This is a genomic window from Janthinobacterium sp. GW822-FHT07A03, assembly GCF_058798815.1.
The window spans coordinates 1-99971 of the sequence record NZ_JBXAKW010000014.1; the positions used below are offsets into that span (position 1 = coordinate 1).

A 99971-nucleotide genomic window follows, 5' to 3' on the forward strand; every position below is an offset into this window, starting at 1 on the left:
CGCAGCGGCTTAAGCATGGTCGAGCTAGCTGGAGCTATGTTCGACACATACGGCGTTGTTTATCACGACGCTTAATCGGCTGCGGTGGCATATGTCGAATGCGTCAGATCTATGTCTGCTTCGGGGCGAATGCAGACGCGCTGAAGGTGTCCGGCAAGGCGTTATCGCTCGCCTCACCCCACCGGCTTCCTCTTCCCCTTCAACAAACTCCCCGCCGCATTTTCCTCGAAACGCCCCGCCTCTTCTATATAGCCATGCACGGTGCCGTCGTGGCGCCAGCCGCCCTGGCGCTTGATGGCCTGGAAATCGGCGCCGGCGCGGTGCGCGCTGGTGGCCATGCCGCGGCGCAGGCTGTGGCTCGATAGTTCCGGCACGTAATCGAGCCCGGCCAGCCGGGCGCAGCTTTCCAATATCGTATTGATGCTGCTCGCGTGCAATCCCTTTCCTCCCACATGGCCCCACTGGTTGACCGTGCGCAAGAGCGGGCCGCTGGCGATGCCCGCCACGCCCAGCCAGGCGCGCAGGGCCGTGGCCGGGCAGCAGACGCCGTCGCCGAACGGGATCGCCTTGACGATGCCCTCCCCCAGTTGATCCGTTTTCGAACGGGGCAAGGTGATCACCAGGCCTTGCGGCTCCCAGCGGATGTCTTCCAGCATCAAACTTACCAGTTCGCTGCGGCGGAAAGCGCCAAAAAAGCCCAGTTGCAGCAAGGCGCTGTCGCGCAAGGCCTTGTTGGTGCCCAGGGCGGCCAGCCTGGCGACGATCAGCTCCAGGTCTTCCAGCGGCAGCGCCCTCGCCTTCTTTTTCGGCTTGCCGTGCAGGCGGGCGATGCCGGCCAGGGTCTTGCGCACGGTGGGCGTGGACGCGGGGTCGGCAAAGCCCTGGTACACATGCCATTGCGACAGGGCCGTCAGGCGCAGGGCCAGGGTGCGCGCGTTCAGGCTGTCCGCATACGCCATCAGGTAGCGGATGACGGTGGACTCCTCGGCGGGCAGCGCCCCGCCCCAGGCCTGGAAGTGGCGGATGGCGGAACGGTAGGTGCGGCGCGTGTTGTCGGACGTGGCGGCGGCAAGAAACGCCTGGTGGCGCGCGGCCAGCTCGGCATCGACGAGGGCGCCGTGTAACGGCGCATCAGCGATCGCGGTGTTCTTTGACACGCCAACACGGCGTTTCGGAAGGGGAAAATCGGGCATGGCGGCGGCGAAATCGGGGTTTTGTACTGGGAGGGTCACAGAATAGCATGCAAACCATCCCTATAACACGCGATAAGCAATCTTATCGTGAGTTATATTTTTCAAGAATCATCAAAATTTATATCGTAATATTATGCGATATTACGTATCATGTAATACGTTACTAAATTTCGCTCATAGGTGATTTCATGGCCCGCACCGGCATTCTGTACTCTGATGTTATGAAAGCAGCCCAAATCGTCGCTGCCGATGGGCGCAATCCCACGGTCGACAATGTGCGCGAAGCGCTGGGCAGCACGGGCAGCAAGAGCACCATCGCGCCCCTGCTCAAACGGTGGAAGGAAGAGTTCCAGGGTGCGGGCGCCGTGAAAACGGAGGCTGGATTGCCGGCCGAATTGATGGAAGCGATGCGCGGCGTCTATGAAAAGCAGCAGCGCGACGTGGCGCAGCAGCTGGAAACGGGCATGCAGCAACACCGCGCGGAACGCGATGCGGCCCTGGAAACACTGAAGAAGACGGAAAATGAACGCTTGAAATTGACGGAGGCGCGCGCCGCCCTCACCCAGGAATTGCGCGCCACCCAGCATGCGCTGGCGCAATTGAAGGAAGAACACCATTTCCGCGCCGTCACCCTGGCCACTCTGCATAGCGACAACGCGGGCCTGACGCAGCGCCTGGCCGACCGGGGCGAAGAAGTCGCCGCCCTGAACCGCCAGCTGGCGCAGGTGCGCTCGCAGTTCGACCATTACCAGGAAGCGGCCGCGACCCAGCGCAGCGAGGAACGGGCGCAGGCGCAGCAACGGATCAGCAGGCTCGAGCAAGACAATGCGCAGCTGCAGCAACGGCTGCAAGGCCAGCAAGCGACCCTGGTGCAGCAAGACATGCGCCTGGCGCAGCTGCAGGCGGAACACGCGCGCCTGGCTGATGAAGCGGCCGCCGACCGCGAGGCGCTGGCCACCGTGCGGCCCGAGCGCGACCAGTTCGAGTTTCAATATCTGCAAGCGGCCGCGTCAGCCGACGCCCTGCTGGCCAAGCTGGACACGGCCTTGCAGGCGCTGAATGACGCCAGGGTGGCGCTGGCCGCGCAAGACCGCCAGCTCGACATGCTGGCAGAAAACGCGCAAGTGTCGCAACAGAAGGCGGAAAGCCTGGCGCTGGAACGCGACGGCTTGCTGCGCGACAATGCCGGCATGGCGGCCAGGCTGGCCCTGCTGCTTGATAACAAGGAAAAACGTAATATTTGAACCCGTCCACATGGTCTGGGATATCCAGGACGGCCCCAGGACGGGCCTCGCCGGTTTTCAAGGCTTGCCCGTTATTTTTCCTGCCCGATGACGGCCGACGGAGACGCATGTGCGCAGCATTTCACCTTGACGCCGATCAACGCGCCGCTGCTGGCGCAGTCAGCCGCGGGCGTGCCCTGCTATATGGCCGTTTTCCAGGAACTGCCGGGGCAGGATACGCTGCCTGCCGGCGTGCTGCGCGCTTGCGTGGCGCAATGGTTGCCTTGCGCGCCACATGCCGCCTGAAGCGTCACGGCCCTTGCCGGTGACGGTAGCGTACGCGTATCCACGCGCCCATGGCGTCCACGCCGCCGTCGCCATCATCCTCGATCCAGCCTGTGCGCGCATACAAGCGCCGCGCCCCCGTATTGGCCAGCTGCGTCTTCAGGCTCAGATGGGGGCCGAAACGCGCCACCACGGCAGCCAGCAGCTGCGTGCCGATGCCCCGTCCGCTGTGCGCCGGGTGCACGTACAGGTGGTGCAGGAAGTATTCGGGCGCGTCGCCCGTATGCACGGCGGCAAAGCCGGTGACGATGCCGTCGCGTTCGGCAACGAGGATGTCTTCGCCCTGCGTCGCCGCCGTGAATGCGGCGCTGCCGGCGACTGGGCCGAAGGAATCGCGCCCGGCCAGGGCCAGGATGGCGGTGCAGGACTGCGTATCCGTGCTGGTGAAGGGACGAATCAGGCACATGGCTGGCGCGTTGTTCATTCGCTACAGGCGCCGGTTCAGCACGCTGTCGATATCGTGGGTTTTCAGCTCGGCCTGGACCGCGCCGTCCTGCAGCCAGTAGCCTTCGCTTCCCTGTTGCAGCGCGTCCATGTCGAGCGCGCCCAAGGTTGGCGCGATGGCGCCGGCGAGAAGCTGCGCCACATCGTCCCATGCCGCATACAGCAGCTTCAGGTACCAGCCGTCGTCGTGGGCAAAAGCGAGAAAGCGGCTGCGCAAGGCGGCAGGCGGCGTGAGGACGCCACGGTGGCCGAGCATCGTGGCCACGTCCGCATCGCCGGGGGCTGGCGGCGCGCCCTGCCAATCGGCCCAGGCGTGGCTGCCCCAGGCATGGATATCTTCATGCGCCAGCGCTGGCAATTGCTGCCGCGCCAGGGTCTGGTAGCCGGCAGGTTTCCTGGGCGTCCCGGCACTGCCCTTGCGCAGCACGATGCCGTCCGCATGCCGGAGCGCGGGAATCACATCGTTGAATTCGATGCCGGAAGCGACCAGCATGCGCGCGGCCGGGTCGTGCCAGATATACAGATAATGTCTCAAGTATTCGTTCGCTTTGGTTTGGGCGCCGTATTTGCGGCCACGGCGGCGCGTATCAGCGCCTTGAACGCCGCAGCATCGAGATGCGCGCCTTCGTGGATGTCGATGGCCCGGCGCGTGTTGCCGTCCAGGCTGGAATTGAACAGGCCGGCCGGATCGGGCAAGGCGGCGCCCTTGGCGAAGGTGAGTTTCACGGCCAGTTTATAGGTTTCGCCCGTGCAAATCATACCCGCATGCGACCAGACGGGCACGCCGCGCCATTTGACTTCCTCGACCACCTCCGGGTCCGCCTGGTGGATCAGCGCGCGCACGGCGGCCAGGGTCTTGCCGCGCCAGTCCGCCAGCGAGGCGATCTTCGCGTCGATCAGGCGGGCGGCCGGTTCGGTGCCTGCCGCTTCCTCGGCAGGCGGCGTACTTGTTGCGGCTTTTTTCATGGTTCACGTCTCCTTCCTGTGCACTTGCCTTACTTACTGCGCAGGACCGGTCATGCAGTTGGCAAGCGAAGCAATGAATTGGTCGCGCAAGGCCTGGTATTGGGCGTCCGTGGCAAAGTCGCGCCGGTCGGCCGGCTGGTTCAGCACGTAGGCGCTGGCGACCGTGCCGCTGGCGGCATGCAGCAGCGTATAGAAACTGATAATGCCCGGTGTCTCCGCGATGCCGGCGTTATTCAATCCTAGCACTTCCACGCCCTGGCGCGCGTCCGTTTCCAGCGGCACCTGATGCGGCGGCTTGCTGCCGGCCGACATCTCCTGCATTTGCGCCACGATGGTCTCGCGGTCGGCGGCAAACTGGCCTGCGGCGCTGCGCTCGATCTTCAGATTCGCGAAGGGCTGGCTGCTCTTGCGGAACAGCATCAGCCGGTAGCCGTCGGCCGTCGAGACCCGGCGCTCCCCCGCCGCCATCTTGACGACGCGCGTGGTCGCGCTGGCCGGCAAGCGGTCCTGCGTTTTGAACTGGAACTGGCTGCGGTTGATGCATTGCGCCAGCGGCGCCAGAGGATCGGCCGTGCGGTCCTGGGCGTGGGCACCCAGTGCGGCGAGCAGCATGGGAATGGCAAGCAGGAGGCGGTGATTCATGGGGCGGTATCCGTCATCGGGTCAAGGTAGCGGCAGGATAAGCGTCAATATTGCCAAATGGCAAATGTTTAGTTGCCATCCTCTAAATATCCGGGGAAATAGCTTCTTAATATGAAATTCACCTGGCCCGCGTAGCATTCAAATTGGCAAGGCTCTCATTGTGCAGCGCCTGCCATTTTCCGGCAGAACCATGAATGACATCGCTTTGACCTTGCACCACGGCGCCGCCGTGCCGCCCGCCGTGCCACGACATTCCGCCAGCGGCCACCGCCTGAAAGCGGCGTTGGGCGCCCTCTTCTTTCCCCGCCAGCGCACGCGCTGGCAAGCCTTCCTGGGCAGCATGCCGGGCTTGAGCTCGCTGGCGCAGCTGCATCCCTGCCTGCGCTTCAAGATTTACCGGCCGTATGCCTCGCGCCAGCTCGGTTGCGCGGATCGCCTGGCCTTGCTGGAAGGACATTACCGCTTCCTGTGGCAGGCGGGTGCGCGTGCGCTGGTCGAGCGGGCCGCGCGCGAACCCGTGGTGCTGGCCGCGTTCGACGGCAAGGATGGGGCGCAGTACCGTTTGCAGCTGACGGCCATCCACGACAGCTACCGCGAAGGCGAACTGTGCCTGCGCCTGACGCGCGACGGCCTGCCCCTGTACCTGGCCAGCTTTCTGTTCGTGCCGCGCGCCGATGGCGTCTCGCTGCAGCTGGGCGCGCTGCAAGGCTTGCGCTCGGAAGCGGGCAAGCTTGCCGTCAAGGAAGCCACGCGGGCGCTGCACGGTTGCCGCCCGAAAAACCTGATGGTGACGGCCTTGCGCGATTTCGGCGATTTCTTTGCCTGTACCAACCTGTTCTTGATCAGCAACGACAACCGCATCGCCCTGAATGCGCGCCGGCGGCGCCATATCGCCGCCGACTACGACCAGGCGTGGCAGGAATTGCATGCCTTGCGCATGCGCGACGGTAATTATCACTTGCCCTGCGCGGCTTACCGGGTGCCCGACATGGCCGAGGTCCCGTCGAAGAAACGCGCCGATGCGCGCCGGCGCGGCGAATTGCTGCTCGGCATGGCCGCCGGCATGCGCGCGCAGCTGGCGGCCATGATCGCCGCACCATCTTGCCAAAACGGCTATCTTGCCAGTGATGCTGTTATGCTGTATTCCCACCAATCACTTTCCTGACGGAATCGACGATGCCTCCACGCTTACGCACCCTGCTGTTGCCCATCCTGTCCCTTTCCGGCGCCGCCGCCCTGGCCGCGCCCACCCTCGACGCGGCCATGCGGGAACGGGCGGAAACATTGGTGCGTGACGGCAAGCATGCCAGCCTGGTCATCGCCGTGATCGACGGCAAGGACAGCGCCGTGTACGGCTTCGGCCGCGCGCGGCCCGGCGACCAGGGCGTGCCCGATGCGGATACCGTGTATGAAATCGGCTCCGTGACGAAAACCATGACGGGCCTGCTGCTGGCCGACGCCATCGTGGCGGGCAAGGCGCAACTGGAGCAGCCGGTGGCCGAACTGCTGCCCGCCTACGCCATCCCCGCGCTGGCGGGCCAGAAAATTACCGTGGGCCAGCTGGCCACGCACTTTTCCGGCTTGCCCCGCCTGCCCGCCAACCTGGCGCCGGCGGACATGCGCGATCCCTACGCCGGCTATGCCGAGGGCCAGTTGCGCACCTTTTTGGCCGGCCATGCGCTGGCGCGCGCGCCGGGCGCCGCGTATGAATACTCGAACCTCGCGTATGGCTTGCTGGGCACGGCCCTGGCCACGCAAGCCAATATGTCTTACGAAGAACTGCTGCAAGCGCGCATTTTCCGTCCGCTGGGCATGGCCAGCAGCTCGGCAGTGACGACGCCGGCCCTGCATGCGCGCCTGGCGCCGGGCCACCTGGCCGATGGCAAGCCGGCCGCGAACTGGGATTTCCAGGCCATCGCGGGAGCCGGCGCCGTGCGTTCCAGCGCGCGCGACATGATTGCCTACATGCAATCGTACATGCGGGCGACCAGTCCCGCACAGCAACTGGCCGTGCAGCCGCGCCGGGTACTCGCCGGCGAAGGCGATGGCGACGGCGTGAAAAAGATCGGCCTGGCGTGGATGCTCGACCAGGTCAAGGGCCAGCCTTTCGCCTGGCATAACGGGCAGACGGGCGGCTATGCCAGCTTTGCCGGCTACACCCTGGACGGCAAGCGGGGCGTGGTGGTACTGAGCAGCACGGCGCGCAACGTCGATGGGCTGGGCGTGGGCGTGCTGCTGCCCGGCAGCCTGCCGCCGCCAAATGCCCCGGCGCCGAAGGAAATCGCCATCGCCCCGGCCGAACTGGCCCAATATGCGGGCCAGTATGCGCTGGCGCCCACGTTTGTCCTCAGCGTGCGCCAGGGTCCCGACGGCTTGCTGGTGGGCGCCACGGGCCAGGGCGAAGCGCCCGTGTATGCCAGCGCGAAAGACACCTTCTTTTACAAGGTAGTCGAAGCGCAACTGGTATTCCAGCGCGACGCCCAGGGCGCCATCACGGGCGTCGTCCTGCACCAGAACGGCCAGGCCATGCCGGGCAAGCGAAAACCTTAGCAAAGCGGCAAAAGTGGCATAAAACTCAGGCGGCCTTCATGTTGGCGTCGTATGCTTCCCAGGGCATGCCAGCCATCTTATCCAGATGCCGGCGTGCATTCGGCCCACCCTGGACAAGGTTACCCATGACACCCACTTTCGCCCTTCTCCCCCTTTGCCTGCTCGGCGGCGCCGCCCTGGCCGCGCCCGTCCTGGACGACGCCGTGCGCCAGCGCGCCGAGGAACTCACGCGCACGGGCATGCACCCGAGTATCGTCATCGCCGTAATCGACGGCAAGACCAGCGCCGTCTACGGCTTTGGCACGGCCCATCCTGGCAAACCCGGCAAGCCTGGCGCCGACACCGTCTACCAGATCGGTTCCGTCACCAAGACCATGACGGCCTTGCTGCTGGCCGACGCCGTCGTCGAAGGCAAGGTCAAACTCGACGAGCCGGTGGCGGCAGTGTTGCCTGGGTACACCATACCGGCCTTCGACGGCAAGCAGATCAGCCTGCTGGACCTGGCCACGCATTATTCCTCGCTGCCGCGCCTGCCCGACAACTTCGCGCCCAAGAATCCCGCCAATCCGTATGCGGACTACACGGAAGCGCAACAGCGGCAGTTTCTCGCCGCCTACCATCTGCCGCATGCGCCGGGCACGGCATTTGACTACTCGAACATCGGCTACGCCGTGCTGGGCACGGCCCTGGCGGCACGCGCGGGCGGCAGTTACGAAGCGCTGCTGCAAAAGCGCATCGCCGTGCCGCTGGGCATGCGCTCGACGTCGAACACGCCCACGCACGGCATGCTGGCGCGCCTGGCGCCCGGTCATTTGCTGTCGGGCGAACCGACGCCCGCGTGGGATTTGAACGTGGTGGCGCCAGCCGGCGGCGTATATTCGAGCGCGCGCGACATGGTTGCCTACCTGCAAGCATACATGTTCAAGCCGCTGCGCCCGTATGCGCTGGCAATAACACCGCAGCGGCCGCTGGCGCCAGGCAGCGAAACGAAAATCGGCCTGGCCTGGCTGCTGGAGCAGCAACAGGGCCAGACCTACGCCTGGCACAGCGGCCAGACGGGCGGCTACACCAGCTATGCGGCGTTCACGACGGATGGCAAGCGGGGCGTGGTGGTGCTGACGAATACGGCGCGCACCGTCGATGCGCTGGGCTTGTCCACCTTGCTGCCCGGCACGCCCTTGCCGCCCCTGAAAAAGCCGCTGGCCGCCATCGAACTGCCGCGCGCCGCGCTGGCAGAGTACGTGGGCGAGTATCCATTGGACAAGGATTTCACGTTGACGGTGACTCTGGGCAAGCAGGGACTGGAAGCGGCCGGCACGGGCGTCGGTTCGGCGCCCCTGTTTGCCAGCGCAAAAGATCAGTTTTTCTTCCGCGCCATCGAGGCCGAACTGGATTTTACGCGCGATGCGGCGGGCAAGATTGCCGGCGCCGTACTCAGGCAAGGCGGGCAGGACATGGTCTTGCCGCGCAAGGAGTAATAAGACCAAGCCTCGTCTGTAGGCTTGGTCTTATATCCGCAATCTTTAAGCAATTCTCACGCTAATGCATAAATACTAGATAGGAATGACTTCCTATGCACCGTTTAAGAAAATAAAATATTTGACCACAATGAAAATAATTCATACTGCAGCATAAAAAAAGAAAATTTCTAGAGTTGAACACTATTATAAAGATGTTGCGCAATACTTCTTGCCCTATCTTGCACTCCAGAATTTTCGGAGAATTTTTCTCCAACTAAAGCCTTAGCCAATGGATAACCCTTCCCCTCTAATTTCTTAATTTTTTCAGAAACTGTTAAATTCATAAGCTCTTCCGAATTTGTTTTTTCATCAACCAATAGTAGATTTCCTATGCTGCCAACAACATCAGAACTTTGCCCATCTTTCATGGTCGACTCTGAAATTATATGTTCAATACTCATTGCATCATGATTAATGTCAATTCCGCCGAACTTATCACCAAATTGTTTTGACAGGCAATACTTAATAATCCCTTTATTTTTTGTTTTGCTAGACAAATACGATAACTCTAAGAACTTCACCTCAAATTCCTCATATTGTGGTAATTTTGTCTTCAAGGAATAAAAGAGGCTTGATATAATAGCCTGAATATCATCATTCCCTTTTGCTCCGGTTAGAGAAATCGCATGACTTGAATAAGTCGTAGCGATAACTCCCGACGATCTCTGCGAAGTAACAGCATTAAACACAAAATGGAAATATTCTAGTTTTCTAAGACATGTCTTTAAATTTCTTAAGGTGAGTCGTTTTTCATAATAGGCTCGCAATAGGGCCAGTGCCATAGATGATTGTTGTTTCACCTTAAACAATCTTAATGCTTTAAGGGATTCTCTGACATCAGTTTCTTCCCTGCTCCACTCATGGGCGCCAGGATCGATCAATTTGCAATAAATAGCTGCCGCATGATTTAATTTTTTAAGCAAATCATTCGCATTTTTTTCATCCTCGGATACAAATTTTGAAATTGCTGAAAATAATTTCTTGTCAGTAGTGTAGTTGTATTCAGATATCCAAAAATGCAAGAGAAATGAGTCAATTATTTCCGATTCACTTGCATCATCGAATTTTCTAATCAATGAATTCCAAGATTCTTTTGCCGAATCTAACTTCGCGTTACCTTCCTTTATCTTGCTTAGCAATAGATTTTTCACCAAATCTGACGTGCGCAAATCACGGCCTCGAGCATTTAAGGTTTCAAATATCAGATGTGCGTCACTTTTATTGTCTAGTTGAATAAAAACAAGCTTCAGAGATAGTACCTTATCCCGAATTTCTTTCAACTTTAGAATGGGATCAGGAACTTCTGCCGGAAACATACTTATTTGACCACCGGTTTCGGAATTGGAGGTTGGAACCTCGTCCTCCAATCGCGCACAAATAATCTCAAATGCATTTTTTAACTTTTGCTCCTCAATACCAACATCACAATCTATTTTTAAACCATTGAAAGATTGAATGTGATCTTGAAGATAAGGAAATGACGTATCGGCATCTAAGATAAACTCTGCCTCATTATCTATGTTTGGCTGCTCAACAAATTTATGCACACCTTTTGCCAAGTTATCCTCACCCAGTCTCAAAAAGGAATTTCTTATTGCAGACAGCATAAGAGTAATAGTCGTTAATCTCTGTTGACCATCGACAATTCCAAAATATGGCTTTCTTTCCTGATAAACGACCATCGACCCAATAAAATAATTTTCTGAAACATCATTAATTATATCGTTCCAGAAATTTTCCACCTCATCTCTTTCCCAAGAATAAGGTCGTTGGAAACGCGGGATCTGGAAATATCCTAGTGAGAAAATGTCTTGTATTTGCTTATCGTGGGCTTCAATTTTCATCTGAATTGGACTTGAAATTTAATAAATTTTAGGGTGATAAGAAAGAATATTTTTCGTCTGTAATGACGCCTTTGAGATTTCACCATCAAGCATATAGCGTTCGATTACTTTTATCAATTCAAGTCGGGATTTTGTTCTAAATTCGCCCAGAAATACTTCAGAATTCGTTTTTTTCTTGCTTTGACTATCAAATACTACTTTGCAAAATTCGACAACGAACTCGCCATCCGGATCATCTTCCGGTTCAAAATGAGAATTGAAGCAGTAGCCGCTATCGCGGCAGCTGCCCCACAGCAGCAGCGCGCTGCTGAACCATTGCATGGTGTCCGGCCCCGGCTCCACCTCGAACAGGGTGTTGACGGTGATGTGCCAGCCGCCCGGGACGCGCAGCGGCTGCAAGGGATAGGGGAAGCGTGGCTGTTTCATATGGACGATGGCAGGCGGCGGGTTGCGTAAAAGGCGAGGAAGTCCAAGGCCGGCAACGCTTTCGCAAACAGCCAGCCCTGGCCGAATTCGACCTTGCGTTCCAGCAAATAATCGGCTTGCTGCTGCGTTTCGATGCCCTCGGCCACGATCAGCATGTTCAAAGTGCGCGCCATGGCGATGATGTGCGGCGTGACGCTGCTGGTGGCCGCGTCCGTGCCGATGGTGTCGACGAAGGATTTGTCGATTTTCAAGGCGTCGAGCGGCAGGTTTTGCAGGCTCGACAGGCTGGAATAACCGGTGCCGAAGTCGTCGATGGCCACGGCGTGGCCCCGCGCCCTGGCCTTGTCGATGGTGGCGCGGGCCGCTTCCACGTTGATGAAGCCGCGCTCCGTCGCTTCCAGCCAGATCTGCTGCGCCTCGATGCCCGTGCCGGCCAGGGCCCGCTCGAGCACGTCGAGCACCCTGCCCGTTTCGATATCGCTGGCGCACAGGTTGATGGCGATGTGCAGCTCGCGGTCGGCCAGCAGCGCGGCGCGCATGTCGGCGATCACGCAGGCAATCACCTGGTCCGTGATGGGCAAGATGAGGTCGCTTTCCTCGGCCACGGGGATGAACAGGTCGGGCCGTATCATGCTGCCGTCGGGACGGCGCCAGCGTATCAGCGCCTCGGCGCCCACGCACACGCCCGTGTCGAGCGCGATGATGGGTTGATAATGGACAAAGAATTCGCGCCGCTCGACCGCCGTTTCCAGTTCGCCGCGCAGCGACAGCCGGCGGCGCGACAGCCACACGACGATGCCGAAGATAAAGGCGGCCATCAGCAGTCCCAGCGGCAGGAGCAGCAGCTGTTCGCGGCGCAGCCTGTCGTTCAGCTTGCTGCGCGGCTCGATCATGACGGCCGTCAAGCCATCGCGGTACAGCATCGCGTGGATGCTGCCGTCGTGCGCCGCGTCTCCCGTCGCCGGCAGCCCGGCGAGCAAGCTTTGCACCAGCGCGGGGTCGGGATGGTGCAAGGTGTCGAGCACGCCTTCCTTGCCGATGGCCACGGCCATCTGGATATCGCTGTCGACGATGACGTCGGAAAAGCGCACGGGATCGATCAGCACCTTGTAGGCGCGGTAGGACAGTCCCACCATGCGCTTGCCGCCGCTGACGACGGGGCGCAGGTTGAAATCGATGCCCATGCCGTTGGCCAGCGTGAAATCGGCGGGCGTGACGGCGATGCGCGCCTCTTCGATGCCCGTGGACGTGCATTTGAGCAAGCCGTTTTCCACGTAGCCGATATCGTCGATGCTGCGCGTGGTGATGGTGATGCGGCGCAATTGCTGGGTATGCGCCTCCGAGCACGGCGCCAGGTCCAGCGCATCGGCGCTGCGCAGGGCGGCCCCGGCCGAGGCGATGGAACGGTGGGCGCGCTCGAGCGCGTAGCCGGCCAGCAGGCGCAGGCGTTCCTGCTCGCCCTGCTCGGCGCGCACGGACGACAGGTAGAAGGCCAGGCTCAGGGGAGCGGCCACGCCGATGACGGCGACCAGCACGCTCGTGATGATAATGCGTTTTCTGCGCATGCGAATACCTGTGGTAGTTATATGATTGCTATGTATTGCTCGATGGCATCATATTACAGGCAGAGGCGGCGCACGCGGATCTTGCTGAAGAGTTACACTTTTTCCAGCTGTTTCTCCACGGTTATCGCCGGCCGCGCCAGCACGAACACCAGCGCCGCCACCACGGCCGCCAGCCCGCCGGCCAGATACAGCACGCTGGCAAAGCCGTCGATGAAGGCGTGCCGGGCCGCTTCCAGCGCCACGGCTTGCAGCGCGGGCGGCAGCTGGCCGAAGGCGTCGGCCGCGTTGCCGGCGACGATGCGCCCGATCATCTCGGGCGACGCTTTCAAGCCGTGCAGCCACGCCAGTTGCTCGAACGAGGCGGCCGTGCGCATGGCCAGCACGGCGCCCAGCGCGCCCACGGCCAGCACGATGCCGACGAAGCGCGTGGTGGTGCTGATGCCGGAACCCATGCCCGTGCGCTCGCGGGGGATGCAGGCGAGGATGGCCTTTTGCGTCGTGCCGTTGAGCAAGCCCGCGCCTGCCCCCGTGACGACCATGCCGGCCGCAACCCAGCCGTACTGCAGGCTGGCGGCGGCCAGGGCCGTGGCGACGTTGCCCACGGCGACGATCAGCAAGCCCGTCACCAATATGCCGCGGTCGTCCAGCACCCGCATGGCGCGCGGCGCCAGCCGGGACAGCGCCACCATGGCGACGGCAAACGGCAGCATGGCGCAGCCGGCCAGGACGGCGGAAAAGCCGAAACCGTTCTGCAGGTACAGCGGTAAAAAGGTCATCATCACTTGCGCGGCGATGGCGTAGCCGAACATGCCCAGCACGGCGCCGACGAACACGCGCCGGCCGAACAGGGATAAATCGACCATGGGTGCGCGCTGGCGCCGTTCTACCAGCACGAAGACCAGCAGCAGCGCCGCGCCCGCCGCAAAGCGCAGCATGGTGGCACGGCTGGACCAGCCCGCCACGCTGGCATCGATCAAGCCCCAGATGATGCAGAACAGGCCGGCGGAGAACAGCAGCGCGCCCGCCGGGTCGAAACTGGCGTTGGAGGCGTCCTTCGATTCGTCCACGTGTTTGCCTACCAGCCACATCAAGATGGCAACGACGGGCAGGTTCAGGTAGAAGATCCAGCGCCAGTTGATGGCGCTCGTGACCAGGCCGCCGAGCAGCGGCGCCACCGTCATGGCCACGCCCATGGCCGCGCCCCACACGGACCAGGCGCGCGCCCTCTCCTTTTCCGCGTGAAACGTGTGGCCGATGACGGCCAGCGCGGACGTGAGCAGCAGCGCGGCACCGAGACCCTTGACGGCGCGCGCCACGTTGAGCACGAACGGCGTCCACGCCAGGCCGCACAGCAGCGAGGCCAGCGCGAACACGGAGAGGCCATACAGCATCACTTTGCGCCGTCCCAGGCGGTCGGCGATGCTGCCGGCCGGCAACAGGAATGAGGCGAACGCCAGCATGTAGGCGCTGACCACCCATTCCACGTCGACGAAGCTGGCGTTGAGCGAGCGGGCGATCGACGGCAGCGAGACGGCCACGACGTTGGTGTCGAGCATGATCAGCGCGCACACGCCCGAGCACGTGTATAAAGTCCAGTTGGTATTCTTCATGCCTGTATTTTAAGCAGGTTTGTGTTATTTCTTGTTATAAGACAAGCGCCTTATAATTCACTCATGGTAAATACAGAAAAAGAGATGGAATTGCGGCATTTCCGCTGCGTGCTGGCCGTCGCGCACAGCCTGCACTTCGCGCGGGCGGCGGCGGAACTCGGCATCTCGCCGCCCGCGCTGACCAAGCAGGTGCAGGAAACGGAACAGCTGCTGGGCACGCGGCTGTTCCAGCGCAGCAAGCGCGCCGTGTCCCTGACGGCCGCCGGCGAATTGTTCGTCATCGAGGCGGCGCGCGCGCTGGAGCAGCTGGCGCAGGCGCAGGAAGCGGCGCGGCGGGCGGGACGGGGCGAGCTGGGACGCCTGGAAATCGGCTACGTGGCCTCGGCCGCATACTCGGGCGTGCTGCAGGGCCAGTTTGCGCGCTTTCGCGCCAGCCACCCCGGCATCCACATCGGCGCACGCGAATACGCGATGGACACCCTGCCCGGCTTGCTGGACCAGGGCCGAGTCGACCTGGCCTTCGTGCGCCCGCCCCTGCACTTGCCGGACGGACTGGACAGCGTGGTGTTGCTGCGCGACCGCTTCGTGCTGGCCGTGCAGGCGGACAGCCCGCTCGCCCGGCAGCAAATAGCGGCACCGGCCGCGCTGGCGCAGCAGGCGTTCATCGTGCCGGAACAGGAACTGGGAACATTGGAGGTGAGCCGGCGCGGCGGTTTTGCGGCGCAGGTGGTGTCGCGCCCGGGCAGCCTGGTGGCCGTGCTGACGGAAGTGTCGCTGGGCGTGGGCTGCGCCATCGTGCCCCACTCCGTGATGGCCAGCGTGCAATTGCCCGGCGTGTGCTTCCGCGAACTGGCGGCGCCGCAGATCAGCTCGGAAATCGCCGTGGCCTTCCGCCGCCACGAACAGGCGCCCGCCGCGCGCGCCTTCATTGCCCAGCTGCGCGCTGCAGCGCTGGCTTAGCCTCGGTTCTTCAAGACGGCCACGGCGTAGGTGCAAGCGGCGGCCGTTTCATTGCGGAATACGCAGTCGGCCGGCGGACCCAGCTCCAGGCAGTCGCCCGCGTCCAGCACGTGGCGGGTCTCGCCTTCGATGAAGACGAGGCTGCCGGACAGCGCCCAGATCAGCTGGCGCCGCGCCACGTAGGCGGCGGCCGGCATGGCCACCACGGCGCCCGGCGGCAAGGTAATATGCACGAGATCGAGCGGCATGTCCGACGCGGGCGACACGTGGCGCCGCACATAGCCGCTCTGCGGGTCGACCCAGACGGGCTGATCAAGCTTGCGCAGCAAGCGCCCCTCGCGCATTTCCGCGCGGGCGATCAGTTCGGACATGCTCAGGCCGAAGGCGCCCGACAAGCGCGCCAGCAAGGTGGCCGTGGGGCTGCAATCGCCGCGCTCCACCTTGTGCACCATCGCGCGCGACACGCCCGAACGGGCTGCCAGGTCCGTCAGCGACCAGCCCAGGCTTTCCCGCTCGAGGCGCACCCTGGCCCCGATTCGCTGGTTCAATTCGTCTGGTTTAGTGGACATAGTCAGGATTTATTGGACAAAAGCGTGGGTGGCAATCTATGATTTGTCCATTATAGTAGACGACCAGCAAGGAGATCAACATGCACGTACGCGACGCCCACGCGGGCGATATCGAGGCCATCACGGCCATCTACAACGATGCCGTCAGCCATACCCTGGCCATCTGGAATGAACGGACGGTCGACGCGGCCAACCGCGCCGCCTGGCTGGCCGACCGCCAGCGGGCCGGCTATCCCGTGCTGGTCGCCATTGACGCGGATCAAAACGTGGCCGGCTACGCCTCGTTCGGCGACTGGCGCCCGTTCGAGGGTTTCCGTCATACGGTCGAGCATTCCGTGTACGTGCGCGCCGATCGCCGCGGCGCCGGCGTCGGCAAGGCCTTGATGGGGGAATTGATCGCGCGGGCGCGCGGCCTGGGCAAGCACGTGATGGTGGCGGGCATCGAGGCCGGCAATGCCGGCTCGATCGCCCTGCACAAGCAGCTGGGCTTCGAGGAAGTGGGCTTGATGCGCCAGGTGGGCACCAAGTTCGGCGCCTGGCTGGACCTGGCATTCTTGCAGCTGCAGCTCGATGCGCGCAGCGATCCGGACGGCATTGCGCCGGCCGGATAAGGTCAGGCAGGCGTCAGGGATCGCGCATTAAAGATCGATCTCCGGCGGCGGGCGGCGCAGCGCCATATGTTCCCACACGGCCACCAGTACCAGCACGCAGCTGGTGATGCAGGCCAGGGTCAAGGGCGAATACAGGCGGCCGTAGGCCATCGGGATCAGCGCCAGGATGATCAAGATGCCCAGCAGATGCGACAGCGGCGGCGTGGCACGGTCATTGCTGACCCATTTGAACAGTGCATTGCCCAGCAAATACAGGATCGGGCCGCCCAGCAAGGCGCTGAAGCCGGCGAAGCTCGCCTCGTCCGGATGCACGAGCGCCAGTTCATCGGCCACGGCGGAAACGATCACGCCGCCCACGATCAGCAGGTGGATATACGTATAGGCTTTGCGGGCGATGCGGCCCGGGTCCTTCGAGTGGGCGATGCGGTGATGGCCCGCCTCGGCGCCCGTATCGAAATAGATCCACCACATGGCGATGCTGCCGACCAGGGCCGACAAAAAGCCCAGCCAGTTGCCGGCCGTCCATTCCAGTCCCGCGAACGTGGCGCCCGTCACCAACAGGGACTCGCCCAGCGCAATGATGACGAACAGGCCGCAGCGCTCGGCCATGTGGCCGCCATCGACGTCCCAGTCAGCCGTCGAGGAACGCCCCAGGCCCGGCATGCCGAACTGCATCCACGGACCGGCAAAGTCGATCAGCAAGGCCACGGCCCACCAGAAGAGGCGCTGTTCGGGCGCGGCCAGGCCGCCGGCGATCCAGAAGATGCCGGACAACGCGGCCCACAGGGCGATACGCTGGAAATTGCGGCGGCGCGCCAGCGCTTCGTGGCGCACGGCCCACCAGGCGAACAGGGGCCGGCCCACCTGCATGGCGACATAGGCGGCCGCGAACGCCAGGCCCCGCGTGCCGAACGCTTCCGGAATCGAGGCTGACATGATGAGTCCGCCCAGCATCAGCGCAAACAGACTGATGCGTACGGGAATGCGCTCGGGATCGAGCCAGTTGGTGATCCACGACGTGTAAATCCATACCCACCAGACGGCCATCAGCAGCAAGCCCGTCTGCAGCCAGCCCATGGCGCTCAGGTGCGCCAGCAAACCGTGCGATAGTTGCGTTACCGCAAACACGAACACGAGATCGAAGAACAGCTCGATCATGCCGACCTTGCCGCTGTCCAGCGCGCCGCGCTGGCGCAGCAGGGAGATGCGATTATTCATTTTTTTCCTTGCATAAATACCGGAGCGGCGCCCGCGGCGCCGGCCAAAACGGCACGATGATAGCAGATGGGCATGGCGGCCATGGCGGCGCGCTGCGGCCGGCATGCATTTGCTCTTCCGGCCGAATTTCGCTACGATGGGCCGCATGCGCGGGACACCACCTCCACCATGTATCAGCTGAATTGGCGCGGCCCCTGTCTGGCTGCCGTGCTGCTGCTATCGCTCGGTGGCGACGCCCCGGCGCTGGCGCGCCAGCTGGCCGAACCGTCCCCCGCGTGCCGGGCGCCGCAAACCATGGCGCTGACGGTCAACAGCGACGCCGTCGCCACGGCCAGCAATGATATCAATGACAACACCCTGGTGGCGCTGCGCGCCAACGGCACCGCGTACTGGACGGTTTTATTGTCGACAGCAAATATCCTGCTGCAGCTGGGCGCCGACCGCGGCGATACCATCGTGACGTTCCAGAAAGGACTGACCCTGCGTTTCCAGGCGCTCGGTCCGCAGCAATATCAAATCCTCATCGATGGCCCCATTCTCGATGACGGCACGCAATACACGCTGACTGGCAAGGTGGTAGCCGTTTTTGAACGCTGTCCGGCCCTGCCCGCGCCGGCCGCGCAATAAAGCCGCGCATGCCATCCATTTAAGTCAATAAACGGTTTATATTCAATTACATTCCCCATCCTCTTGCCTGCCGCCGCGAAAAATGGCCGGCGGCGCATTCCCGCGCCACGCCCGGATGCCGCGCCATTCCTGCCTTTGCGACAATTCGAGAGAATCGCGCAAAAAAATAGGCATAGAATCGCTACTCGTTATGCGCAAGCGCCGGCATGCTTATATTCCGAATAGCCGGGAACTATTTTTCGAATAAGTAAATAACAAAATATATTAATCAATTCCGGATTGATTAATATCAAATGTCTTGTCGTTATTTGAAATTACGTATTGTCCTGCCATATTTTTATGGCATGGTCGCAAAGCCGTTGCCATACCGTTTTCCACCGACTTACCCAACTGCCCCGAACCTGTCGGCCACGGGGCGCCCATCGCAAGTGCAGGCCGATATCACCTCATGGAGAATGTCATGTCTAACTTACCTCGCGTCGAAGTCACCAACCATACGCTGGCCGCCGGCCAAAGCGTCACCACCAACACCACGCCGAACAGCCTCGCGCTATCCATCGCCAGCAGCGACAGCAACAACCAGACCGGCATCGCCTTCCAGTTCCAGGGCCGCACCACGTACTGGAATCCCAGCGTCAGCACCGGTTTCACCACGGCCAAGCTGGCCAGCGACACGGGCAATGGCGTCGTCACGTGGAAAGCCGGCCTGACGGTCACCTACTCGCCGCAAAGCACGGGGCTGTACAACGTGCTGCTCTCCGGCGACATCGTCGACAGCGGCACCGTGTATTCCTACACGGGCTTCGTGCTGGCCACCTTTACCTCCAACTCGCAGTAAGCGGCGCTTCCGCGCCCGCCCGCGGGCGGGCGCCCCGGATGGCCGCCCGGCACCGCACCCAGGCAGCCAGCCTGGCCATCCGACGCCCTTTCCCGGCCCACCTGTTGTAAACGATTGCGATGCCGCGCGGCGCGCCATGCCGCCGCATCGCAGCCCGAGTCGCGTCTTGAGTGGAGGTTGTCATGGGTTTCAGCTTCGTCGCCACCGATCCCGCCAGCAAGGTCAGCCTGTATGAATCGCCGCCGCAGGCGGGCCATGCCTGGGCCGGCTACCTGCTGCCGCCCGTCGCGCCGCCGGCCACGCCCCCGGACAGCCTCAGCTATACCGACAGCCTGTCGCCGCAGCGCATGGGCAGCTACGTGTTTGCCAGCGCCCGTCCGGCGGCGCTGGACGCGGCGCCCGGCCCCTTCATCGCCGCCCTCGCCGCATATATCGACCTGCAGTCGTCGGCGCCGGGACTGAACCTGAACGCGCTGCTGTGGCTGCGCGACGCCGATGCGGCGCCGGCCGATCCCTTCAAGAACTACGGCTGCAGCTACAGCTATAACCCGCTGACCAAGGGCTTTGCCACCAGCACGAATGTCAATTTCCGGCTGGGGCAGGATCTGCTGTTCAACGTGCTGTCCGGCGTCGGCCTGTCCATCGACGCCGCCAGCGGCAGCCTGCGGCTGTCCGCGCCGCTGGCGACGCCGCCGGCGCTGGCCTTCCAGCGCAACGCCAGCGATATCGGCATACGCGTCACGGGCAGCGGCAGCACGATCCGCACGTTCGTGCCTTTGGCGGGCGCGAATGCGGGCTGCCTGACGTTTACGGCTACAGTCAACCCTACCGTCACCTTCGGCCCCGGCGGCCTGGCCGTCGGCTTCCCCCTGAGCGCGCGCGACACGGCCAGCGGCCAGCTGCAGCAGCTGTTCTATCCGGCGCTGAGCGCGCCCGCCGCGCTGCCGGCCAGCCTGGCCTGGATCGGCACGGTCGATCCGCTCGATCCCTACAACCAGAAGCTGTCCGCCCAGGCCAGGCTGGAAGGCGTATTGCGCTGCGGCTTGCTGCCGGCCGGCCAGCCCGCCTTGCCGTCCACCTACCGCACGGCGCTGGGCCATGCGACGGCCTTGCTGCCGCTGGGCGCCGCCAGCGGGCAGCCGCCCGTGGTCGGCCTGCAGTCCGGCGCCCTGGCCTTTGGCTGCGCCGCGCCGTCACCGTCTGCGCCCGCGACCAGCAAGGCCCTGCTGACGCCGGCCGGGCGCTTCGGCCTGAGCGCCAGCGGCCAGGCGGCCGGGACGCAGACAAACTTGTTATGCGGCATCTTCGGCTCGGAACAGCTGAGCATGACCACCTACGATGCCACCGCGCCGGAGAATGACAGCCTGCTGTTCGTGCCCGCCTCGCCCGCCTACGCGTCCGTCTTCCCGTTCCAGGCCGCGACCCTGGACTTGCCCGATTCCGGCAACGTGGCCACACCGCTGACGGCCGATTACCTCAGTTGCTGGGCCGGCGTGCTGAAGGGCGGCACGGCCATGCCGCAATACCATGCGGAGCCGGCGGGCAGTCCCATGTACGGCCTGCCGCCGGCCGCCCGGGAGGCCGCCTTGCTGCGCGCCGTGGCCCCCGATACCGTGCTCGCCTCGACCCCGCCCGCGCTGCCCGTGCCGCAGGGCGCCGCGCACGCCTTTCCCCTGCTGCCGTATGGCGGCGCCGTCAGCGGCGGCCCGCTGGCTATCAGCGCTTCCCTGCTGTCGAGCTTTGAAAGCAGCATCGTGGCCGCCACGCGCAAGGCCGTCATTTCCAGCGGCGCCAGCGCCACCTGGCAGGCGCGCGCGGCCGCCAGCCGCCGCGTGCGCGGGCTGGCCGCCGGCGAGGCGGTGGCGGAAGCGCCGCACTACCGCACCACGCCGCAGGGCGCCGTCGCCACCGTGTCCAGCCAGCAGCAGGACCAGGACGCCTTCCTGTCGGTGACCCTGGGCCAGACCCTGGGCGCCGGCGGCCAGGTCTTGCCGTTCGGCTTCCGCTTCCCGGACGCCACCTTGCAGGATGCCTTGCAGACCAACCAGCTGTTCCTGGTGGCCGTCAACGCGGCCCACCTGTCGGACGGCGGCGCGCGTTTCGACAATACCGTGGGCATTGCGGGCTGGACCATGCAAGCGCAGGTGGGCCTCGGCGTGACGCCCACGTCCTACCGCAACGTGATGCTGCTCAAGTATTGCAGCGGCAGTGTCAGGGACCGCGTCGCCAATCCGAACGCCTGGTCGGGCGCGCCCGATTTTTCGCTGGCCGCCGACGCCGGCCCCGGCGTCCAGGGCATCGCCTACACGGGGCTGTCGCAGTGGCTGCAGGATGTCATCGAAGCGGCCGAGGTGCTGGCGGCGGACAAGCCCGAATCGCCGTACCGGCATTTCCTGGAACTGGTCAGCGATCCCGCCTGGACGGGCGTGCTGGTGCTGCAGGCGGACCTGGATCCGTCCAGCCTGCCGGCTGGCCTGCAGGGCATCGCGGCCGGCCTCGACCTGACGCGCTTCGTCGCCCACCATTTCGGCTTCACGGCCAGCCGCGTGACGGTGCATGGCGACGGCAGCATCACCCTCGACGGCAATTCCAGCACCTTCGGCCTGGTCGACTACCAGGACCCGGCCTTCGCCGCCGGCCAGCGCAACGGCTTGCCGCCCGATACGCCCATCGCCCTGCCCGACACCGACAACTATGCGTTCCGCGTGCTGCAATTGCAGGTGCTGTTCGACAATGCCGTCATCAAGACCTTCAAGAGCTACGTGCAGCTGGCCGTCAACGGCCTGCTCGGCTCGCGCGTGACGGCCACCACCTTCGGCGGCAATGCCATGCCGAACAACGGCGTGGTCCTCGACGGCAGCTATATCGACCAGAATGGCACCGGCATCTACATCTTCGAGCAAGCCACGCCGTCGATATTCAGCCTCGACAGCAACCTGCTGCGCCACGTGGCGTTCCAGCGCATCCAGTTCAACTGCCTGGGCACCACGGACGCGGGCGCAACCGTGCTGAACCGTTTTTCCGTCTGGGGCACGCTGGACTTCGCCAGCCTTGACGACCGCACGGGCGCCGCGCTGGACCTGCTGTCGTTCGGCGCGCTGGCGCCGGAACTGCCGCCGGACGGCGAAGGCCTGGCCTTTTCCAACCTGGTGATCGACATGCGCTATCCGCAGACGACGCCGTCGGCCGTGCGCTTCGACGAGGTGACGGCCAACCTGGCCTACGACCTCGACGCCAGCCAGGCCAGGCCGGACAGCCTGTTCAGGGGCTTCGGCCTGGAACTGTCGGGCTTTATCGCCGCCGCCGACGGGCAAAAGCCGGCCGATTTCGGCTTCCTGCCCGTCAGCACGGCGCTGAACCTGGGCACGCTCGACGGGCCCTGGCACGGCATCGTGTACGACGTCACCATGGGCGGCCCGGGCGCGCTCGTCTCGGCCGCCGGCTTCCATTCGACCCTGCTGCTGGCCTGGTCGCCCGCCAGCACGGCCGGCGACGACGAGCAAGCCGTCTTCGTCGGCCTGTCGCTGCCCGGCGCGGCGCCGGGCGCCAGGCTGATCAGCCTGCAAGGCATCTTCAAGCTGGCCATCGACAATATCGGGCTGATGCGGCAAAAAGTGCCCGGCGGCGACTCCTATTATTACTGCCTGCGGCTCGACAACATCGCCATCAAGTTCCTCGGCATCGCCAAGCTGCCGCCCGACGCGAACATCCAGTTCTTCCTGTTTGGCGACCCGAAGAATACGGGCAGCCTGGGCTGGTATGCCGCGTACATCGCCGATGCGGCCGCCCGCCAGGAGCAGGCACTGGCCGCGCTGCCATTGCCTGCCATTTCATTGGGGAGCGCAGCATGACCAACGTCGTGTACTGGAATATCGAGAACTTCGGCATCAACAAGGTCAACAATCCCAGCCGCAAGCGGCCCCGCTATGGCGAAGGCGGCCGCTGCGGCGGCAACCTGCCGGCCGTGGCCGCGCAGCAGCGCTGCAACCACATCCTGACCATCCTGCGCGCCACGCGGCCCGATATCTTCGTCCTGATCGAGGTGTCGGCCAGCGCCGCCGGCGCCGGCGACCTGGCGCCCGACACGGGCGGCCTGCAGGGCGCGATCTTCCTGCTGCAACAGCTGCGCAACGACGTCGCCGACCCCAACCGCAATGCCTGGCGCATGGTGCCGCCGCTGAAAGTGGGCACGGGCGGGCGCACGGAATCGGTCGCCGTGCTGTACCGCGGCATATCGGGCACGGTTGGCACGCCCACGGAAGTGCGGCGCTATTTCACGGGGCCGAACGTGTGGACGGGCGGCGGCGTGTCGGCCGTGGCGGCCGGCGCCGTGCCCGCCGCCTACCCGGCCGGGGGCGCCGGCGCGTCCAACATCCAGGATTTGCTCAACCCGCCGGGCCAGCCGGCGCGCACCATCCCGGCCGGCGCGCAGTACAACGGCGGCCTGGCCGAGGGCATGGCGGCGGCGCGCATCGCCTTCGCGCCCGCGGCGCGGCCGGCCGCGCCGCCCATCGCTGGCGGCCTGGTCAATTTCAACGGCTTGCGCCAGCCCTTCATGGTCAGTTTCGTGGAGACCAACCAGGCCAACGCCATCACGCGCAACCTGACCCTGTTTGCCGTGCATGCGCCGCCCAACCACGGCGGCGCCACCAATTTCATCAATATCCTGCTGCGCGGCGTGCTCGACGTGGCGGCGGCGCCTGCCGGCGCGCCGCACAATGAAATCAAGCTGATCTGCGGCGACTTCAACCTGAACGCCATCTACGCGCAGCCGCCTGCGGCAGGCGGACGGACCACGGCCTACGACCAGTTGCGCGCGATCAACTACATACCGCTGCTGGACCCGCCGCCCGTCATGCCGGTGGCCGCCAACCTGACGCTGGACGCGTATCAGGGCTACCTGGCTACGCATATCCGCCCCAAGCGCACCAAGCAGCAGCTGACGCAGCAATCGCGCTTCCTGTGGTCCGACAATACGGCCGGCGGCCCGCTGCTGGCGTCGCCGTATCCCGGCTATAACTATATCGGCAGCGATATGGTCAGCAACTTTTTCTCGATCGACAATATGCTCGTCAACCCGCTAGTCGTAGCGAATAACTACCAGTTCACGGTGATGAACCCCGTCTCGGGCACGCCGTTCGCGCTGGCGGGCGCCATGCCCCCGGGCGTGCCCACCGGCACGCGCCCCCTGCCCGCGCAATTTCCGAACGTGCCTGCCGGCATGGCCTGGCCGCAATCGCCGGCGGCCGCGTATGCCGTGGGCCAGGCGCGCACGCTGAACGGCTGGGCCAATTACGGCTACCTGCGCAGCACCAGCGACCACCTGGCGCTGTTTGCCGTGCTGTAGACAGAGCGTCCGGGCGGGTGCAAGCGTCCGACCCGGACATCATGACTGATTCAAGGAGCAAGTTCGTATGGCCACCACCGATACCGCGCTGGAAAACCTGCAGCAAGCCATCGTCAACGCCGCCAGCAGCGGCCCGTTCGCCCTCGATGCCGCCTTCCTGGAAGCGGGCCTGGCCGACCCGGACGTCGCGCCGCCCGAAAAATTCGACGCCATCATCGGCCAGGCCTTCCAGATTGACGCGGCACGGTTCCTGATCAGCTGCGCGGCAGCCGACGTGGGCGCTGTCAGCGACGGCGTGTTTACGGTCAGCAAGGCGAGCCTGCCCTTCATCGGCGGCCTCCTGCAAACCCCGGCCACGCTGGTGTTTTCCACGCAGCCTGCCGCCGCGCGCACGCCGGGCGACAACGACGATAGCGACGGGGATGACGCGGCCGTGCTGGTGATGCAGGTGGCCGCCAGTCCCGCCGACTGGAACTGGGACAGCAGCTTTCCCTTCATGGGCGGCTGGCCGTTCAGCGAGTTGCCGCTGGCGGACGCGCTGCTGGTGTTTTCCAGCGCCGACGGCGTCTATCCCTGGGGCGGCGACGGCGCGCTGTCCGTCACGGGCGGCGCCAAGCAGAACCTCAGCGCCAGTGTGGCCCTGCCCGCCTTCGTCACGCCCTTTCTGGAACTGTTTTCCGACCTGGCGGCGCCGCCGGGCAAGCTGCAGATCGGCGGCTACCTGGACATGGCGCTGTACGACGGCAAGACGTTCGAACTGGGCGGCCTGATGCCCAGCGGCGTGCTGTCGGCCACGCTCAGCGAGCTCGACTGCACGTTCGCCGGCTACCTGCGCGTGGCCGCGCCCAGCCTGACCGTGACGATCCCGCCGCCCGTCGACGCGCCGCCGCCCGACGCCCTGCTGCTCGACGACGGCATGCAGCTGCTGCTGCGCGGCGAAGGCGAACTGGCCGACGAGGAAGCGGCCGACGGCGACCAGGCCGCCACGCTGGCCCTGACGGCCACGCTCAGCGTGGAAGGCGCAGGCGCCGCCGACTACACGCTGTCGCTGCTGCTGCAGCCATCGAACGCCGACGGCGACGGCAACTACGCGGTCAGCCTGGAAGCGGGCAGCGACGGGCCGCCCCTCAGTCCCGGCGCCGCCATCAGCCTGATCGGCGGGGGCGCCAGCTATTTCCGCGCCACCCCGGCCGTGCTGCAGGAGTTCCTGACGTCGTTCGGCCTCGGCGGCATGACCATCAGCGGCAGCATCCCGCCCAAGGCGGCGCCCACGGTGGACCAGGTGACGCTGCAGCTGCGCAGCGTGCGCGATCTGAGCTGGCAGCCCATCCCGGCGCCCACGCCGGAGCTGAGCTTTACCGTCACCTCGTTCTTCCTCGACTGGACGGCGTACCAGCCGCTGGCGAGCAAGGCCAGCGGAAAGTCGCGCTATGAATACCTGTTCGGCACCACCTTCACCCTGTTGCCCACGGTATTTCGCAACCTCGACGGCACGCCGGGCGGCGAATTCGAGGTGCAGTTCAACTCGGCGCAGCTGTTCCAGGCCAGCTTTCCCGGCAAGGCCACGCTGTCGGACTTCCTGTCCGTCGTCTCGAACGGCCTCGTCAGCCTGCCCGACAGCATCCAGGCCGAGGTGTCGAATATCGCGCTGAGCATCGACGGCGCGGCCCAGTCCTTCGCGTTTTCCAGCGACTACGCCATCAGCCTGTCCTTCCTGACGGTGGGCGGCGCGCCCATCCTGAGCATTTCGGAAGGCCAGATCAGCCTGTCGGGCATCAGCGCCACGGTGGCCGCGGACAAGCAGGAAGGCGCGCTGGCCCTTGTCGAGGCCGGCAAGGCGGGCGCCGGCACGGCCTGGGCCGGCTCCATTTCCGGCCTGCTGGGCGTGGGCGCCAGCCTGCAGGCGGCCGTCAGCGTGGCCTACAGCAGCCAGGAAACGCCGCCCCGCTGGACCCTCTCCGCCTCGCTCGCGCAAGAACTCGACGTGGGCGAGATGATCAAGCAATTCTTTGCCGCCGGCGGCATCTATGATTTCCCCGTCTTCTTGCCGGGCAACCTGAAGATTTCCGCGTTCGCCATCGAAGCGGTCATTCCCAGCGGCAAACCCAGCACGGACCTGGCCACCAGCTACACGGTCGACACCACCTTTACCTGGCTGTTCCTGCTCGGCCAGCAAGAGATCGGCTTGCAGAAAGCCACGCTCTCGGTGCAGTATGACGGCGCCAAGCCGGCCGCGCAGCAATTCTCGGGCAAGGCCGATGCCGTCTGGATCTATACCGCCATCAATCTGAAACTGGGCTTCGGCTATGCGTTCCAGCCGACGGACAAGGGGCCGAACCACACGCTGTACGTGAGCTGGGAAGGCTTCACGGCAACCTATACCAGCGGCAACGAGATGCTCAGCTTCACCCTGGCGGGCTGGTCGCTGGGCAGCCTGATCCAGGCGCTCGTGCGCACGCTGGGCGATCCGTATTTCGTGCTGCCGTCGCCGTGGGACTTGCTGAACCAGGTCACGCTGGACGGCCTGTCCATCAACGTGTCGCTGAAAAGCGGCGAAAAGAACCGCCTCAGCGCCACCTACACGCTCAGTTCACCGCTCAACCTGGGCTTCATCGTCATCCGCAGCATCGTCTTCAAGCGCAATACGGACGGCAAGGTGACCCTGGCGCTGGACGCCACGGTGCCGCCATTGCTCAAAGGCAGCATGGGCGACCTGCTGGACCCGGCCAAGGGCCAGGACGTGGAAGAGCTGCCCAGCGTGCCGGGCGCCGGTTCCAGCTATTTCAAGGTCTTCCTGCTGATGCTGGGCCAGCGCGTGGCCATCAACGGCGCGACCGACTTCAGCTCGACCAAGGCCGTCATCGACGCGCTGGCCGGCGTGCCGCCCACCACGGGCAAGAACAATCCCGTCAACCCGGGCAGCGGCGTGCAGGGCCAGCCGTATTACCAGCCGGACAGCAACTGGCTGATCGCCGCGCATTTCGGCGTGCTGCAGACCGCCGGCGTGTGGGCCGTCGACGTGCAGATCGTCTTCAACGATCCCAACCTGTACGGCCTGCGCCTGACCCTGGGCAGCCCCAAGATGGGCGGCCTGGCCGGCCTGGTGGTCGATATCCTGTACAAGAAGATCAGCGACGACGTGGGCCTGTTCCAGATCGACTTCACCTTCCCCGACAGCATACGCAACCTGAACTTCGGCGCCGTCAGCGTGGTGCTGCCGATGATCGGCATCAAGATCTACACGAATGGCGATTTCCTGATCGACATCGGCTTTCCCTACAATATGGACTTTACGCGCTCGTTCAGCTTCAGCGCCATCGTCTACGGCGTGCCGGTGATGGGCTCGGGCGGCGTGTATTTCGGCAAGTTGTCGAGCGCGACGGCGACGCAGGTGCCGAAAACCGAGCTCGGGTATTTCAATCCCGTCATCGTCTTCGGCCTGGGCCTGCAGCTGGGCCTGGGCTACAACTTCGTCAAGGGGCCGCTGAAAGCGGGCTTCGCGCTGACCGTGTTCGGCATCATCGAAGGCGTGATCGCCACCTATCATCCGTACGACCGCGCCAACGCCGTCGCGCTGGCCAACGCCGGCGCGTCCGGCAGCGTCCAGGAAAGCAGCTACTTCAAGCTGACGGGCACGTTCGGCGTGATCGGCATGCTGTACGGCGAAGTGGATTTGAAGATCATCAGCGCTTCGCTGCTCGTCAATATCACCGTGTCGGTGCAGATCGGCTACGAATCCTACCGCGCCATCCCCCTGTCCGTGACGGCCTCGGTGCGCATCAGCCTGCGCGTCAAGATCGACCTGGGCATCTTCAGCTTCACCATTTCCGTGGGCTTTTCCGCCACCGTCAGCGCGCAATTCCGCATCGGCAGCGACAGCCGCGCGCCGTGGGACGGCGGCGGCGCGCTGCGCCTGGACAGCCTGGCGCGCGGCCGCGCGCGCACCTTGCCGATGGAACTGCAGGCCGCCATGCTGCGCGCCGGGCCGCGCCGCCAGCCGCGCCGCGTGCTGCGCACCGGTGCCAAGCCGGTGCTGCAACTGGTGACGGCGCCGCAATTCACGGTGCTGGCGCCGCAGGGCGCCACCGCCAGCAGCGCGCAGCAAGGCGCGTTCGTCTGCCTGTTCGCCATGGACGCGCCGGACCCGGCCGCCGGCGGCGCGGGAACGGGCACGACCTCGTTCGACCTGCTGTGCACCGCGTATTTCCCGTGGCTGCTCGACGCCTTGCAGCCGGCGGCGCTGGCCGACGGCGCGGCGCTGGACCTGGCTGCCGCCGCGGCTGCCAGCGTCACGCTGGCGCAGTTGGTGGCGGGCATCCAGGTGCTGGCCGACCCTGCCATGCAGCCGTTCGGCATGGGCGACCTGCTGCACTTCCTCGCCGACAGCTTCACCGTGAACATCAGCGCGCCGGGCGCCAATATGGACGGCGCCACGCTATTCCCCCTGTTCGACGGGCTGCGGCTGGACGTGCCCGACCCGCAAGGCGGCGCCGGCACGCAGGCGATCGACCTCGAGACCTACGCGACGGCGACGGAACAGTACCGCAGCACGGTGGCCGGCGTGCTGCGCCAGGTGGCCGCCAGGGTGGGCAAGGCACCCGCCAAGCCCGCGCTGCTGGCGCAGGACGACGCTGAGCCCGAATCGATGGCGGCCTTCATCTTCGTCGACGTCTTCAGCCTGATCGGCCGCGCGCTGCTGCAATCGGCCATCGATGCCTTCGACAATTACAGCTATGCGCTGCAGCCGGGCGACAGCATCGCCGGCATCGTCGCCGCCTTCAACGGGGCCGGCAACGCCATCGACGCGGACGACGTGTCGCTGCCGAATGCCGCGTACCCGCTGAACGGCGCGCTGCCGCTGCAGGTCGGCGGCCTGTCCGCCGTGATCCAGGCCGGCGATACGCTGGCGGCCATCGCCGCCCGCTACACGGATCCGGCCGGCGCCGGCGGGCGCTGGCACACCACCGCGGCCCAGCTGATCGGCGCGAATGCGGCGCCGCGCGCGCTGCGCACGGGCGTGACGCTGGTCTTCGACTTCGGCGCCGGCGCCGTCAGCCACGTCACCGCGCCCGGCGACAGCTTCGGCGCCATCGCCGCCGCGCTGGGCGTGCCGCTGGCCGCCCTGGCGCAGCAGGCGTCGCTGTATGCGCGCGCCGACCTGCTGCTGCCGACGGCCATCCTCGCCGTGCCGCCGCTGGCCTATACTTCCGTCGCCGGCGATACCCTGGCCGGCATCGCCAGCCGCTTTGCCGCCACGGTCGCCACGCTGGGGCGCGACAATGCCGGCGTCGCCAATCTGTTCGCCGCGGCCCCGGGCCGGCTGGCCATCGCCCGCCTCGACGCCTTGCCGCTGGAGCAGCTGTGGAGCGGCGTGCAGGCCAGCGGCGCCGTGGCCCAGACCGCCGGCCAGGTCGCGCGCTTCGTCACCTATGGCTTGCGCCTGCCGGTTGCGCCGGGCCTGAGCCTGTCGCCATCCTTCCTGTATAGCAAGACGCAGACCGACTACGCGCTGTACCAGCTGACGGGCCAGCAATTCCCCACGCCCGCCAGCGCCGCCGGCGGCTACCGCATCGGCCTGGGGCGCAATGCCATGTCGCATGGCGTCGCCCTCGATTTCATCACCTTCGCCGGCGCGCCCGGCACCAGCCTGCCCATCGACCTGGACGCCGCCTACGGCTTGCTGTCGGGCGTGCTGGCGTATGCGCAGGCGGGTAGCTTCGCGCCGTTGCCAGCGCTGCAGATCCTGCCCCTGGCTTCCTTGCAGCCGCGGCAATTCCCTGCGGCTGGCTACGCCGCCTGGATCACCGCCGACCTGGCGCGCCTGACGGCCGTGACGTCGGGCGCCGCTTCGGCGGCGCGCACCGCCGCCAGCCAGGCCGCGCCCGCGCCGTATCTGTGGCAATTGCCCGACGCCATGCTGGCCAGCATCGCCCAGCGCCAGGACACGCTGCAGGCGCTGTACACCGAGGCGCAATACGCGGACATGCTGGCCCTGATGCCCGCCTATCGTCCCCGCATCGGCAACACGCCGCCCAACAGCAGCAGCACGGTGTTCCAGGACGTGAGCGGCTATGCCTATGCCACGCGCGTGGACTTCCAGATCACGCGCATGCCGGCCGCCACCGTGGCCACCAACGACGCCAGCGGCACCGCGCTGGCCAGCGCCGCCACCCTGGCCCACGTCTACGAGCTGGTGGGACCGTCGGCCGCCGATGCCCAGCGCCTGCAATACCTGCTGAGCGGCATGGCCGCCGTGGGCGAAACCCTGGCGGCCGGCCTGTTCCTGCTGTACAGCGAAGGCGGCAGCGACCAGGTGGCGCTGACGGGCCAGGCCGATGCCGACTACCTGTGCTTCCTGACGCAAACCAATCTGTCCACGGAAAGCCATCCGCCGGCCAGCCGCCTGCTGCTGGACGCGGCGGGGACGGCTTTGCCGCGCGGCATAGCCAACAGCCCCTCGCAATTCATCAAGCTGCTGTGGGAGCAATCGGTGGTGCGCGGCGGCGGCTACTATCTGTATTTCGAGGACATGGTGTCGGGCGCCGGCCTGCCGCCCTCCGTCTTCGACGCCACGGGCACGGCCACGCTGACCCTGGTGGTTCCGCTGGCGCGCCAGGCGGCGGGTGCCGCCGGCACCGTGCCGAACTTCGTCAACGCGCTGCTGACGACGCAGGCGATCGATCCGCAGCAGGACGTGCTGGTGTTCGAATCGCTGAGCAAGCCGGCCAGGACCCAGCCTTTGGCCAGTGCCGCCACGAGCACCCTGACCGCCCTGGCCGCCACATACGGCATGGGCGTGGGACAGCTGGCGCGGCAAAACGCCGTGCGGCCGCTGCGCGCCGGCGCCAGCGTGCCCGTGGCCGGCATCCTGCACCAGCTGAACCAGCAAGACATGGCCGCGCCCGCGCAGGCGCTGGAGCGGCTGGCCGCGTATTACTCGGCCGGCGCCACCCCGCTGAGCGCGGCGCAGATCGCCGCCTACAATCCCGGCGTGACGGTGGCGCTGGGCGCGACCATGCGCATTCCGCCGCTCGTCTATCGCGTGCCCGCCGCCTCTGACGGTCCCGGCAATACCTTCGCCGCCCTGGCCGCCTACTACGGCTTGTCGGTGGATGCCCTGGCCCTGGGCGCGGCCGCCACCGAAGGCCTGTACGCCGATGGCGCCGTGCTCGATGTCGACAGCCTGGCCCTCGATGCGCAAGCGACCTTGGCGCCGGGCAACTTGTCGTTCCAGCTGAAGCGCGCCAACGACGGCGTGCCCGTGCTGCCGCCCGATCCCACGCCGCAGCAACGGCAGCAATATGCGCAAGCGACCCTGTCTGCGCTGTACAACACGCTGTCGGCCGGCCTGGGCCGCAACCCGTATTTCCTGCCCAGTCCCTACAGCCTGCCCTTCGGACCGCAGGACCATGCAAACGACAGCGACAGCGCCGGCGGCAACGATGGCGAAGCGCACCGCCGGCGCTATGCGGCCGCGGCCCTGGCCGATTACGACTACCGCCAGGCGCTGGGCTACCTGGGCAACGACAGCCAGGGACGGCCGTTCGCCACGCTCAATGCGGCGCCGGCCAACCCGCCGGCCGGCCTGCCGCCCGCCGCAGACAATCCCTACCTGGGCGTGGGCGGCCATGCGTCGCTGGCCCTGCGCTGGCAAGACCTGTTCGGCAACACCACCGTCACGCCGTTCGAGGCGCCGCCGGCCGGCTACACGGGCGCGCTGGACCAGGCCCCCGCCCCGCTGCGCTACACGGATCGCCTGCTGGGCCTGTCAGCCTGGCCGAAAGTCCAGGCCAGCTACCTGTATGGCACGGATGCGGGCGGCGCGCCCGCGCTGCTGCTGACCTTGCGCATGGATGGCCTGGCCTACGCCACGCCAGCCGATGCGGCGCAGGACTTGCCCACCTACCAGCGCCTGTACTTCCAGCTGCACCAGGACTATACGGGCCTGGGCGTGCCCGGACTGAGCGGCAATGCGGTGAGCATCTCCCTCAGCAACTCCCTGCTGGCCACGCCGCTGCAGCCGCTGGGCGAAACCCAAGCGCGGCAGGTGCGCGACTTCGCCGCCGCCTGCGCCATCTACCTGCAGACCCTGGCCGGCGGCGGCAGCGCCACGGCGCCCGCCGCCACGCTGTCGGTGCCGGTGCCGCTGGCGCAACTGGCCGGCGCCAACCGCATTGCGCTCGACGTGGCACTGGTGCTGACGCGCCAGGCCATCCTGCTCGATCCCGTGCTGGCGGCCCTGCCGGACGGCGCCAGCGTGGTCAGCGCCGTGCTGCCGCAGGCCGACACGGATGGCGGCGCGTCCAGCTATACCACGTTTGCCAAGGCGCTCGAAGCGTGCCTGAAGACGCCGCAATGGTCGATGCGCGCGGGCGCGGGACTGACGCGCGTGGGCAGCGCCGGCCAGCAGACGCAGCAGTTGTTCGCCGTGCGTTTCAGCGACACGCCCGGCCAGGGCATCCATTTCCGCCTGGGCCAGCAGGCCAGCTACTACGCGCCGCTGCCCGTCGCCAATTCGCTGGAAAGCCGCACGGTCAGCATCGACGCCTATCCGGGCAATGCGCCGCATGCGCTGACGTTCAACAGCGTCGACCTGAACCTGTGGCTGCAAAGCTGTCTCGACGCCATCGACAAGTTCCTCTCGGCAACCTATGCGCCGCCTGCCTACATCCTCGATCGCCTCAACGGCATCGCCGATCCGCTGCAAAGCGGCCAGCTGGGCCTCGTACTCAAGGCGAAACAGACGCTGGCCGACGCCATCAGCGCCACGGTCAGCCCCGTGCTCAGCAGCAGCGCCGCGGACGAAGCCACGCGCGTCAGCGCGGCCGCCACCATGCGGCAGCAGCTGCTGACCACCCTGGGGCCGGCCTTTGCCGCCGGCGCCGTGGTGGTGTACGGCGTGGACCAGGTCACGGGCGCGGACGGCATCTACGCGGCCGGACCGCCGGCGCTGTACGGCCAGCCCGCCGGCGCGGGCACAGCCGACGGCGACGGCAACCAGAACTACACCTTGTTCCCGACCCGGCTGCCGCTGCAGGGCGCGGCCGCGCCGGAGCAGAGCCGGCTGTCATTCAACTTCATCTCGAAGAATGTCGAGGGCCAGGCCTATGTGCCGCTGGACCTGCGCTACCAGATCACGCACATGGAATTCGACCAGCAACCCGTGCCCGGCATCGAAAACTACGCGCAAAGCCAGTGGCTGCTGTTCATCACCGGTCCGTTCGAGGTGCCGCTGGGCAATGGCACGCAATACATCCCCGTGCTGAACCGCGCCCTGCCCGTGCCGCCCACGGTCAACCGTCAGACCGCCACCGCGTCCGCCGCGCCGCAGGCCGGCCGCCTGCGCCTGGCCGCCGACGGCTTGCAGCCGGCCCAGCTGGCCCAGTGGGATTACGGCTTCAGCTATACCTATCGCCAGGCGGCGCAGGATGCCGTGCACGTCAGCGTCGTGCTCAACGTGCCGCCCCAGGCGGCCAGGCTGTCCGCCGCGGCCGGTCCCGACCTGTTCACGGCGCTGGCCGCCTTCGTCAGCAACTATCCGCTTATCTCGGCCGACCTCGACGCATTCCTCGCGCCCCTCGACGGCAAGCAGGACACGGCCGATAGTATCGCCAAGGCAACGCTGGCCACCACCGCCTTCCAGCAGCTGGTAACCCAGGTGGCGGCCAGCTATGGCGGGCATTTCGGCGCCGCGCGGCTGGCGGCGGCGCAAGGCGAGGCCAGCGTGGCCGTGGAATTCGACGCGCGCCTGGAAGACCACGACGGCGACGCCTGGTATGCGCTGCTCAATGTCACCGTCGGCGGCGCGCCTGCCACCTACGACCCGCAGGCCGGCACCCTGAGCAACGGCGCCGTCAGCGTGCCCGTGCCCGTGCTCGACATCGATGCGCAGCAGTACCGGGCCACGCCGGCCACGCCCGCGCCGCCCGATGCGCTGCTGGCCTACCGCTACGCGGCCATCGCCGCCGACGCGCCCGACCTGTCGTTCGCCGCCGCGCTGGCCAATACCGGCCGCGAGGTGCGCATGCCGGGGCTGAACGTGATGGTGTACAAGAATGCCCAGGCCTCGCTGTACGTGCAGCGCAACCGCTACCTGTGCCCGCCCAGCCAGACGCAGGTGTCGACCATGCCCGCCTTCCTGTACCAGACGCCGGTCGTCAAGTTCAGCGACCCCATCCTGCCGCGCCTGAGCTGGCAAGGCTATGATTTACGGCAAGTCGCACCGGTGGGCGGCAGCGACGTGGCGGCCTACATGAGGGGCTTCTTCAACGCCCTCTTCACGGGCGCCTCGGGCAGCGTGCGCATCGCCATGGATGGCAGCTATTCCTACAGCGTGATGCCGGCCGTGGCGGACTTTCCCCGCACCTCGCTGCCGGTCAGCCTGCTGCCGGCCGTGCTCGCGTCCATCGATGCGGCCCAGCCGCCCGCCGCGCCGATGGCGCTGGTGGCCCAGGTGCAGCAATGGTATGACACGCAGCAGCCGACCACGGGCGGCGGCGCCGCCATGGATTTCCGCCTGAACTTCTTTACGGACGGCGCGCCCGAGCAACTGCTGCTGTCGCTCGACGACGTGCGCTGGGTGGTGCGGCCCTGACGCGGCGGCGCGGCGTCAGGGCACGGGCGTGCGCAGCGGCAAGCCGGCGAAGTGCGCGGCCAGGTTATCGACGACCAATTGCCCCATCGCATGGCGCGTTTCCACGGTCAGGCTGCCCACGTGGGGCGTGAGCACCACGTTCGGCAAGGCGCGCAGGGCATTTGGTACGCGCGGTTCGTCCGCGAACACGTCGAGGCCGGCCGCGCCCAGGTGGCCATCCTGCAAGGCGGCGATCAGGGCGTCTTCGTCGATCAGGGCGCCACGCGCGATGTTGATCAGGGTGCCTTGCGGACCGAGCGCGTCGAGCACCTTGCGGTCGATGATCCTGCGCGTGGCCGGCGTGCCCGGCGCGCAGACGATCAGGACATCGCTTTCCTGCGCCAGGGCCAGCAAGGACTCCGCGCGCGGCACCTGGCTGCCGGCAATGGCGCGCGGCTGGAAATAGCGCACCTGGATGCCGAAGGCGGCCAGGCGCAGCGCGATGGCTTGCCCGATCTGGCCGAAGCCGAAGATGCCGGCCGTCTTGCCGCGCAGGCTCGATGCGGGGGCGATGGCCTCGCGGCGCTCCCAGCCGCCATCGCGCACGAAACGGTCGAGTGCCACGACATGCCGCGCGCTGGCCAGCAGCAAGGCCAGCGCCATGTCGGCCACGTCATCGGTCAGCACGTTCGGCGTGGTGGTAACGGCAATGCCGCGCGCGCGGGCCTGGTCGAGCGCCACGCCGTCGAGGCCCACGCCATTCACGGCGACGATTTCCAAAGCGGGCAGCAAGGCCATGTCGGCGGCGTTCAAGCCCAGCGCGCCCGTCGTGACGACGGCGCGGATGCCGGGTGCGCGTTCGGCCAGCCAGGCGTGGCGTTCGTCCGCCGGCACTTGCCAGGCGTGGTGACACGTGTATTGCTGTTCCAGCTGCGCGTTGACGGCAGCCGAGGGACTGGGGGCGAGGATGAGGAGTTCGGGTGGCATGGGCGTCCTGGGTCGTGTCGACATAAGGAAATGGGAAACAAACGCAGACGCAACTTAGCATATTTGACGCCCGGCCGGGGGTGACTGCCCGCAATGGCCGGGCAAACCATGGCTTCGGTGGGGGAATTTAGCCCGGGCAAGGCACGCGCTTGACCTTGCCGCCCGTCCTGGCCGGGTCGGCGCCGGAACCAGGATTGTCGGCCATGCCGTAGCACGTGGCGCCGCCGGCGCTGACGACGCGCGTGGCGGGCCGCCCGTCGGCCGTCAGGTATTCCTCCACGCGGATGACGGGGCCGCCGCGCCAGGCGGAGGCGACCAGCTTCTGGAAGCTGCTTTCGCTTTTCAGGTCGGCCGCGGCCAGCCAAGGTTTGTCTTGTTTCAGTTCGCCGCGCAAGGCCTTGTCGGCGGCGCCCGCCGCCAGCCGGGCGCGCGTGCGCAAGTCGGCGCCGGCCGGCGCAGTGGCGGGTGCGGCAGGCAATTCCTCGGCGGGCACGCCGATGCTTTCCGCCGCCACGGCCGGTGGCGCGAAGATAGCGGGCGGCACGCTGGCCCGCGCGCGCGGCATGGGTGCCGGCATGGGCAGCGGCAAGGCCATCGGCGGCATTTGCGGCGGCGGCCGGGGCGGCAGCAGGGTCATGAAGGCCACTTCCGTGTATTGCTTGAGCTGCCGCGCCGGCAGCAGGAGGAAATACAGGCCCAGCGCGTGCATGGCCAGGATCAGCGCGACGGCCGCGCCTTTCAGGCTCAGACCCCGCCGCATGCGCAGGGAAGCGGACTGTAGATGGCGGTGCAATGGCATGCGGTTTCCTGTGGGCGCCGGGCGCGATGGCCCATTCTAGCGAAACTTGACCATAGGCATTAATAAATCCACAAGGTACCGCCTGGCGCGCCTTTTCTGGCCGGATTCCAGTGCCTGGCCCGAAAAGTGTTGTACAAATGGCGGCTGTTTCATCGCTTTCTCACGCTTTCTCACGCGCGGCGCCGCGCTGGAATATAATGATAATCATTCTCATTAATATCCGAACAACACCATGCGCACCTTCCGCCTCGCCCCTACTCCCTTCGCCCTGGCCGCCTTCCTGCTGGCCAGCGCCGCCGCCCACGCCCAAACCGTCACCACCGCACCGGCCGGCGACGCGCCAAGCATGCCGACCGTGGTCGTGAATGCCTCGGCCGACGCCTCGGCGGAAGGTTTATCGAAGGCGTATGCGGGCGGCCAGGTGGCGCGCGGCGGACGCCTGGGCTTGCTGGGCAACGTGGACATGATGGCCACGCCGTTCAATAGCCTCAACTACACGCAGACGCTGATCCAGGACCAGCAGGCGCAAGGCGTGGGCGACGTGCTGCAAAACGATCCGGGCGTGCGCGTCACGCGCGGTTTCGGCAATTTCCAGGAAATGTACATGATCCGCGGCTTCCCCGTGAATTCGGACGACCTCGCGTACAACGGCCTGTACGGCCTGCTGCCGCGCCAGTTCGTCGCTTCCGAGCTGCTCGAACGCGTGGAAGTGTTCCGTGGCGCGAATACCTTCATCAATGGCGCGGCGCCGGGCGGCGGCGGCATCGGCGGCGCCATCAACCTGCTGCCCAAGCGGGCGCCGAATGCGCCGCTGACGCAGGTGACGGTGGGCGTGGAAAGCGGCGGCCAGGCGTACGTGGCCACCGATATCGCGCGCCGCTTCGGCCCCGACAACAATACGGGCATCCGCATCAATGCGGCACGCCGCGACGGCGATACGGCCGTCGACCGTGAAAAGCGCGAACTGAGCGTCTTTTCCATCGGCGCCGACTACCGCGGCCGCGGCTTCCGTTTGTCGGCCGATGCAGGCTACCAGGACCACAAGCTGACGGCGCCGCGCCCCAGCGTGAACGTGGCTGCCGGGCTGGCGATCCCGGCCGCGCCGGACGCCAGCCGCAATTTCGCCCAGGACTGGACGCATTCGAACGAACGCGACACCTTCGGCACCCTGCGCGGCGAATACGATATCGCCACCGATGTGGTGGCCTGGGCCGCGCTGGGCGCGCGCAGCGGCAACGAATCGAACGTGCTGGCCGTGCCCACGGTCGCCAGCGCGGATGGCAGCGGCACGGCTTATCGTTTCGACAATGAACGCCGCGACACGGTGCGCACGGGCGAGATCGGCGTGCGCGGCAAGGCCGTCACGGGCAGCGTCAGCCACAGCCTGAGCGCCACGGCGTCGAGCTTCTGGTCGCAATCGCGCAACGCCTACGGCATGAGCGGCAACTTCAACGCCAGCATTGACGCGCCGTTCAATGCCGTGCCGCCGGCCGCCACCCTGTACGTTGGCGGCAAGCTGGACAATCCGCTGGTAACGTCGCGCAGCATCCTGTCCAGCTTTGCCGTGGCCGACACCATGGGCTTCGCCAACGACAGCGTGCTGCTGACCGTGGGCCTGCGCCGCCAGACCATCAAGGACGACAGCTACGACTACGACACGGGCAGGCAGACGGCTCCCGGCTACAGCGAAAGCACCACCACGCCGCTGGCCGGCCTCGTGTACCGCCCCAGCAAGGAACTGTCCGTGTATGCCAACTATATAGAAGGCTTGCAGAAAGGCGCCGTGGCGGGCGGCTTCGGCGTGACGAACAATATCGGCCAGGTCTTCGCGCCGTACAAGTCGAAACAGAAGGAACTCGGCGTCAAATATGACGGCGGCCGCATCGGCATGAGCGCCGCCCTGTTCACCACCAGGCAGCCGCTGGCCTACGTGGACAACGGCACCTTCGGCGTGTTTGGCGAACAGCGCAACCGTGGCCTGGAATTGTCCGTCTTCGGCAGCCCCGCGCGCGGCTTGCGCCTGCTGGGCGGCCTGACCTTCCTCGATGCGGAACAGGTGAATGTGCAAAACCAGGCGAACAACGGCAAGGACGCCATCGGCGTGCCCCGCAGGCAGCTCAATGCGGGCGTGGAGTGGGATGTGCCGGGCGTGCACGGCCTGGCGCTGACGGGCCGCGCCCTGTACACCTCGACCCAGTATCTCGATGCGGCCAACCGGCAGCAGCTGCCGTCGTGGACGCGCCTGGACCTGGGCGCCCGCTATACGGCCAGCATCGCCGAACGCGCCGTGACCTTGCGCGCGCGCCTGGACAACGTGACGGACAAGAACTACTGGGCCTCGGCCGGCGGCGCTTCCAACGCCGGCTATCTGGTGCTGGGCGCGCCGCGCACCGTCGTCGTCTCCGCCTCGGTCGACTTCTAAGGGTCCGGCAGGGGCGCCGCGCCGCGTGCGCCCCTGTGCAATCGCCTGCGCTTGGGCGACAATGCGCGCATGACACTGCGCCCCGCCCTCCTCTCCCTGTTGCTCTTCGCCACCGCCGGCAGCGCCCTTGCGCAAAAGCAAGCCGCCTGCCCCTACGCCGCCTGGAAAAGCGGTTTCAAGGGCGATGCGCGGGCGCAAGCCACGTGTCTGTTGCGTCCCGTGACACTGTATGCGCGCCTGGGCGACAGCGCGCCGCTGCCGGACTTTCTTGCCGCCCACGTCGGCCAGCGCACGGACCTCGCCCCGGCCCGGCTGCGCGCCTGGCTGGCGCAGCAATCGATCAGCGAAGCGGACGCGGGCGGTGCCGTCGATGCCCCGCTGTCGCGCGCCGTGGGCCGGCTGGCCGCGCCCATGGCCCGCTATTTCGTCATCCACGACACCAGCTACCCGAATTTCTTGTTAGAAACTATTCCCGGCCACATCAACGACGCCAGCTGGGATTTCAACGATTTCACTATACGTAACCCCGCGCTGGGCGCCGGTCCGAAGGGCCACGTCTACGTGAACCGTCTCGGCGATTCCCTGGCCGTGCGCGACTTTGGCACGGCCGGCTATGCCAGCAAGCTGGAAAAGGACAAGCCGTCGCTGACCGGGCTGTTCCTGCACGTGGAACTGGTGCAGCCGCGCCGCTCCGTGCCCGGCGGCGGCAAGGGCAACGACGGCCTGGCGCCCGATCCCGGCTTTACGCCCGCGCAATACGAGCGCCTGGCCCTGCTGTACATCGCCGCCAGCGTGCGCAAGGGCACGTGGCTGATTCCCGCCTTCCACGCCGTGCTCGATACGGGCTTTGCGAACGGTCATGACGACCCGCAGAACTTTTCCCTGGCCGAGTGGTCAGCCTCGCTTTCCCGCCTGTATGCGGCCTTGCGGCAAGCCGATACTGGACAATAAAGCGTTTCCCTGACGGCGGATTCGGCGCATACTATTATGAGCATAGTCATTCCTGTCAGGGAGTTCAGGTGAATATTGCCACGGATCATCAGGCGGATCGCCAGGCGGGCGCGCGCCATCCACTGCAGCGCGCGCAGCGCATCTTCGCCATGCGCGACGCCGTCCTCAGCGCCTGGGAACAGCGCGTGCGCACCAGCGTGCGCGGCGCCGACCAGTTGCTCACGCCCATACTCATCAATACCTTGCCGGCCTTTTTCGACAACCTGGCCGAGGCCCTTACCCCGGGCCACCCGCGCGAGAATGCCACCAGCAACAGCAACGTGCCCGCCGTACATGGCAATGAACGGGCGCGCATGACCAATTACGGGCCGGAACAGGTGATCCAGGAATACCAGATCTTCCGCGACTGCTTTGCCGAAGTCGCGCATGAGTCCGGCATCACCCTGCGCAGCAAGGACTGGCAAGTGATCAACGAATCGATCGACTCGGGCATCCGCGAATCGATACGCGAATTTACCAGCATGCACGAAAGCTTCCGGCGCCGCATGGCGGCCGGCCTGTCGCACGATATGCGCAATCCCCTGGCCGTCATCAGCACCAGCGCCCAGCTGCTGCTCAGGCCGGCGGACCCGGAACGGGTGGTATTGCTGGCGCGCAAGATTGCCGAGCACAGCAAGCGGCTCGACAGCATGATCGAGGAATTGCTCGATGGCCTCAGCTATCATCAGGGGCAGCAGTTGCCGCTGGTACTGAGCCAGTTCGACGTACTGCCGCTGGTGCACGCCGTGGCCAGCCAGGTCAACCTGCAGCGGCCCGACAAATGCCAGGTCAGCGGGCAATCCGTCGTCGGCTGGTGGTGCGAGAATTCGCTGCGCCGCGCGCTGGAAAACCTGCTCGGCAATGCCATCAAGTACGGCGACGACGCGCCCATCAGCGTGCACGTGGAAGCGGTGCACGAACGCCTGATCCTCACCGTCCACAATAGCGGACGACCCATCGCGCCGGAACAGGCGGAACGCATCTTCGACTACCTGCGCCGCGAGAACAACTGCCCCGCGCCAGGCTGGGGCATCGGCCTGCCCTTCGTGCAGAGCGTGGCCGAAAGCCATGGCGGCAGCATCGCCGTCGACAGCGCGGCCGAAACGGGCACCAGCTTCATCTTCGACGTGCCCGTCGATTGCCGTCCCTTCGTCCCGCCCGCAGACTTCCCCAAGAGTGACAGCTAGCGCACCAAAGCGGTGCGAATGACGGTTTTTCGCCACAAAAGTGGTCATTTTTTACATACTTTCGGGTGTGCGGCATTGGCACGCTTCCTGCTGAGCTATAGTCAGACACGGCTCAAGGGAAATCACAACATGGCAAATTTTTTCAATGAAATGACTGCAGATGAAGTGGGTACGGACAGCAAGGTACGTGAACACTATCGTGAATTCAACAACTGGCTGGAACAGCAATCGCCCGAGACCATCGCCCGCAAGCGGGCCGAAGCCGACCTGACCTTCCGCCGCGTCGGCATCACGTTTGCCGTCTACGGCGATGATGCCGGCACGGAACGCCTGATTCCGTTCGACACCATCCCCCGCATCATCCCCGCCGCCGAATGGGCGCAGATGCAGACGGGCCTGGTGCAGCGCGTGCAAGCCTTGAACATGTTTATCCATGATATTTATCATGAGCAAAACATCATCAAGGCGGGCATCATTCCCGCCGAGCAAATCTACAAGAATGCCCAGTACCGCCCGGAAATGCAGGGCATTGCCGTCGCCTCCGACATCTATGCGCACATCGCCGGCGTCGACATCGTGCGCGCGGGCCAGGGCGAATTCTATGTACTGGAAGACAATTTAAGGGTGCCATCCGGCGTGTCCTACATGCTGGAGGACCGCAAGATGATGATGCGGCTGTTTCCGGAACTGTTCGCGCGCAACCGCATCGCCCCCGTCGACCATTACCCGGACATGCTGCTCGACAACCTGCGTTCCGTCGCGCCCATGGGCATCGATGACCCCACTGTCGTCGTCATGACGCCCGGCATGTACAACTCCGCCTACTTCGAGCACGCATTCCTGGCCCAGCAGATGGGCGTGGAACTGGTGGAAGGCAAGGATCTGTTTGTCAACGACAACTCTGTTTACATGCGCACCACGCGGGGACCGAAGAGAGTCGACGTCATCTACCGCAGGGTCGACGACGATTTCCTCGACCCGCTGGCCTTCCGCTCGGATTCCTCGCTGGGGGTGCCGGGCCTGCTGTCCGTGTATCGCGCGGGACGGGTCACCCTGGCGAACGCCATCGGCACGGGCGTGGCCGACGACAAGTCGATCTACCCGTTCGTGCCCGACATGATCAAATTCTACCTGTCGCAGGAGCCGATCCTCAACAACGTGCCCACGTACCAGTGCCGCAAGGCGGCCGACCTGTCCTACGTGCTGGCGAACTTGCCGAAACTGGTGGTCAAGGAAGTGCATGGCGCGGGCGGCTACGGCATGCTGGTGGGGCCGGCGTCTAGCCTGGCGCAGATCGAGGATTTCCGCCAGCGCCTGCTGGCCAATCCGGGCGGCTACATCGCCCAGCCGACCCTGGCCCTGTCCGCCTGCCCCACGTATGTCGAGGCCGGCATCGCGCCCCGTCACATCGACCTGCGTCCGTTCGTGCTGTCCGGCAAGACGATTTCCATGGTGCCGGGCGGCCTGACCCGCGTCGCGCTGGGCGAAGGCTCGCTGGTGGTCAATTCATCGCAAGGGGGCGGCACCAAGGATACCTGGGTACTGGAAGCCACATCCGCCTTTGCAGGAGAAAAAACATGCTGAGCCGCACTGCCGATCATTTGTTCTGGATGGCCCGCTACACGGAGCGGGCGGAAAACACGGCGCGCATGCTCGACGTCAACATGCAGACGTCCATGCTGCCCCAGTCCGAGCAGGACGCGGAACAAGGCTGGCGCGCCACCCTGGGTATTTCCGAGCTGCAAAGCGCGTACGACCACAAATATGGCCGCTTCCATACGCGCGACGTGCTCGACTTCATGGTGCGCGACCCGAACAACCCCTCGTCCATCCTCGCCTGCCTGACGGGCGCGCGCGAAAACGCCCGCGCCGTGCGGGGGACCTTGACGACGGAAGTGTGGGAAATCCAGAACGCCACCTGGCTCGACATGCAGAAGCGCCTGAAAAGCAATCTGCTGGAAACGGACCCCAGCGCCTTCTTCGAATGGGTGAAATACCGCTCGCACCTGTCGCGCGGCGTCACTTTAGGCACCATGCTCAAGGACGAAGCCATCCACTTCATCCGCCTGGGCACCTTCCTGGAGCGGGCCGACAACACGGCGCGCATCCTCGACGTGAAGTTCCACGGCGCGCGCGACACGTCGAAAGACATCACACAGCGCGACTTTTACTACTGGGCGGCCCTGCTGCGCTCCGTTTCCGGCTTCGAAATCTACCGCAAGGTGTACCGCGACGTCATCACCCCGGCCAGGGTGGCGGAATTGCTGATGCTGCGCGGCGACATGCCCAGGTCGCTTTTGGCCTGCATGGATGACGTGGTGGAAAATCTGAAGCATATCCGCAACGACGTGTCGGCCGATACGGAGCGTTTTGCGGGCAAATTGCATGCGGAACTGAAATTCGGCCATATTGACGACATCATGAAGGCGGGCCTGCACGTGACCCTGACGGAGTTTCTGGAAAACATCTATGAGCTGGGCAACCGGGTCAGCCGCGACTTCCTCGTTCCCTTGGCGGCCTGATGCAGCTCACCATCCGCCACGAAACCCACTACGCCTACAGTGCGCCGCTGGCCTACACCATCCAGCAGCTGCACCTGACGCCGCGTATCGAGCCGCAGCAGCGGGCCCTGTCCTGGCAAATCAGCACGCCGGGCCAGTGCCACGCCTATACGGATGCCTACGGCAATCTGTCGCACATGCTGACGATTAACGGCAGCCATCAGTCGCTGAGCCTGGTCGCGCATGGCGTGGTGGAAACCATCTACCCGCACAAGGGACGGCTGAACCTGGTCGACACCCTGTCGCCGCTGTTGTTTACCATGCCGACGCCGCTGACGCAGGCCAATCCCGCCATCGTGGAACTGACGGCCGCCAGCCTGCCGGACCGCCGCGTGACGGCCGGCACGGGCCATCTGCTGCGCCTGGCCGAGCACATCGTCGGCCAGGTGGCGTATGAAAGCGGCGCCACCATGGTCACCACCACGGCCGGCGACGCGCTGGCCCTGGGGCGCGGCGTGTGCCAGGACCATGCGCACCTGTTCCTCGCCTGCTGCCATGCCTGGGGCATCCCGGCCCGCTATGTGTCCGGCTATATCGATCCGGGCACGACGGGCCACGCGGCCAGCCATGCCTGGGTCGACGCCTGGACGGAAGACACGGATTTCGCGGGCTGGGTCAGCATCGACGTCACGCATGCGCGGCTGATGACGGATGCGTATTGCCGCCTGGCCATCGGACGCGACTACGATTCGGCCGCGCCCGTGCGGGGCGTGCGCCAGGGCGGTGGCACGGAAACCCTGCACGTGGACGTGCAGATCGTGCCCGTGTAAATGGGCAGGAATGAGGCTGGCCGGGGCTTGCGGCGGATAGCCTGGCCCCGGCTGGTGTAGAATGCTCCCCCTTTTGATTTGATTTACGACAATGACTTATTGCATAGGCATGCGCCTGAACGAAGGCCTGGTCTTCCTGTCCGACTCCCGCACCAACGCCGGCGTGGACCAGGTGGGCACCTTCCGCAAGATGAGCGTATTCGAGAACCCGGGCGACCGCATGCTGGTCCTGATGACGGCCGGAAACTTATCGATCTCGCAAGCGATCCGCCAGATCGTCTCCGAACACGTCGATGCGGACGGACGCAGCATCTGGAACGTGGCCAGCATGTACGATGCGGCGCGCATCGTGGGCGAAGCCGTGCGCACCGTGCACCTGCGCGAAGCGAAGGCCCTGGCCGACTGCGGCATCGATTTCAACGTCAGCATCATCCTGGGCGGCCAGATAGGCGCCGAGCGCTGCCGGCTGTTCCAGGTGTATTCGGCTGGCAATTTCATCGAATCGCACGATGAAAACACGTATTTCCAGATCGGCGAAGCCAAATACGGCAAGCCCATCATCGACCGCGTCATCAACCCGTTCACGCGCCTGGACGAAGCGGCCAAATGCGCGCTCATTTCCATGGATTCGACCCTGCGTTCGAACATTTCCGTCGGCTTGCCGCTCGATCTGCTCGTCTACGAGACGGGCAGTCTGGCCGTCACGCGCTTCGTCACCATCGATGAAAAGAACCAGTATTTCCGCATGATCCGCGACACCTGGGGCGAGCAATTGAAACATGTGTTCGAAGGCATCGTCGATCCCGTGTGGAATGCGGCGCCGGAAACCACGACGAACGTGCTGTCGTCAAGCAACATGAATAGCAAGCCCGTGCGCGTGGCCATCCCCGAGCACGTGAGCCGCGGCGGCCTGACGGTAGCGCCCCTGCAATCCTTGGCGCAGCAGTTCAGCGACGACAAGCAACATTGATCTGCCGCGCACCGCCTGCGCGCGGTGCTGGACAAGTCGCTTTCCGCGTGCTTTTATGGCAATATGGGTTGACATTTAATTCATATTGATCAGAGAGGCAGGTAGCGCATGGACTTGATCACTTCCGCCGTCGTCGCGGCCATCGGACATGGCGCGCCCGGCCACGCGCCGGAAGCCGTCGCCAGCCATTACCAGCGCCTGAAGCTGGCCATCGCCAAGTTCGACGGCGCCGCCGCCATCCTGGCCGCCATCGCCGCGCTGGAGGCCGAGCCTGCCAATGCCCAGCTGCAACTGGTCCTGTCGGCCGCCCTGTCCACGGCGAAAGTGCCGGACGACATGGAAACCCTGTTTGCCGCGCAAGGCTTGCTCGATGCGCTGCAGCGCCCGCCGTCACCGTTGCCGGAGGTGGAAACCGCGCCCGCCCCGGCCGACAAAAGCACCGTCGTGTCGAACTATGCCGTGGTGAAAGTGTATTTCGCCACGGACCGCCAGCGCGACGTGGGCAAGCCGCCGGCCCAGCGCTTCAGCGGCGAACGCAGCACAGGAATGAGTAACGGCAATGGCGGCAATGGCGGCGGCGATGGCCCGCTCAGCTATGGCAGCTGCGACATCAGCATCCCCCGCGACCACCGCATGGGCCAGCTGGAATCGCCGTCGCTGTGGCGCCTGGAATTTCGCGACGACCCGGCCAAGCACGTGGTGCTGCTGTCGGCCGAGGTGCAGGACCGCGACAACTACTTTGCGGCATTGAAAACGCAGATCCGCGCCTCGGCCGGCAAGAGCGCCTTTGTCTTCGTGCACGGCTACAACGTGAGTTTCGAGGATGCGGCACGGCGCACGGGACAGATGGCCTACGACCTGGGCTTCGATGGCGCACCCGTGTTCTACAGCTGGCCGTCGCGCGGCGACATCGCCGCCTACACCATCGATGAAAACAATATCGAGTGGAGCACGCCCCACATCACGGCCTTCCTGGCCGACTTTCTCGCCAGCACCGAGGCGGCGCAAGTGTACCTGGTGGGCCACAGCATGGGCAACCGGGGCCTGGCGCGGGCCGTGGCCGGCTTGCTGGCCGCGCAGCCGCAGCTGGCGCAAAAGATCACGGAAATCATCCTCTCCGCGCCCGACATCGACGCCGCCATCTTCAAGCACGATATCGCGCCGCAACTGGCCCACGCGCGCAACCCCGTCACCTTGTATGCCTCGTCGCAAGACCTGGCCCTAGCCGCCTCGAAAGCCGTGCACGGCTACCCGCGCGCGGGCGACAGCGGCGCCGGCATGCTGATCGTGGCGGGCGTGGAAACCATCGACGCCACCGGGGTCGACACGAGCTTCATGAAGCACTCGTACTTTGCGGAAAAGCGCTCGGCCCTGTCCGACATGTTTTATCTGATACGCAACCATGCGCGCGCCGACCAGCGCTTTCTCGACCCCGTCGATACGGTGGCGGGCCGCTATTGGACGTTCAAACCATGACGCCGTTCCATCCAGTGCGGCACGCATGCTAAGATATGGCCCAGAGGGTGGCAAAGGCACGGCGATGACGCCGCCAGCCGATCCCCCGCAAGCAGGCTTATCATGTTGACATCATCTTCTACACCGCACGCCGAATCGCTGATCCGCAACACCAACGCCCGCGTCACCAAGACGCGCGTGAAGGTGCTCGACTTTTTAATGGCGCAAAGCCGTTCGCTGACCCACCATGAAATCCAGCAAGCGCTGTCGCAGGACAGCGATATCGATTCCGTGACCCTGTACCGGGTGCTGGAATGGCTGACGGAAAATGAACTGGTGCACCGCATCGCGGGCGCCGATCAGGTGTGGCGCTTCAGCGCCGGAGCCGGCCATCAGGCGCACGAGCACGCGCACTTCCAGTGCACCAAATGCGCGAACGTCACCTGCTTCAATGAAGTCAAGCTGCCGCCACCCGTGCTCTTGCCGGAAGGCTTCAGCGGCGGCGAAGTCGATTACCTGATCAAGGGCCTCTGCCCGCGCTGCAAGTAATTTTCAAAAAGACATCACTTGAGCAGCAAGGCCAGGTGATGCTCGTCATAAAACAGCTCGCCCACGCGCATCGAGCGCGGTTCCGTGCCATATGCGATAAATCCCAAGGATTCATACAGGCGCAGGGCGGCATTGTTTTCCGCATTCACGCTCAAGTGCACCTGCATGACGGCAGGGTCGCGCTCGGCCAGTTCGATGCAGGCGTTCACCAGACGCCGCGCCACGCCACGGCCCCGCTGCGTCACGTCGACGAACACGCCCCATAGTACGGCCTTGTGCGACAGCTGGCGCAGCGATTCGCGCCGCAAGCCGGCAAAACCCACGAGACGCTCGCCATCGAAGGCGCCAAAACCGCGCTGCAGGGTGCCGCCGGCGATGCGCTGCACATGTTCCTCGGGCGTGCGCGCCAGCTCATCTTCGCGCGACGCTGAAAACGAGCTGGGCGAATCCAGAATGGCGCGCAGGCGCAGCGCGCAAAAGGCGGTGGTGTCGGCTGGCGTGAGCAGGCGGATGACGATATCGGTGGCGGGCATGGGAGGACTCGGCAGTTTTTTTCCATTATACCCACGCCCTTCCCTCACGCGCGCACGCGGCGCAAGACCAGCAAGGTCCAGCCGTACAGGGCCGCCATCAGCAGCAGCATGGCCGCGCCCAGCGCCGCCGTCCAGCTTTCCGGCAGCGACCAGGCCGGTTCCAGCTTGCCGGCGGCCATGCAGGCGGCCATTGCCACGCAGATGGCGACGATGGGCCAGCCCAGGCGGCGCCGGAACGCGCGCACGATGTCATTCTTGCCGGTGCGCATGACCTTTGCCGTGACCCAGCCATCGAAGGTATCCGTCACGCCCATGCCCACGGCAAACACCGTGCCTGTGAGCAAAGCCGGTCCCATGCCGCCCAGCGCGACGGCGGCGTAGCCCCAGGCGGCCGCCTGCAGGGCCGTGTCGAACACCAGCGCGAACAGCATGCCGACGAGGATGGCGCCCAGCGGCCCGGACGCGCCCCGCAGCCATCCCGGCAGCAGCCGGCCGCGCACCTCGGCCAGTTGCGCGCCGGCCAGCAGGCTGCGCGCATTCAGGGCGGCAATGACCAGCAGCAAGGCGATGGGCAGCCATTCCAGCCAGCCGAACAGGTTTGGCGATGGGGAGAACTGCCTGGATGCCAGCGCGGCGACGGCCACGATGGCCAGCACGGTGAGGCCATGGCCCAGCGCAAACAGCGCACCCATCCACGGCGTCCAGCGCGGATGCGCGGCCTGGCTGCGCAAGGTGAGGCCGTCGACGGCGGCCAGGTGATCGGGTTCCAGGCCATGGCGCATGCCAAGCAGAAATATCAGCGCCAGGGCGGGCAAGCCCGCTTCCACGCTCATGCGGCCACCCCGACGGGACTATCCGCCTTGACCACGCAGCGGTCCAGGCCCCGGATCAGCATGTCCTGCGGCAAGTCGCGGCCAATAAAAATGATCTTGCTGGCGCGCGGCTCATCCTCGCGCCACGGCGTGCCCAATTCCGAACCCATCAGCATGTGCACGCCCTGGAAGACGGCGCGGCATGGCAAGTCGGCCACGTACAAGATGCCCTTGTAACGCATCAGCTGGGCGCCGAACAGTTGCACCACGGCGTCGAGGAAATGCTCCACCTGCAGCAGATCGAGTGGCTGGGCCTGATGATAGACGAACGATTGCACGCCGTCGCCATGGCGGTGGCCCAGTTCTCCGAGGAAATCCGGCTCCAGCTCGACGATGGCGTTCAGGTTGAAACCGCGGATGTTCAGGATGTCGCGCAGCGGCACATTGCCGAAGCGCACTTTCTGTATGCTGGCGCGGCCATTGATGGCGACCAGGCGCTGGCGCAGCGCGGCCAGCGCTTCCTTGCCGACCAGGTCCGTCTTCGACAGCAGGATGCGGTCGGCAAAGCCCACCTGCTCCTGCGCTTCCTTGTGCGCCGTCAATTGCTGCTGCGCATGGCGCGCATCGACCACCGTCAAAATGGCGTCCAGCATATAAAACTCGCTGATTGACGGCTCCGCAAAGAAGGTTTGCGCCACGGGACCCGGCGCGGCCAGGCCCGTCGTTTCGATGATGACGTGATCAAACGTGATGCTTCCCGCCGCGCGCCTGGCGTGCAATTCTCCCAGGATGCGGATCAGGTCGCCCCGCACGCTGCAGCAGATGCAGCCATTGTTCATTTCCACGATCTGCTCGTCGCTGTCCTGTACCAGCAAGCCGTGGTCGATGCTTTCGGCGGCAAATTCATTTTCGATCACGGCGATGCGCACGCCGTGATCGCCCTGCAATATGCGCTTGAGCAAGGTGGTTTTCCCGCTGCCGAGAAAGCCCGTGATGATGGTAACGGGGATCAGTTCTGTCATAGTGTGTTCCTGTTCAAGTTAGTCTTCGAGTTCTTCCATGCGTTGCCATTGGGGAAACGGGTCGGGCAGCTGGCGCCAGGCGGCCATGCCCTGGCGCGTTTCCGTGGTGTTGAGTTGACATTTCCTCAAGTCCGCCTCGATGGCTGCCTGGTCCATGTCCTGGCCGATGAAGACGAGCTCCTGGTAGCGGTCGCCGTACGTTTCGCTCCAGCCCGCCTTCACTTCCGCCAGCGACGCGGCATCCGTGGGCCAGCGCTCCTTCGGTACGGCCGCCCACCACAGTCCCACGGGCTCGATATTCATCAGCTTGCCCGCGCCGGACAGGCTGGCCACCCATTCGGGGCGGCTGGCCAGCCAGAAATATCCCTTGCTGCGCACCACGCCCGGTATCGGCTGCGAAATGTAGTCGTGCAGGCGCTGCGCGTGGAACGGTTCCTTCGCCCGGTAGACGAAGCTGGCGATGCCGTAGGCTTCCGTCTCCGGCGTGTGGCTGCCGGCCAGCTCCTGGGCCCAGCCCGGCATGGCGGCCGCCTGCTCCAGGTCGAACAAGTTCGTGCCCAGGATGGCATCGAGCGGCACGACGGACTGGTTGGTTTCGATGATGCGCGCGCCGGGATTCAGGGCTTTTAAAATGGCCAGCACGCGCCGGCGCTCGGCCGCATCGACCATGTTCACCTTGTTGAGGACGATGACATTGGCAAATTCGATCTGTTCCGTCAGCAGATTGGCCAGCTGGCGGTCGTCGCCCTCGCCCGCGATCTCGCCGCGCTGCTCCAGGCTGTCTTCGCTGTGGAAATCCGCCAGCAGGTTGGCGCAGTCGACGACGGTGACCATGCAGTCGATGCGCGCCACGTCGTTCAGGCTGTCGCCGTGCTCATCCTCGAAGTCGAAGGTGGCGGCCACGGGCATCGGCTCGCCCACGCCCGTCGATTCGATCAACAGGTAATCGAAGCGGTCCTCGGCAGCCAGGCGCCGCACTTCCAGCAACAGATCGTCGCGCAGCGTACAGCAAATGCAGCCGTTCGACATTTCCACGAGTTTTTCTTCCGTGCGCGACAGCGCCGCGCCGGCCGCCTCGGCGCTGTCTTTCACCAGCGCGGCGTCGATATTGACTTCGCTCATGTCGTTGACGATGACGGCCACGCGCTTGCCTTCGCGGTTGCGCAGTATGTGGTTGAGCAAGGTGGTCTTGCCGGCGCCGAGAAAGCCGGACAGAACGGTGACGGGGAGTTTGCGCTGGGGCATGGGGTTCCTTTGGATGGCGTGGGTCAGGGAAAGCAAAAACGAGGCAATGGACGCTGGATTTTTTAAATGCAAGTCGATTGCGTTTTAAATTATAATGCAGCTCAATTGCATTTGTGCGGCAATCTTTGCTGCCGGCCACCCGAAAGACCATCCATGCTCCACCTCGCCTCACTGACGTACGGCTATGATCCTGCCCGCCCCGTGCTCGATATCGCCGCCTTTGATTTACCCGCCGGCCGCCATGCGCTGCTGCTGGGGCCGTCCGGCTGCGGCAAATCGACCTTGCTGCATTTGCTGGCGGGCATCCTGGCGCCTCAGGGCGGACGCCTGGAAGTGGCGGGCACGTCCCTGCCCGGCCTCACGCCGCGCCAGCGCGACAGCTGGCGCGGCCGCACCGTGGGCTTGCTGCCCCAGCAACTGGCCTTGGTGCCCAGCTTGAACGTGCTCGATAATGTCTTGCTGCCCGCCTACGCCAGCGGCCAGCGGCCCGATCCGGCCCGCGCCGCCAGCCTGCTGGATCAATTGGGCCTGGCCGGCAAGCTGGCCGCCTACCCGCATGCCTTGAGCGGCGGCGAACGGCAGCGGACCGCCATCGCGCGCGCCGTCTTCCTGCGCCCGCAACTGATCCTGGCCGACGAGCCGACGGACAACCTCGACGACCTGGCCTGTACGGCCGTCGTGCACCTGCTGGTCAGGCAGGCGGCGCAGGCCGGCGCCTCGCTGGTGATCGCCAGCCACGACGCCAGGGTACGATCCGCCATGCCGGATGCAGTCGTGCTGCGCCTGCCCCGCGCCAGGATCGCGGCATGAACGCGGCCACCCTGGCCTGGCGCGCCGTGCGCCACAAGCCGCTGGCATCGAGCCTGAACCTGCTGCTGGTCGCCATCGGCATCGCGATGATGACCTTCATTCTCGGCGTATCCAGCCAGCTGGAAGAGCACGCCGAACGCGATGCGCAGGGCATCGACCTGGTGGTGGGCGCGAAAGGCTCGCCGCTGCAGCTGATCCTGTCGTCCGTGTACCACGCCGACATTCCGACTGGCAACATTCCCGAGGGTGCGCTGGCAACGCTGGCCGCGCAGCCGCTCGTCAAATCGGCGATCCCGCTCGCGCTGGGCGACAACTTCCACGGTTTCCGCATCGCCGGCAGCACCACGGCGCTGCTCGATCATTACGGCGCACGCCTGGCACAAGGAAAACTGTTCGCGCAGCCGATGCAAGCCGTGTTCGGCGCCCGCGCCGCGCGCGAAACGGGCGCGACCCTGGGCGCCCGCTTTGCCGGCTCGCACGGTCTGGCGGCGGGCGGCGAATTGCACGACCACGCACCCTACACGGTGACGGGCATCCTCGCGCCCACGGGCACGGTGCTGGACCGGCTGATCCTCACGCCCGTCGAATCCGTGTGGCAAGTGCATGAAACGGACCCCGACGAGCAGCCTGCCGTGCCAACGGCCGCGTCCGGGCGCGAACTGACGGCCGTGCTGGTGCAATACGCCTCGCCGCTGGCCGCCATCAGCCTGCCGCGCTGGGTGAATGGCCAGGCCCGGCTGCAGGCGGCCCAGCCCGCTTTCGAGGCGGCACGGCTGTTCAACCTGCTGGGCGTGGGCATCGCCGTGCTGCGGGCCATCGCCGCCGGCGTGCTGCTGGTGGCGGCCCTGTCGCTGTTCGTCGCGCTGTACGGCGCGCTGGAAGAGCGCAAGATGGACCTGGCCATCCTGCGCACCCTGGGCGCCTCGCCCGCCAAACTGCTGCGGCTGCTGCTGGCGCAAGGCTTGCTGCTGTCATTGACGGGCGCGGCGCTGGGCTGGCTGCTGGGCCATGCGGCTGTCGGCTTGCTGGGCTGGCAGGAACCGATGCAGGACCTGCACCTGCCAGCCTGGCGCATCGCCCCGGGCGAGAGCTGGCTGCCCGTCATTGCCGTGGCGGTGGGCTTGCTGGCCGCCGCCCTGCCCGCCATGCGCGCCTACCGCACCGATATCGCCGCCACCCTGGCGCGCCCCTGAAAGGAAAAAACATGTTAAGAATCATGGTCTTGGGCGCGTGCGCGCTGCTGGCAACAGGCGTGCAGGCCGCAGCCGCCAGCGAACCGCCCTCGTTCTTCGCACCGTTGACGGATATCCCCGGCGTGGTCTCGTGGAAACTGCTGGGCCAGGCCACCACCGTGAAAGCAAAAAAGGGCCGCATGGTGCCGCACTACACGCCGGAAATCAGCGCGCTCGACAATACGGACGTGAAAGTGCAAGGCTTCATGATGCCGTTGGAGCCGGGGCAAAAGCAGAAACACTTCCTGCTGACCGTCACCTCGGCCAGTTGCCCCTACTGTTTGCCGGCCGGTCCGGAAGGCGTGGTGGAGATCAAGAGCCGCACGCCCGTGAAATTCAGCTATGCGCCCTTCATCGTGCAGGGCAAGCTGAAAGTGCTGGCCAGCGACCCCATGGGCCTGTACTACCGCATGACGGACGCGGCCGTGGTGCCGCCATGACGCGCTGGCCGGCGCTGCTGCTGTTGCTGGCCTGCCAGGCGAACGCCGCGCCGCTGGCCTTCGACCTGCCCCGCCTCGATGCAGATGGCAGCGTCCGCCTGCGCCAGTTCCAGGGCCGGGCCGTGGTGCTGAACTTCTGGGCCAGCAACTGCCTGCCCTGTCTCCAGGAGTTGCCGATTTTCAATGCCCATGCGGAAAGCCAGCCGACACTGCCCTTCATCGGCATCGCCATCGATGCGCGGTCGGCGGCGCAGGCGTTCCTGCGCCGGCACCCGGCCAGCTATCGCCAGGCCCTGGGCCGGCCCGCCTTGCTGCCAACTTTTGGCAATCAAATCAAGGGCTTGCCGTACACATTGATTCTAAACTCTCAACATAAAATCTGTACGCGGCGCCTGGGGACCGTCGATGCGGCCTGGCTCGCCAAGGCCGTGGCCGCCTGCGCGGGGCCCTGAATCCATGCGCCTTGCACGGCTGTCATCGCCGCGTCATATGGCGGCGTTACAGTCGCGTCCTTTGAATCTTTCCGAGGGCAGTAATGAAAACAAATTGGGTCATGCTGGCGGCGCTGGCAAGTGCGGGTCTGGTCGGTTGCAACGGCAGTTCGAACACGGCGCCAGCCATTCCCGAAGGCACGACGGTCACCGTGGCATTGCTGGAAACCACCGATATCCACTCGAACGTGTTGAGCTACAACTATTACGCGCTGGCCGAAGACACGAGCCTGGGCCTGGAGCGCACGTCGACCCTGATCCAGGCGGCGCGCGCGGAAAACCCGAACAATGTGCTGCTCGACGATGGCGACGTCATCCAGGGCACCTTGCTGGCCGACCTGCAAGCCGTGGCCGCGCCCGTGCCGTGCAGCGGCACCCTGGCCGTGCACAAGGCCATGAATGCGCTGAAATACGACGCGGGCGGCATGGGCAACCATGAATTCAACTATGGCCTCGGCTACTTGAGCCAGATCACCAACACGGATTTCGGCATACCGGGCGTGGCCAAGCCCACGGGCACCTGCGGCGCGCCGGCCTTCCCTTCCGTGCTGAGCAACGTCGTCGGCGTGGCCAGCGGCAAGCCCATCTTCCAGCCCTACACTGTGCTGCCCCGCGATTTCGCCGCCACGGCGCCGGACGGCAGCAAGCTGACGGTCAAAATCAATGTGGGCGTGCTGAGCTTTGTACCGCCGCAAATCCTCGAATGGGACCAGAAAGTGCTCGCCGGCAAAGTCAGCGTGACGGGCGTGCAGGAAGCGGCGAAACAGTATGTGCCGGAATTGCGCAACAAGGGCGCCGACCTCGTCGTGGCCCTGTCCCATGGCGGCCTGGACACGAGCGCCTACAGCCCGAAGATGGAAAACGGCAGTTATCACTTGACCAGCACGGGCATCGACGCGCTGATGATCGGCCATTCGCACTTGATCTTCCCGAAAGGCAAAGAGACGGGCGCGGCCGCGCTGGACGCTTCGTTTGCCGCCTTCCCCGCCAGCGCGAAGATCGACGCCGTCAACGGCTTTGTGAACGGCGTGCCGACCGTCATGGCGCAAAGCTGGGGCCGCCGTCTGGGCATCATCAAGCTGACGATGGTCTATCAGGGCGGCAAGTGGGTGGTGCAGCCGGCCAAGACGACGGTGGAATCGCGCGGCTTCAAGTACACGGATGGCACGACCCTCGTCAAAGCCGACCCGGCCATCGCCCCGCTGGTCGCCACCGAGCATGCGGCCACCATCGCCTACGCCAAGCAGCCACTGGGCATCAGCACGGATTTCGAGATGTCCGCCTACTTCGCGCTGGTGGGCGACGTCAGCGCCATCCAGCTGGTGAACCAGGCGCAGCTCGACTATGTGAAAAATTTCATCGCCACCAGCACGGATGCGACCTTGTCCAGCTACAAGAATATCCCCGTCATCTCGTGCAGCGCGCCATTCAAGGCGGGCCGCAACGGGCCGTCGGACTTCACGGACGTGGCCGCTGGCGCGACGCCGGCCGCGCCAATCGGCTTGCAGGTGCGTAATCCGGGCGACCTGTATTTATATAGCAACAACAACCTGCAAGCCGTGAAAATCAAGGGCGCGGACTTGAAGGCGTGGCTGGAAACGTCGGCCAGGCAATTCGCCCAGATCGACCCAAGCGCCACGGCCGAGCAGGACCTGGTGCCGTCGTATGGCACGATCTACAACTATGACGTGTTCTATGCGGAAAACAATGCCCTCACGTACCAGATCGACGTGACGAAAAAACCGGGCAGCCGCATCGTCAACCTCACGTACAAGGGCGCGCCCGTCGCCGATGGCGACGACTTCATCGTCGCCACCAACGACTACCGCGCCGGCGGCGGCGGCGCCGTGCCGGGCATCGATGGCAGCAAGACCATCATCAAGTCGCCCGATGCCAACCAGGCCGTGGTCAGCAACTACCTGGCGTCGCTCAGCACCAAGGGCGGCAAGGTGACCCTGGCGGCCAATGGCAGCGCGCGCAGCTGGAGCTTCGTCAAGACGGCCACGGCCGGCCCCGTGATCCTGCGCTCGGCGCCGGGCCACTTGGCACTGGCGCAAGGCAGCGGCATCGCCAACGTGGCGGCCGAAGGCGGACTCGACGCCAGCGGTTTCGCCAAGTACCGCATCGACCTGAGCAAATAAGGTCCATGGGCCGGGACTGCTGCAGTTCCGGCCTGTTTTGATGAAAGCTGATCCAGATGAAACATGCACTCTCCCTTCCCGCCATCGTGCTGGCTAGCGTCCTGGCCGCCTGCCAGTCCTCGCCGCCGCCCACGGCGGCCGAAATCGAAGCCGTGGCCATGCATGCGCGCCAGGCGGGCGACCACCAAGCCGAACGCAAGGTACGCAGCTGGGCCGGCAAGGACATGCCCGTCGCCGAGCGCGAACTGGCGCTGATTTACCAGCCCCGTCCCGAGCGCCGCGCCGAGGCGCTGAGTCTGTTCGAACAGGCGGCCCGCGCCGGCGACACGGAAGCGGCTTTCGAGCTGGGCCAGATGCTGCGCGCCGCCACGCCGGCCCAGGCCTGGCTGTGGTACCGGCAAGCGGCGCAGCAAGGCCATGCGAAGGCGGCCCTGATGCTGGGCCTGCTGGCGGCGAATGGCGAAGGCGTGCCGCAAGATCCCGCAGTAGCGGCGCACTGGCTGGCCAAGTCCAGCGAACTGGGCAATCCACACGCCATGTTCCTGCTGTACAACGCCTATCGCGAAGGCCGCGGCGTGCCGCGCGACCTGGCCAAGGGCCGTGAGTTGCTGGAAGAAGCGGCCCACCACGAATACCCGCCCGCCCTCCAGGAACTGGCCATGACGCTGCAGGCAGACGATGCCTTGCGCGCGGGCCACCTGATGAAGGAAGCGACGGAGCACCGGCACAATAACTGGAACAAGTTTTAAGCCAGATCAAGGCTGGTCCATATTGCCAAGTGGAATGCTTGTCGCAGGCATAAGCTTGCCTGGCAGGGACATGTGTTCGTGCGCAATCTCATCGCGAGGCAAGCATGGCAGATCACCGGTTGGGCCCCATGAAAAAGAGCGACTTGCAGTTCAGCTATGCCGACGGTCCGGCGGCGGGCGACGATCCGGCGCAACGCGCCATCCCCGACAGCGTCCTGCTGAACCGCCACGAATGGTATGAAATGCTCTACAGCTGCAACAGCTGGTCGGGCGGCAGCCTGGCCACGGCATTGAAGTGCGAGCGCCTGATCCAGCGCCACTTACCCGCCGACATACGGGGCCACGGCGCCGTGCTGACCTGGCTGCGGGCCAACTGGTCCAACTACCGCTGACGCGCCGGAAAATCCCGCCGCCCTTTGCGCCAGGTCAATCGTGTTGGGCTAGACATTGCCGAGAGGCTATGATGGACAAGCTGCTTCCCCGGACGCGGCGGGGCTGTTGCCGGCCTCGAAATCGATTACACTGAATTTGCTTTTTAGAAATTTGTTACTCGGGACCAGCCTCGGTGAGCACGTCGTACACGCTCAGCCCAGCCAGTGTTTGGGTAGGCCCTGGCTCGTCCGTTGACCTCCCTATAAAGAAAGAGTCCAATGAAAAAGCTGACCACCGCCTTTGGCGCGCCTGTTGTCGACAACCAGAACATCCAGACGGCCGGCCCCCGCGGCCCTGCCCTGCTGCAAGATGTCTGGTTCCTGGAAAAGCTGGCCCACTTCGACCGCGAAGTCATTCCCGAGCGCCGCATGCACGCCAAGGGATCGGGCGCGCACGGCACGTTTACCGTCACGCACGACATCACGCGCTACACGCGGGCCAAAATCTTTGGCGAAGTGGGCAAGAAAACGCCGATGTTCGCGCGCTTTTCCACGGTGGCCGGCGAACGGGGCGCGGCCGACGCGGAACGCGACATCCGCGGCTTCGCCCTGAAGTTTTATACGGAAGAAGGCAACTGGGATCTGGTCGGCAACAATACGCCCGTGTTTTTCATGCGCGATCCGCTGAAATTCCCCGATCTGAACCACGCCATCAAGCGCGACCCGCGCACCGGCTTGCGCAGCGCCAACAGCAACTGGGACTTCTGGACTTCGCTGCCCGAGGCGCTGCACCAGGTGACGGTGGTGATGAGCGACCGTGGCTTGCCGCGCAGTTTCCGCCACATGCATGGCTTCGGCAGCCATACCTTCAGCTTCCTGAATGCGCAAAACGAGCGTTTCTGGGTCAAGTTCACGTTTAAAACCCAGCAAGGCATACAAAACCTGACCGACGCGCAAGCCGAGGAACTGGTCGGCAAGGACCGCGAAAGCTCGCACCGCGACCTGTATGACAGCATCGAAAACAAGGATTTCCCCCGCTGGACCCTGTACGTGCAGATCATGCCGGAAAAAGAGGCTGGCACGTATCACCTCAACCCCTTCGACCTGTCGAAAGTGTGGCCGCACGGCGACTACCCGCTGATCGAGGTGGGCGTGCTGGAACTGAACCGCAATGCCGACAACCATTTCGCGGAAGTGGAACAGGCGGCCTTCAACCCGGCCAACGTGGTGCCCGGCATCAGCTTTTCGCCGGACAAGATGCTGCAAGGCCGCTTGTTCTCGTATGGCGACGCGCAGCGCTACCGCCTCGGCGTCAACCACAGCCATATTCCCGTCAATGCGCCGAAATGTCCGTTCCACAGCTACCACCGCGACGGCCAGATGCGCGTCGACGGCAATCAGGGGGGAACGTTGGGCTATGAACCGAACAGCGAGCAGGAATGGGCCGAGCAGCCCGATTTCCGCGAGCCGCCGCTGAGCGTCGAAGGCGCGGCCGACCACTGGAACCACAGGGTCGACGAGGATTACTATTCGCAGCCGCGCGCCCTGTTCCGCCTGATGACCGCGGCGCAGCAGCAAGCCTTGTTCGACAACACGGCGCGCGCCATCTCGGGCGCCTCGGAGCAAGTCAAGCAACGCCACATCGGCAACTGCACCCTGTGCGACCCCGCCTATGGCGCGGGCGTGGCCGAAGCGATCGCCCGCCTGAGCAAATAAGGCAGGCTGCAAGACTGCATGGAAGGCCTGGCAACAGGCCTTCCAGCGCAGTACCTGGCGGCAGTACCTGGCGCCAGGCCCGCTTGCCGCCTACCAGCGCTGGATATCGATCTGGCCCGTGATGCTCGTTTCCACCGGATAGCCCTCGATCTGCAACGGCACGCGCCGCTTGACGGACGAGTCGCGCAGATACACGACCAGCGCGTCCTTGCCCACGGCCGTCTGCCCCAGGCTGACGCCTTCCACGCCGTCGATGGCCATCAGCGCCCGCTCGTTGCGCCGCCTTGCCGCTTCCAGCCGGCCCTGGGGCGCGGCCGGGGTGTACTGCCCCATGCCCTGTCCAGGAATCTCGTCCGGCAAGTACGGCATGGCAGCGTCTTCGAAGACGGCATATGGCGATGGTACGAATTTACTGTTTGACATGACAACCCTCCTGAGGCATTCCATGATACACCCGGCCATCCGGCGCCGCAGCGCCGTTCGCCGGGCACAACCATGCATGGCTGCGGCCTCTCATACAATCATCATCGTGCAAAAAGCAGCGTTATGCAAGGCGGCACCTGGCAGCGTACTCAGGTGTACAAATTGATGTCGAGCGCCACCACCACGCGCCGCATCTGGTTGGCAAACGTGATGTTGTTGCCGCCCGCAAACAGCAAGCCGACGGGATTGCGCTGCTGGTTCCAGGTCCAGATGGACGAACCCGAATCGCCGCCCGCGCTGAAGGCTCCGCTCACGCCCGTGATGGCGATCTGGTCCTGGAACAGCGCGATCCTGCCGCCGCCGTAATTGGCGTTGATGGTGGCGCCCAGGCCCGTGATGCGCCCCTGCGTCAATTGCGTCGTGCGGCCGGACTTGCCGACCATCATGCCCAGCGCGGGCGCCACCAGCGCATTGCTGATGCGGAAATACGCGGGCACGCCGCCGCTCAGGTAGACCAGTTCGGGCCGCACGCGGTCGGGCCAGGCCCAGCCGGTGGCGCAATCGACGTAATTGACGCCGCCGCTGAAATTGATGGGCACGAAGCGCTCGAGCACGGCCACCTGGTCTTGCGGGCAGCGGCCGCCGTCGATGGGGCCAGGCTGCACGATGCAATCGTTGAACACGCCGCCGTTGGAATTGGCGAGCACGTGATTATTGCTCAGGATCATCAAACGGCCGCTGCGGGGCGCGCTGCGCCCCACGGCCAGGCAGCCGATGGTGCCGGCCGTGATGCGGAAATGCCCGACCGACACGCCGCCCGGCGCCGGGCGCAGGCGGAAACGGTGCGGTTGCGCATCGATCACGCCCGTGACGACGATATTCACGGGCACATTGTCGCTGGCCACGGCGCGCACGCCCATGGCCCCCACGATGGCCGCCTTGGCGCGGTCGACGGAGGTGGGTTCGGCGACATACAGGGTCAGGGCCGGCAAGCCCGGCTCGCCGGACGAGCTGTCGCTGGCGCCCTCGCCCAGGCCGATGGACACGCCCTGGATGTTGCCGCCGTCGCTGAAGGCATCGGCCGCGCGCGCGCCGCCCGCCTGCGAAATGCTTTGGCGCATGCCGTCTTCGATGCTGCGCTTGATTTCCAGCAATTCCATGCTGATGCCGCTCAAGGCGTCGGGCACGTCCGCGACGGACGCGCTCTCGATCGTATTGTCGTCTGCGCCGGGGACGGCAAATTGGCCGACGGCCTCTTCATCGTCCGCGCTTTGTCCCCTGCCGCTGCCGCCAGGCGGGGCGCTGAAACCATTCTCGTTGCCTGTCATCGTCTTCTCCTCGTGGGTCGCTCTGGATGTCCAGTGTGGTCGGGCTGCGGCAGCCGGTATTGATCTGGATTGAACTGCGCAGGCGCACGGCCGCCCTGCACCGCAAGGGGCAGCAAAGGCAAAAATAGTTCCCTCGTCAACGTTGAGCAAGATCAGGCGTGCGGCCAGAGGCGCCGCCGTATACTGGACTGACAGGCGGGAACCGGGCCTGCTCCACGGCAGCAAGGCTAGCAAGGTTAAACAACAGCACCGCCAGCAACGGTATGGATGGGGAAACAATGACGAGCCCTGGTACAAGCGACGACGACGCGCCTGCGGGCGGACAGGCAGGCCACAGCGCCGCGGATGCCGGCGGTTCCAGCACAGGCCAGCACGCCGGCTTTGTGCACGGCATGGCGGCCTGGGCGGAAAAACACCGCATCAGTCCCTGGCGCGGCAGTTTTGCCGACTTCCTCGAACAGATCTTGCCCGGCCGCGCGGCCCTGCTGACGCGCAGCGCGCACCAGTATCTGTGGGACATGATGCGCTGGAATGGCCAGACCGACGCCGCCGGGCGCTTCCGCTGCCGCCTGTTCGACGACGAGCTGTTCGGCATCGACGAGGCGATTGACCGGGTCGCCGCCTATTTCAAGGCGGCGGCCGCCGGCTCCGAGGTGGGCCGGCGCATGCTGTTGCTGCTGGGTCCGCCATCGGGCGGCAAGTCGACCATGGTGATCCTGCTCAAGCGGGGGCTGGAAGAATACAGCCACAGCAGCGAAGGCGCGCTATACGGCATCGCCGGCTGTCCCGTGCACGAATCGCCGCTGCATCTGGTGCCGCACAGCATGCGCGCCGACTTTCGCGCCAGCTATGATGCCGAGCTGCATGGCGAACTGTGCCCCCATTGCCGCGCCCGCCTGGAAGAACAGTACGGCGGCGACTTCCTGCGCATGCCCGTCGAGCGCATCCACCTGTCCGAGGCGGGCCGCTGCGGCATCGGCACGTATGCGCCGCACGATCCCACGACGGCCGACCTGGCCGACCTCGTGGGTTCCGTCGACCTGTCGAAAGTGGCGCAATACGGCGATGAAGGCGATCCGCGCGCCTGGTCCTGGTCCGGCGCCGTGTATGCGGCCAGCCGCGGCATGCTGGAAATGATCGAAATCCTCAAGGTCAAGCGGGAATTCCTCTACCTGCTGCTGACCCTGACGCAGGAAAAGAATGTCAAGGTGTCGCGCTTTCCCCTGATCTACCTCGATGAAACCATCCTCGCGCACACGAATCTGGCCGAATTTCGCAAATTCCTGCAAGAAAGCGAAAACGAGGCCCTGCTCGACCGCATGGTCATCGTGCAAGTGCCGTACACGCTCAATTACCGCGAAGAAGCACGCATTTACCGCAAGCTGATCCTGGCGGCCGCGCCCGCCTTCCGCGACGTGCACCTCGATCCGCACGTGCTGCATGCGGCGGCCGTGTTTGCCATCCTCAGCCGCCTGCCCGAGGGCGACGACAAGGAAGCCGAGCTGGTCAAGAAACTGCGCGTGTATGCGGACGAAGACGTGGACGACTTGCAGCATGCCGACGTCCGCCGCCTGCGCGAGCGCGACAAGGCGCCCGACGAGGGCCTGTCGGGCGTGTCGCCCCGTTTCGTCATCAACGCCCTGTCGCACGCCATCATTGCCGCCCAGCGCAACAGCCTGTCCACCATGGACGTGCTGCTGGCCCTGAAGGATGGCATCGAAAGCGATGCGCGCATCGAACCGCGGCGCAAGCGCAAGTGGGTCGATTACCTGGTGCTCACACGCAAGGATTTCTATAACCGCTGGGTCAAGGCCGACGTGCACAAGGCCTTGTTCGTATCATTCGAGCAAGAGGCGCAAGACTTGCTGAACAAATATCTCGATGAAGTCGAAGCCATGCTCGACAACCGCCAGATCCGCGATCCCATCACCAGCGAAGAGCGCCGTCCCGACGAACGCTTCCTGCGCGCCGTGGAAGAAAAGATCCACATCAGCGATTCCGGCAAGCAATCGTTCCGCCAAGAAGTGGTGCGCAAGGCCATGAGCGCCTTCAAGCGGGGCGAGGCGTTCGGCCTGGGCAGCCATGCACAATTGCACGATGCCATCCAGCAATATCTGTTCGAACAGCGGCGCGACGTGCTGCGTCTGGTCGGTTCGGCCAAGCGCCCCGACGACGACGTGCGGGCCAGGATTTCCGCCGTCGAGCAGCGCCTGGTCGACGAATACGGCTACGACGCCCATAGCGCGCGTGAAGCGCTCAACTACGTGACCACCTTGCTGGCGCAGGAATAGCCATGTCCGCCACGACCACGCCAGGCAGCGGCAAGCAACAGGGTCCTCCGGTACGCGACAGCCCCGCAGCCACGGCAAGCACGGCTGGCGCCACGGGCTCCAACGGCGCCACAGGCGCGGCAGCGCCGGCGGGCACCGCGCCTGCCCTGGCCCAGCCGTGGTATGCGCTGTTCTCGCGCGGCGCGCGCGACTGGTTGCGCCACAACCAGAAAGTACGCGACGCCGTGCAGGCGCACTTGCCCGAGCTGATCGCCACGCCGGACCTGATCGGCGGGCCGCAGCAGCGCACGGTGCAAGTGCCCATGCGCCTGCTTGAGCATGCGCGTTTCCGCCTGGCGCCCGCGCGCAACAGCCTGGGCGCGGGACAGGGTGACGGCCAGCCCGGCGATATCCTGCGCGCGGCGCGCCCCGCCGCCACGGGCGATGCCGGGGCGCAAGGCGAAGGCGGCAATGGCGAGGGCGCCGTGCGCCTGTTGCTGGAGTTTCCCATCGATGACATTCTCGACTGGCTGTGGGAGACCTTCGAGTTGCCGGACCTGAAACCGCGCCACCTGGGCGCCATCGACGAGATGCAGCTCGTGCGTAGCGGACTGGACCGTCATGGCGCCCGTTCGCGGCTGGACCGCCGCCGCACCGTCAAGGAAGCCATCAAGCGGCGCGCCTTGCAGGCGCAGCCCGTACCGTTCACCAATGACGACTTGCGTTACCGCCAGGTGCTGCAACAGCCCCGGCCCAGCGCGAATGCCGTCGTGTTTTTCGTGCTGGACGTGTCGGCCAGCATGGCGCAGGCCGAGCGCAAGCTGGCCAAATCCTTCTTTTTCTTTGCCTTGCAGGGCTTGCGGCGCAGGTATGCGCGCGTGGAAACGCGCTTTATCGCCCATACGACGCGGGCCTGGGAGTTTTCCGAAGCCGAGTTCTTCCAGGTCAATGGCATGGGCGGCACCATGGCGTCCACCGCCTTTCGCCTGAGCCGCGATCTGCTGCAGCAACACTATGCGCCGGGCCGCTACAACGCTTATCTGTTCTATGCCTCCGATGGCGAGAATTTCAGCGAAGACCGGGCGGCGGCCAGCCTGGCCCTCGGTGAACTGGCCGCCCTGCTCAACTACATGGGCTATGTGGAAACCGTACCCGGCGTGCCGCATAGCCTGGAAACGGAAATGCACAGCCTGTGCGCCGAGCAGGAACGCCGGGGCTTGCCCTTGCACAGCAGCATCCTGAGCAGGAATGACGATATCTGGGCGGCCATCCGCACCTTTTTTCAGCACGAGGCGGCCGATACGGAGGACGCGGCATGACGCGGCATGTCGCTCACGGCGACCCGGCAAACCTGGCCGGCCTGGACGCCTACGCGCCGCGCATCGAAGCGCTGGCACGGGAACTGGGCCTGGAATTTGCCCCCGTCGAGTTCGAGCTGGTGCCGGACAGCTTCATGGCCGAGATCGCCATCTATGGCTTGCCCGTGCGCATGCGCCACTGGTCGTTCGGCGTGCGCTACATCCACCAGCTCGTGCATCAAAAGATGGGCAACTCGCATATGTTCGAAGTCATGTTTCCCGGCGACCCTTGCCATGCCTACATGGCCGAACACAATTCCGTGGCGGAAAACACCCTCGTCACGGCCCACGTGCTGGGCCACGCCGACTTTGCCAGCCGCAATGCCCTGTTCCTGCGTTTCGGCGCCATGGCGGGCCAGCGCATCCTGGAACAAAGCGCGGCGCGGGCACAGCGCCTCGAAGCGGCGCTGCAGCGCCACGGGCAGGAACAGGTCGAAGCCGTGCTCGACGCGGCACTGGCGCTGGAACAGCACGTGGACATCCACGCCGAACTGCACCGCCCGCCGTATGCCGCGGCCTCGGCGCCAGGCGGCGCCGGCACGCCGGACAAGGCCGCCCACGACGATCCCTTTGCCCGGCGCTACCGGCGCTTGCCCGGCGAAGCGGCCGCGCTGGCGGCGCACGAGGCGGCCAGGGCGCGCCTGGCGCAGCGCCCGCTCGTGCCGCCGCAGGCGGAGTACGACTTGCTGTGGTTCATCGCACAATACGCGCCGGAGCTGGCCGACTGGGAGCGCGACATTTTCCTCGCCGTGCGCGAAGAGTCGTTTTACTTCTATCCCGTGTACGCCTGCCAGATCATGAACGAAGGCTGGGCCTCGTACTGGCATGCACGGCTGCTGCGCGAAGCCCACTTCCTGCCGCCAGCGCTGTATCTGTCCGCCATCAAGTCGCATTCGGACGTGGTGCGCCCTTACGCGGGCGAGCACCAGCAGGCGCTGGCCGTCAATCCCTATCATTTGGGCTTTTGCATGTGGGAACACATCATCGAGCGCGAAGGATTGGCGCGGGCGCGCCAGATCTGCCGCGACGACGATGACTGCAGTTTCATACGCAACTATCTGGACGGCGAACTGGCTGACCGGCTGGGCCTGTTCGTGCATGAAAGCCGCCTTGACGGCGAAACGCGCCTGGCCAGCCGCGACTTGCGGGCCATCCGCGAAGCCATCCTGGCACCCAAATACAACTATGGCGCGCCATGCGTCGCCGTCACCCTGCTCAACGACGACGGCAGCCTGGTGCTGCGCCACGATCACCAGCGCGATGGGCGCGGCCTCGACCTGGAGCGGGCCGAACAGGTATTGGCGTACATCGCCCGCGTCTGGCGCCGCCCCGTCACCCTGCATACGGCAGATTTCCGGGGCACGCCCCGGGTTCTCCGCAGCAAGACCGATGGCGTACAGGAGCCGCCCGCGCCGACGGCACCACCGGCACCGACGGCGGCGCCAGTGCAGCACTGAAAGGCAGACGTTGCAGGCAGGACTTGCGCAAACTGCCTGCCGGCATGCGCGGCACTGACGCAGGCATGACTCCACATTGACGCAGACTGCGCGTGCCTGTACGTGTGTGCGTGCGCATCAGGCGCGGCCCGCCTGTACCTCATGCGCCACTCATGCGCCACTCGCACGCCACTCGCACGCAGCCGCTCACACGCATCAACCGCCACATACGCAACTCATGCAACTTCGGCAACTCCGGCAACTCCGGCCACTCCGGCCACTCCGGTCCGGCCAGCCTGCGCCACATACCAGGCGATGGTCTGCCGCAAGCCTTGCGCCAGGTTGTGCGTGGGCGCATAGCCGAGCAGGCGGGCCGCCTTGGCGATGTCCGCCTGCGAATGGCGCACGTCGCCGGCGCGAAACTCGCCGTAGTGCGGCTCCTGCGGCACGTGCTGCGGGCGCACGGCCAGCAGCATCTGCTGCATCGTGGCGTGCAATTGGGTCAGGCTGGTGCGGGCGTTGACGGCCACGTTGTAGACCTGGTTGACGGCTGCCGGGTCGCTGCGCGTGGCGGCGAGGATATTGGCTTGCACGGCATTGTGCACGAAGCAGAAGTCGCGGCTGGTGGCGCCGTCGCCATGGATGCGCACGGCCTGATTGTCCAGCATGGCGGCGATCCAGCGGGGAATGACGGCCGCGTAGGCGCCCAGCGGGTCTTGCCGCGGACCGAAGACATTGAAGTAGCGCAAGCCCACCGTCTGCATGGCGTAGCAGCGCGCGTACACCTGCGCGTACAGTTCGTTGACGTATTTGCTCAAGGCATATGGCGACAGGGGTGCGCCGATGTGCTGTTCCACTTTCGGCAAGGCCGGATGGTCGCCATACGTGGCGCTGGACGCGGCATACACGAAGCGCCGCACGCCCGCGTCGCGCGCGGCGGCCAGCATGTTCAGGAAGCCGCTGACATTGACGGCATGGCACAGCAGCGGGTCTTCCAGCGAACGCGAGACGGAACCGAGCGCCGCCTGGTGCAGCACATAATCGACAGCGACGCCGTCGACGGCGACGGGGCCGCCCGCACCGGCACGGCTGTCCTCTGCTGATCCGCCGCGCGCGCCGCTGCCGCCAGCGGCAGAAGCATCGGCCTCCCCGTCACCGGCGCTGGCGGCCCGCGCCGGCGCACCGCAGGCGCGCGCGCAGGCCTGCGGGTCGCGGATATCGCCTTCGATGAAGGTAAAGCGCCGCCATGCCGATTCGCCCACGCTGGCGCGCACCTGCTCCAGGTTGTGGCGGTGGCCCGTCATGAAGTTGTCCAGGCCGCGCACTTCCTGGCCCAGGTTCAGCAAGGTTTCCAGCAGGTGCGAGCCGATGAAGCCGGCCACGCCCGTCACCAGCCAGCGGCGCGGCGTTTGCGCCAGCTGCGCGCAGGCCTGGGCGTATGCACTGTCGCCGGCGGCCGGATCGAGGGTATCGGCCGCCATCACAGCCGCCACACGTGCAAGCCGCCGTCCTGCAGCGGACGGGGGTCGAAGTGCGACTTGATGTCGATGAAGCAGCCGTTTTCCAGCACCTTGGCCTGGAAGTCGGCCAGCGGGCGGGCCAGCAGGGCCTGGTGCGAGACGGCGCTGATGATGGCCTCGGCCTGCGGCAGCTGCTCCCAGCTTTCCAGCAATAAACCGTACTCTTCCAGCGCTTCGCGGCCATCGGCGACGGGGTCGTGCACGTGCACCTGCACGCCGTACGATTGCAGTTCGTGGATCATGTCGACCACTTTCGAGTTGCGCAGGTCCGGGCAGTTTTCCTTGAAGGTCAGGCCCAGCACGTTGACGTGCGACCCTTTCAATTTGAAGCCGGCGCGCACCATTTCCTTGATGGTCTTTTCCGCCACGAACTTGGCCATGCCATCGTTGATGCGGCGCCCGGCCAGGATCACGTGCGGGTGGTAACCGAGCATTTCCGCCTTGTGCGTCAAATAATAGGGATCGACGCCGATGCAGTGGCCGCCCACCAGGCCGGGCCGGAACGGTAAAAAATTCCATTTCGTGCCTGCCGCCTGCAGCACTTCCAGGGTGTCGATGCCGATGCGGTCGAAGATGATGGCCAGCTCGTTCATCAGCGCGATATTCAGGTCGCGCTGCGTGTTTTCGATCACCTTGGCCGCTTCGGCCACCCTGATGCTCGAGGCCCGGTGCACGCCCGCCCCGACCACGCCTTCGTACAGGGCCGCCACCTTGTCCAGCGTGGCGTCGTCGTCGCCCGAGACCACCTTGCGGATGCTGTGCAGGGTGTGGTCCTTGTCGCCGGGGTTGATGCGCTCGGGCGAAAAGCCCACATGAAAGTCTTCCTTCCAGCGCAAGCCCGAATGCTGTTCCAGGATGGGGATGCAGATTTCTTCGGTGGCGCCCGGATACACGGTCGATTCGTAGATGACGATGGCGCCGCGCCGCATGTGGCGCCCGACGGCCGCGCTGGCGCCGGCCAGGGCGGAAAAGTCGGGATTGTGCGCGCTGTCGACGGGCGTGGGCACGGCCACGACGATGAAATCGGCCAGTTGCAGCTCGGCCGGATCGCAGCCCACGCTCAGCCATTGCGCCGCCAGCAGCTGTTCCGTGCTCACTTCGCCCGTCGGGTCGATGTGGCGCCGGTAACTCTCTACCTTGCGGGCCGACAAGTCAAAGCCGATCGTGCGCTGGCGCATGCCGAACGCCACGGCCAGCTGCAAGCCCACATAACCGAGCCCCACCACCGCCACCACGCCCGCTTTGTGATTCACATTGCTATCCACCTTGCTGTCCATATGCCTGTGCTCCGAATGGTTGCGGCCCGAGCAGCGCCGTCCGGGAAATTCTACGGTTGCCGGTCTGGCCATTCTTGAGCGGGAACAAGAAACACGGAGCGGCGGCCGGCAGGCGCGCGGACAATCGGCGGCTTGTTGAGCGCAATCAAGGAGAGCGGCGGCCATCTTTTTAAGCTAGGCCATGCCCATCGTTCATGCATGCCGCTACCGGAGACTTCCATGGCCCGTTCCCTGTCCCGCCCTTTCCCCGGCCTGCCGGCCGCCGTGCTGTGCTGCACCCTGCTGCTGCCCTTGCTGACGGGCTGCCATGGCACGCAGAGCAGCGAAAGCCTGCTGGGCGACGCGCAGCAGTACCGGCAGAAAGGCGAGGCGCGCGCCGCCATCATCCAGTTGAAGAACCTGCTGCAAAAGGAACCGGACAATGCGGCCGCGCGCTTGCTGCTGGGCAGCATCTATATCGACACGGGCGAAGCGCTGTCGGCCGAGAAGGAATTGCGCAAGGCAAAGTCGCTGGGCCTTGCGCCGCAGCAAGTGATGCCATTGCTGGGCAAGACCTGGCTGATGCTGGGCCAGTTCGACAAGGTGCTGGCCGAGATCGCCGACGATGCGGCGCAGCCGGCCAGCGTGCTGGCCCTGCGCGGCGAGGCCCTGCTGGCCCTGGGCCGCCAGGACGAGGCGCGCGCCCTGTTTGCGCGCCTGCTGGAAGCACATCCGGACCAGGTCGAGGCCTTGCTGGGCCTGGCACGCCTGTCGGCGCTGGAGCAGCAGGTGCCGGCAGCCGAGCTGCTGCTGGCGCAAGCCCTGAAAAACGCGCCCGCCAACCTCGACGCCTTGCGCCTGCAGGGCGACCTGCAGCGCCTGCAAGGCAGGAACGACGCGGCGCGCCTCGCCTACATGCAGATCCTCAAGATCAAACCGGACAATACCCAGGCGCATATCGACCTGGCCAACCTCGACATCGTGGAAAACCGCTACACGGAAGCGGCGGCCCAGCTGGCCACGGCGCGCAAGACGGCGCCCAACAGCCTGGGCCTGCTGCAGGCGCAGGCCTTGCTCGATTTTCGCCAGGGCAAGAACAAGGCGGCCTTGCAAGGCTTGCAGCTGGTGCTCAAGGCGGCGCCCGATCACATGCCGTCCATCCTGCTGGCCGGCGCCGTGCAGCTGGCGCTCGGTTCGCCGCAGCTGGCGGAAAGCTACCTGCGGCGCTTCCTGGCCGTGTATCCCACGCACCTGTATGCCGTCAAGATGATGGCTTCGATCGAACTGATGCGCGGCAAGACCGACGCTGCCATCGACTTGCTGCGCCCGACGCTGGCCGCCTTCCCCGACGACGTGGAATTGCTGTCGCTGGCCGGCGAAGCCCACTTGCGCGCGCGCCAGTACGACAAGGCGACCGCGTATTTCGAAAAAGCCAGCACCCTGGCACCGGACACGGCCAGGCTGCATGCGGCGCTGGGCATCAGCCGCCTGGGCATGGGCGAGAACGGCCGCGCCATCAATGAACTGGAACGCGCCAACATGCTCGACAAGAGCACGCCGCAGGCGGGCACCATGCTGGTGATGACCTTGCTGCGCAACAAGCAGAACGACAAGGCCCTGGCCAGCGTCAAGATGATGGAGCAGCAGCAGAAAGGCACGAACCCCTTGCTGCTGAACCTGAAAGGCGGCGTCTACCTGGCCTTGCGCGACTTGCCCGCCGCGCGCGCCAGTTTCGAGCAGGCGCTGGGCATGGACCCCGTGTACCTGCCCGCGCTGAACAACCTGGCGCAGATCGACCTGGCCGAGAAAAAGCCGGAGCAGGCGAAGCAGCGCTTCGAGAAGGCGCTGGCGAAGGTGCCGAAAAATGCCGACCTGAGCGCGGCGCTGGCCAAGCTGGCCGCATCGCAGGGCAAGACGGACGAGGCGCGGCGCTGGCTCGAACGGGCCCACCGCGACAATCCCGACGCCGTCGCGCCGGCCCTGCTGTTAAGTAACTTCTACCTGAAGACGGGCGCGCCCGACAAGGCGCTGGAACTGGCGCGCACCTTGCGGACGGGCCACCCGGGCGACGCCGATGCGCTGGCCCTGCGCGCCCAGGTCGAGTACAGCGCGGGCCAGGCGCCGGCCGCGCTCGACAGCTACAACAAGCTGGCCAGCCTGCAAACCACGTCCGCGCCCTTGCAGATGCGCATCGCCAGCCTGCACCTGGCGCTAGGCGACCACCATAACGCGCTGCAAGCCGTCAAGCGGGCGCAGGCGCTGGACCCGTCCCTGCTCGAAGCGCGCGTGGTGGAAGTGGCCCTGCTGCTGAACCTGAACCGCCAGCGCGAGGCGCTGGCCGTGGCGCGGCAAGTGCAGGAACAGCAGCCGAAGCTGGCGGCCGGCTACAAGCTCGAGGGCGACGTGCTGATGGAACAGAAGCTGCCGCAGCAAGCCGTCAAGCTGTACCAGCACGCGTTCGGCATCAGCCCCATCGGGCCGCTGCAGGTGCAGCTGTACCGCGCCCTGCAGGCGTCGGGCCAGGAGCGCGAAGCCGATGCGCGCATGGCCGCCTGGCTCAAGGAACATCCGGAAGACTTGCCGACGCGCACCTACCTGGCCGGCACCCGGCTGGCAGCGAAACAATACCGCGCCGCCATCGAGCACTTCCAGTATGTCGTCGCCAAGGACACGGGCAATGTGGTGGCGCTGAACGACCTGGCGTGGGCATATCAGCAGGAAAAAGATCCGCGCGCGCAAGCGACGGCCGAGCAGGCGCTCAAGCTGGCGCCCGAGAATCCCGCCGTGCTCGACACCCTGGGCTGGATCGTGCTGGAACGGGGCGACGTCCCGCGCGCCACGGCCCTGCTGCGCAAGGCGGCGGCACTGGCGCCGACATCGCCCGAAGTGCAGTACCACCTGGGCGCGGCGCTGGCGAAATCGGGCGACAAGGGCGGCGCGCGCAAGCAGCTGGAACAATTGCTGGCCGCCAACAAAGACTTTCCGCAGCGGGCCGCAGCGCAGGCCTTGCTGACCCAGCTGTAAGCCATGGCCGTGCACGCTGCCATGCCCGGCCTGGCAGCGCGGCCGCTGGCCCTGCTGGCGGGCGCGGCCTGCGTGCTGGCCTTGCGCCACTATCCGCTGGGCCACGGCTGGCCCGGCCTGCTGTTTGCCGTCCTGCTGCCCGCCTATTTCCTGCTGCTGTGCTGGCGCCCCGCCTGCTGGCTGTTCTGCGTGCCCGCCCTGCTGCCCGTGCTGGACCTGGCGCCGTGGACGGGCTGGTTCTTCCTCGAAGAAATCGACGTGCTGCTGTTGCTGACGGTGGCGTGCGGCTATTGGCGCCTGGGCGGCCCGCCCCAGCCCGCGGCGGCCACGCTCCCGCCCTCTGCCCGCGTCTGTCTGCTGCTGTGCAGCCTGGCCTGGCTGGCGGCGCTGCTGCGCGGCGTGCTGCCGCTGGCGCCGCTCGACCTGAATGCCTGGGATAATTATTTGAGTCCCTACAACAGCCTGCGGCTGAGCAAGACCTGGGCCTGGAGCATGCTGCTGCTGCCGCTGCTGCTGCGCGACGGGGAGCCTTCCGCCCTGCGCCGCTACGCGCTGCCTGGCATGCTGGCCGGGCTGGCCATGGTGTCGCTGTTTGCGCTGTGGGAACGGGCCGTGTTTCCCGGCCTGTCGAACCTGTCGAGCGACTACCGCATCACGGCGCCGTTTTCCGCCATGCACACGGGCGGCGCCGCGCTCGACGGCTACCTGGCCCTGAGCCTGCCGTTTGCCGCGCTGTGGCTGGCGCGCGCCCGCAGCCGCTGGCAGGCGGCGCTGGCCATGCTGCTGCTGGCCCTGGCCCTGCACGCGGCGTTCACCACGTTTTCACGCGGCCTGTACGCGGCGCTGGCGGCGGCCATGCTGCTGGGATTCTGGCAAACCTTGCACACGGCGCCCGGCGCGGCGCGGCGCGCGCCTGGCCGCCCGCCCCTGCGCGGCGTGTTATTGAGACTGCTGCTGGCCGGGCTGGGCACCGTCCTGCTCGTGTACATGTTCAGCCTGGCAGGCTACCGGGGCTTGCTCGCCGCCGTCGTCCTGCTTGCGGCCAGCTTCGTGCTGGCGGCGCGGCCCTTGCCATGGCGTCTGGCGCCGGCCAGCCTGCTGTGCGCGCTGTGCCTGCAGGGCGTGCTGGCCGCCTGGTGGCCGGAGCCGGCCGGCCACCAGGCGGCCGGCTGGCTGAAAGGCCCGTATTTCCTGTTCCTGCTGGCCGCCGTGCTGCTGGCGGCCGTGCTGTGGCCCGGCGCTGGCGCCGCCAAGGGGCCAGCCAGGCTGGGCCTGGCGATGATGGCGTGGACCATGCTGGCATGCAATCTCGCCTGGATAGGCTGGCACTGGGCCGGTGCCGCCGCCCTGCCGCCGGCCGGCCTGGTCGTGCTGCTGGCCATGCTGATGCTGGGCAACGGACGCCTGCGCCCACCCCTGTGGCGGCTGGACCGGGCCAGCCTGAGCATCGCGGGCGCGGCCGGCATCCTGCTGCTGCTGGCCATCCCCGTGTCGGCCAGTTATTACGCCACCGAACGTTTCGCCACCACCGCCTTCGACATGCAGGGCCGCTTGCGCCATTGGCGGCAAGTGCTGGCCATGCAGCCCTCCGGCTGGGATGAGCGCCTGTTCGGCATGGGCTTGGGCAGCTTTCCCGCCACCTATTACTGGCACAACCCCCAGCGCGAAGTGCCGGCCAGCATCGCGTATGCCGAGGAAGGGGGGAATCGCCATGTGCGCCTGGCCAGTCCCGGCTACAGCGCCGGCTATGGCGAACTGCTGCGGCTGCTGCAACGCCTGCCCGTGCAGCCCGCCACGCGCTACACCCTGGCGCTCGACGTGCGACGAAGCGGCCCCATGCCCGTGCTGCTGGTACGGCTGTGCCAGCGGCAATTGCTGTATGCACAAGGTTGCGTGCATGTGCCGCTGCGCCTGCGCCCGCCTGTGCCCGGCAGCCCCGCGGCGGCCTGGCAGCATTACGAAGTGCCGTTCGACAGCGGCTGGCTGGGCGCCGGTGCCTGGCTGCTGCGCCCGCCCGTGCAGCTGGAACTGGCGGCCAGCGGCACGGCTGACTCGTCCGTGCTGGAAGTCGACAATCTGAGCCTGCGCGCGCCCGGCGGCGAGGAATTGATCGCCAACGGGCGCTTTACGCAGGCGAATAATTACTGGTTTTTCAGCAGCGACCATCATCACTTGCCGTGGCACATCAAGAGCATGGCGCTGCATCTGCTGGTGGAAACGGGCTGGTGCGGCGCACTGTCCATGCTGGCCCTGCTGGCCGTGGCCGGCCGGCGCCTGCTGCGCCAGGCCAGGGGCGGCGATTCAGGCGCGCTGGCCTGCGCCGCCGCCCTGCTGGGTTTCCTCGTCGTCGGCCTGTTCGACAGCCTGCTCGACGTGCCGCGCATCGCCCTGCTGTGCTATCTGATGCTGCTGTGCGCGCTGCTGAGACCGGCCCACTCCCCGCCACCTCCTGCCCTTGAAAGCGCGCCGCCATGAAAGCCTTGCCGTTGACCTTCCCTGCCGCCCTGCTCGCCTGCCTGGCCTTGCTCCTGGCTTGCGCGCCGTGCCGCGCCGACGAATCGCTGGCGCAGACCATCGCGCGCGTGAAACCGTCGATCGTCGGCGTGGGCAGCCTGCAAAAGACGCGCACGCCGCCGATGAATTTCATCGGCACGGGGTTCGTGGCGGGCGACGGCCTGAGCGTGCTGACGTGCGCGCATGTGATCCAGAAACTGCTCGACGCCAATCCGAACGAAGTCATCGGCATACTCACGGGCCAGGGCGAGATGGCGCAATTTCGCCCCGCCAAAGTCCAGGCGCTGGACACGGAACACGACCTGGCCTTGCTGCGCCTGGCGGGCGCCCCGCTGCCGGCTCTGGCGCTGGGCGACGCGGCCACGGTACGCGAAGGCCAGGCCCTGGCTTTTACGGGGTTTCCACTGGGCACCTTGCTCGGTTTGCACCACGTGACGCACCGCGCCACCGTGTCATCGCTGACGCCGGTGGTCATGCCCAGCGAAAACGCGCAGCGCCTCGACGTCCGGCGCCTGGCGCAGCTGCAAAAGGCCCCCTACACCGTGTTCCAGCTGGATGCGACGGCGTATCCGGGCAGCAGCGGCAGCCCGCTGTTCGATCCCGAGACCGGTCTCGTCTACGGTATCGTCAACATGGTGTATGTCAAGGGCCTCAAGGAGGCCGCCATCAGCGCGCCAAGCGGCATCACCTACGCGATTCCGGGCGGCTACATGCAGGCGATCTTGCTGAAAAATAAATAAATCTCAGTTGCGCCCCTGCCTCAGCCGGTCGGTAATGCCGGGCTCATCCCATGTCGGAAAAAAAAAGGGGTAAAACGACCGTTCACCCCCATGCTGTTCCATCAGGCCACCGTATTTGCGGATCTGGGCCCCCATGTAATCGAGGTCCAGCCGTAGCAGCACGGCCGGCGCCCCCACGCGCGTGCACTCGCGCTCGCCGCCGAAGTCCTGGAAGCCCAGCATGCGCTTGTAGAACACCACGTGGCGCGGATTGACTTCGATCACGTAATCCGTAAAGCCGTGAATATTGTGTGCATAGATATAAGAAATATGAATCAGCGCCGCAAACACGCGCTTGCTCACGCCCTTGTCGATGGCCAGGCGCGACGGTTCGCACAGCCGGCGGCCCTCTTCGCGCAGCACGTCGAGCTTGTCGCGGAAGTTTTCATCGGCAGGCAAGCCCGTCTCGTCATTGTCGAGGCACAGGGTCATGGTGCCGACGGTGGTGCCGGCCGTTTCCGCAAACAAGGTGATTTTATTCAGGGCATGCGCGATGCCGGGATCGACGGCATAGCCGCGCCAGCCGTACATCTTGCGGATCAGCAAGCTGGCCGCTTCGCGCCGGCCACGCGAATTGGCCATGCGGATATGAAAGCGCTGCAGGTCGAGCTCATGCTCCATGGCCGGATCGATCTGCCCCTCGCCCACCACCAGGTCGCTGAAAGTACCGGGCGTGTCGAAGGAAATAATGGGTTCATCTTCAAAGCTCATCTTGTCCTCACGTTCATCGGCAGCCGTCGAGACGGACTGAAGCCAATGCCTTGTGACAAGACAAAAACGGGAGAAGTTCCCACCTCTAGCTAAAAAAACAGAAGAAATCCGCCTTTAGATAGCAAAATAACACGATGAAATTTGCCGAAAAGTACAAAATGACAAATATAAGTGCTGTTTTGATATGGCCGAGTCCGCTGTTAAAAAAAGCTTTCCGGAATCAGCAGCACGTCGCCCGGCCGCATCATGACATTCGCGGAAATGTCGCCGCTCTTCAATAGATCGTCGAGCCGCACGCGCAGCTGCTGCTGGTTGCCTTCGCGCTTGCGGATGATGCTGGCCTTGTTGCCGGCCGCGAAATCGGTGATGCCGCCCACGGCGATGAGCACGTCCATCAGCGACATGCCCAGCCGGTACGGCAGCGCCTGCGGCTTGGCCGCCTCGCCGATCACGCGGATCTGCTCGCCATACGGCCCCGAGAAATTGGTGACGATGACCGTCACCACGGGTTGCTGGATGAACTTGCTCAAGGCTTGCTCGATGTCGCGCGCCAGCTGGGTCGACGTCTTGCCGCTGGCCTCCAGGTCTTCCACCAGCGGCGTGGTGATCTTGCCGTCCGGCCGCACGGCCACCGTCAGCGACACTTCCGGATTGCGCCAGACGATGATGTTGACGGAGTCGCCCGGCCCGATCAGGTAATCGTGCATGGGCGCGCTGTCGTCGGCGGGCGCCAGCGGATAGCGGGTGCGGCAGCCTCCCAGCAGGCCGGCGGCGCCGGCCAGGAGCAGCGTGTTGCAGACAAATGCACGGCGAAACGGATTCATGCGGAGCCTCTTCGAGTCGATGACGCGTCCATGGCCGGCCCCGCAGAACCAGCCTGGGCCGCGAACTTCCTATGATTATTAAAACTTGGCAAGTGAACCTTGAGGCGTATCAAGAAGCAATCATCTTGGGAAATCTTGCTCGACAGGCGCCCTATACTTTGCTTACTCAACAGACAAGCATTTCTTGCAAGATGTCGTCGCCCGCCCGTCTGCCGTGCAGCACCGTCACCTGAAGGAAGCGACATGGAAGAATTGATACAACAACTGCTTTCCAGCCTGAAAGGCATCTGGAAATACCGCTGGCATGCGGTACTGGTGGCGTGGCTGGTCGCCATCGCCGGCTTCATCAAGGTGATCAGCCTGCCCGACGACTTCCAGACGTCGGCGCGCGTGTTTGTCGACACGCAAACCATCCTCAAGCCGCTGATGGCCGGCATGACCAGCGTGCCGAACACGGAACAGCAGGTGGCCATCATGAGCCGCACCCTGCTCAGCCGCCCCAACGTGGAGCGCGTCATGCGCATGGTCGACCTGGACCTCGATTCGAAGACCGTGCGCGAGCACGAGGCCCAGCTCGATGACCTGATGAGCCGCATCAAGATCACGGGCACCAACGCGTATGACATCTACACCATCAGCTACAGCGGGCGCGACCCGAAGCTGGTGCGCGACGTGGTGCAAAGCCTGCTGACGATCTTTGTCGAAGGCAGTTTCCAGGGAAAAAGGGGCGATTCGCAGAAGGCGGTGCAATTCATCGACGAGCAGATCAAGAATTACGAGGACAAGCTGAGCGCGGCGGAAAACCTGGTGAAGGAATTCAAGATCCGCAACAACCTGCTGCTGCCGCGCCAGGGCATCGACTATGGCAGCCAGCTGCTGATGTCGTCCGATAGCCTGAACAATGCCAAGCTGGAACTGGTCGAGGCGGAACAGGCGCGCAAGGCCATCCAGAGCCAGATCGAGGGCGACGAGCCCGTGCTCGACATGGAGCCGAACGCGTCGTCCATCACGAATCCCGAACTCGACGAACGCATCGCCTCGCTCAACAAGAACCTCGACAACCTGCGCATGCAATTTACGGAATTGCACCCCGACATCATCGCCTCGAAGCGCCTGGTGGCCCAGCTGGAAGAGCGCAAGATCGAGGAAAGCAAGCTGAAAACGGCATCCGGCGACCCGGGCAAGAACTACAGCCCCATGCTGCAGCAGTTGAAGGTGGCGCTGACGGACGCGGACGCCAAGGTGGCCGCCATCCGCGCCCGCGTGCAGGAATACAGCGCGCGCAACGAACGGCTGCTGGCGCAAAGCAATGCCGTGCCCGAGGTGGAATCGCAGCTGGCGCAGCTCAACCGCGACTACATCATCAACAAGGAAAACTATGAAAAGCTGATCGGCCGGCGCGAGGCGGCCAAGCTGTCGGGCGAACTCAGTTCCACCACCGAAATGATGGCCTTCAAGATCATCGACCCGCCCACGGTGCAATACGCGCCCGTCGGCCCGAACCGCCCGCTGCTGTTTTCCGCGGCGCTGGGCGCGGCCCTGGTGGCCGGCGTCGCCGCGGCCCTGCTGATCAGCCAGGTGCGCCCCACCTTCCTCAGCCCCGCCGAACTGCGCGACGCCACGGGCTTGAACGTGCTGGGCACGGTATCGATGAACTGGACGCCGCTGCAGCAGGTGCGCCGCCGCCGCGCCCGCTATGGCTTCGGCGCCTGTCTGGGCAGCCTGTTCGTGCTGTACGGCGGGGTCATGACGGCCGCGCTGCTGAAATTCTAGAGCCACCAGGGGAGCGACGATGAGCAGCAAGGACAGCGGCAAGCAGGAACCCACGATCCTGGGCGTGGCCGAGGCCAGCGTGCCTTATGGTGCAGATGTTGCGGATGGCGCGGATGGCGCGCAAGCGGCCCGCTCGCCCCAGTACCGGCCCCTGAACCTGGCCCGGCTGGCCGAGCAGGGCATGCTGACGCACGATGGCGGGCGCAGCTCGGTGGCCGAGGATTTCCGCATCATCAAGCGCCCGCTGCTGCGCCAGGCGCGCGCCAGCGGCGCCGAGGCCGTCCGCCACGGCAACCTGATCGTCGTCACCAGCGCCATGCCCGGCGAAGGCAAGACGTATTGCGCCGTCAACCTGGCCATGAGCATCGCCATGGAAATGGATATCACGGTGCTGCTGGTCGATGCCGACGTGGCGCGCCCGTCCGTGCTGAAAGTGCTGGGCCTGCCGCCCGAGCCGGGGCTGATGGACGTGCTGCTCGACCCGCAGCTGGCGATGGCCGACGTGATCCTGAAAACCAACGTGGCCAACCTGAGCATCCTGCCCGCCGGGCGCAGCAACAAGCATGCGACGGAATTGCTGGCCAGCCGGGCCATGAGCCGCTTGCTGGCCGAGATCGCCAGCCGCTACGCCGACCGCGTCGTCGTCTTCGACTCGCCGCCCCTCTTGATCACCAGCGAAGCGCACGCGCTGGTGGGACAGATGGGACAAGTGGTGATGGTGGTCGAGGCGGAAACGACGACCCAGCACGCCGTCAAGGAAGCGCTGCGCCAGATCGACTCGTGCGAACACATCCATTTGATTTACAACAAGACCAAATCGTTCCCCGGCAACGACTACTACGGCTATGGCCATTACGACTAGCTGCCGCGCGCCGCTGGCGCTGCCGCTGCTGCCGTTGCTGTCCCTGCTGCTGCCCGCGCCGGCCGGCGCCGTCGACTGGCTGGTGAAACCGTCGCTGCGCCTGCGCGAAAGCTATACGGACAATGCCTTGCGCGCGCCGCCCGGCCAGGCGCAATCGGACTTCATCACGGAAATCGCGCCCGCCATCGCCCTCATCGGCACGGGCCCCCGCCTGCGCGTGCACCTCGATTACAGCTGGCACAAATACCTGTCGGGCCAGCGCGCCGATACCGATAACCACCAGCTGCATGCCTCGGCCGACGCCGAGCTGGTGAAGGACTGGTTCTTCCTCGATGCCAACGCCAGCGTGAGCCGGCGCAACATCTCGCCGTTCGGCCCCCAGTTGATCGACGATCTGCCCGACACGGCCAATGCCAGCACCGTGCGCACCATCAGCATCAGCCCGTACTTGCGCCACCGTTTCCGCGGCCTGGCCACGGGCGAGCTGCGCTACACGCGCAACACGGTCGACAGCGGCGGCGCGCTGCTGTCCGTGCACAGCGATGAACTGGAATTGCTGCTCAGCGGCGAACCGCGCCCCGGCGGCTGGACCTGGAACGCCAGCCACGACGTGCGCCGCACGCAGGACAGCAAACTGGCGCCCGTGCGCATGCAGCGCAGCAGCGTGGGCCTGCGCTATCCGTTCAGCAGCAAATGGGCGGCCACGGCCAGCGGCGGCACGGAAAAGGAAGGTTATATCTCGACCAGCGGCAAGGCGCCCGCGGGCCGCTTCTGGTCGCTGGGCGGCGTGTGGACGCCATCGCCGCGCACCAGCGTGGCTTTCAGCACGGGCAAGCGCTTCTTTGGCACCACCTACAGCCTGGACGCCAACTTCCTGCAGCGCCATACCAACTGGCAACTGAGCTACAGCGAAAACATCACCACCATGCCCACGCAATTTTCGCGCCTGGGCGACCGCGACGCGGGCCAGCTGCTCGATCAATTATGGCGCGGCATCTTTCCCAATGCGCGCGACCGGCGCCTGCGCATCGATGCCTTCCTGCGCTACGCCAACAGCCTGGGGCCGGAACGGGGCGCCATCAATTACTTCAGCCACCGCTATTTCCTGCAGAAGCAGCTGAAGCTGACGATGGCGCGCGCCACGGCGAAAAGCACCGTGCTCGCCGGCATCACGGCCGTCGACCGCACGGCGCAAACGGCCAGCGGCGTCGATAGCGGCCTGCTGCCCGGCGTGGAATTCGGCAGCGAAGACCGCACGCGCCAGATCGGCGGCAACCTGGGCGGGACCTGGCAAGCCAATTCGCGCACCAGCGTGAATGTCAATGCCGGCTACGCCAGCGTGCGTTCGCTGAGCGTGCCCCGGCGCGACAACAACATCACCGTGACGGCCGGCTACAACCGCATCCTGCAGCCGGACATGACGGCCAGCATCGAGCTGCGTCACACGCGCCACGCCAGCAACCGGGGCGGCGATTACCGCGAAAACGGCGTCAGCGCCACGCTCACCATGCAATTCTAAGGAGGCCGCCATGCCCGACCCTTCTCTTGCGTCCGCCAGGCCGGCGCACCTGCTGTGCGTGGTGGCCGCGCGCCCCAACCTGATGAAGATGGCGCCCATCCTGGCCGCCCTGGCGCGCCAGGCGCCCGCCGTGCGCGTGACCTTGCTGCATACGGGCCAGCATTACGACACGGCCATGAACGGGCAATTGTTTACGGACCTGGACCTGCGCGCGCCCGACATCGCCCTCGACGTCGGCTCCGGCAACCACGCGCAGCAGACGGCCGAGATCATGCGCCGCTTCGACGCCGTGCTCGACGCCCATCCCCCGCTGGCGCCCGATGCCGTGCTGGTGGTGGGCGACGTCAATTCCACCCTCGCCTGCGCGCTGGTGGCGGCCAAGCGCGGCATCCCCGTGATCCACGTCGAGGCGGGCCTGCGCAGCGGCGACCGGCGCATGCCCGAGGAAATCAACCGCGTGCTGACGGATCAATTGTCCGATCTGCTGCTCACCAGCGAGGCAGGCGCGCGCGCCAACCTGCTGCGCGAAGGCATCGCCGCCGAACGCATCCACTTCACGGGCAACGTCATGATCGACAGCCTGCGGCAGCAGCTGCCGCGCGCAGTCAAGCCGGCCGCCACCCTGCGCGCGCACGGCCACGCCTGCCCGCCCGCGTATGGCTTGCTGACCCTGCACCGGCCCTCGAACGTCGATGACCCGGCGCAGCTGGCAGCGCTGCTGCAGGCGCTGGGACAACTGTCATGCCAGCTGCCGCTGCTGTTTCCCATCCACCCGCGTACCCTGGCCGGCCTGCGCCTGGCGGGCCTGGAAGCCGTGCTGGCGCGGCACGCCATCGTCCGCCTGCCGCCGCTGGGCTACCTGGAAATGCTGGGCCTGATGCAGGAAGCGCGCCTGGTGCTGACGGATTCGGGCGGCATCCAGGAAGAGAGCACGGCCCTGGGCGTGCCCTGCCTGACCCTGCGCGCGAATACGGAGCGCCCCGTCACCGTGAGCGACGGCACGAACACCCTGGCCGGCACGGACCCGGCCGCCATACTGGCGCTGGCGCGCGCCATCCTCGACACGGGCGGCAAGCGGGGCCGCATTCCGCCCCTGTGGGACGGGCACGCGGCCACGCGCATCGCCGCCGTCGTCGCTCCCTGGCTGGAAGCGCGCCGGAGACAACCATGACGCCGCTGCCTTCCTGTTTGATATTGCGCAATGCGCTGACCATCGACGTGGAAGACTATTTCCAGGTCTCCGCCTTTGCGCCGCACATCGCGCGCGCCGACTGGCCCCGCCTGGAATGCCGGGTCGAGGCGAATATCGAGCGCATCCTGCTGCTGCTCGACAGCCGCCGCATCCACGCCACCTTTTTTACGCTGGGCTGGATCGCCGAGCGCTATCCGGCCATGCTGCGCCGCGTGGCCGCCGCCGGGCACGAGGTGGCCAGCCACGGCTATGCGCACCTGCGCGCCAGCGAGCAGTCGGCCGCGCAGTTCGCCGACGACGTGCGCCGCAGCAAGGCCATCCTGGAGCAGATAACGGGGCTGGCCGTGCGCGGCTACCGGGCGCCCAGCTTTTCCATCGGCGCGGCCAACCTGTGGGCCTTCGACGTGCTGCGGGAAGCCGGCTACCGCTACAGTTCCAGCATCTACCCGATCCGCCACGACCATTACGGCATGCCCGATGCGCCGCGCTTCGCCTGGCGCCCACGCGGGCCGCACGGTGTGCTGGAATTGCCCGTCAGCACCGTGCGCTTGCGCGGGCGCAACCTGCCGGCCGGCGGCGGCGGCTATTTCAGATTGATGCCGTATGCACTGTCGCGCTGGCTTTTGCGACGCATCAATTCGCGCGACGGGCAAGCTGGCATATTCTATTTTCATCCTTGGGAACTCGATCCCGGCCAGCCGCGCCCCCTTGGCCTCAGCGCCAGGACGCGCTTTCGCCACTACCTGAACCTGGGGCGCATGGAAGCGCGGCTGGCACGCCTGACGCGCGACTTTGCCTGGGACCGCATGGACCGTATTTTTCTGGAAAGCACATGATGCACGAGGCCAGCCTTCCTCCCGACCCGGCACCAGCCAGCGCCGCCATCGCCGTGCGCTCACTGCAGGCGCACGAACATGCGCGCTGGGACGCCTTTGTCGACACGTGCCCGGAAGCGACCTTCTTTCACCGGGCCGGCTGGCAAACCATCATGGAGCAAGGTTTCAAGCATGACAGCCATTTCCTGTACGCGGAACAGGACGGGCGCATCGCCGGCGTGCTGCCGCTGGCCCATCTGCGCAGCCGCCTGTTCGGTTCCTCGCTCGTCTCGCTGCCGTTCTGCGTCTACGGCGGCATCGCCGGCGGCGGCGCGGCCGTGCGCCAGGCGCTCGACAGCGCCGCGCTGGCGCTGGCGCGGCGCCTCGGCGTGGGGCACCTGGAATACCGCTGGCGCGAAGCGCCGGAAGACATGGACACTTCCTGGCTGCACAAACCCCTGTACGCCACCTTCCGCCGGCCTTTACACCCCGATGCCGAGCAGAACCTGCTGGCCATACCCCGCAAGCAGCGCGCCGTCGTGCGCAAGGCCATGGCGGGCGGCCTGCACAGCGCCATCGACTACGACCTGCGCCATTTCTACCCGCTCTATGCGGCCAGCGTGCACCGGCTGGGCACGCCCGTCTTCGCGCGCCGCCATTTTGCCCTGCTGCGCGCGGTCTTCGGCGACGCCTGCGAGATCCTCACCGTGTATCACGGCCAGCAGCCGCAGGCCAGCGTGCTGCTGTTCTATTTCCGCGACGAAGTATTGCCGTATTACGGCGGCGGCAGCGTGCTGGCGCGCAGCACGGGCGCCAACGACTTCATGTACTGGGAAGCGATGCGCCGCGCCTGCGCACACGGCTACCGCCTGTTCGATTTCGGCCGCAGCAAGCTGGGCACGGGCGCCTTCGACTTCAAGAAGAACTGGGGTTTTAGTGCGCAGCCGCTGCCGTATGCCTGCCAGCTGGTGCGCGCCAGGGCCTTGCCGGAAGTCAATCCCCTGAATCCGAAATACGCGCTGTTCATCCGCGCCTGGCGCCGCCTGCCGCTGCCGCTGGCCAACCTGCTGGGGCCGCATATCGTGCGGCAACTGGGCTAAGCAAAGGGACACACCATGCGCGAACTGCTCTTCCTCGCCCACCGCCTGCCGTATCCGCCCAACAAGGGCGACAAGATACGCTCGTGGCACATGCTGCAATACCTGAGCCGGCATTTCCGCGTGCACCTGGGCTGCTTCATCGACGATGACGACGACTGGCAGCACGCGAAAACCGTGGCCGCCCTGTGCGCCAGCACGCGCTTCATCGGCTTGCGGCGCGGTGCGGCCCGCTGGCGCGCCGTGCAGGCGCTGCTGTCGCGCCAAGCCATGAGCGTGCAGTACTACCGCGATGCACGGCTGCTGCAATGGGTCGAAGGCGTGATCTCGAGCGGCAAGGTGCGCCACGCGCTGGCCTTTTCCGGGCCCATGGCGCAATACATCGACGGCAGCGCGGGCCGCGCCCTGCACCGCGTCATCGATTTCGTGGACGTCGATTCCGACAAGTGGCGCCAGTACGGCGACAGCAAGCCCTGGCCCATGTCGCAGCTGTACCGGCGCGAGGCGCATCTGCTGCTGCAGTACGAACGCCACATCGCCCAGCAGTTCACGGCTGCCAGCTTCGTCTCGCCGGCCGAAGCGGCCCTGTTCCGCCAGTGCGCCCCGATGGCGCGGCGCAAGACGGGCCACGTCAACAACGGCGTCGACACGGCGTATTTCACGCCCATGCCAGCCCAGCCCGCAATCTATCCGCCCGGCGTGCAGGCGCTGGTATTTACGGGCGCCATGGATTACTGGCCGAACATTGACGCCGTGCAATGGTTCGTGCGCCACGTCTGGCCCGCCCTGCGGCGCCAGTTTCCCCAGCTGCAGTTCTATATCGTCGGCAGCGCGCCCGTGCCCGCCGTGACGGCGCTGGCCAGGGTGGCCGGCGTGGTGGTGACGGGCAAGGTGCCCGACATCCGCCCCTACCTGGCCGGCGCGGCCCTGGCCGTGGCACCGCTGCGCATCGCCCGCGGCGTGCAGAACAAGGTGCTGGAAGCGATGGCGATGGGAAAGATCGTGCTGGCCACGCCGCAGGCGCTGGAAGGCATCGCCGCCCAGCCGGGCCTGGAACTGCTGCTGGCGCGCGACGACGCCGAATTCATCCACCATGCGGCGCGCGTGCTGCGCCATGCCCAGGGCGGCACGGCCGAAGGCAGCGGCGCGGCCATCGGCGCGGCGGCGCGCCAGCTGATCTTGCAAGATTACGATTGGGAACGCAATCTGCGGGGACTGGGCGCCATGCTGGGCCTGCCTGCCGAAGCCGTGGCCGATGCGGCGACAACCGGCGCCGCCGCGCCTGTGCTGCCCGAGCGGGAGCCGTCCACATGAGCCTGCAGCTCGACAGCGCCACCCGTTTGCCGGACGCGGCCGTCCTGCCGCAGGGCCGGCGCCAGGCCGCGCTGGCGGCCCTGCTGCTGGCCCTGGCCGCCGTCGTGCTGCTGTACCACGCCACCTTCTGGTCGATGCTGGAGCTGTGGTCGCGCTCGCAGACGTTCGCGCACGGCTTCCTGATCGTGCCCATCAGCTGCTGGCTGGGCTGGCGCCAGCGCGCCCGCCTGGCCGCGCTGGCGCCCCAGCCGTCGCGGCGGGGCTTGCTGCTGCTGGGCGCGCTGGGCCTGGCCTGGCTGCTGGCAGACGCCGCCAACGTGCCCGTGGTGGAACAATATGCGGCCACGGCCATGCTGCCCGCCTGCGTGCTGGCCATCCTCGGCTGGCCGGCCGTGCGCCTGCTGGCCTTCCCTCTCGCGTATCTGTTTCTCGCCGTGCCGTTCGGCGAAGTCTTCCTCGACCCGCTGATCGACTTCACGGCCGCCTTCACCGTCACGGCGCTGCAATGGACGGGCGTGCCCGTGTTTCGCGACGGCAGCAATTTTTCTCTGCCCTCCGGCAACTGGTCGGTGGTGGAAGCGTGCAGCGGCTTGCGCTACCTGATCGCCGCGCTGGCCCTGGGCGCCCTGTTCGCCCATGTCAACTGCCACAGCGCGCGACGGCGCGTAGCCGTCATGGCCGCCGCCCTGCTGGTACCCATCCTGGCCAATGGCGTGCGCGCCTACCTGATCGTGATGCTGGGCCACCTGAGCAACATGCGCCTGGCCGTGGGCGTCGACCACCTGATCTATGGCTGGCTGTTCTTCGGCCTGGTGGCGCTGCTGCTGTTCTGGCTGGCCACGCGCTGGCGCGAATTGCCGCCGGCGCGCGCCGCCTTGCCGTCGCCCCTGGCCGCCCGCCCTGGCGCCAGCCCGCGCGCCGTCATGCGCGCCAGCATCGCCTGCCTGCTGCTGGCGGCGCTGTGGCCGGCGCTGGCCTTGGCCAGCCAGCGCCAGGATGGCATGGCGGCGCCCGGCTCCCCCGCCGCGCTGGCCTTGCCCGATCCGCCCGCCTGGCGGCGTCTGCACGCCGCGGCGCCCCTCTGGCAGGCGCCGTATGCGGGCGCGCCCGCGCGCCTTGCCGCCACGTATGCGCGCCAGGATGGCGACGGCGCGCCGGTGGGCTTGCAGCTGCACTGGTATGCGCGCCAGGCGCGCGATGCCGAGCTGCTGACGCACCAGGCCTTGCCGTACGGCCCCCGGTGGATGGCGCTGGCCCAGCGCGTGCAGCGCGTGACCGTGGCCAGCGGCCCCATGAGCGTGCGCGAAAGCGTGCTGGGGCACGGCGGCGAACGCCTGCTCGTGTGGCGCGTCTACCGCCAGGGCGGCATCGTCACGGCCCGGCCTGTCCTGGTGAAACTGCTGCTGGCGCAAGCCAAGCTGCTGGGCAGGCGCCAGGATGGCGCCGACATCCTCGTCTTTGCCGCCTACGACGAGCTGGCGCCGCCGCCGCGCGCGCTCCTGCAAGCCTTCCTGCAAGCGGCGCTGCCCGTCATCGAACAACGCTTGCAGGAGTTGCCGCATGGCCCTTGACTTCGATAGCGGCGGCACGCGCCAGGCTGATGCAGCGGCCGGCGGCGCCCCCCTGATCGTGCACGTGATCCACCAGCTCGACGTGGGCGGGCTGGAAAACGGCCTGGTCAACCTGATCAACCATTTGCCGCCCGAGCGCTACCGGCACGCCATCGTCTGCCTGAAGAACGCCACCGCGTTTCGCCAGCGCCTGACCACCCCCGGCGTCGACGTGATCAGCCTGGACAAGCGCGAAGGCAAGGACTGGCGCCACTACCTGCGCCTGTACCGCGTGCTGAAACAGCTGCATCCGGCACTCGTGCATACGCGCAACCTGGGCTGCCTCGAAGCGCAGCTGCTGGCCTGGCTGGCCGGCGTGCGCCTGCGCGTGCATGGCGAACACGGGCGCGACATGAGCGACCTGCACGGCACCCGCCGCAAATACCGGCTGCTGCGCAAATGCATGCTGCCGCTGGTGCAGCACTTCATCGCCGTCAGCGCCGACCTGGGCCACTGGCTGGTGGACGCCATCGGCGCGGCGCCCGCGCAGGTGTCGCACATCGGCAATGGGGTCGACAGCGTGCAATTCCATCCGCGCCTGGGACCGCCCGCCGCCGTGGGCCCGCCCGGTTTCCTGTGCAACGGCGCCTTCGTCATCGGCAGCGTGGGGCGCATGGCGGTCGTCAAGGATCACGCCTCGCTGGTGCAGGCCTTCCTGCTCCTGCTGGCGCAGCCGGGCGCCCGCGCGCGCCTGCGCCTGATCATCGTCGGCGACGGGCCGTGCCGCCAGGCTTGCCTGGAGCTGCTGCAGCAGGCCGGCGTGGCCCATCTGGCCTGGCTACCCGGCGCGCGCGACGACGTGGCGCAGCTGCTGCGCGCGATGGACCTGTTCGTGCTGCCGTCCCTGGCCGAAGGCAGCTCGAACACCATCCTCGAAGCCATGGCGACGGGGCTGCCCGTCGTCGCCACGCAGGTGGGCGGCAATGCGGAACTGGTGCAGTCGGGCTGGAGCGGCACCCTGGTGCCGTCCGGTTCGCCCGAGATGCTGGCCGACGCCATGCTCGACTATTACAGCATGCCGGAACTGGGTCCGCGCCACGGCGCGCGCGGGCGGCGCCAGGTGCTGGCCGAACACAGCCTGCCCGCCATGGCCGGCGCCTACCTGGCCGTGTACGACCGGCTGACGGGCGCGCGCCAGCCTTCTCCCCTGTCCACCACTCCCTGAAAGGCCTCCCATGTGCGGCATCAGCGGCATCTTTGATTTGCAGGGCCAGCGCGACATCGACGTGCTGCTGCTGGCGCGCATGAACCACAGCCTGCGCCACCGGGGGCCGGACGAAGGAGGCTTGCACCGCGAGCCGGGCCTCGGCCTGGCGCACCGGCGCCTCTCCGTGATCGACCTGGCCAGCGGCCAGCAGCCGCTGTTCAACGCCGACCGCAGCATCGCCATCGTCTTCAATGGCGAAATCTACAACTATCGCGGCCTGATGGCGGAACTGCGCCAGTTCGGCCACCCCTTCCGCACCAGCAGCGACACGGAAGTCATCGTCCACGCCTGGGAACAATGGGGCGAACAATGCGTGCAGCGCCTGCGCGGCATGTTCGCCTTCGCCCTGTGGGACCGCCGGCGCCATGTGCTGTTCCTGGCGCGCGACCGCCTGGGCGTGAAACCCCTGTACTACGGCGAGGCGCAGGACGGCACCCTGCTGTTCGGCTCCGAACTCAAAGCCCTGCTCGCGCATCCGGCCATGCCGCGCGAACTCGACCCGCTGGCCGTGGAAGAATATTTCGCCTACGGCTACGTGCCCGAGCCGCGCAGCATCTTCCAGCATGCGCGCAAGCTGCCGCCCGGGCATACCCTCTGCATCCGCGCGGGCCAGCCGCTGCCCGCGCCGCAAGCGTACTGGGACATCCCGTTCACGCCGAATCCCCCCGCCAGCGAGGCGCAGGCGGCCGACGAACTGCTGGCGCGCCTGCGCGAAGCGGTGCGCATCCGCATGGTGGCCGAAGTGCCGCTGGGGGCATTCCTGTCCGGCGGCGTCGATTCGAGCGCCGTCGTGGCGCTGATGGCCGGCGCCAGCGCCACGCCCGTCAACACCTGCTCCATCTCGTTCGGCGACCCGGCGTACAACGAGGCGCGCTACGCCGACCTGGTGGCGCGCCGCTACGGCACGGCGCATCACGCGCGCCAGGTCGAACAGGACGATTTCGAGCTGATCGACCTGCTGGCCAACCTGTACGACGAACCGTTCGCCGACAGTTCGGCCATGCCCACATATCGGGTGTGCCAGCTGGCGCGCCAGCGGGTCACGGTGGCCCTGTCGGGCGACGGCGGCGATGAAAGCCTGGCCGGCTACCGGCGCTACCGCCTGCACACGCGCGAGGAAAAAGTGCGCAAGGCGATGGACCCGCTGCTGCCGGCCGGCCTGCGCCAGTCGCTGTTCGGCACCCTGGGCCGGCTGTACCCGAAGGCCGACTGGGCGCCGCGCTTCCTGCGCGCCAAGACCACCTTCGAAGGCCTGGCGCGCGACACGACGGACGCGTATTTTCACGGCGTCAGCCTGCTGGGCGACGCCATGCGCGCGCGCCTGTTCAGCCCGGAAATGCGGCGCAGCCTGCACGGCTACCGCGCCGTGGAAGTGCTGCGCCGCCACGCGCTGGCCAGTCCCGCGCAGGATCCGCTGTCGCAGGTGCAGTACCTGGACCTGAAAACCTACCTGCCCGGCGACATCCTCACGAAAGTCGACCGGGCCAGCATGGCGCATGCGCTGGAAGTGCGCTCGCCCCTGCTCGACCATGAGCTGGTGGCGTGGATGTCCGGCCTGCCGCCGTCATTCAAGCTGCGGCGCGGCGAAGGCAAGTATTTGCTGAAAAAAGCCCTGCGCCCGCTGCTGCCCGACACCCTGCTGTACCGCCAGAAGATGGGCTTTTCGGTGCCGCTGGCCGACTGGCTGCGCGGCCCGCTGCGCCAGCGCCTGCAGCAGCGGCTGCTCGGTCCCACGCTGGCGCAGTGCGGCCTGTTCGACATGGATTACGTGCGCCTGCTGCTCGAGCAGCACGCAAGCGGGCGGCGCGACTACAGCGCGCCCTTATGGTCGCTGCTGATGTTCGAAGCGTTCCTGCGCCAGGTGCTGCCCGTCGATGGCCGCAAGGCGCCGGTGCCCGCGCCGGCCATGGCAGTGGAGTGACACGATGCGCATTTTGCACATCCTCGACCACTCGCTGCCCCTGCACAGCGGCTACGCGTTTCGCACCGTGGCCATCCTGCGGCAGCAGCGCGCACTGGGCTGGTTCACCATGCAGCTGACGAGTGCCAAGCAGGGACCGGCCGAGGGCGCGCAGCAGCTGGTCGACGGCTGGCATTTCTACCGCACGGCGCCCGAGGCGCGCTGGTGGGCGCGCCTGCCCGTGCTGCGGCAAGTGGCCGTCATCGTCGGCCTGGCCGTGCGACTGCGCCGGCTGGCGCAACGCCTCAAGCCCGACATCCTGCATGCGCACTCGCCCGCCCTGAACGCCATCGCCGCCCTCCATGCGGGCCGCGCGCTGGGCATCCCCGTCGTGTATGAAGTGCGCGCCTTCTGGGAAGACGCGGCCGCCGACCATGGCAGCAGCCGCTCCGGCGGCTTGCGCTACCGGCTCACGCGGGCGCTGGAAACCTATGCGCTGCGCCGTGCCGACGCCGTCACCACCATCTGCGAGGGCTTGCGGCGCGAACTGTGCGCGCGCGGCGTGCCCGCGCATAAGATCACGGTGATCCCGAACGCCGTCGATGCGCTGGCCTTCAGCACCACCGCGCCCGAAGACCTCTGGCTGGCGCACAAACTGGGCCTGCATGGCCACCTGGTCATCGGCTTCATCGGCTCGTTCTATGCCTACGAGGGCCTGGCCCTGCTGCTGCGCGCCATGCCGCGCCTGCTGGCGGCGCAGCCGGCATTGCGCCTGCTGCTGGCCGGCGGCGGGCCACAGGAAACGGCGCTGCGCGCGCTGGCGGCGCAGCTGGACATAGACCACGCCGTGGTCTTCGCCGGCAGGGTGCCGCATGCGCAGGTGGCCGCGTATTATCAGCTGGTCGACATCTGCGTGTATCCGCGCCTGCCCATGCGATTGACGGAACTGGTGACGCCCTTGAAACCGCTCGAGGCGATGGCGCAGGGGCGCCTGGTGGTGGCGTCCGACGTGGGCGGCCACCGCGAACTGGTCGAGCATGGCACGACGGGCCTGCTGTTTCGCGCCGGCGACGCCGAGGCGCTGGCGCAGACGGTCTTGAACCTGCTGCTGGCACCGGCCAGCTGGCCGGCGTTGCGGCGCCAGGCGCGCGCCTTCGTCGAGACGGAGCGCAGCTGGGGCGCCAGCGTGGGCCGCTATGCGCCTGTGTATGCGCGCGTGGCGGCGGGTGCGGTCGGAGTCGCGCCATGATCTTCACGGGCCTGCGCATCGCGCTGGTCGGCCCGCTGCCGCCGCCGGCCGGCGGCATGGCGAATCAGACGGCGCAGCTGGCGCGGCTGTTGCGCGAGGACGGCGCGCAAGTGCAGCTGCTGGCCGTCAACGGCCCCGTGCTGCCGCCCTGGCTGGCGCGCATCCGCTACCTGCGCGCCGCGCTGCGCCTGCCCGTGCACCTGTGGCGCCTGTGGCGCGCCGCCAATACGGTCGACCTGTTCCACATCATGGCCAATTCCGGCTGGTCCTGGCATCTGCAGGCGGCGCCGGCCCTGTGGATCGCCAGCTGGAAAGGCAAGCCCGCCCTGCTCAACTACCGGGGCGGCGAAGCGGCCGCCTTTTTCGCCCGATCGCCGCGCCTGGTGGCGTTCAGCCTGCGCCGCGCCAGCGCCATCGTCGTGCCCTCGGCCTACCTGGCCGGCGTCTTCGAGCAGTACGGCCATACGGCCCACATCGTGCCGAACGTGGTGGACTTGCAGCGCTTTGCGCCGGCCGCGCCGCGTGCGCCTGGCGATACCGGCCCGTGCATCCTGGTGGCGCGCCATCTGGAAAGCCTGTACGACAATGCCAGCGCCGTGCGCGCCTTCGCCCTCGTGCGGCTTGGCTATCCCGCGGCGCGCCTGGTGCTGGCCGGCGGCGGGCCGCAGCGCGCGGCGCTGGCGCGTCTGGCCAGGTCGCTCGGCGTGAAGGATGGCGTGCGCTTCGCCGGTCCCGTCGACAACGCCGCCATGCCGGCCCTGTACCAGGCCAGCGACATCGTCCTCAACCCCAGCCTGGCAGACAACATGCCCAATTCCGTGCTCGAAGCGCTGGCTTGCGGCGTGCCCGTCGTCAGCACCAACGTGGGCGGCATCCCCGCCCTGCTGCAGGACGGCGTGACGGCGCTGCTGGTGCCGCCCGGCGATCCGGCCGCCATGGCACAGGCCATCGTGGCGCTGCTGCGCGACCCGCCCCGCGCGCAGGCGCTGGCAGAGGCGGGCCTGGCGCACGCCGCCGCCTTCGGCTGGCCCGGCATCGCGCCCAGGCTGGCCTCCCATTACCGCCGCATCCGCGCCGCGCCGCGACCGGGCGCCTATACGCGCTGCGTCGCCCATTGGCTGTTTCCCCTGCATGAATGGCTCAAGGGCCACCACAGCGCGCGCCTGCTGCGCCGGCTGGAACGCTCGCAGTGGTGGAGCGCCCAGCAGCTGGAAGAATGGCAGCTGGCGCGCCTGCGCGCGCTGCTGCGCCACGCGGGCGCGCACGTGCCCTACTACCGCGCCCTGTTCGCCCGCAGCGGTTTCGACCCGGAACAGGTGCGGCAACTGGCCGACCTGTCGCGCCTGCCGCTGCTGCGCAAGCTTGACATCGCCAATGCGCGCGACAGTTTCAAATCCGCCCGCGCCACGGGCTTGCGCCCGTTCGCCACGGGCGGCTCCAGCGGCGAGCCGCTGCAATTCTTCCTCGGCCGGCGCAGGGTCAGCCACGACATCGCCGCCAAGTGGCGCGCCACGCGCTGGTGGGGCGTCGATATCGGCGACCGCGAAGCCGTGCTGTGGGGTTCGCCCATCGAATTGCACGCGCAGGACCGCGTGCGCCGCCTGCGCGACGCGCTGCTGCGCACCACCCTGCTGCCCGCGTTCGCCATGTCGCCCGCGCGCCTCGACGGCTACGTGCAGCAGTTGCGCCGCTGGCGTCCGCGCATGCTGTTCGGCTATCCGTCCGCCCTGTGCCGCATCGCCAGCCATGCCGCGGCGCGCGACCTGCCGCTCGACGGCCTGGGCGTGAAAGTGGCGTTCGTCACGGCCGAACGCCTGTACGACGAGCAGCGCGCGCAGATCGCCGCCGCCTTCGGCTGCCCCGTGGCCAACGGCTACGGCGGCCGCGACGCGGGCTTCATCGCCCACGAATGCCCGGACGGCGGCATGCACGTCACGGCCGAAGACATCATCGTGGAAATTGTCGATGGCCAGGGCCAGCCGCTGCCCGCCGGGGCCACGGGCAACATCGTCGTCACCCACCTGGCCACGCAGGACTACCCGTTCATCCGCTACGCCACGGGCGACGTGGGCGCGCTGGGCACGCAGCCTTGCGCCTGCGGCCGTGGCCTGCCCCTGCTGCAGAAAATCGAAGGGCGCAGCACGGATTTCCTCACTGCCGCCGACGGCACCGTCATGCACGGCCTGGCCCTCGTCTACATCGTGCGCGAACTGCCGCACGTGCGCAGCTTCAAGATCATCCAGGAAAGCCTGCTGCGCACGCGCGTGCTGCTCGTCAGCCAGCCGCGCCTGGACGACGCCACGCGCAGCGCCATCGTCACCGGCTTCCAGGCCAGGCTGGGCGCGCAGGTGGAGGTCATCATCGAGGAAGTCGGGGAAATCGCGGCGGAGGCGTCGGGCAAGTACCGCTATGTGGTGAGCGCGGTGGCCTAGCAGGAAGGCCTGCAGCGATACCAGATAATTCTTATTCACCACGCGGCCATGCCGGTCCAGCTCTGCCGACCACACTTCCAGCTCCGTGTCCAAGCGGTTCTCGAACCACAGCCGCGCGGCGCAAGGCATGGAAGAATAGTGTTTGAAGGTGACGCCTTCACGCTCCACATGGGTGGGCGCGCCGAAACGGGCAAGCACCGCTAGCCGCGTATCGCCAGGCTGGAGCAGATAGAACGCCGCCTTGCGGCTGTTGGAAAACACGCAGCATGCGGCGACATAGCAGGCAGGGCTGAATCGGGCGCGGCAAGCCGGCCGGAACGATGCCGGAGGCGGAATGGAGCGGCAACCAAGGATGAAATCGTGTGTGAAAGATGGATCTGCACCTACCATTCAAAGTTTAAGGAGTTGAAGAATCGCTTTTGGCGGCGCCGCTGGCGCGGGCCAGGCTTGAGCGCGCGCCAGCCACCGCGCGCAGGCGTTCTTCCAGGTAGGCGCTGACGCGCGGATGCTGGCTGAAGGCGACGTTGAAGCGGATGTGCTGGTCGGGCGTGTCGTTGGCCGAGAACGCGGCGCCGCGCATCAGCAGGATCTTGTTGCGGTAGGCGTCCTGCACCAGCAAGTCCACGTCCAGCCCTTCGGGCATCGAGCCCCACAGGAAAATGCCCGCGTCGCCGGGCTGCTCGAACAGCACGCCGGCCGCGCTCAGCTGCCGCGTGCTGGCATTGCGCGCCACCATGATCTTGCGTTGCAGCCGCTCCAGGTGCTTGCGCAGGTTGCCGGCCTTGAGCACTTCCAGCAGCACGTATTCGTTCAAGGCAGGCAAAGTCATGATGGCGTGGATCTTGGTGCGCATCAAGGGCTTGAGCAGAGAAGGCGCCGCGGCCAGGTAGCCCATGCGCAGGGCCGGACTCAGCGCCTTGCACAGGCTGGAATAGTAGATCACGCCATCCAGTCCGGACAGCGACGCCAGCCGCGTGCTGTGCCCCGGCTGGAAATGGCCGTGCACGTCGTCTTCGGCGATCAGGAAGCCATACTGCTGCGCCATGATCAGCACCTTGTGCAGGTTGGCGGCGCTGCTGCTCCATCCGGTGGGATTGTGCAGCGCCGTCTGCACGAACAGCAGGCGCGGACGGTGCGTGCGGCAGGCCGCTTCCAGCTCGTCCAGGTCGAGGCCATCGGGGCGGCGCCGGATAGGCACCAGGCGAACGCCGTCCTGGCGCAGCCTGCCGAACATCAGGAAGTATCCGGGGTCTTCCACCAGCACCGTATCGCCGGGCTGCAGGAAGGTGCGGCAGATCAGGTCGATGGCGTGGGTGCCGCCGAACGTGGTGAGGATGTGGCTGGCGTCCGCCGCGATGCCGATGCCGCGCAACAGCAGCGCGATCTGTTCGCGCAGTTCGGCCAGTCCTTGCGGCGGACAGCGCGAGGCCATGCCGGCCGCGCTGCGCGCCAGACCGCGTTGCACGGCGGCCGCCGGCAGCGCGTCCTGCAGCCAGGTGGGCGGCAAGGCGCCGCTGCTGGCCAGCAGCACGCCCGGCCGCTGGTCGTTCACTTGCTGGCTCAGCCAGACCGGCTCCTGCTCCTGGCCCGCTTCCAGCGCCACCTCGTCGGGAATGGCGCGGCTGGCGTCAGCCGGTGCGCAAACGAAGAAGCCCGCCGTGCCGTGCGTATCGATGACGCCGGCGGCCACCAGCCGGTCATACGCCACCACCACGGTGTTGGTGCTGACCGCGAGCTGCGTGGCGAGCTGGCGGATCGACGGCAGCCTGGTTCCGCCAGGCAGGACGCGTTGCGCGATCTGCTGGCGCAAGGCTGCCTCGATCTGCTGGAACAGGGCGATGGGGGAAGAGCGGTCGATGGCGAACATGGCGCAAGTCTAGCGTAAAAACGTCACGGCGAGGGCCAGCAGGATGGCGCCCATCGCCAGATTGAAGATGCGCTGGTTGCGCGGCGCTTTCAGCACGCTGCGGATCGACACGCCGAACAGCGCCCACATGGCGTTGCACGGCATGCCCACCACGGTGCCGATCACGGACACCAGCAGTGCGCTGGCGAGCATGTTGCCCTGCGCCGGCATGAAGACCGACGCCATGGTGACCGCCTTGAGCCAGCTCTTGGGGTTCAGCGCCTGAAACAGCGCCGCCTGCGCAAACGACACGGCCTTCGGCGCGCTGCTTCCCGCCACCGAGGCGCCGGCCAGCTTCCAGGCCAAAAACACCAGGTACAGCGCGCCCGCGATGCGCAGTAGCTGCTGCGCCATCGGGTACGCGACGAACACGCTGCCCAGTCCCACGCACATGAGCATGGTCTGCACAAAGATGCCGGCCTGGATGCCGAGGATGACCGGCAGCGCCCCCCGATAGCCGAAATTGGCGCCGGTGGTGGCCAGCATGACGTTATTCGGCCCGGGCGTGGCGGACATCACAAAGCAATAGCTCATCAGGGGCAGGAGTTCGGTCATGGCAGGCAGTCGCAGCGTGGAGAAGGCTCCAGTCTAGAAGCGCGGCATCGCGGCGACAAGACACAAGGCGACGCGTACAAGCACATGCTGTATCAGTCGAACGACTGCTACAGCGGCGGTACAGCTGCACGCTGTTCATATGTGTGGAACGTAGCTGCCGGACCGTCTGCCATCGGCGCACCCGGCCCGGCACACCGGACAAGCAAATCCGGCCTGGCGCGAGTCGGCCCGGACAATCAGGACTTTTGCGGCAAAATCAGGCCGCTTTGAAACGCCAGCTTGATGTCCCTTTCGTGCGAGTAGGCGGAAGCTTCCCACACCTCGCCGGCTTGCAGCCGGGTGTATGTCCGAAAGATATTCCGCCGCCACGGGGATGGCCTGGAAGCAACGTATCCAGTGAAAAACCGCTGCGCCTGTTCTTGGGTCCCGAAGCACAACAAGAATGACAAAGGGGTGGGCGTTGAATCGCAAATGGCGGGGAAACCGCCTCCATGCGACGCAAGATGCTCAAGCGCCCGCGGACGATCGGCAAATAAGGAGAAAAACGGCAGGCAGCGTTCGGCGAGCAACTGGCGCATCTCCTCAATCGAGGAGCGCGCCGTCAAGCCCGCCACCTGCCAGACAATGGAGCTGGCAGTTTTTTCGGGCCGAAGCAAGCCGCCGAATAGAACGCAACCATCGTAACCGACTCCGCCTCCCCTCTGCGCAAGCCACTTCTTCAGCGCTTTGCTGGCGATGGAGAGGTCGACCGTCATGCGAACATCGCTGCGGGAATTATAGCGTTCGGACTCGAACGATACCTCGAAAACGGTGTCCTTATCGGGAGCCACCTTCTTCCAAACGGTTCCTGCCTTGTTGGGCTTAAAGCCATGCGGCGCGAGAAATTTCCCGACTTCCTGGCAAGCATGAAGAAACTGGGTTTTGGGATCCCGCTGCCGGTTGGCGGGATCGGCCGACCACGCTTGCCATTGGCTGTAGCGCTGATCGAGCATGGGTTTCAGTTGATCGAATTTCTCCCAGGTATTCTCGACGTGATAGACGCTGGGATACTCAAAGCCATGCGCGGCGGCGTGACGGTTGAATACGTCACAATAGTCTTGCAGAAAGCTGCCATGCTGTCGGGCAAATGCCGACTTTTCATCGTAATAGTCAACGGTGAAAGCATTGCCCTGGTCGTTGATATCTTCTTCCCATAGCTTGCCATCGCACGCATCGAGCAGAAATTGAAGCCCCGTCATTTCCCGACTTGCCAGACGCCTTAGCTCGTCGGAGGAATCTGTACGGTGGAAATCGCCCGCCATGCCCTCATGAACCAACCAGGCCAGGAACATGCCGATATGGATGCCGCCATTCTCTTCCGGCAAATCATCGGGATATTTTCCGCCAGAATGCCAATCAATCCTGTCATACGCCATTGTGCAAATCCATAAAAATATCAAATATCGGAATAGTAATTCTTTAATGTTCCAGCGCAATTGCCAGCGTGCCTGGTAACACCCTGATCTGGCCAATCGACGTCACTTATCCTCCTCGGCATGTCCTGATTATCTTTGCTTTTCTCCGTCCGCAGCCGGCTGCCATCGTTGCCAGGTATCGCTCCAAAGCGGCCATAGCAATTCAAGCGATGAAGGCCACTATTCGGTTAGGACGATGCATACAATTCTTTCACGCGCTTGAATATCTCGCAGTCGCGTGTTATCAAGAAAATATTCGGCGTGCCGGCTCCTAGCACATGAAGCGGTTGTGTTTTCCTGATTTGTTCCCAAAACAATTCAGTTGCATCACACTCGTCGAGCACTGAGAAATTGTATCGGTTTACATGGTTGCGCAATGGGACAACCTGGGGTGTGGAATTAAAAACGTACCATTCGTCGAAGCCCGGGGCCGGCAATTCTGAAGGTTGCACAACTTCCTTACTGATCGCTGTAGTTTCGAAGAGACGCCAACCTGCATTTAGCTCATCCTCAGATGGCATATACGGCCCACTGTCACACGACGTAATTGCGATCTGCCTCCCAACCACCAGTTCCGGCGCCACCCGAAGTAGATCAGTCAAAGAGGGATCCCATGCTTCAGACCACTGAATTATCCAGTAACCGAACCGTTTAGCGTCTTTCATCCCATCGACCCTTTAAGCGAAAATGTCTTTTAACTCCGCAAATTGGATGTCCGCTCCTGGCCGATTAGCGACGATCGGAAGTCGCCCCGAAGCGAACTGGGAGACATATTGTCTACTTATCTCGAACGCGCGTAGCGTCTCTATTCAGTCGCACCGAAGGCGGCGGGCGGAGCACTATGTTCAGCCGTTAGCATATTCAAATTCCTCGAATGGTAGTTCGATTGGAGAAAGTAGATAGGAAATACCATCTTCGGATTGCTTCACGTGCCAGACAGCGATCCCAACTGGAGGAACCCGTAATGCTAACGGAAACGCGAACGGCGGAACCCAGAGCAATTCGACGTCGCCGTCGCCGGCCCAGCCTATTTCAAGAAAGGATGTCTTGGCTTGTTCAATGTAAGGCGCAGCCTTGGCTGCAGATCCAAGCACAAATGCGGGTTTCAAGGCGAACTGACGGTTGTCGATATATTCGTAACCATACGCGTGGAAATCCCTCATTGCTTCGGGTGGATAGTTGACAATCTGTCCTATTGGAATCGTGTAGCCCATATTTTTCTTGAAGTAGTGATAGCAGAACAATGAGGTGATGGACTTTAGCACACCCCAAAAGTGAGGGGGAAATGATCTTCGGAGATCTTGCTCCGTAAAATCCAAGGTCTGCCTCGCCCCGTCTAACCGCTCAGTTCACGTCAGTCAGCTTTTGGCCGGTTGCCGTCGTTGGCAGGTTCCGCCCCGAAGCGGACGAAACGTTTTACTTACACGTATAAGACGCGCCACGAATCAATGAGTCAATTGCGCTTTCACTCAACCAAGGATAACGTACTTTACACAGCATGAATTAACTGGGATTAGAAGTTTTAATCTCTATTTCTCCGAAAGTCATAAAGACCAATGCGGTGCCATCTGGGCCACGATATACACCATTGGCGTTTCCTAAGCGGTTCGCTACTGCCGCGAAGGCCCAGGCGTCGTCTTCGGAACACTGTACTGTCCGGGTAGTAAAGACCGTTACTTTACCTTTCTCACCCCACGCCAGCGCGAGTTGAGCGTGGTGACGTAAATTTTCGGGAACCGAGGGATGATCCCATCCCCAAAGGAACGTCCCATCCGACCTGTTATAGGTACCAACAACCTGAATCGACGCGCTCGCGACCGTACCGTTTTTAAAATACAACGTGATCGTACCGTCATCTAGATCAGCAGCCCAACGGTCCTCCTCCCCTAAGTGCCACGTAGTTGCATGAGCTGAAGTCTGTTGCATCAAGCCATGTTTTGCGGCTTCAATAAATTCCATAGGTGTGTGATCCGCTACTACAGGTGCCGGTAGTGCAGACATGCCGAAAGCGGCAAATATTTTCTCAAACATTAGTTTATCGTTTTAGGCAAAAGGGACAAAAGGGACAAAAGGGGCAAAAGGCTACCATCAAGCTCCAGGTAGCGACAAAATATTTTTGCTAAGGACAATGGCGGTTTTTGGCCGGTATCGGCCGCATGAATCTCCGGCGTTTCCTCGGCCGTGGGTGAAAAACTCCACATGTTTTCCATTGCTTCGCGATTGATGTCGTCGGCATCAATTAACACCTCATCGTCTTGCGCCATTTCCAGTCATGCATTGACTGTCCTGCAATTCATCATGTCGTCATGCATCCCATGTT

General features: G+C 65.7%; 76 protein-coding genes. 47 read left to right on the top strand and 29 right to left on the bottom strand.

Features of this window, described 5'->3' with window-relative positions; genetic code table 11:
* Positions 1-173: 173 nt before the first annotated feature.
* A complete protein-coding gene (locus AC1RJW_RS27630; protein WP_493047738.1) occupies positions 174-1157 on the bottom strand; it encodes a site-specific integrase in 984 nt (327 codons plus the stop codon).
* Positions 1158-1414: 257 nt separating this feature from the next.
* On the opposite strand from AC1RJW_RS27630, the gene AC1RJW_RS27635 reads away from it, so the two are divergent.
* Together AC1RJW_RS27635 and AC1RJW_RS27640 are read left to right on the top strand one after the other, a co-directional pair.
* Complete coding sequence (locus tag AC1RJW_RS27635) at positions 1415-2437, top strand: DNA-binding protein (RefSeq protein ID WP_493047739.1); 1023 nt, start codon at positions 1415-1417, stop codon at positions 2435-2437.
* 126 nt (positions 2438-2563) lie between these two features.
* On the top strand, positions 2564-2722 hold the full coding sequence (locus tag AC1RJW_RS27640) for a hypothetical protein (protein WP_493047740.1): 159 nt from the start codon (positions 2564-2566) through the stop codon (positions 2720-2722).
* A 4-nt stretch (positions 2723-2726) separates the two neighbouring features.
* Here AC1RJW_RS27640 and AC1RJW_RS27645 read toward each other — a convergent pair whose 3' ends face one another.
* Genes AC1RJW_RS27645 through AC1RJW_RS27660 form a run of 4 tightly spaced genes read right to left on the bottom strand, consistent with a single transcriptional unit; the run spans position 2727 to position 4813 of the window.
* Positions 2727-3185, bottom strand: coding sequence for a GNAT family N-acetyltransferase (locus AC1RJW_RS27645; protein ID WP_493047741.1), 459 nt, complete (start codon positions 3183-3185; stop codon positions 2727-2729).
* A gap of 3 nt (positions 3186-3188) precedes the next feature.
* Positions 3189-3740, bottom strand: a complete 552-nt coding sequence (locus AC1RJW_RS27650) for a hypothetical protein (protein ID WP_493047742.1) — start codon at positions 3738-3740, stop codon at positions 3189-3191.
* Positions 3737-4171, bottom strand: coding sequence for a DUF1801 domain-containing protein (locus AC1RJW_RS27655; RefSeq protein ID WP_493047743.1), 435 nt, complete (start codon positions 4169-4171; stop codon positions 3737-3739). Before AC1RJW_RS27655 ends, AC1RJW_RS27650 begins: the two co-directional genes overlap by 4 nt.
* 33 nt (positions 4172-4204) lie before the next feature.
* Positions 4205-4813: a hypothetical protein gene (locus AC1RJW_RS27660; RefSeq protein WP_493047744.1), complete on the bottom strand. Its 609-nt coding sequence runs from the start codon at positions 4811-4813 to the stop codon at positions 4205-4207.
* Positions 4814-5003: 190 nt separating this feature from the next.
* Between AC1RJW_RS27660 and AC1RJW_RS27665 the strand changes: the two genes are divergently transcribed.
* The 3 genes from AC1RJW_RS27665 (at position 5004) to AC1RJW_RS27675 (ending at position 8841) form a co-directional block, all read left to right on the top strand.
* Positions 5004-5978, top strand: a complete 975-nt coding sequence (locus AC1RJW_RS27665) for a VirK/YbjX family protein (protein WP_493047745.1) — start codon at positions 5004-5006, stop codon at positions 5976-5978.
* 11 nt (positions 5979-5989) lie between these two features.
* The gene (locus tag AC1RJW_RS27670; protein WP_493047746.1) at positions 5990-7363 is read left to right on the top strand and encodes a serine hydrolase; all 1374 of its coding nucleotides are present in this window, start codon (positions 5990-5992) and stop codon (positions 7361-7363) included.
* A gap of 125 nt (positions 7364-7488) precedes the next feature.
* Positions 7489-8841 (top strand): serine hydrolase, encoded by a 1353-nt coding sequence (locus AC1RJW_RS27675; protein WP_493047747.1) that lies wholly within the window; start codon positions 7489-7491, stop codon positions 8839-8841.
* Positions 8842-9011: 170 nt separating this feature from the next.
* Here AC1RJW_RS27675 and AC1RJW_RS27680 read toward each other — a convergent pair whose 3' ends face one another.
* The 4 genes from AC1RJW_RS27680 to AC1RJW_RS27695 all read right to left on the bottom strand — a co-directional run bounded on the left by AC1RJW_RS27680 (position 9012) and on the right by AC1RJW_RS27695 (position 14328).
* Complete coding sequence (locus tag AC1RJW_RS27680; protein WP_493047748.1) at positions 9012-10727, bottom strand: DUF262 domain-containing protein; 1716 nt, start codon at positions 10725-10727, stop codon at positions 9012-9014.
* A gap of 18 nt (positions 10728-10745) precedes the next feature.
* Positions 10746-11153: a hypothetical protein gene (locus AC1RJW_RS27685; RefSeq protein WP_493047750.1), complete on the bottom strand. Its 408-nt coding sequence runs from the start codon at positions 11151-11153 to the stop codon at positions 10746-10748.
* The gene (locus AC1RJW_RS27690; RefSeq protein ID WP_493047751.1) at positions 11150-12718 is read right to left on the bottom strand and encodes an EAL domain-containing protein; all 1569 of its coding nucleotides are present in this window, start codon (positions 12716-12718) and stop codon (positions 11150-11152) included. The genes AC1RJW_RS27685 and AC1RJW_RS27690 overlap by 4 nt, the downstream gene beginning before the upstream one ends.
* 92 nt (positions 12719-12810) lie before the next feature.
* Complete coding sequence (locus tag AC1RJW_RS27695; RefSeq protein ID WP_493047752.1) at positions 12811-14328, bottom strand: MFS transporter; 1518 nt, start codon at positions 14326-14328, stop codon at positions 12811-12813.
* 84 nt (positions 14329-14412) lie between these two features.
* On the opposite strand from AC1RJW_RS27695, the gene AC1RJW_RS27700 reads away from it, so the two are divergent.
* Positions 14413-15288 (top strand): LysR family transcriptional regulator, encoded by an 876-nt coding sequence (locus AC1RJW_RS27700; protein ID WP_493047753.1) that lies wholly within the window; start codon positions 14413-14415, stop codon positions 15286-15288.
* On the opposite strand, the gene AC1RJW_RS27705 is transcribed toward AC1RJW_RS27700, so the two are convergent.
* On the bottom strand, positions 15285-15857 hold the full coding sequence (locus tag AC1RJW_RS27705) for a helix-turn-helix domain-containing protein (RefSeq protein ID WP_493047754.1): 573 nt from the start codon (positions 15855-15857) through the stop codon (positions 15285-15287). The genes AC1RJW_RS27700 and AC1RJW_RS27705 overlap by 4 nt on opposite strands.
* Before the next feature lie 80 nt (positions 15858-15937).
* On the opposite strand from AC1RJW_RS27705, the gene AC1RJW_RS27710 reads away from it, so the two are divergent.
* On the top strand, positions 15938-16468 hold the full coding sequence (locus tag AC1RJW_RS27710; RefSeq protein ID WP_493047755.1) for a GNAT family N-acetyltransferase: 531 nt from the start codon (positions 15938-15940) through the stop codon (positions 16466-16468).
* A gap of 27 nt (positions 16469-16495) precedes the next feature.
* Here the strand turns inward: AC1RJW_RS27710 and AC1RJW_RS27715 are convergent, their stop codons facing one another.
* Entirely contained in the window at positions 16496-17686 is a 1191-nt protein-coding gene (locus AC1RJW_RS27715) for a low temperature requirement protein A (RefSeq protein WP_493047756.1), read from the bottom strand.
* Positions 17687-17854: 168 nt separating this feature from the next.
* Here AC1RJW_RS27715 and AC1RJW_RS27720 point away from each other — a divergent pair, with 168 nt between their 5' ends.
* The 5 genes from AC1RJW_RS27720 to AC1RJW_RS27740 all read left to right on the top strand — a co-directional run bounded on the left by AC1RJW_RS27720 (position 17855) and on the right by AC1RJW_RS27740 (position 35092).
* A complete protein-coding gene (locus AC1RJW_RS27720; protein WP_493047757.1) occupies positions 17855-18313 on the top strand; it encodes a hypothetical protein in 459 nt (152 codons plus the stop codon).
* A 460-nt stretch (positions 18314-18773) separates the two neighbouring features.
* Entirely contained in the window at positions 18774-19151 is a 378-nt protein-coding gene (locus tag AC1RJW_RS27725; protein WP_493047758.1) for a hypothetical protein, read from the top strand.
* A 182-nt stretch (positions 19152-19333) separates the two neighbouring features.
* Positions 19334-23002 carry a hypothetical protein gene (locus AC1RJW_RS27730; protein ID WP_493047759.1) on the top strand — a complete coding sequence of 1223 codons (3669 nt, stop codon included), beginning with the start codon at positions 19334-19336 and terminating at the stop codon, positions 23000-23002.
* Positions 22999-24498, top strand: coding sequence for a hypothetical protein (locus AC1RJW_RS27735; protein ID WP_493047760.1), 1500 nt, complete (start codon positions 22999-23001; stop codon positions 24496-24498). The genes AC1RJW_RS27730 and AC1RJW_RS27735 overlap by 4 nt, the downstream gene beginning before the upstream one ends.
* Before the next feature lie 67 nt (positions 24499-24565).
* A complete protein-coding gene (locus AC1RJW_RS27740; protein WP_493047761.1) occupies positions 24566-35092 on the top strand; it encodes a LysM peptidoglycan-binding domain-containing protein in 10527 nt (3508 codons plus the stop codon).
* A gap of 15 nt (positions 35093-35107) precedes the next feature.
* On the opposite strand, the gene AC1RJW_RS27745 is transcribed toward AC1RJW_RS27740, so the two are convergent.
* Together AC1RJW_RS27745 and AC1RJW_RS27750 are read right to left on the bottom strand one after the other, a co-directional pair.
* Entirely contained in the window at positions 35108-36058 is a 951-nt protein-coding gene (locus AC1RJW_RS27745) for a 2-hydroxyacid dehydrogenase (protein WP_493047762.1), read from the bottom strand.
* Between the two features lie 127 nt (positions 36059-36185).
* Entirely contained in the window at positions 36186-36857 is a 672-nt protein-coding gene (locus AC1RJW_RS27750) for a hypothetical protein (RefSeq protein ID WP_493047764.1), read from the bottom strand.
* Between the two features lie 232 nt (positions 36858-37089).
* Between AC1RJW_RS27750 and AC1RJW_RS27755 the strand changes: the two genes are divergently transcribed.
* From AC1RJW_RS27755 to AC1RJW_RS27795, 9 genes are all read left to right on the top strand, one after another.
* Positions 37090-39279: a TonB-dependent receptor gene (locus AC1RJW_RS27755; protein ID WP_493047765.1), complete on the top strand. Its 2190-nt coding sequence runs from the start codon at positions 37090-37092 to the stop codon at positions 39277-39279.
* Positions 39280-39348: 69 nt separating this feature from the next.
* Complete coding sequence (locus tag AC1RJW_RS27760) at positions 39349-40230, top strand: hypothetical protein (RefSeq protein ID WP_493047766.1); 882 nt, start codon at positions 39349-39351, stop codon at positions 40228-40230.
* Between the two features lie 68 nt (positions 40231-40298).
* Positions 40299-41456 (top strand): sensor histidine kinase, encoded by a 1158-nt coding sequence (locus AC1RJW_RS27765; RefSeq protein ID WP_493047767.1) that lies wholly within the window; start codon positions 40299-40301, stop codon positions 41454-41456.
* Between the two features lie 129 nt (positions 41457-41585).
* Entirely contained in the window at positions 41586-43040 is a 1455-nt protein-coding gene (locus tag AC1RJW_RS27770; RefSeq protein ID WP_493047768.1) for a circularly permuted type 2 ATP-grasp protein, read from the top strand.
* Positions 43034-43978 (top strand): alpha-E domain-containing protein, encoded by a 945-nt coding sequence (locus tag AC1RJW_RS27775; RefSeq protein WP_493047769.1) that lies wholly within the window; start codon positions 43034-43036, stop codon positions 43976-43978. Before AC1RJW_RS27770 ends, AC1RJW_RS27775 begins: the two co-directional genes overlap by 7 nt.
* Positions 43978-44787 carry a transglutaminase family protein gene (locus AC1RJW_RS27780; RefSeq protein ID WP_493047770.1) on the top strand — a complete coding sequence of 270 codons (810 nt, stop codon included), beginning with the start codon at positions 43978-43980 and terminating at the stop codon, positions 44785-44787. Before AC1RJW_RS27775 ends, AC1RJW_RS27780 begins: the two co-directional genes overlap by 1 nt.
* Before the next feature lie 91 nt (positions 44788-44878).
* Positions 44879-45757, top strand: a complete 879-nt coding sequence (locus tag AC1RJW_RS27785) for a proteasome-type protease (protein WP_493047771.1) — start codon at positions 44879-44881, stop codon at positions 45755-45757.
* A 108-nt stretch (positions 45758-45865) separates the two neighbouring features.
* Positions 45866-47233, top strand: coding sequence for an alpha/beta hydrolase (locus AC1RJW_RS27790; RefSeq protein WP_493047772.1), 1368 nt, complete (start codon positions 45866-45868; stop codon positions 47231-47233).
* Between the two features lie 102 nt (positions 47234-47335).
* A complete protein-coding gene (locus AC1RJW_RS27795; protein ID WP_070218730.1) occupies positions 47336-47761 on the top strand; it encodes a Fur family transcriptional regulator in 426 nt (141 codons plus the stop codon).
* 14 nt (positions 47762-47775) lie between these two features.
* Here AC1RJW_RS27795 and AC1RJW_RS27800 read toward each other — a convergent pair whose 3' ends face one another.
* From AC1RJW_RS27800 to zigA, 4 genes are read right to left on the bottom strand one after another with little or no spacing between them, the layout of a single operon-like run.
* On the bottom strand, positions 47776-48294 hold the full coding sequence (locus tag AC1RJW_RS27800) for a GNAT family N-acetyltransferase (protein WP_493047773.1): 519 nt from the start codon (positions 48292-48294) through the stop codon (positions 47776-47778).
* Between the two features lie 44 nt (positions 48295-48338).
* Positions 48339-49127, bottom strand: a complete 789-nt coding sequence (locus tag AC1RJW_RS27805; protein WP_493047774.1) for a HoxN/HupN/NixA family nickel/cobalt transporter — start codon at positions 49125-49127, stop codon at positions 48339-48341.
* Positions 49124-50128, bottom strand: a complete 1005-nt coding sequence (locus AC1RJW_RS27810) for a CobW family GTP-binding protein (RefSeq protein ID WP_493047775.1) — start codon at positions 50126-50128, stop codon at positions 49124-49126. The genes AC1RJW_RS27805 and AC1RJW_RS27810 overlap by 4 nt, the downstream gene beginning before the upstream one ends.
* An 18-nt stretch (positions 50129-50146) precedes the next feature.
* A complete protein-coding gene (gene zigA / locus AC1RJW_RS27815; protein WP_493047776.1) occupies positions 50147-51373 on the bottom strand; it encodes a zinc metallochaperone GTPase ZigA in 1227 nt (408 codons plus the stop codon).
* 153 nt (positions 51374-51526) lie between these two features.
* On the opposite strand from zigA, the gene AC1RJW_RS27820 reads away from it, so the two are divergent.
* The 8 genes from AC1RJW_RS27820 (at position 51527) to AC1RJW_RS27855 (ending at position 59323) form a co-directional block, all read left to right on the top strand.
* Positions 51527-52183 (top strand): ABC transporter ATP-binding protein, encoded by a 657-nt coding sequence (locus AC1RJW_RS27820; protein ID WP_493047777.1) that lies wholly within the window; start codon positions 51527-51529, stop codon positions 52181-52183.
* The gene (locus AC1RJW_RS27825; protein ID WP_493047778.1) at positions 52180-53376 is read left to right on the top strand and encodes an FtsX-like permease family protein; all 1197 of its coding nucleotides are present in this window, start codon (positions 52180-52182) and stop codon (positions 53374-53376) included. The genes AC1RJW_RS27820 and AC1RJW_RS27825 overlap by 4 nt, the downstream gene beginning before the upstream one ends.
* An 11-nt stretch (positions 53377-53387) precedes the next feature.
* Positions 53388-53855 (top strand): DUF3299 domain-containing protein, encoded by a 468-nt coding sequence (locus tag AC1RJW_RS27830; protein ID WP_493047779.1) that lies wholly within the window; start codon positions 53388-53390, stop codon positions 53853-53855.
* Positions 53852-54307, top strand: a complete 456-nt coding sequence (locus AC1RJW_RS27835; protein WP_493047780.1) for a TlpA disulfide reductase family protein — start codon at positions 53852-53854, stop codon at positions 54305-54307. Before AC1RJW_RS27830 ends, AC1RJW_RS27835 begins: the two co-directional genes overlap by 4 nt.
* A gap of 83 nt (positions 54308-54390) precedes the next feature.
* Positions 54391-56487, top strand: a complete 2097-nt coding sequence (locus AC1RJW_RS27840) for a bifunctional 2',3'-cyclic-nucleotide 2'-phosphodiesterase/3'-nucleotidase (protein ID WP_493047781.1) — start codon at positions 54391-54393, stop codon at positions 56485-56487.
* 56 nt (positions 56488-56543) lie between these two features.
* On the top strand, positions 56544-57236 hold the full coding sequence (locus AC1RJW_RS27845) for a tetratricopeptide repeat protein (protein ID WP_493047782.1): 693 nt from the start codon (positions 56544-56546) through the stop codon (positions 57234-57236).
* Between the two features lie 128 nt (positions 57237-57364).
* Complete coding sequence (locus tag AC1RJW_RS27850) at positions 57365-57628, top strand: hypothetical protein (protein ID WP_493047783.1); 264 nt, start codon at positions 57365-57367, stop codon at positions 57626-57628.
* Between the two features lie 258 nt (positions 57629-57886).
* A complete protein-coding gene (locus AC1RJW_RS27855; protein WP_493047784.1) occupies positions 57887-59323 on the top strand; it encodes a catalase in 1437 nt (478 codons plus the stop codon).
* Between the two features lie 90 nt (positions 59324-59413).
* On the opposite strand, the gene AC1RJW_RS27860 is transcribed toward AC1RJW_RS27855, so the two are convergent.
* On the bottom strand, positions 59414-59746 hold the full coding sequence (locus tag AC1RJW_RS27860) for a hypothetical protein (RefSeq protein WP_493047785.1): 333 nt from the start codon (positions 59744-59746) through the stop codon (positions 59414-59416).
* 149 nt (positions 59747-59895) lie between these two features.
* Positions 59896-61074 (bottom strand): chymotrypsin family serine protease, encoded by a 1179-nt coding sequence (locus AC1RJW_RS27865; protein ID WP_493047786.1) that lies wholly within the window; start codon positions 61072-61074, stop codon positions 59896-59898.
* A 278-nt stretch (positions 61075-61352) separates the two neighbouring features.
* Here AC1RJW_RS27865 and AC1RJW_RS27870 point away from each other — a divergent pair, with 278 nt between their 5' ends.
* The 3 genes from AC1RJW_RS27870 to AC1RJW_RS27880 are packed head-to-tail and all read left to right on the top strand — an operon-like array spanning position 61353 to position 66159.
* Positions 61353-63365, top strand: coding sequence for a serine protein kinase (locus tag AC1RJW_RS27870; protein WP_493047787.1), 2013 nt, complete (start codon positions 61353-61355; stop codon positions 63363-63365).
* A gap of 2 nt (positions 63366-63367) precedes the next feature.
* Complete coding sequence (locus AC1RJW_RS27875; protein WP_493047788.1) at positions 63368-64663, top strand: DUF444 family protein; 1296 nt, start codon at positions 63368-63370, stop codon at positions 64661-64663.
* On the top strand, positions 64660-66159 hold the full coding sequence (locus AC1RJW_RS27880; protein ID WP_493047789.1) for a SpoVR family protein: 1500 nt from the start codon (positions 64660-64662) through the stop codon (positions 66157-66159). Before AC1RJW_RS27875 ends, AC1RJW_RS27880 begins: the two co-directional genes overlap by 4 nt.
* Before the next feature lie 215 nt (positions 66160-66374).
* Here the strand turns inward: AC1RJW_RS27880 and AC1RJW_RS27885 are convergent, their stop codons facing one another.
* Together AC1RJW_RS27885 and AC1RJW_RS27890 are read right to left on the bottom strand one after the other, a co-directional pair.
* A complete protein-coding gene (locus AC1RJW_RS27885) occupies positions 66375-67619 on the bottom strand; it encodes an SDR family oxidoreductase (RefSeq protein ID WP_493047790.1) in 1245 nt (414 codons plus the stop codon).
* A complete protein-coding gene (locus AC1RJW_RS27890; RefSeq protein WP_493047792.1) occupies positions 67619-68935 on the bottom strand; it encodes a nucleotide sugar dehydrogenase in 1317 nt (438 codons plus the stop codon). Before AC1RJW_RS27890 ends, AC1RJW_RS27885 begins: the two co-directional genes overlap by 1 nt.
* Positions 68936-69154: 219 nt before the next feature.
* Here AC1RJW_RS27890 and prsT point away from each other — a divergent pair, with 219 nt between their 5' ends.
* From prsT to AC1RJW_RS27905, 3 genes are read left to right on the top strand one after another with little or no spacing between them, the layout of a single operon-like run.
* A complete protein-coding gene (prsT, locus tag AC1RJW_RS27895; protein ID WP_493047793.1) occupies positions 69155-71938 on the top strand; it encodes an XrtA/PEP-CTERM system TPR-repeat protein PrsT in 2784 nt (927 codons plus the stop codon).
* A gap of 3 nt (positions 71939-71941) precedes the next feature.
* Positions 71942-74413, top strand: a complete 2472-nt coding sequence (locus AC1RJW_RS27900; protein ID WP_493047794.1) for a hypothetical protein — start codon at positions 71942-71944, stop codon at positions 74411-74413.
* Positions 74410-75192, top strand: a complete 783-nt coding sequence (locus AC1RJW_RS27905) for a S1 family peptidase (RefSeq protein WP_493047795.1) — start codon at positions 74410-74412, stop codon at positions 75190-75192. The genes AC1RJW_RS27900 and AC1RJW_RS27905 overlap by 4 nt, the downstream gene beginning before the upstream one ends.
* A gap of 3 nt (positions 75193-75195) precedes the next feature.
* Here AC1RJW_RS27905 and AC1RJW_RS27910 read toward each other — a convergent pair whose 3' ends face one another.
* Both AC1RJW_RS27910 and AC1RJW_RS27915 read right to left on the bottom strand, forming a co-directional pair.
* The gene (locus AC1RJW_RS27910) at positions 75196-75942 is read right to left on the bottom strand and encodes an N-acyl amino acid synthase FeeM domain-containing protein (protein WP_493047796.1); all 747 of its coding nucleotides are present in this window, start codon (positions 75940-75942) and stop codon (positions 75196-75198) included.
* A gap of 200 nt (positions 75943-76142) precedes the next feature.
* Entirely contained in the window at positions 76143-76766 is a 624-nt protein-coding gene (locus AC1RJW_RS27915) for an XrtA/PEP-CTERM system exopolysaccharide export protein (RefSeq protein ID WP_493047797.1), read from the bottom strand.
* 243 nt (positions 76767-77009) lie between these two features.
* Between AC1RJW_RS27915 and AC1RJW_RS27920 the strand changes: the two genes are divergently transcribed.
* The 12 genes from AC1RJW_RS27920 to AC1RJW_RS27975 are packed head-to-tail and all read left to right on the top strand — an operon-like array spanning position 77010 to position 93736.
* Complete coding sequence (locus AC1RJW_RS27920; RefSeq protein WP_493047798.1) at positions 77010-78539, top strand: XrtA system polysaccharide chain length determinant; 1530 nt, start codon at positions 77010-77012, stop codon at positions 78537-78539.
* A gap of 19 nt (positions 78540-78558) precedes the next feature.
* Positions 78559-79401 (top strand): XrtA-associated tyrosine autokinase, encoded by an 843-nt coding sequence (locus tag AC1RJW_RS27925; protein ID WP_493047799.1) that lies wholly within the window; start codon positions 78559-78561, stop codon positions 79399-79401.
* Positions 79385-80920: a TIGR03016 family PEP-CTERM system-associated outer membrane protein gene (locus AC1RJW_RS27930; RefSeq protein ID WP_493047800.1), complete on the top strand. Its 1536-nt coding sequence runs from the start codon at positions 79385-79387 to the stop codon at positions 80918-80920. Before AC1RJW_RS27925 ends, AC1RJW_RS27930 begins: the two co-directional genes overlap by 17 nt.
* Before the next feature lie 10 nt (positions 80921-80930).
* Entirely contained in the window at positions 80931-82091 is a 1161-nt protein-coding gene (wecB, locus tag AC1RJW_RS27935; protein WP_493047801.1) for a non-hydrolyzing UDP-N-acetylglucosamine 2-epimerase, read from the top strand.
* The gene (locus AC1RJW_RS27940; RefSeq protein ID WP_493047802.1) at positions 82088-82948 is read left to right on the top strand and encodes an XrtA system polysaccharide deacetylase; all 861 of its coding nucleotides are present in this window, start codon (positions 82088-82090) and stop codon (positions 82946-82948) included. The genes wecB and AC1RJW_RS27940 overlap by 4 nt, the downstream gene beginning before the upstream one ends.
* Positions 82948-84027: a FemAB family XrtA/PEP-CTERM system-associated protein gene (locus tag AC1RJW_RS27945; protein WP_493047817.1), complete on the top strand. Its 1080-nt coding sequence runs from the start codon at positions 82948-82950 to the stop codon at positions 84025-84027. Before AC1RJW_RS27940 ends, AC1RJW_RS27945 begins: the two co-directional genes overlap by 1 nt.
* Positions 84028-84042: 15 nt before the next feature.
* Positions 84043-85338, top strand: a complete 1296-nt coding sequence (locus tag AC1RJW_RS27950) for a TIGR03087 family PEP-CTERM/XrtA system glycosyltransferase (protein ID WP_493047803.1) — start codon at positions 84043-84045, stop codon at positions 85336-85338.
* Complete coding sequence (gene xrtA, locus AC1RJW_RS27955) at positions 85335-86909, top strand: exosortase A (protein WP_493047804.1); 1575 nt, start codon at positions 85335-85337, stop codon at positions 86907-86909. The genes AC1RJW_RS27950 and xrtA overlap by 4 nt, the downstream gene beginning before the upstream one ends.
* Positions 86899-88113: a TIGR03088 family PEP-CTERM/XrtA system glycosyltransferase gene (locus tag AC1RJW_RS27960; protein ID WP_493047805.1), complete on the top strand. Its 1215-nt coding sequence runs from the start codon at positions 86899-86901 to the stop codon at positions 88111-88113. Before xrtA ends, AC1RJW_RS27960 begins: the two co-directional genes overlap by 11 nt.
* Before the next feature lie 10 nt (positions 88114-88123).
* Positions 88124-90076, top strand: a complete 1953-nt coding sequence (locus AC1RJW_RS27965) for an XrtA/PEP-CTERM system amidotransferase (RefSeq protein ID WP_493047806.1) — start codon at positions 88124-88126, stop codon at positions 90074-90076.
* A 4-nt stretch (positions 90077-90080) separates the two neighbouring features.
* A complete protein-coding gene (locus AC1RJW_RS27970; RefSeq protein WP_493047807.1) occupies positions 90081-91304 on the top strand; it encodes a TIGR04063 family PEP-CTERM/XrtA system glycosyltransferase in 1224 nt (407 codons plus the stop codon).
* Positions 91301-93736, top strand: a complete 2436-nt coding sequence (locus tag AC1RJW_RS27975; RefSeq protein ID WP_493047808.1) for a glycosyltransferase — start codon at positions 91301-91303, stop codon at positions 93734-93736. The genes AC1RJW_RS27970 and AC1RJW_RS27975 overlap by 4 nt, the downstream gene beginning before the upstream one ends.
* Before the next feature lie 397 nt (positions 93737-94133).
* Here AC1RJW_RS27975 and AC1RJW_RS27980 read toward each other — a convergent pair whose 3' ends face one another.
* From AC1RJW_RS27980 to AC1RJW_RS28005, 6 genes are all read right to left on the bottom strand, one after another.
* Positions 94134-95603, bottom strand: coding sequence for an aminotransferase-like domain-containing protein (locus AC1RJW_RS27980; protein WP_493047809.1), 1470 nt, complete (start codon positions 95601-95603; stop codon positions 94134-94136).
* Positions 95604-95612: 9 nt separating this feature from the next.
* Positions 95613-96197 (bottom strand): LysE family translocator, encoded by a 585-nt coding sequence (locus tag AC1RJW_RS27985; protein WP_493047810.1) that lies wholly within the window; start codon positions 96195-96197, stop codon positions 95613-95615.
* 236 nt (positions 96198-96433) lie between these two features.
* The gene (locus tag AC1RJW_RS27990; RefSeq protein ID WP_493047812.1) at positions 96434-97612 is read right to left on the bottom strand and encodes a DUF7832 domain-containing protein; all 1179 of its coding nucleotides are present in this window, start codon (positions 97610-97612) and stop codon (positions 96434-96436) included.
* An 884-nt stretch (positions 97613-98496) separates the two neighbouring features.
* The gene (locus tag AC1RJW_RS27995; RefSeq protein ID WP_493047813.1) at positions 98497-98865 is read right to left on the bottom strand and encodes a hypothetical protein; all 369 of its coding nucleotides are present in this window, start codon (positions 98863-98865) and stop codon (positions 98497-98499) included.
* Positions 98866-99154: 289 nt separating this feature from the next.
* Positions 99155-99682, bottom strand: coding sequence for a DUF6882 domain-containing protein (locus AC1RJW_RS28000; RefSeq protein WP_493047815.1), 528 nt, complete (start codon positions 99680-99682; stop codon positions 99155-99157).
* On the bottom strand, positions 99682-99915 hold the full coding sequence (locus AC1RJW_RS28005; protein WP_493047816.1) for a hypothetical protein: 234 nt from the start codon (positions 99913-99915) through the stop codon (positions 99682-99684). The genes AC1RJW_RS28000 and AC1RJW_RS28005 overlap by 1 nt, the downstream gene beginning before the upstream one ends.
* Positions 99916-99971 lie beyond the last annotated feature (56 nt).

Excerpts from the sequence above, each read along its gene's own strand:
- AC1RJW_RS27635 (WP_493047739.1), top strand. The coding sequence starts at position 1,415 with ATGAAAGCAGCCCAAATCGTCGCTGCCGATGGGCGCAATCCCACGGTC.
- AC1RJW_RS27645 (WP_493047741.1), bottom strand. The coding sequence starts at position 3,185 with ATGAACAACGCGCCAGCCATGTGCCTGATTCGTCCCTTCACCAGCACG.
- AC1RJW_RS27655 (WP_493047743.1), bottom strand. The coding sequence starts at position 4,171 with ATGAAAAAAGCCGCAACAAGTACGCCGCCTGCCGAGGAAGCGGCAGGC.
- AC1RJW_RS27660 (WP_493047744.1), bottom strand. The coding sequence starts at position 4,813 with ATGAATCACCGCCTCCTGCTTGCCATTCCCATGCTGCTCGCCGCACTG.
- AC1RJW_RS27665 (WP_493047745.1), top strand. The coding sequence starts at position 5,004 with ATGAATGACATCGCTTTGACCTTGCACCACGGCGCCGCCGTGCCGCCC.
- AC1RJW_RS27670 (WP_493047746.1), top strand. The coding sequence starts at position 5,990 with ATGCCTCCACGCTTACGCACCCTGCTGTTGCCCATCCTGTCCCTTTCC.
- AC1RJW_RS27675 (WP_493047747.1), top strand. The coding sequence starts at position 7,489 with ATGACACCCACTTTCGCCCTTCTCCCCCTTTGCCTGCTCGGCGGCGCC.
- AC1RJW_RS27680 (WP_493047748.1), bottom strand. The coding sequence starts at position 10,727 with ATGAAAATTGAAGCCCACGATAAGCAAATACAAGACATTTTCTCACTA.
- AC1RJW_RS27685 (WP_493047750.1), bottom strand. The coding sequence starts at position 11,153 with ATGAAACAGCCACGCTTCCCCTATCCCTTGCAGCCGCTGCGCGTCCCG.
- AC1RJW_RS27690 (WP_493047751.1), bottom strand. The coding sequence starts at position 12,718 with ATGCGCAGAAAACGCATTATCATCACGAGCGTGCTGGTCGCCGTCATC.
- AC1RJW_RS27695 (WP_493047752.1), bottom strand. The coding sequence starts at position 14,328 with ATGAAGAATACCAACTGGACTTTATACACGTGCTCGGGCGTGTGCGCG.
- AC1RJW_RS27700 (WP_493047753.1), top strand. The coding sequence starts at position 14,413 with ATGGAATTGCGGCATTTCCGCTGCGTGCTGGCCGTCGCGCACAGCCTG.
- AC1RJW_RS27705 (WP_493047754.1), bottom strand. The coding sequence starts at position 15,857 with ATGTCCACTAAACCAGACGAATTGAACCAGCGAATCGGGGCCAGGGTG.
- AC1RJW_RS27710 (WP_493047755.1), top strand. The coding sequence starts at position 15,938 with ATGCACGTACGCGACGCCCACGCGGGCGATATCGAGGCCATCACGGCC.
- AC1RJW_RS27715 (WP_493047756.1), bottom strand. The coding sequence starts at position 17,686 with ATGAATAATCGCATCTCCCTGCTGCGCCAGCGCGGCGCGCTGGACAGC.
- AC1RJW_RS27720 (WP_493047757.1), top strand. The coding sequence starts at position 17,855 with ATGTATCAGCTGAATTGGCGCGGCCCCTGTCTGGCTGCCGTGCTGCTG.
- AC1RJW_RS27725 (WP_493047758.1), top strand. The coding sequence starts at position 18,774 with ATGTCTAACTTACCTCGCGTCGAAGTCACCAACCATACGCTGGCCGCC.
- AC1RJW_RS27730 (WP_493047759.1), top strand. The coding sequence starts at position 19,334 with ATGGGTTTCAGCTTCGTCGCCACCGATCCCGCCAGCAAGGTCAGCCTG.
- AC1RJW_RS27735 (WP_493047760.1), top strand. The coding sequence starts at position 22,999 with ATGACCAACGTCGTGTACTGGAATATCGAGAACTTCGGCATCAACAAG.
- AC1RJW_RS27740 (WP_493047761.1), top strand. The coding sequence starts at position 24,566 with ATGGCCACCACCGATACCGCGCTGGAAAACCTGCAGCAAGCCATCGTC.
- AC1RJW_RS27745 (WP_493047762.1), bottom strand. The coding sequence starts at position 36,058 with ATGCCACCCGAACTCCTCATCCTCGCCCCCAGTCCCTCGGCTGCCGTC.
- AC1RJW_RS27750 (WP_493047764.1), bottom strand. The coding sequence starts at position 36,857 with ATGCCATTGCACCGCCATCTACAGTCCGCTTCCCTGCGCATGCGGCGG.
- AC1RJW_RS27755 (WP_493047765.1), top strand. The coding sequence starts at position 37,090 with ATGCGCACCTTCCGCCTCGCCCCTACTCCCTTCGCCCTGGCCGCCTTC.
- AC1RJW_RS27760 (WP_493047766.1), top strand. The coding sequence starts at position 39,349 with ATGACACTGCGCCCCGCCCTCCTCTCCCTGTTGCTCTTCGCCACCGCC.
- AC1RJW_RS27770 (WP_493047768.1), top strand. The coding sequence starts at position 41,586 with ATGGCAAATTTTTTCAATGAAATGACTGCAGATGAAGTGGGTACGGAC.
- AC1RJW_RS27775 (WP_493047769.1), top strand. The coding sequence starts at position 43,034 with ATGCTGAGCCGCACTGCCGATCATTTGTTCTGGATGGCCCGCTACACG.
- AC1RJW_RS27780 (WP_493047770.1), top strand. The coding sequence starts at position 43,978 with ATGCAGCTCACCATCCGCCACGAAACCCACTACGCCTACAGTGCGCCG.
- AC1RJW_RS27785 (WP_493047771.1), top strand. The coding sequence starts at position 44,879 with ATGACTTATTGCATAGGCATGCGCCTGAACGAAGGCCTGGTCTTCCTG.
- AC1RJW_RS27790 (WP_493047772.1), top strand. The coding sequence starts at position 45,866 with ATGGACTTGATCACTTCCGCCGTCGTCGCGGCCATCGGACATGGCGCG.
- AC1RJW_RS27795 (WP_070218730.1), top strand. The coding sequence starts at position 47,336 with ATGTTGACATCATCTTCTACACCGCACGCCGAATCGCTGATCCGCAAC.
- AC1RJW_RS27800 (WP_493047773.1), bottom strand. The coding sequence starts at position 48,294 with ATGCCCGCCACCGATATCGTCATCCGCCTGCTCACGCCAGCCGACACC.
- AC1RJW_RS27805 (WP_493047774.1), bottom strand. The coding sequence starts at position 49,127 with ATGAGCGTGGAAGCGGGCTTGCCCGCCCTGGCGCTGATATTTCTGCTT.
- AC1RJW_RS27810 (WP_493047775.1), bottom strand. The coding sequence starts at position 50,128 with ATGACAGAACTGATCCCCGTTACCATCATCACGGGCTTTCTCGGCAGC.
- zigA (WP_493047776.1), bottom strand. The coding sequence starts at position 51,373 with ATGCCCCAGCGCAAACTCCCCGTCACCGTTCTGTCCGGCTTTCTCGGC.
- AC1RJW_RS27820 (WP_493047777.1), top strand. The coding sequence starts at position 51,527 with ATGCTCCACCTCGCCTCACTGACGTACGGCTATGATCCTGCCCGCCCC.
- AC1RJW_RS27825 (WP_493047778.1), top strand. The coding sequence starts at position 52,180 with ATGAACGCGGCCACCCTGGCCTGGCGCGCCGTGCGCCACAAGCCGCTG.
- AC1RJW_RS27830 (WP_493047779.1), top strand. The coding sequence starts at position 53,388 with ATGTTAAGAATCATGGTCTTGGGCGCGTGCGCGCTGCTGGCAACAGGC.
- AC1RJW_RS27835 (WP_493047780.1), top strand. The coding sequence starts at position 53,852 with ATGACGCGCTGGCCGGCGCTGCTGCTGTTGCTGGCCTGCCAGGCGAAC.
- AC1RJW_RS27840 (WP_493047781.1), top strand. The coding sequence starts at position 54,391 with ATGAAAACAAATTGGGTCATGCTGGCGGCGCTGGCAAGTGCGGGTCTG.
- AC1RJW_RS27845 (WP_493047782.1), top strand. The coding sequence starts at position 56,544 with ATGAAACATGCACTCTCCCTTCCCGCCATCGTGCTGGCTAGCGTCCTG.
- AC1RJW_RS27850 (WP_493047783.1), top strand. The coding sequence starts at position 57,365 with ATGAAAAAGAGCGACTTGCAGTTCAGCTATGCCGACGGTCCGGCGGCG.
- AC1RJW_RS27855 (WP_493047784.1), top strand. The coding sequence starts at position 57,887 with ATGAAAAAGCTGACCACCGCCTTTGGCGCGCCTGTTGTCGACAACCAG.
- AC1RJW_RS27860 (WP_493047785.1), bottom strand. The coding sequence starts at position 59,746 with ATGTCAAACAGTAAATTCGTACCATCGCCATATGCCGTCTTCGAAGAC.
- AC1RJW_RS27865 (WP_493047786.1), bottom strand. The coding sequence starts at position 61,074 with ATGACAGGCAACGAGAATGGTTTCAGCGCCCCGCCTGGCGGCAGCGGC.
- AC1RJW_RS27870 (WP_493047787.1), top strand. The coding sequence starts at position 61,353 with ATGACGAGCCCTGGTACAAGCGACGACGACGCGCCTGCGGGCGGACAG.
- AC1RJW_RS27875 (WP_493047788.1), top strand. The coding sequence starts at position 63,368 with ATGTCCGCCACGACCACGCCAGGCAGCGGCAAGCAACAGGGTCCTCCG.
- AC1RJW_RS27880 (WP_493047789.1), top strand. The coding sequence starts at position 64,660 with ATGACGCGGCATGTCGCTCACGGCGACCCGGCAAACCTGGCCGGCCTG.
- AC1RJW_RS27885 (WP_493047790.1), bottom strand. The coding sequence starts at position 67,619 with ATGGCGGCCGATACCCTCGATCCGGCCGCCGGCGACAGTGCATACGCC.
- AC1RJW_RS27890 (WP_493047792.1), bottom strand. The coding sequence starts at position 68,935 with ATGGACAGCAAGGTGGATAGCAATGTGAATCACAAAGCGGGCGTGGTG.
- prsT (WP_493047793.1), top strand. The coding sequence starts at position 69,155 with ATGGCCCGTTCCCTGTCCCGCCCTTTCCCCGGCCTGCCGGCCGCCGTG.
- AC1RJW_RS27900 (WP_493047794.1), top strand. The coding sequence starts at position 71,942 with ATGGCCGTGCACGCTGCCATGCCCGGCCTGGCAGCGCGGCCGCTGGCC.
- AC1RJW_RS27905 (WP_493047795.1), top strand. The coding sequence starts at position 74,410 with ATGAAAGCCTTGCCGTTGACCTTCCCTGCCGCCCTGCTCGCCTGCCTG.
- AC1RJW_RS27910 (WP_493047796.1), bottom strand. The coding sequence starts at position 75,942 with ATGAGCTTTGAAGATGAACCCATTATTTCCTTCGACACGCCCGGTACT.
- AC1RJW_RS27915 (WP_493047797.1), bottom strand. The coding sequence starts at position 76,766 with ATGAATCCGTTTCGCCGTGCATTTGTCTGCAACACGCTGCTCCTGGCC.
- AC1RJW_RS27920 (WP_493047798.1), top strand. The coding sequence starts at position 77,010 with ATGGAAGAATTGATACAACAACTGCTTTCCAGCCTGAAAGGCATCTGG.
- AC1RJW_RS27925 (WP_493047799.1), top strand. The coding sequence starts at position 78,559 with ATGAGCAGCAAGGACAGCGGCAAGCAGGAACCCACGATCCTGGGCGTG.
- AC1RJW_RS27930 (WP_493047800.1), top strand. The coding sequence starts at position 79,385 with ATGGCCATTACGACTAGCTGCCGCGCGCCGCTGGCGCTGCCGCTGCTG.
- wecB (WP_493047801.1), top strand. The coding sequence starts at position 80,931 with ATGCCCGACCCTTCTCTTGCGTCCGCCAGGCCGGCGCACCTGCTGTGC.
- AC1RJW_RS27940 (WP_493047802.1), top strand. The coding sequence starts at position 82,088 with ATGACGCCGCTGCCTTCCTGTTTGATATTGCGCAATGCGCTGACCATC.
- AC1RJW_RS27945 (WP_493047817.1), top strand. The coding sequence starts at position 82,948 with ATGCACGAGGCCAGCCTTCCTCCCGACCCGGCACCAGCCAGCGCCGCC.
- AC1RJW_RS27950 (WP_493047803.1), top strand. The coding sequence starts at position 84,043 with ATGCGCGAACTGCTCTTCCTCGCCCACCGCCTGCCGTATCCGCCCAAC.
- xrtA (WP_493047804.1), top strand. The coding sequence starts at position 85,335 with ATGAGCCTGCAGCTCGACAGCGCCACCCGTTTGCCGGACGCGGCCGTC.
- AC1RJW_RS27960 (WP_493047805.1), top strand. The coding sequence starts at position 86,899 with ATGGCCCTTGACTTCGATAGCGGCGGCACGCGCCAGGCTGATGCAGCG.
- AC1RJW_RS27965 (WP_493047806.1), top strand. The coding sequence starts at position 88,124 with ATGTGCGGCATCAGCGGCATCTTTGATTTGCAGGGCCAGCGCGACATC.
- AC1RJW_RS27970 (WP_493047807.1), top strand. The coding sequence starts at position 90,081 with ATGCGCATTTTGCACATCCTCGACCACTCGCTGCCCCTGCACAGCGGC.
- AC1RJW_RS27975 (WP_493047808.1), top strand. The coding sequence starts at position 91,301 with ATGATCTTCACGGGCCTGCGCATCGCGCTGGTCGGCCCGCTGCCGCCG.
- AC1RJW_RS27980 (WP_493047809.1), bottom strand. The coding sequence starts at position 95,603 with ATGTTCGCCATCGACCGCTCTTCCCCCATCGCCCTGTTCCAGCAGATC.
- AC1RJW_RS27985 (WP_493047810.1), bottom strand. The coding sequence starts at position 96,197 with ATGACCGAACTCCTGCCCCTGATGAGCTATTGCTTTGTGATGTCCGCC.
- AC1RJW_RS27990 (WP_493047812.1), bottom strand. The coding sequence starts at position 97,612 with ATGGCGTATGACAGGATTGATTGGCATTCTGGCGGAAAATATCCCGAT.
- AC1RJW_RS27995 (WP_493047813.1), bottom strand. The coding sequence starts at position 98,865 with ATGGGCTACACGATTCCAATAGGACAGATTGTCAACTATCCACCCGAA.
- AC1RJW_RS28000 (WP_493047815.1), bottom strand. The coding sequence starts at position 99,682 with ATGTTTGAGAAAATATTTGCCGCTTTCGGCATGTCTGCACTACCGGCA.
- AC1RJW_RS28005 (WP_493047816.1), bottom strand. The coding sequence starts at position 99,915 with ATGGCGCAAGACGATGAGGTGTTAATTGATGCCGACGACATCAATCGC.